This is a genomic window from Polaromonas aquatica, from assembly GCF_050626995.1.
In the GTDB taxonomy this organism is placed as follows: domain Bacteria; phylum Pseudomonadota; class Gammaproteobacteria; order Burkholderiales; family Burkholderiaceae_C; genus Polaromonas; species Polaromonas aquatica_A.
This window is the reverse complement of the sequence record NZ_CP192467.1, coordinates 3,738,098-3,851,957: the sequence shown is the minus strand read 5'-3', so window position 1 is coordinate 3,851,957 and position 113,860 is coordinate 3,738,098. Positions and strand designations below refer to the sequence as shown.

Annotated in this window: 100 protein-coding genes, 2 tRNA genes and 1 pseudogene (2 of these 103 cut by a window edge); 44 read left to right on the top strand and 59 right to left on the bottom strand. The window is 61.4% G+C overall.

What is annotated here, in order from left to right:
- From ACQ4MS_RS18405 to ACQ4MS_RS18385, 5 genes are all read right to left on the bottom strand, one after another.
- Nucleotides 1-1,178: the 5' portion of a type II toxin-antitoxin system HipA family toxin gene (locus ACQ4MS_RS18405; RefSeq protein WP_431096061.1), read on the bottom strand. Its footprint begins 175 nt before the window's first position; the window shows 1,178 of its 1,353 coding nt (coding positions 1-1,178); it begins with the start codon at nucleotides 1,176-1,178; the stop codon falls past the left edge of the window.
- A gap of 17 nt (nucleotides 1,179-1,195) precedes the next feature.
- A complete protein-coding gene (locus ACQ4MS_RS18400) occupies nucleotides 1,196-1,531 on the bottom strand; it encodes a helix-turn-helix domain-containing protein (protein WP_431096060.1) in 336 nt (111 codons plus the stop codon).
- A gap of 156 nt (nucleotides 1,532-1,687) precedes the next feature.
- Nucleotides 1,688-2,944, bottom strand: a complete 1,257-nt coding sequence (locus ACQ4MS_RS18395) for an Hsp70 family protein (RefSeq protein ID WP_431096059.1) — start codon at nucleotides 2,942-2,944, stop codon at nucleotides 1,688-1,690.
- The gene (locus ACQ4MS_RS18390) at nucleotides 2,941-3,459 is read right to left on the bottom strand and encodes a hypothetical protein (RefSeq protein WP_431096058.1); all 519 of its coding nucleotides are present in this window, start codon (nucleotides 3,457-3,459) and stop codon (nucleotides 2,941-2,943) included. The genes ACQ4MS_RS18395 and ACQ4MS_RS18390 overlap by 4 nt, the downstream gene beginning before the upstream one ends.
- 130 nt (nucleotides 3,460-3,589) lie before the next feature.
- Nucleotides 3,590-4,057, bottom strand: coding sequence for a DUF1348 family protein (locus tag ACQ4MS_RS18385; protein ID WP_431096057.1), 468 nt, complete (start codon nucleotides 4,055-4,057; stop codon nucleotides 3,590-3,592).
- 126 nt (nucleotides 4,058-4,183) lie between these two features.
- Here ACQ4MS_RS18385 and ACQ4MS_RS18380 point away from each other — a divergent pair, with 126 nt between their 5' ends.
- Complete coding sequence (locus ACQ4MS_RS18380; protein ID WP_431096056.1) at nucleotides 4,184-4,768, top strand: TetR/AcrR family transcriptional regulator; 585 nt, start codon at nucleotides 4,184-4,186, stop codon at nucleotides 4,766-4,768.
- Here the strand turns inward: ACQ4MS_RS18380 and ACQ4MS_RS18375 are convergent.
- The gene (locus ACQ4MS_RS18375) at nucleotides 4,765-5,250 is read right to left on the bottom strand and encodes a MerR family transcriptional regulator (protein WP_431096055.1); all 486 of its coding nucleotides are present in this window, start codon (nucleotides 5,248-5,250) and stop codon (nucleotides 4,765-4,767) included. The genes ACQ4MS_RS18380 and ACQ4MS_RS18375 overlap by 4 nt on opposite strands.
- 23 nt (nucleotides 5,251-5,273) lie before the next feature.
- Nucleotides 5,274-5,714, bottom strand: a complete 441-nt coding sequence (locus ACQ4MS_RS18370; protein WP_431096054.1) for a nuclear transport factor 2 family protein — start codon at nucleotides 5,712-5,714, stop codon at nucleotides 5,274-5,276.
- Between the two features lie 226 nt (nucleotides 5,715-5,940).
- On the opposite strand from ACQ4MS_RS18370, the gene ACQ4MS_RS18365 reads away from it, so the two are divergent.
- Complete coding sequence (locus ACQ4MS_RS18365; RefSeq protein WP_431096053.1) at nucleotides 5,941-6,180, top strand: hypothetical protein; 240 nt, start codon at nucleotides 5,941-5,943, stop codon at nucleotides 6,178-6,180.
- Nucleotides 6,181-6,201: 21 nt separating this feature from the next.
- Here the strand turns inward: ACQ4MS_RS18365 and ACQ4MS_RS18360 are convergent, their stop codons facing one another.
- The 4 genes from ACQ4MS_RS18360 to ACQ4MS_RS18345 are packed head-to-tail and all read right to left on the bottom strand — an operon-like array spanning nucleotide 6,202 to nucleotide 9,089.
- On the bottom strand, nucleotides 6,202-6,507 hold the full coding sequence (locus tag ACQ4MS_RS18360) for a hypothetical protein (protein WP_431096052.1): 306 nt from the start codon (nucleotides 6,505-6,507) through the stop codon (nucleotides 6,202-6,204).
- 32 nt (nucleotides 6,508-6,539) lie between these two features.
- Complete coding sequence (locus ACQ4MS_RS18355) at nucleotides 6,540-7,220, bottom strand: hypothetical protein (RefSeq protein WP_431096051.1); 681 nt, start codon at nucleotides 7,218-7,220, stop codon at nucleotides 6,540-6,542.
- Entirely contained in the window at nucleotides 7,217-8,242 is a 1,026-nt protein-coding gene (locus ACQ4MS_RS18350) for an MlaD family protein (RefSeq protein ID WP_431096050.1), read from the bottom strand. The genes ACQ4MS_RS18355 and ACQ4MS_RS18350 overlap by 4 nt, the downstream gene beginning before the upstream one ends.
- A 40-nt stretch (nucleotides 8,243-8,282) precedes the next feature.
- Entirely contained in the window at nucleotides 8,283-9,089 is an 807-nt protein-coding gene (locus tag ACQ4MS_RS18345) for an MlaE family ABC transporter permease (protein WP_431096049.1), read from the bottom strand.
- A gap of 121 nt (nucleotides 9,090-9,210) precedes the next feature.
- On the opposite strand from ACQ4MS_RS18345, the gene ACQ4MS_RS18340 reads away from it, so the two are divergent.
- Nucleotides 9,211-9,861 (top strand): LysE family transporter, encoded by a 651-nt coding sequence (locus ACQ4MS_RS18340; protein ID WP_431096048.1) that lies wholly within the window; start codon nucleotides 9,211-9,213, stop codon nucleotides 9,859-9,861.
- A gap of 90 nt (nucleotides 9,862-9,951) precedes the next feature.
- On the opposite strand, the gene ACQ4MS_RS18335 is transcribed toward ACQ4MS_RS18340, so the two are convergent.
- Entirely contained in the window at nucleotides 9,952-11,424 is a 1,473-nt protein-coding gene (locus tag ACQ4MS_RS18335) for a PLP-dependent aminotransferase family protein (RefSeq protein WP_431096047.1), read from the bottom strand.
- A gap of 197 nt (nucleotides 11,425-11,621) precedes the next feature.
- Between ACQ4MS_RS18335 and ACQ4MS_RS18330 the strand changes: the two genes are divergently transcribed.
- From ACQ4MS_RS18330 to ACQ4MS_RS18320, 3 genes are all read left to right on the top strand, one after another.
- On the top strand, nucleotides 11,622-11,978 hold the full coding sequence (locus tag ACQ4MS_RS18330; protein WP_431096046.1) for a hypothetical protein: 357 nt from the start codon (nucleotides 11,622-11,624) through the stop codon (nucleotides 11,976-11,978).
- 81 nt (nucleotides 11,979-12,059) lie between these two features.
- Complete coding sequence (locus tag ACQ4MS_RS18325) at nucleotides 12,060-12,707, top strand: LysE family translocator (RefSeq protein ID WP_431096045.1); 648 nt, start codon at nucleotides 12,060-12,062, stop codon at nucleotides 12,705-12,707.
- Between the two features lie 49 nt (nucleotides 12,708-12,756).
- Entirely contained in the window at nucleotides 12,757-13,233 is a 477-nt protein-coding gene (locus tag ACQ4MS_RS18320; RefSeq protein ID WP_431096044.1) for a RidA family protein, read from the top strand.
- Nucleotides 13,234-13,254: 21 nt separating this feature from the next.
- Here ACQ4MS_RS18320 and ACQ4MS_RS18315 read toward each other — a convergent pair whose 3' ends face one another.
- A complete protein-coding gene (locus tag ACQ4MS_RS18315; protein ID WP_431096043.1) occupies nucleotides 13,255-14,415 on the bottom strand; it encodes a PQQ-dependent sugar dehydrogenase in 1,161 nt (386 codons plus the stop codon).
- 237 nt (nucleotides 14,416-14,652) lie between these two features.
- Between ACQ4MS_RS18315 and ACQ4MS_RS18310 the strand changes: the two are divergent.
- Nucleotides 14,653-15,210, top strand: a pseudogene (locus tag ACQ4MS_RS18310) (C40 family peptidase); the annotation flags it as partial.
- 259 nt (nucleotides 15,211-15,469) lie between these two features.
- Here the strand turns inward: ACQ4MS_RS18310 and ACQ4MS_RS18305 are convergent.
- Together ACQ4MS_RS18305 and ACQ4MS_RS18300 are read right to left on the bottom strand one after the other, a co-directional pair.
- The gene (locus tag ACQ4MS_RS18305; protein WP_431096042.1) at nucleotides 15,470-20,377 is read right to left on the bottom strand and encodes a beta strand repeat-containing protein; all 4,908 of its coding nucleotides are present in this window, start codon (nucleotides 20,375-20,377) and stop codon (nucleotides 15,470-15,472) included.
- Between the two features lie 143 nt (nucleotides 20,378-20,520).
- Nucleotides 20,521-22,224 carry a ShlB/FhaC/HecB family hemolysin secretion/activation protein gene (locus ACQ4MS_RS18300; RefSeq protein ID WP_431096041.1) on the bottom strand — a complete coding sequence of 568 codons (1,704 nt, stop codon included), beginning with the start codon at nucleotides 22,222-22,224 and terminating at the stop codon, nucleotides 20,521-20,523.
- 583 nt (nucleotides 22,225-22,807) lie between these two features.
- Here ACQ4MS_RS18300 and ACQ4MS_RS18295 point away from each other — a divergent pair.
- The 16 genes from ACQ4MS_RS18295 to ACQ4MS_RS18220 all read left to right on the top strand — a co-directional run bounded on the left by ACQ4MS_RS18295 (nucleotide 22,808) and on the right by ACQ4MS_RS18220 (nucleotide 37,974).
- Entirely contained in the window at nucleotides 22,808-23,662 is an 855-nt protein-coding gene (locus ACQ4MS_RS18295) for a glycosyltransferase family protein (protein ID WP_431096040.1), read from the top strand.
- Nucleotides 23,663-23,664: 2 nt separating this feature from the next.
- Nucleotides 23,665-24,867: a winged helix DNA-binding domain-containing protein gene (locus ACQ4MS_RS18290; protein WP_431096039.1), complete on the top strand. Its 1,203-nt coding sequence runs from the start codon at nucleotides 23,665-23,667 to the stop codon at nucleotides 24,865-24,867.
- A 212-nt stretch (nucleotides 24,868-25,079) separates the two neighbouring features.
- A complete protein-coding gene (locus ACQ4MS_RS18285; RefSeq protein WP_431096038.1) occupies nucleotides 25,080-25,583 on the top strand; it encodes a (2Fe-2S)-binding protein in 504 nt (167 codons plus the stop codon).
- Nucleotides 25,580-27,787: a molybdopterin cofactor-binding domain-containing protein gene (locus ACQ4MS_RS18280; protein ID WP_431096037.1), complete on the top strand. Its 2,208-nt coding sequence runs from the start codon at nucleotides 25,580-25,582 to the stop codon at nucleotides 27,785-27,787. Before ACQ4MS_RS18285 ends, ACQ4MS_RS18280 begins: the two co-directional genes overlap by 4 nt.
- A gap of 7 nt (nucleotides 27,788-27,794) precedes the next feature.
- Nucleotides 27,795-28,238: a sulfur oxidation c-type cytochrome SoxX gene (gene soxX / locus ACQ4MS_RS18275; RefSeq protein WP_431096036.1), complete on the top strand. Its 444-nt coding sequence runs from the start codon at nucleotides 27,795-27,797 to the stop codon at nucleotides 28,236-28,238.
- Nucleotides 28,239-28,269: 31 nt separating this feature from the next.
- Nucleotides 28,270-28,743 (top strand): SoxY-related AACIE arm protein, encoded by a 474-nt coding sequence (locus tag ACQ4MS_RS18270; protein WP_431096035.1) that lies wholly within the window; start codon nucleotides 28,270-28,272, stop codon nucleotides 28,741-28,743.
- The gene (gene soxZ / locus ACQ4MS_RS18265) at nucleotides 28,743-29,066 is read left to right on the top strand and encodes a thiosulfate oxidation carrier complex protein SoxZ (RefSeq protein ID WP_431096034.1); all 324 of its coding nucleotides are present in this window, start codon (nucleotides 28,743-28,745) and stop codon (nucleotides 29,064-29,066) included. Before ACQ4MS_RS18270 ends, soxZ begins: the two co-directional genes overlap by 1 nt.
- Nucleotides 29,063-29,848 carry a sulfur oxidation c-type cytochrome SoxA gene (soxA, locus tag ACQ4MS_RS18260; protein ID WP_431096033.1) on the top strand — a complete coding sequence of 262 codons (786 nt, stop codon included), beginning with the start codon at nucleotides 29,063-29,065 and terminating at the stop codon, nucleotides 29,846-29,848. The genes soxZ and soxA overlap by 4 nt, the downstream gene beginning before the upstream one ends.
- A 391-nt stretch (nucleotides 29,849-30,239) precedes the next feature.
- Nucleotides 30,240-31,220, top strand: a complete 981-nt coding sequence (locus ACQ4MS_RS18255) for a Bug family tripartite tricarboxylate transporter substrate binding protein (protein ID WP_431096032.1) — start codon at nucleotides 30,240-30,242, stop codon at nucleotides 31,218-31,220.
- 107 nt (nucleotides 31,221-31,327) lie between these two features.
- Complete coding sequence (locus ACQ4MS_RS18250) at nucleotides 31,328-31,693, top strand: nuclear transport factor 2 family protein (RefSeq protein ID WP_431099617.1); 366 nt, start codon at nucleotides 31,328-31,330, stop codon at nucleotides 31,691-31,693.
- 7 nt (nucleotides 31,694-31,700) lie between these two features.
- Nucleotides 31,701-32,612, top strand: a complete 912-nt coding sequence (locus ACQ4MS_RS18245) for a polysaccharide deacetylase family protein (protein WP_431096031.1) — start codon at nucleotides 31,701-31,703, stop codon at nucleotides 32,610-32,612.
- A gap of 285 nt (nucleotides 32,613-32,897) precedes the next feature.
- Nucleotides 32,898-33,659 (top strand): DUF4239 domain-containing protein, encoded by a 762-nt coding sequence (locus ACQ4MS_RS18240; protein WP_431096030.1) that lies wholly within the window; start codon nucleotides 32,898-32,900, stop codon nucleotides 33,657-33,659.
- Between the two features lie 253 nt (nucleotides 33,660-33,912).
- Nucleotides 33,913-35,016, top strand: a complete 1,104-nt coding sequence (locus ACQ4MS_RS18235; RefSeq protein ID WP_431096029.1) for an ABC transporter substrate-binding protein — start codon at nucleotides 33,913-33,915, stop codon at nucleotides 35,014-35,016.
- On the top strand, nucleotides 35,017-36,120 hold the full coding sequence (locus ACQ4MS_RS18230) for an ABC transporter substrate-binding protein (protein ID WP_431096028.1): 1,104 nt from the start codon (nucleotides 35,017-35,019) through the stop codon (nucleotides 36,118-36,120). It abuts the gene before it with no gap.
- On the top strand, nucleotides 36,117-37,184 hold the full coding sequence (locus tag ACQ4MS_RS18225; protein WP_431096027.1) for a FecCD family ABC transporter permease: 1,068 nt from the start codon (nucleotides 36,117-36,119) through the stop codon (nucleotides 37,182-37,184). The genes ACQ4MS_RS18230 and ACQ4MS_RS18225 overlap by 4 nt, the downstream gene beginning before the upstream one ends.
- Nucleotides 37,177-37,974 (top strand): ABC transporter ATP-binding protein, encoded by a 798-nt coding sequence (locus tag ACQ4MS_RS18220; protein ID WP_431096026.1) that lies wholly within the window; start codon nucleotides 37,177-37,179, stop codon nucleotides 37,972-37,974. Before ACQ4MS_RS18225 ends, ACQ4MS_RS18220 begins: the two co-directional genes overlap by 8 nt.
- A 58-nt stretch (nucleotides 37,975-38,032) precedes the next feature.
- Here the strand turns inward: ACQ4MS_RS18220 and ACQ4MS_RS18215 are convergent, their stop codons facing one another.
- From ACQ4MS_RS18215 to aceE, 5 genes are all read right to left on the bottom strand, one after another.
- Entirely contained in the window at nucleotides 38,033-38,284 is a 252-nt protein-coding gene (locus tag ACQ4MS_RS18215; RefSeq protein WP_431096025.1) for a hypothetical protein, read from the bottom strand.
- Between the two features lie 133 nt (nucleotides 38,285-38,417).
- On the bottom strand, nucleotides 38,418-40,295 hold the full coding sequence (lpdA, locus tag ACQ4MS_RS18210; RefSeq protein WP_431096024.1) for a dihydrolipoyl dehydrogenase: 1,878 nt from the start codon (nucleotides 40,293-40,295) through the stop codon (nucleotides 38,418-38,420).
- Entirely contained in the window at nucleotides 40,292-40,882 is a 591-nt protein-coding gene (locus ACQ4MS_RS18205; RefSeq protein WP_431096023.1) for an MFS transporter, read from the bottom strand. The genes lpdA and ACQ4MS_RS18205 overlap by 4 nt, the downstream gene beginning before the upstream one ends.
- A 14-nt stretch (nucleotides 40,883-40,896) precedes the next feature.
- Complete coding sequence (gene aceF / locus ACQ4MS_RS18200) at nucleotides 40,897-42,564, bottom strand: dihydrolipoyllysine-residue acetyltransferase (protein ID WP_431096022.1); 1,668 nt, start codon at nucleotides 42,562-42,564, stop codon at nucleotides 40,897-40,899.
- Between the two features lie 59 nt (nucleotides 42,565-42,623).
- Nucleotides 42,624-45,347, bottom strand: coding sequence for a pyruvate dehydrogenase (acetyl-transferring), homodimeric type (gene aceE, locus ACQ4MS_RS18195; protein ID WP_431096021.1), 2,724 nt, complete (start codon nucleotides 45,345-45,347; stop codon nucleotides 42,624-42,626).
- Between the two features lie 340 nt (nucleotides 45,348-45,687).
- Here aceE and ACQ4MS_RS18190 point away from each other — a divergent pair, with 340 nt between their 5' ends.
- From ACQ4MS_RS18190 to folD, 3 genes are all read left to right on the top strand, one after another.
- Entirely contained in the window at nucleotides 45,688-48,255 is a 2,568-nt protein-coding gene (locus ACQ4MS_RS18190) for a PAS domain S-box protein (protein ID WP_431096020.1), read from the top strand.
- A gap of 51 nt (nucleotides 48,256-48,306) precedes the next feature.
- Nucleotides 48,307-48,933 (top strand): response regulator transcription factor, encoded by a 627-nt coding sequence (locus ACQ4MS_RS18185; protein ID WP_431096019.1) that lies wholly within the window; start codon nucleotides 48,307-48,309, stop codon nucleotides 48,931-48,933.
- An 86-nt stretch (nucleotides 48,934-49,019) separates the two neighbouring features.
- Nucleotides 49,020-49,865 carry a bifunctional methylenetetrahydrofolate dehydrogenase/methenyltetrahydrofolate cyclohydrolase FolD gene (folD, locus tag ACQ4MS_RS18180; protein ID WP_431096018.1) on the top strand — a complete coding sequence of 282 codons (846 nt, stop codon included), beginning with the start codon at nucleotides 49,020-49,022 and terminating at the stop codon, nucleotides 49,863-49,865.
- Here folD and ACQ4MS_RS18175 read toward each other — a convergent pair.
- The 20 genes from ACQ4MS_RS18175 to rpsB form a co-directional block, all read right to left on the bottom strand.
- Entirely contained in the window at nucleotides 49,862-50,308 is a 447-nt protein-coding gene (locus ACQ4MS_RS18175) for a DUF4149 domain-containing protein (protein ID WP_431096017.1), read from the bottom strand. The two genes, folD and ACQ4MS_RS18175, sit on opposite strands and share 4 nt — an antisense overlap.
- Nucleotides 50,309-50,325: 17 nt before the next feature.
- Nucleotides 50,326-50,802: a transcription elongation factor GreA gene (greA, locus tag ACQ4MS_RS18170; protein WP_074579943.1), complete on the bottom strand. Its 477-nt coding sequence runs from the start codon at nucleotides 50,800-50,802 to the stop codon at nucleotides 50,326-50,328.
- 169 nt (nucleotides 50,803-50,971) lie between these two features.
- Nucleotides 50,972-54,202 carry a carbamoyl-phosphate synthase large subunit gene (gene carB, locus ACQ4MS_RS18165; RefSeq protein WP_431096016.1) on the bottom strand — a complete coding sequence of 1,077 codons (3,231 nt, stop codon included), beginning with the start codon at nucleotides 54,200-54,202 and terminating at the stop codon, nucleotides 50,972-50,974.
- On the bottom strand, nucleotides 54,195-55,385 hold the full coding sequence (gene carA / locus ACQ4MS_RS18160; protein WP_431096015.1) for a glutamine-hydrolyzing carbamoyl-phosphate synthase small subunit: 1,191 nt from the start codon (nucleotides 55,383-55,385) through the stop codon (nucleotides 54,195-54,197). The genes carB and carA overlap by 8 nt, the downstream gene beginning before the upstream one ends.
- Before the next feature lie 378 nt (nucleotides 55,386-55,763).
- Nucleotides 55,764-56,567 carry a TrmH family RNA methyltransferase gene (locus ACQ4MS_RS18155; RefSeq protein ID WP_431096014.1) on the bottom strand — a complete coding sequence of 268 codons (804 nt, stop codon included), beginning with the start codon at nucleotides 56,565-56,567 and terminating at the stop codon, nucleotides 55,764-55,766.
- Nucleotides 56,564-57,181, bottom strand: coding sequence for a ribonuclease HII (rnhB, locus tag ACQ4MS_RS18150; protein ID WP_431096013.1), 618 nt, complete (start codon nucleotides 57,179-57,181; stop codon nucleotides 56,564-56,566). Before rnhB ends, ACQ4MS_RS18155 begins: the two co-directional genes overlap by 4 nt.
- A complete protein-coding gene (gene lpxB, locus ACQ4MS_RS18145) occupies nucleotides 57,153-58,283 on the bottom strand; it encodes a lipid-A-disaccharide synthase (protein ID WP_431099616.1) in 1,131 nt (376 codons plus the stop codon). Before lpxB ends, rnhB begins: the two co-directional genes overlap by 29 nt.
- A 95-nt stretch (nucleotides 58,284-58,378) precedes the next feature.
- Entirely contained in the window at nucleotides 58,379-59,191 is an 813-nt protein-coding gene (lpxA, locus tag ACQ4MS_RS18140) for an acyl-ACP--UDP-N-acetylglucosamine O-acyltransferase (RefSeq protein WP_431096012.1), read from the bottom strand.
- A gap of 31 nt (nucleotides 59,192-59,222) precedes the next feature.
- Nucleotides 59,223-59,663, bottom strand: coding sequence for a 3-hydroxyacyl-ACP dehydratase FabZ (gene fabZ / locus ACQ4MS_RS18135; protein ID WP_122956731.1), 441 nt, complete (start codon nucleotides 59,661-59,663; stop codon nucleotides 59,223-59,225).
- Nucleotides 59,660-60,724: a UDP-3-O-(3-hydroxymyristoyl)glucosamine N-acyltransferase gene (gene lpxD, locus ACQ4MS_RS18130; RefSeq protein ID WP_431096011.1), complete on the bottom strand. Its 1,065-nt coding sequence runs from the start codon at nucleotides 60,722-60,724 to the stop codon at nucleotides 59,660-59,662. The genes fabZ and lpxD overlap by 4 nt, the downstream gene beginning before the upstream one ends.
- A gap of 49 nt (nucleotides 60,725-60,773) precedes the next feature.
- A complete protein-coding gene (locus ACQ4MS_RS18125) occupies nucleotides 60,774-61,280 on the bottom strand; it encodes an OmpH family outer membrane protein (protein ID WP_431096010.1) in 507 nt (168 codons plus the stop codon).
- Nucleotides 61,280-63,577 carry an outer membrane protein assembly factor BamA gene (gene bamA / locus ACQ4MS_RS18120; protein WP_431096009.1) on the bottom strand — a complete coding sequence of 766 codons (2,298 nt, stop codon included), beginning with the start codon at nucleotides 63,575-63,577 and terminating at the stop codon, nucleotides 61,280-61,282. Before bamA ends, ACQ4MS_RS18125 begins: the two co-directional genes overlap by 1 nt.
- Nucleotides 63,578-63,590: 13 nt before the next feature.
- Nucleotides 63,591-64,973 (bottom strand): RIP metalloprotease RseP, encoded by a 1,383-nt coding sequence (gene rseP, locus ACQ4MS_RS18115; RefSeq protein WP_431096008.1) that lies wholly within the window; start codon nucleotides 64,971-64,973, stop codon nucleotides 63,591-63,593.
- 1 nt (nucleotide 64,974) lies between these two features.
- Nucleotides 64,975-66,162, bottom strand: a complete 1,188-nt coding sequence (gene ispC / locus ACQ4MS_RS18110; protein ID WP_431096007.1) for a 1-deoxy-D-xylulose-5-phosphate reductoisomerase — start codon at nucleotides 66,160-66,162, stop codon at nucleotides 64,975-64,977.
- Between the two features lie 13 nt (nucleotides 66,163-66,175).
- Entirely contained in the window at nucleotides 66,176-67,036 is an 861-nt protein-coding gene (locus ACQ4MS_RS18105; RefSeq protein WP_431096006.1) for a phosphatidate cytidylyltransferase, read from the bottom strand.
- Nucleotides 67,036-67,779, bottom strand: a complete 744-nt coding sequence (gene uppS / locus ACQ4MS_RS18100; protein WP_431096005.1) for a polyprenyl diphosphate synthase — start codon at nucleotides 67,777-67,779, stop codon at nucleotides 67,036-67,038. Before uppS ends, ACQ4MS_RS18105 begins: the two co-directional genes overlap by 1 nt.
- Before the next feature lie 258 nt (nucleotides 67,780-68,037).
- Nucleotides 68,038-68,598 (bottom strand): ribosome recycling factor, encoded by a 561-nt coding sequence (gene frr / locus ACQ4MS_RS18095; protein ID WP_431096004.1) that lies wholly within the window; start codon nucleotides 68,596-68,598, stop codon nucleotides 68,038-68,040.
- Nucleotides 68,599-68,648: 50 nt separating this feature from the next.
- Entirely contained in the window at nucleotides 68,649-69,359 is a 711-nt protein-coding gene (gene pyrH, locus ACQ4MS_RS18090; protein WP_036838012.1) for a UMP kinase, read from the bottom strand.
- 64 nt (nucleotides 69,360-69,423) lie between these two features.
- Nucleotides 69,424-70,338, bottom strand: coding sequence for a translation elongation factor Ts (gene tsf, locus ACQ4MS_RS18085; RefSeq protein WP_431096003.1), 915 nt, complete (start codon nucleotides 70,336-70,338; stop codon nucleotides 69,424-69,426).
- A 126-nt stretch (nucleotides 70,339-70,464) separates the two neighbouring features.
- Nucleotides 70,465-71,217 carry a 30S ribosomal protein S2 gene (rpsB, locus tag ACQ4MS_RS18080; RefSeq protein WP_431096002.1) on the bottom strand — a complete coding sequence of 251 codons (753 nt, stop codon included), beginning with the start codon at nucleotides 71,215-71,217 and terminating at the stop codon, nucleotides 70,465-70,467.
- A gap of 162 nt (nucleotides 71,218-71,379) precedes the next feature.
- Here rpsB and ACQ4MS_RS18075 point away from each other — a divergent pair, with 162 nt between their 5' ends.
- The 3 genes from ACQ4MS_RS18075 (at nucleotide 71,380) to ACQ4MS_RS18065 (ending at nucleotide 75,772) form a co-directional block, all read left to right on the top strand.
- Nucleotides 71,380-72,723, top strand: a complete 1,344-nt coding sequence (locus ACQ4MS_RS18075; protein WP_431096001.1) for an amidase — start codon at nucleotides 71,380-71,382, stop codon at nucleotides 72,721-72,723.
- Between the two features lie 119 nt (nucleotides 72,724-72,842).
- Complete coding sequence (locus ACQ4MS_RS18070; RefSeq protein ID WP_431096000.1) at nucleotides 72,843-74,102, top strand: D-amino acid dehydrogenase; 1,260 nt, start codon at nucleotides 72,843-72,845, stop codon at nucleotides 74,100-74,102.
- A 71-nt stretch (nucleotides 74,103-74,173) separates the two neighbouring features.
- Nucleotides 74,174-75,772: an NAD(P)H-hydrate dehydratase gene (locus ACQ4MS_RS18065; RefSeq protein WP_431095999.1), complete on the top strand. Its 1,599-nt coding sequence runs from the start codon at nucleotides 74,174-74,176 to the stop codon at nucleotides 75,770-75,772.
- On the opposite strand, the gene ACQ4MS_RS18060 is transcribed toward ACQ4MS_RS18065, so the two are convergent.
- Complete coding sequence (locus ACQ4MS_RS18060; protein ID WP_431095998.1) at nucleotides 75,732-76,301, bottom strand: YggT family protein; 570 nt, start codon at nucleotides 76,299-76,301, stop codon at nucleotides 75,732-75,734. The genes ACQ4MS_RS18065 and ACQ4MS_RS18060 overlap by 41 nt on opposite strands.
- An 80-nt stretch (nucleotides 76,302-76,381) precedes the next feature.
- Nucleotides 76,382-78,703: a ribonuclease R gene (rnr, locus tag ACQ4MS_RS18055; protein ID WP_431095997.1), complete on the bottom strand. Its 2,322-nt coding sequence runs from the start codon at nucleotides 78,701-78,703 to the stop codon at nucleotides 76,382-76,384.
- A 167-nt stretch (nucleotides 78,704-78,870) separates the two neighbouring features.
- On the opposite strand from rnr, the gene ACQ4MS_RS18050 reads away from it, so the two are divergent.
- Nucleotides 78,871-78,955: transfer RNA gene (locus ACQ4MS_RS18050), tRNA-Leu, on the top strand.
- 130 nt (nucleotides 78,956-79,085) lie between these two features.
- Here the strand turns inward: ACQ4MS_RS18050 and rimO are convergent.
- The 5 genes from rimO to ACQ4MS_RS18025 all read right to left on the bottom strand — a co-directional run bounded on the left by rimO (nucleotide 79,086) and on the right by ACQ4MS_RS18025 (nucleotide 84,799).
- Nucleotides 79,086-80,495: a 30S ribosomal protein S12 methylthiotransferase RimO gene (rimO, locus tag ACQ4MS_RS18045; protein ID WP_431095996.1), complete on the bottom strand. Its 1,410-nt coding sequence runs from the start codon at nucleotides 80,493-80,495 to the stop codon at nucleotides 79,086-79,088.
- Between the two features lie 64 nt (nucleotides 80,496-80,559).
- Nucleotides 80,560-81,051, bottom strand: coding sequence for a polyhydroxyalkanoate synthesis repressor PhaR (gene phaR, locus ACQ4MS_RS18040; protein ID WP_431099615.1), 492 nt, complete (start codon nucleotides 81,049-81,051; stop codon nucleotides 80,560-80,562).
- Between the two features lie 273 nt (nucleotides 81,052-81,324).
- Nucleotides 81,325-81,401: transfer RNA gene (locus tag ACQ4MS_RS18035), tRNA-Val, on the bottom strand.
- Nucleotides 81,402-81,491: 90 nt separating this feature from the next.
- On the bottom strand, nucleotides 81,492-83,750 hold the full coding sequence (locus ACQ4MS_RS18030; protein WP_431095995.1) for a RelA/SpoT family protein: 2,259 nt from the start codon (nucleotides 83,748-83,750) through the stop codon (nucleotides 81,492-81,494).
- Between the two features lie 56 nt (nucleotides 83,751-83,806).
- A complete protein-coding gene (locus ACQ4MS_RS18025; protein WP_431095994.1) occupies nucleotides 83,807-84,799 on the bottom strand; it encodes an alpha/beta fold hydrolase in 993 nt (330 codons plus the stop codon).
- A 115-nt stretch (nucleotides 84,800-84,914) separates the two neighbouring features.
- Between ACQ4MS_RS18025 and ACQ4MS_RS18020 the strand changes: the two genes are divergently transcribed.
- The gene (locus tag ACQ4MS_RS18020; RefSeq protein WP_431095993.1) at nucleotides 84,915-85,697 is read left to right on the top strand and encodes a 3-hydroxybutyrate dehydrogenase; all 783 of its coding nucleotides are present in this window, start codon (nucleotides 84,915-84,917) and stop codon (nucleotides 85,695-85,697) included.
- A gap of 3 nt (nucleotides 85,698-85,700) precedes the next feature.
- Here the strand turns inward: ACQ4MS_RS18020 and ACQ4MS_RS18015 are convergent, their stop codons facing one another.
- The 3 genes from ACQ4MS_RS18015 to ACQ4MS_RS18005 are packed head-to-tail and all read right to left on the bottom strand — an operon-like array spanning nucleotide 85,701 to nucleotide 88,746.
- Nucleotides 85,701-86,807: an NAD(P)/FAD-dependent oxidoreductase gene (locus ACQ4MS_RS18015; RefSeq protein ID WP_431095992.1), complete on the bottom strand. Its 1,107-nt coding sequence runs from the start codon at nucleotides 86,805-86,807 to the stop codon at nucleotides 85,701-85,703.
- Nucleotides 86,804-87,841: a histone deacetylase family protein gene (locus ACQ4MS_RS18010; protein ID WP_431095991.1), complete on the bottom strand. Its 1,038-nt coding sequence runs from the start codon at nucleotides 87,839-87,841 to the stop codon at nucleotides 86,804-86,806. Before ACQ4MS_RS18010 ends, ACQ4MS_RS18015 begins: the two co-directional genes overlap by 4 nt.
- 59 nt (nucleotides 87,842-87,900) lie before the next feature.
- Nucleotides 87,901-88,746, bottom strand: a complete 846-nt coding sequence (locus tag ACQ4MS_RS18005) for an N-formylglutamate amidohydrolase (RefSeq protein ID WP_431095990.1) — start codon at nucleotides 88,744-88,746, stop codon at nucleotides 87,901-87,903.
- A gap of 289 nt (nucleotides 88,747-89,035) precedes the next feature.
- Between ACQ4MS_RS18005 and ACQ4MS_RS18000 the strand changes: the two genes are divergently transcribed.
- The gene (locus tag ACQ4MS_RS18000; RefSeq protein WP_431095989.1) at nucleotides 89,036-89,665 is read left to right on the top strand and encodes an outer membrane beta-barrel protein; all 630 of its coding nucleotides are present in this window, start codon (nucleotides 89,036-89,038) and stop codon (nucleotides 89,663-89,665) included.
- A gap of 134 nt (nucleotides 89,666-89,799) precedes the next feature.
- On the opposite strand, the gene ACQ4MS_RS17995 is transcribed toward ACQ4MS_RS18000, so the two are convergent.
- Complete coding sequence (locus tag ACQ4MS_RS17995; protein ID WP_431095988.1) at nucleotides 89,800-90,699, bottom strand: LysR family transcriptional regulator; 900 nt, start codon at nucleotides 90,697-90,699, stop codon at nucleotides 89,800-89,802.
- Between the two features lie 148 nt (nucleotides 90,700-90,847).
- Between ACQ4MS_RS17995 and ACQ4MS_RS17990 the strand changes: the two genes are divergently transcribed.
- Nucleotides 90,848-91,363: a multidrug/biocide efflux PACE transporter gene (locus ACQ4MS_RS17990; protein ID WP_431095987.1), complete on the top strand. Its 516-nt coding sequence runs from the start codon at nucleotides 90,848-90,850 to the stop codon at nucleotides 91,361-91,363.
- Nucleotides 91,364-91,371: 8 nt separating this feature from the next.
- Here the strand turns inward: ACQ4MS_RS17990 and ACQ4MS_RS17985 are convergent, their stop codons facing one another.
- A complete protein-coding gene (locus ACQ4MS_RS17985; RefSeq protein WP_431095986.1) occupies nucleotides 91,372-92,088 on the bottom strand; it encodes an SIMPL domain-containing protein in 717 nt (238 codons plus the stop codon).
- 393 nt (nucleotides 92,089-92,481) lie between these two features.
- On the opposite strand from ACQ4MS_RS17985, the gene ompR reads away from it, so the two are divergent.
- Complete coding sequence (gene ompR, locus ACQ4MS_RS17980; protein WP_007866319.1) at nucleotides 92,482-93,219, top strand: osmolarity response regulator transcription factor OmpR; 738 nt, start codon at nucleotides 92,482-92,484, stop codon at nucleotides 93,217-93,219.
- A gap of 228 nt (nucleotides 93,220-93,447) precedes the next feature.
- Nucleotides 93,448-94,824, top strand: coding sequence for an ATP-binding protein (locus ACQ4MS_RS17975; RefSeq protein WP_431095985.1), 1,377 nt, complete (start codon nucleotides 93,448-93,450; stop codon nucleotides 94,822-94,824).
- 138 nt (nucleotides 94,825-94,962) lie between these two features.
- Here ACQ4MS_RS17975 and ispF read toward each other — a convergent pair whose 3' ends face one another.
- Both ispF and ispD read right to left on the bottom strand, forming a co-directional pair.
- The gene (gene ispF, locus ACQ4MS_RS17970) at nucleotides 94,963-95,448 is read right to left on the bottom strand and encodes a 2-C-methyl-D-erythritol 2,4-cyclodiphosphate synthase (protein ID WP_431095984.1); all 486 of its coding nucleotides are present in this window, start codon (nucleotides 95,446-95,448) and stop codon (nucleotides 94,963-94,965) included.
- Between the two features lie 49 nt (nucleotides 95,449-95,497).
- Nucleotides 95,498-96,232: a 2-C-methyl-D-erythritol 4-phosphate cytidylyltransferase gene (ispD, locus tag ACQ4MS_RS17965; RefSeq protein WP_431095983.1), complete on the bottom strand. Its 735-nt coding sequence runs from the start codon at nucleotides 96,230-96,232 to the stop codon at nucleotides 95,498-95,500.
- Between the two features lie 133 nt (nucleotides 96,233-96,365).
- On the opposite strand from ispD, the gene mfd reads away from it, so the two are divergent.
- The 3 genes from mfd (at nucleotide 96,366) to ACQ4MS_RS17950 (ending at nucleotide 102,532) form a co-directional block, all read left to right on the top strand.
- Complete coding sequence (mfd, locus tag ACQ4MS_RS17960; protein WP_431095982.1) at nucleotides 96,366-99,866, top strand: transcription-repair coupling factor; 3,501 nt, start codon at nucleotides 96,366-96,368, stop codon at nucleotides 99,864-99,866.
- Complete coding sequence (serB, locus tag ACQ4MS_RS17955) at nucleotides 99,863-100,573, top strand: phosphoserine phosphatase SerB (protein WP_431095981.1); 711 nt, start codon at nucleotides 99,863-99,865, stop codon at nucleotides 100,571-100,573. The genes mfd and serB overlap by 4 nt, the downstream gene beginning before the upstream one ends.
- A gap of 102 nt (nucleotides 100,574-100,675) precedes the next feature.
- On the top strand, nucleotides 100,676-102,532 hold the full coding sequence (locus ACQ4MS_RS17950; RefSeq protein WP_431095980.1) for an ABC transporter ATP-binding protein: 1,857 nt from the start codon (nucleotides 100,676-100,678) through the stop codon (nucleotides 102,530-102,532).
- 166 nt (nucleotides 102,533-102,698) lie between these two features.
- Here the strand turns inward: ACQ4MS_RS17950 and ACQ4MS_RS17945 are convergent, their stop codons facing one another.
- The 4 genes from ACQ4MS_RS17945 to ACQ4MS_RS17930 all read right to left on the bottom strand — a co-directional run bounded on the left by ACQ4MS_RS17945 (nucleotide 102,699) and on the right by ACQ4MS_RS17930 (nucleotide 108,222).
- Nucleotides 102,699-104,291 carry an alkaline phosphatase D family protein gene (locus ACQ4MS_RS17945; protein ID WP_431095979.1) on the bottom strand — a complete coding sequence of 531 codons (1,593 nt, stop codon included), beginning with the start codon at nucleotides 104,289-104,291 and terminating at the stop codon, nucleotides 102,699-102,701.
- A 9-nt stretch (nucleotides 104,292-104,300) separates the two neighbouring features.
- The gene (locus ACQ4MS_RS17940; RefSeq protein WP_431095978.1) at nucleotides 104,301-107,072 is read right to left on the bottom strand and encodes a 7TM diverse intracellular signaling domain-containing protein; all 2,772 of its coding nucleotides are present in this window, start codon (nucleotides 107,070-107,072) and stop codon (nucleotides 104,301-104,303) included.
- Nucleotides 107,069-107,278, bottom strand: coding sequence for an HNH endonuclease (locus ACQ4MS_RS17935; protein ID WP_431099614.1), 210 nt, complete (start codon nucleotides 107,276-107,278; stop codon nucleotides 107,069-107,071). The genes ACQ4MS_RS17940 and ACQ4MS_RS17935 overlap by 4 nt, the downstream gene beginning before the upstream one ends.
- 143 nt (nucleotides 107,279-107,421) lie before the next feature.
- On the bottom strand, nucleotides 107,422-108,222 hold the full coding sequence (locus ACQ4MS_RS17930) for a DUF2726 domain-containing protein (RefSeq protein ID WP_431095977.1): 801 nt from the start codon (nucleotides 108,220-108,222) through the stop codon (nucleotides 107,422-107,424).
- Nucleotides 108,223-108,531: 309 nt separating this feature from the next.
- Here ACQ4MS_RS17930 and ACQ4MS_RS17925 point away from each other — a divergent pair, with 309 nt between their 5' ends.
- From ACQ4MS_RS17925 to ACQ4MS_RS17900, 6 genes are all read left to right on the top strand, one after another.
- Nucleotides 108,532-109,422 carry a dienelactone hydrolase family protein gene (locus tag ACQ4MS_RS17925; protein ID WP_431095976.1) on the top strand — a complete coding sequence of 297 codons (891 nt, stop codon included), beginning with the start codon at nucleotides 108,532-108,534 and terminating at the stop codon, nucleotides 109,420-109,422.
- Nucleotides 109,423-109,628: 206 nt separating this feature from the next.
- The gene (locus ACQ4MS_RS17920; protein WP_431095975.1) at nucleotides 109,629-110,396 is read left to right on the top strand and encodes a basic amino acid ABC transporter substrate-binding protein; all 768 of its coding nucleotides are present in this window, start codon (nucleotides 109,629-109,631) and stop codon (nucleotides 110,394-110,396) included.
- Nucleotides 110,397-110,414: 18 nt separating this feature from the next.
- Entirely contained in the window at nucleotides 110,415-111,182 is a 768-nt protein-coding gene (locus tag ACQ4MS_RS17915; RefSeq protein ID WP_431095974.1) for an amino acid ABC transporter permease, read from the top strand.
- The gene (locus ACQ4MS_RS17910; protein WP_431095973.1) at nucleotides 111,160-111,891 is read left to right on the top strand and encodes an amino acid ABC transporter ATP-binding protein; all 732 of its coding nucleotides are present in this window, start codon (nucleotides 111,160-111,162) and stop codon (nucleotides 111,889-111,891) included. Before ACQ4MS_RS17915 ends, ACQ4MS_RS17910 begins: the two co-directional genes overlap by 23 nt.
- A 94-nt stretch (nucleotides 111,892-111,985) precedes the next feature.
- Nucleotides 111,986-112,504, top strand: coding sequence for an O-acetyl-ADP-ribose deacetylase (locus ACQ4MS_RS17905; protein WP_431095972.1), 519 nt, complete (start codon nucleotides 111,986-111,988; stop codon nucleotides 112,502-112,504).
- Between the two features lie 168 nt (nucleotides 112,505-112,672).
- A complete protein-coding gene (locus ACQ4MS_RS17900; protein WP_431095971.1) occupies nucleotides 112,673-113,089 on the top strand; it encodes a hypothetical protein in 417 nt (138 codons plus the stop codon).
- A gap of 70 nt (nucleotides 113,090-113,159) precedes the next feature.
- On the opposite strand, the gene ACQ4MS_RS17895 is transcribed toward ACQ4MS_RS17900, so the two are convergent.
- Nucleotides 113,160-113,860, bottom strand: the 3' portion of a protein-coding gene (locus ACQ4MS_RS17895; RefSeq protein ID WP_431095970.1) for a M48 family metallopeptidase. 457 nt of this gene lie beyond the right edge of the window; only the last 701 of its 1,158 coding nucleotides appear in the window; its start codon lies beyond the right edge, outside the window; it ends in the stop codon at nucleotides 113,160-113,162.

Sequence of the window (113,860 nt, the reverse complement as noted above, 5' to 3'; positions counted from 1 at the left end):
TTCAGCACACCCCGTACGCGCGTTTCAAACATCCCTGTAGCGTTGCAAAAGCTGCGCAGGGTCTTGGCGCCCAGCCGGGCCTGTTTTTCACCGCCAGGCACAAAGCGCAGCGCATGGCCGCGCCCACCCAGGTAGGCCGCGTAGGCCACCACGTCGTAAGCTGGCGATAGCTCTGGCGTGCGACCGTCCGGATACACCACCCCGAAGTTTTTGACGTGCGCGTCATAGTTGCCCAGCATTTCATTGACCATCACGCGGCGGATCAGTTCTTCTGCGGCGCCCTCACCTGCGCGCACGTCCAGGCTCATGCCTTCGCGCAAGGTCCGGGCCATGGCGGCGTAGGTCGCTGCGGGATGGGTGTATTTTTCTTCCGGCTGGATGCGCAGGATCTGCGCAAAGTCTTCGCAATGAATGTGTCCTTCAGGCCCGCGGTCAAATCGTTTGACGGCCAGGAAATGCCGGCTTTCACCGAGCACAAAGGGCTGCTCTGCGACGATCTCGTCCATGGGCGCCAGCCATGCCTCACAGACATTCACGCCGGCAGTCCGCGCCAGCCGCAGGGAAAGTTCTTCCACTTCAGGCAGCAGGGAAAATTCAGCCGTGGGCAGCTTGGCAATGATGTGGGTGCCCTGCGCATCCCGGGTGCGCGCCACATAGCGGCCCGGTTGCTGCACCAGCGCCAGCTTGGGCTGCACGCCTGACAGCGATGTCGCGTCGGGCAAGGGATCGGCCGTGACCGACATCTCCAGCGCATCGTTGTGCTGCGTCACCACCCCGGCCAGCGCATCGGAACCAAGGTGCGCGGGATAGGCATACACATTGCCCGGCAAATCTGTACCGCAGGCGGCCAGCATGTCGAAATGATCGTTCGGCCCGCAGCCGCGCAGCTGCTCCAGGTGGCGGCGCAGCGGCCCTTCCGGCAGCAGGTTCTGGAAGAACGCCGGCAGGCGCCCGCCTTCGGCATTGAAGAACGGTGTGTTCACATAACTGCGCCAGAAAACCTCCCGGCGCTGCGGGTCGTCGTCAGTGGCGGCCCAGGAGAAAACAGGTGAATCCGGGCTGGACCAGAAAGCTTCGTCGGGAATGAAACGTGTGAGCGCGGTGCTGCCAGTGCCGTACTGGAACAACAGGCCGGCGCGCTGGGAGCCGATATGGATGTCAAGTGCGAGGACGTTCATATTGAACCCTCACGCGCCTAGCCGGCCCTGGGGGGTTTTCCACCCGATGCTGCTGCCGAGAGCGCCGAAGTCTGGGCAACAATTCGGTCTACCCGCGACAACGCCGGCGCTGGACTTTCGGCGGCTTGCGCTTGCAGCCCAGCAGCCACCACCTTGGGCAGCAGCAGCACTTCCAGTCCGAGCTGGTCGGCAATAGCCATCAGCGTGGTGATGCGCGGCGCCGTCTTGCCCTGCAGCGCGCTGCGCACCGACAAAGGCGTCAGGCCCGTACTTTCGGCAATGGCCTGGTAATCCAGCCCTTGGCGCTGGCGCTCACCTTCCAGGCGTGCCGCAACTTCAGACAATGTTTTCATAGATGGAAAAGTATCGTTTTCTTAAGAAACGATAGTATTTTATCCATTTATACAATTAAATGAAATAGAAAACTATCTATTCAAATAAAAACGATAGTTAAATATCGAAAAATAATCGACCTGAACCTGCAAAGGTGATCCCACCGTAGAGTTTCCCTAGCCAAACTTGCGGGCAGCATCCAGCGCCAGCCCGGCGCCAATGCTGCCGAAACGGTCGCCTTCCACACTGCGTGCCTGCGGCAATAGCGCTGAAATCTGCTCACGCAGCAAAGGCACACCGCTGGAGCCGCCGGTGAAAAAGACAGTGTCAAGGTCACCGACCTTGATGCCGGCCTCCTGGAGCAGCGCCATCACAGTGCGCGCTACCGTGTCCACGAGTTCGCTGATGGCGTTGTCGAAATCGGGCCGGTGCAAGGTGAGCGTCTCGCCGGGAGCAATGCGACCGAGATCCATGGCGGTTTCGGACGTCCCGGACAAAGCGATCTTGGCCGCCTCGACCTGCATCGCCAGCCAGTGCCCTGCCCGTTCGCGCACCAGGTTCTGCAGGCGGTCCAGTTTGTATTTGTCAGCCGCATCGCGCCGGATCTCGCTGATCTGCGACCACGACTTGCGGCTGTAGGCCTGGTTGATGGTGTGCCAGGTCGCCAGGTTGAAATACTGGGCCGAAGGCACCTGCAACCCGCTTTGAAGCAGGCTGCCCAAGCCCAGCGTCGGCATCACGCTGGCCAGGCTCAGGTATTTATCAAAGTCCGTGCCGCCAATATGCACGCCGCCGCTGGCCAAAATATCATCGCGCCGGTCGGCCTTGCGCGCCCGTTCGGGCGAAAGGCGCACCAGCGCGAAGTCCGAGGTGCCGCCCCCGATGTCCACCACCAGCACGAGTTCTTCGCGGGTGATCTGTGACTCGTAGTCAAACGCCGCCGCAATCGGCTCATACTGGAAGGCAATGTCTTTGAGGCCGACCGCATGGGCGATCTCGGCCAGGGTGTTCTCAGCTCTCCTGTCAGCCGCAGCGTCGTCGTCGACAAAAAACACGGGACGGCCCAACACGGCCTGGCTGAACGGCTGGTCAGCGGCTTTCTCAGCTCGGCGCTTGAGCTCGCCGATGAATTGTGCCAATAGATCGCGAAAAGGAAGCGCGCGGCCGGCGACTTCGGTGTGGTCGTCGATCATGGACGTGCCCAACAGGCTTTTGAGCGAGCGCATCAGCCGCCCTTCATAGCCCGCCAGGTAGTCGGCCAGCGCCGCCCGGCCATAACTGACGTGCTCGTCCTCGGCATGAAAAAACACCACCGAGGGCAGCGTGGTTTTATCCCCCTCAAGAGGCAGCAATACCGGAAGCCCCGGCCGACTCCAGCCTGCCGTGGAATTGGAAGTGCCGAAGTCGATCCCGCAGGCGCGGGGTGCCTTCACCGCCCTGCCGGCTTGGCGAAGCCGTTGTCGGCCCAGGCCACGGCGCTGGCGCGGTTGAGCTTGAAGGAAGGCGCCACGCGCACCTGCGCCAGTTGTTCGCCGGTCTCGTCACTGGCGCTGAGCAGGCCGTGCGGGTTGTCTTCGTCCGGAACAATATCGAGCGACACCGTGACGCGTCCGGCATTGGCCGTCACAGTGATGCTTTGGTGCAGCGTGGCATGCAGCTGCTGCTCATGCCTGCGCACAAACTCGGAGGCGGTTTTGACCAGCGTGCTGAAGGCCGGGCCATCCAGCGGCTTGGGATTTTTCTTGTCGCGCCCCATGGTCCAGGGACCTACCAGCGCAGGCTCGGGCTCGCCGTCCTTGATCATCGCGACAGCCCAGCCATCGTCGTCTTCGTTTTTGATGACCTTGGCCGTCCAGCCGTCACCGCACCAAAGCCTGGGTTCCTGGATGGGCGTGTCGTTGTGGGATTCTTCGGCCAGGCCGGCCGGCGGGGTACGGGAGTCAGTCAAAACGCGGTCACTCGGGTGGGGGCGCCCCGGCGGCGGCCGGGGGCAAATTCAGGTCACGCACCGCCTTCAGACAACATCAAACAACACGGCGCGCAGGGGGAGCGGATTTTACAACCCTCCCCCGAACCGCTCACAGCCCAAGGTCGCTGAGGCTGGGGTGATCATCAGGGCGGCGCCCCAGCGGCCAGTGGAACTTGCGGTCGGCGGCCTTGATGGGCAAGTCATTGATGCTGGCGTGACGCACGGCCATGAGGCCGTTCTCGTCGAACTCCCAGTTTTCATTGCCATAAGAGCGGAACCAGTTGCCCGCATCGTCATGCCACTCGTAGGCAAAACGTACGGCAATGCGGTTGCCGCCAAAAGCCCAGAGCTCCTTGATGAGGCGGTAGTCGAGCTCGCGCACCCACTTGCGCGACAGCAGCCCGGCGATTTCCTCGCGCCCCATGACGAACTCGGCGCGGTTGCGCCATTTGCTTTGCGGGGTGTAGGCCATCGAAACACGCTGGGGTTCACGCGTATTCCAGCCGTCTTCGGCGGCACGGACTTTCTGCACGGCGGTTTCATGGGTGAAAGGCGGAAGGGGTGGCCGGGTTTCCATGAGGTGTCCTTTGAACAGGTGAGGGGGATTAAAGGTGGACTGAAGCCCGGTAGACAAGTCCGTCTACATGCCGAAATTCTGGCACAAGTAGACAGATCTGTCTACGACACTCTAAAATTGCACCCCATGGACCTTGCAGCCCCCTCCCCGCGCGAACGCATCCTGCTCACCGCGCACGACCTTTTCTATCGTGACGGCCTGCGCGCCACTGGTATCGACCGCATCATTGCCGAGTCAGGCGTGGCCAAACTGACTTTCTACCGCTGCTTTCCCAGCAAGGACGAGTTGATCCGCACCTTCCTCGACTACCGCCATGAACGATGGATGGCGTGGTTTGTCGACGCGCTGGGGCGCAATGGCGCAGTGGCGGGCGGCGGCCTGGCGCCGTTGGTGCCTGCGCTGGGCGAATGGTTTGCCGACCCGCTGTTTCGAGGTTGCGCCTTCATCAACGCCATGGCCGAGGTGGGCACTGCACTGCCGGGTGTGGCCGGGATGGTGCAAGGCCACAAGCAGGACATGCAACAGGTGATTGCCGGTTTGTTGCCGGCGGGCGCGCGCCAGCAGGCTATTGCCAGTGCAGCAGCGGTGGCGGTAGACGGCGCGATCGTGCGGGCGCAAATGGAAGGCAGCGAAGCCGCCTTGGCCGGGCTCAGGCTTCTGCTGGATGCGCTGGAGGAGCCAAAGACACCGAAGGCGCCAAGGACGCCTTAAGTCTTGGCAGGCAACCCGGGCTTTTTGCCGGGGCGCGGTGGGGGTGCGCCGCCGGGGCGCGCAATTGTGTTCACAGCTTTCACGGCTTGCACAGCTTTCACTGCCGGGCGTTTGCCTGACGTGACCCACTCGTCGTAAAAATCTATCTTGCTGTTGAGCAGTGCCAGCGCTTGCTGCCACTCGGCAATCATGTTCTTGACCTGCTCGCGGTGCGCCGACAGCAGCGCCTGGCGTTTGCCCAGCGTACCGCTGCCCTGTTTGACGAGTTCGGTGTACTCACGCATTTCGGCAATCGACATGCCGGTGCGGCGCAAGCGGTCCATTAAATCCAGCCAGCTGATATGCAGCTCGCCGTAAACGCGGCGGCGGCCGCTGTCGCGTGCCACGCCGGGAATCAGCCCCTGCGCCTCATACCAGCGAATGGTGTGCACACTGCGCCCCGTGCGCGCCGCGAGTTGCCCGATCAGGAAGTTTTCAGCCATGCATGACTGTATGAAGTTGCGGCTCAGGCTGCAAGCGGCGCCGAAGGAGCCTCCAGCGCCGCGATCACCAGCGCGGTGTCCAGGTACTCCATCAGCTCCTTCATCTGCCCGCCCTCCATGCGAAAGACATAGCAGTAGCGGTTGTTGTAGGCCTTGCCGGCTTTGGTTGTGACCCGCCCATCAAACTCCACGACAACCCTGTCGCCGTCGGCCATGATGCGGCGCGTGGTGCTGATGTAGGGGGTGGCGAACTGCGCATAAAGGGGACGCAGCAGTTCGCTGATGACTGCCTGCTTGCCGCTGTACGTGCGCGACCATGGCGTGTCCCCAGGGATGGTCCAGCAAAAATCATCGGCCATGGCCTCTACAAACGGTTTTCCATTGCCTTTGTCCAGCTCAGCCATGATGTGCTGCATGCGCTGGCGGTTGGCGGCGGTGACGTCGGTGGGGAATGTTGCGCTCATCATGAAACTCCTTGAAGGCTCTTCCGCAGGGTCTGCGAAGCGGGTACGAAGCGGGGATAAAGGCCGGCAGCATTGCGCAGCCCTGAAGGAATTGGAAAGCCTTGAGTGCACTCAAGGTCAAGTCCCCGCGGGCAAAACAGTCGAAAATTCATGATGAAATTGATCATCAGCCCAATAAAAATGGGCGCTAGCAGCTATGTTTTTGATAGCAAACCTACAATAGCGCATGAACCCCAAAAAGCCTGCAACGAGTGAATGGGTCAGCAAAATGCTGGCGGTGCTGAAAACCGGCAACACACCGGCAGCGCTGGCGCAGATCAAGGCGACCACCAGCAGCAAGGACTTGCAGCAATTGCGCGCCGCGCTGGAAAAAGCGCAGCTTCTCAAACAGCTCAAGCCTGTCGACATTGCGATTGCCGACCAGTTGCAGGCGCTGGCCTCGCCGCGGCTGAGCCGCTCGCCCTGAATGCTTCAGGTCCGTTGCCGCTCAGGCGGGACGGATTTCGAACTGCGCATCGCCCATGTAGCGGTTGGGTCCGAGCGCGGCCGTCACGGCAGCCAGCTCGGCCGCCTGCCACTGGTTGAAGATTTCCAGCTCGTCGCTTGACAGGACATCTTCGGCCGGCGATTCGCCGTATGTCACGACCAGTTTCATGTAGGCCGCGTAAACCGGCCAGACCAGGCTCTCGTCGCCCAGTTCGGTCTCCAGCGCCGTCCTGAAGCGTTGCTCGGCGGCTTGCAACTCTTCTGCAGAGGCGTCTTCATAGGCGTAAAGCCTGAGGCGGTAGCTCACGGTTATTTCTCTCAAGGCAAACGGGACAAGGATCAGGGCGTTTGCGGCTTTGCCGGTGCAGGCATGCCTTGCGTCAGTTCGATGCGGCGCCGCAGCTTTGCCACTTCCTGCGCGTCGCCGGCCTGCTCTGCCCGGCGCAGCTGCACACCCAGCCAGGCGAGCAACGGCCGGCGCCAGCCTTGTGCCGACGCCGTATCGATGGCCTGGGTGATCACCGCCGGGCTGGCGTTGCCGGCTTGCAGCATCACGCCAGCAGCCACCAGTTTCGACAAAGGATCGGCAATGCCAGCGACAGCAGCAGCGTCGCCAGCCGCGGCGCGGCGCTGCGCTTCGGGCAATAGCGCGATGCCCTGCGGCTGTATCTGACCCTTCAGGTAATCAGCGTAGGCGCGCTGGGCGTCGGTGGCGTCTTCACGCAATTTCTCAAAGCCGGTACAGGGCTCATCGAGCACCAGGCTGGCAATTCGGGTGGCGCAGTGCAGCAGCTCGGCGGTCGCCAGCAGGTCGGCCCGGCCAGAGCGTGTGAGCTGCACGCGGGCACGCCCGAGCTCAGCCATCTCGACGCGGCTGTTGCCTTCCATGTAGGCGGCCACAGAACGATCCATCGAGCCTTTGGCTTCGAGCTGCCAGTCCGGCGGCTGCGGGCCGCCGGCACAGGCGGCCAGCAACAAGGCCGAAGCCAGCGCGGCAGCATAGGCAAAGGTAGTCTTCATGGCAGCTTCATCTCCGCATCGCGTGCGTCTTTGGCAAAAGGCCATTTGCGGCTGATCTCGTTGATGAGGCCTTCGACCTTGCGCAGGCTGGCTTCCACATCGGCACGCAGCGCGCCCAGGTCGTCAGTGGCATCCTTGGCGTTGCGCGTGACGGACTGGGCGTCCTGCAGCAGCGCATCCACTTTCTTGAGGCTCGTGCGCGCCTCGCCCAGCATGGCGTTGAGCTGAACCACCGTCGCACGCGTCTCGGGCATCAGGCCTGTGTCGCCAAAGACCTGGGTATCGGTCTTGGCGGCCAGCCCGTCGAGTTTGGTGAGCAGCGAGTTGGTGCGCTCCAACGTGGCGGCGAATTTTTTGGCTTCGGCTTCACTGCCCAGCAGCACCGTGAGCGCGCCGCCCGGGCCGTTAAGCCGCTCAGTCAGCGTCTGCAGATTGGCCAGGCTCGCGCCAACCGCGCCGCCGCTGCCGGTGAGCGTGTTGAGGTTTTCGATCAGGTCCTTGGCGGCGGCAATGACCTTGGGCACTTCGCCTGCTGCGTCGCCCAGCAGCACGGTGCGCTCAGCGCCGTCGGGCAGCGGCGGGTCGTTCAGCAAGCCGGTGTAGGCGCGGATGTTGGTGCCGCCGACCAGGCCCCGCACCAGTGTGAAGACGCTGCTGGTGCGCAGCCAGTGGGCATCCTTGGCGGCCACATCAACCAGAATGCGGGCCTTGCCGTCATTGGCCAGCTCGATACGCTTGACGCGGCCTATCGGAAAACCTGAAAACGTCAGGTCCATGCCGACCACAACACCCTCGGAATCGTCGGCAATCAGCACCAGGCGCTGGGTGGACTCGAACGCGCCGCGCGCATACATCACATACAGCGCCGAGCCACACACCAGCAGCAGCATGAAGAGCAGCAGGAGCCGGGCCTTGAACTCCAGGCTGGCGATTTCCGCCGGCGAAGACTCCGCCTCGCGCGCCGGCTGCAGCGGGTCCGGCCTGCCGTGGTCCGGGGATGAAGGGTCGTGGGGTGCACTCATGGTTTGTTTTGGTATTGTTTTTGGTATTTTGTTGAGGCGGTCAATAGTAGTTGCCGACCAGCGAAGCCACTTCAATCAGCAAAATCACGGCGAACATGCGTACCAGGCCGCGCATTTCCGCGCTGGTGCGCACACTGGCTTCGCCCATGCCGTAAAGCGCCGAGGCCATGGGAATCAGCGACACGGCGAGGCAAAAGAACAGGGTTTTGAGCACAAAGATCAGCGTGACGGAAGGGCTGAACACCTGGCCGAAAAGCCGGGTGTAGGCCGCCACGCCCGACAGGGAAAAGCCATATGTCGCCATATAGGCCACCACCAGCGCCACCACGCAGCTGAGCGCCGCCAGCGTGATGCCGGAGAACATGCCAGCCACCACGCGCGGCAGCACTTCGCGCCGCACCGGCTCGATGCCGCGCTGGCGCATCTCGTCAAGTTGACCGCTGGCCTGCATGGCGGTGAGTTCGGCGCCGTCGGGGATGGTGCAGCGCAGCGCCACAAAAAGCGCCGCCGTCAGCGGAATAAGTTCAAGCACCAGCACGCGGATCACGACCTGCAATGCGTACTGCGACAAACCATAGCTCAGCGCAGTCACCAGCACGATGCGCGTGAGCACCACGGTGACCAGCGCGCACAGCAGGGTAAAGCCCAGCAGGATTGGCGCCGTGTTGATGTAGATGTGACGCGCCAGCACTGTGCGGCTTTGCGGGCTGTAGCTGGAAGGCGAAAGGGTCAGCACCAGGATGATCGCGCCCAGATTCACCAGGCGCCACCACTCGATCAGCCAGTGCTGGGCGGTGCGGCCTGTTTGCGAGAGGCGGCCTTGCCAGATTGATGCCGTTGAAGCCATTGGGCCATGATACCCGCGGGCTATTGCTGTCGCTGTAGGATGGCAGGCGTTTTGCCCGGCGTAGCAGGCTCCGACCCGCGATCACCGCCACCCTTCTTTCTTCATTCATCACTGCTCAACCATGGCCCTTGACACCTGGACCGCTTATTTCCTTGCTTCCATCCTGATCGCGATTTCACCCGGCTCGGGCGCGGTGCTGGCCATGAGCCATGGCCTGAGCTACGGCATGCAGCGCACGCGCGCCACCATTGCAGGCCTGCAGATCGGACTGGTCGTGATCTTGCTGGTGGCCGGGGCCGGTGTGGGTTCACTGCTGGTGGCGTCCGAGCTGGCCTTCAGCATCGTGAAAATCCTGGGCGCGCTTTACCTGATCTATATCGGCTGGTCGCAATGGCGCTCGCCCATCGGCGTCGCGGCGCAAGGCACCGGCGCGGCGGCCGATGCGGGCAGCATTTCAGCGCGCAAGCGCTTCCTGACCGGACTGCTGACCAACGTGACCAATCCCAAAGGCATCCTCTTCATGGTGGCGGTGCTGCCGCAGTTCATCAGTCCTGCGCGGCCACTGTGGCCGCAGTTGCTGGTGATGGCGCTCACGACCGTGGCGGTCGACACCGTGGTGATGCACGGCTATGCCTTTGCCGCCAGCCGCCTGCAAAAATTGTTCAAGAACGCGCGTGCGGTGCAGCTGCAGAACCGGCTGTTCGGCGGCATGCTGATGGCAGTGGGTGCGGGCCTGTTCTTCGTCAAACGCGGCCATGCTGCGGTCCATTAGAAGCGTAGGATGCTATCAAAATAATAGCTTCTCGTGCATATAAGTAAAGGGCTGGAGCCCTGAAGCATTCAAAAATCAGTCACAAAAACCTCAGACCGGCCGGCCAGGCGCCTGCTCAGACACGATGCCTGCCAGCTTGCGCAGTGCGTCATCCGTCTGGCTGGAAAACGGTGAGCCGCAGCTGATGCGCAGGAAGTGATCAAAGCGGCTGGAGTTGGAAAACATCGACCCCGGCGCCACCCGTATGCCCTGCCGGATGGCGGTGTCGAATACCGCCTGTGCGGAGGTCCCTGCCGGCAACTCCACCCAGAGCATCATGCTGCCATGAGGCACCGATAGCCGCGTTCCCTCCGGAAAGTGCGCCGCAATCGCTTCGGCCATCTGCTCGCGCTGCACATTGAGCATGCGGCGCAGCCGGGCCAGGTGGCGGTCATAGGCGCTGGAAGCCATGAACTCGGCCACGGCGAGCTGACCCAGCATGTCGTTGGCGCGGCTTTGCGCGTACTTGAGCATTTTGATGCGCGCCTGCCAGCGCCCGCCGGCCACCCAGCCCAGGCGCAGCCCGGGCGACAGGGTCTTGCGCAGCGACGCACAATAAATCACCGAACCACTGCGGTCCCAGGCCTTGGCAGCCTTCAGCGGAATGTCGTCGGGGCCGAGCGCGCCGTAAGTGTCGTCTTCGATCAGCGCCACCTGCTGGCGCTCGCACAGGGCGACGAGCTTTTCCTTTTCTGTGTCGGGCATCACACTGCCCAGCGGATTATGAAAATTAGGAATCACCACCACGGCGCGTATGCGGTCGTGGGTCTGGAAAGCCAGGTCCAGCGCTTCGACGGAAATCCCCAGCTTCGGGCTGGTGGGAATCTCCAGCGCGCGCAGGCCCAGGCTTTCCAGGATCTGCAGCAGCCCGTGGTAGGTCGGCGACTCGACGGCAACGGTATCGCCCGGCTGCGCCACGGCGCGTAAAGCCACATTCAACGATTCAATGCAACCGTGCGTGACCAGGATGTCTTCCGGCGACAAGCGCATGCCGGCCTCCAGCGCGCGCTTGGCCAGCACGGCATTGAGCGGCGAGTCGTTGAGGAAGTCCGGCGGGTTCACCAGCAGCTGTGGGTGCTTGCGCAGCGCCCGCGTGGCGGCGTTTTTCAGGGCTTCGGCCGGGTACATCTCGGGCGAGCCGTAGGTGCCTGCCAGGTTGGTGACCAGCGGATAGACATCACATTTGGCGACGAAGTCGGACACCCGGTCATGGATGCCGACGTACTGCGCCGGATCCAGCCGGTGGCCGCATTCCGGCTCGCTGGGCGGCTGAATGTCGACCCGCCGCCGCTTGAGCACAAAGTAGCCCGAGCGCGGCCGCGCCTCCAGCAGGCCTTCGTCTTCCAGCCTGTGGCAGGCCTCCACCGCCGTCGACAGGCTGACCTGGTGCAGCCGCGTCAGCGCCCTGACGGACGGCATGCGCTGGCCCGGCAGCAAAACGCCTGACTGGATCGCCTGGCGGTAATGGCTGGAGAGCTGTAGATAAAGCGGTTGCGAAAGGGAGGGCAAGGGTTGCAAGTCCATAAGCCGAATGATCCGTGAAGGGGAAGGCGGGTCACAGCCACAGATGGGCCAAAAACAGACCATAACAGATGAACAAACAGGCATCTGTACCGATACAGAAAGGACTTGCCTGGCTCTGTCGGGACCATGCCGGTCTCTTTAACCTTGGTGCTTCCTTTTCCCATTTTCCAATTCACCAACCCATGAATGGAGCCCCCATGAAAGAACACTTTGCCCCCCGCCACCTTCAGCTGGACGCCGGCGAGTCCCTGTTTTTTCACACCAAAGCCGGCAGCGCCCTGATCAGCACATCGGGCACGCTACTGGTGACCGGCACGCCGCGCTGGCTTGGCGAGCAGGTGTTTCGTGCCAGCACGGCGCTGGAGCCGGGGCAGTCACATACCGTCGTCCAGTCGGGCTGGATCACGGTGACCGCCCAGCACGGCGGCGCGGCATGCGTGCTGGATACGGCTTGGGCAAAAGCCCCGGGCCGGACGGGAAACGTGCTTTTGAGGTACTTTTCAGGAATGACACGGGGCGTGCGCGCCTGGCTGGGCCGCGTCGAGGCTATCTAGGCTATCTAGGCTATCTAGCCGCCACCGCAACGCCCTTCACTTCACTTCACTTGATTTCATTTTTCAATCGCGCTCACCACCATGACCACTTCAGCCTGGCTGCTCTTCCTCACCATTTCGCTTGTCACTGCGCTCAGCCCGGGGCCGGGCATCTTGCTGGCCGTTTCCAACGCGGTCGCCTGGGGCCCGCGCAAGACGATGTGGAGTTCCAGCGGCAATGTGCTGGGCGTGTTCGCCGTTTCCGCCGCAGCCATGGCGGGACTGGGCACCTTGCTGCATACCTCGGCCTGGTTGTTCGCGGTGCTCAAGACCGTGGGCGCTGTCTACCTGGTGTACCTGGGCTGGCGGCAGTGGACCAGCAAGACCTCGATGTTCGACACGCCCCTGTCCGACGGGACACCGGCCGGGACTTCCCCTGGAAAAAGCAATGCCGCGCTGTTCCGGCAAGGCCTGCTGGTAGCGCTGACCAATCCCAAGAGCATCCTGTTCTTCACTGCGCTATTCCCCCAGTTTCTCCATCCGGAGGCGCCTATGCTGCCGCAGTTCCTGGCGCTCACCAGCGCCTTCGCCGCGTGCGTGCTGGTTTCGCACTTCGCCTACGTGCTGCTGGCCAAACATACCCACCGCTGGTTTGGCACACCCCGCCGAACCCGGCTTTTCAATCGCCTCTGCGGCGGTGCGTTTGGCCTGCTGGGCTTGAGCCTGCTGCGGCTGAAGAGCCCTGCCTGAAATATCCGCAGCAAGTTCATCCCACTATATAAACAGGAATTCCCGTCCCATGGAAGATTCACGCAGCACCCGGTTTGCCGCAATACAGGCCGAGCTCGGCTACAGCTTCGACGGTGAGATCAAGATTGGCGGCAATTACGTGCCTGTCGTGCAGCACGGCGACCAGGTTTTTGTCAGCGGGCAGATCCCGCGAGTCGGCAATACGGTGGTCGTCACTGGCCGCGTGGGATCGGAAACGTCGGTCCAGCAGGCCCAGCTGGCGGCAAAAATCTGCGTCATGCGTGCGCTGGCGCTGCTGAAGCAAAGCCTTGGCAGCCTGGACCGTGTGAAGCACATTTTGCGCATCACGGTGTTTGTGCAGTCGGCGCAGGATTTCACACAGCAAAGCGAAGTCGCCGACGCTGCGTCTGAGGTGCTGTATGCGGTTCTCGGCCCGGCCGGCGCCCACACCCGCACATCGGTCGGGGTTGTTCAGCTGCCCAAGAGTGCCTCGGTCGAGATCGATCTCATTGCGGTAGCTGGCTAGGCTCGCAAACCGGCTTTACCGTCAACCGCCAGGCAGCAGCCGTATCAGCTTGCCATTGCTGCTGTCAGTCAGCACATAAAGCAGCCCGTCCGGCCCCTGGCGCACATCGCGGATGCGCTCCCCCGCTTCAGACAGCAGCTTGCTTTCACGCACCACCTTGCCCGAGAACGGCGACGCCAGTTCGATCCGGCCCAGGTAGCCGAATTTGAGCGAACCCACAAACAGGTTGCCGCGCCAGGACTTGCCGTAGCGCTCGCTGGTCAGGAAAACCATGCCGGAAGGCGCGATGGATGGAACCCAGTAATGCAGCGGCTGCTGCAGGCCGGCTTTTTCCGTCAGGCCTTCGCCGATTTTTCCGCCGCCGTAGTTTTCACCGTAGGTAATGACCGGCCAGCCGTAATTGGCGCCGGCCTTTGGAATGTTGATTTCATCACCACCCTGCGGTCCGTGCTCATGCATCCACAAGGTGCCGTCGGGCGCGAGCGCGGCGCCCTGTGCATTGCGATGGCCGTAGCTCCAGATTTCAGGCAATGCCCCCGCTTTGCCGGCAAAGGGGTTGTCCGGGGGAACCGAGCCGTCCTTGTTGATGCGGACAATCTTGCCGTGGTGGTTGTCGAGCTTCTGTGCATCTTCCTTACGGCTGAAGCGGTCCCCCAGCGTGAGAAAGAGCTTGCCATCGGGTGCGCCGTTCGCTGCAGCGCGGCTTTCCACAATGCGGCAACCGAAATGGGAGGAACTGGCTACCTTGGGCTTCTGGCTGAAGATGATCTTGAGGTTTTCCAGCCGGGTGTCGTCGGCGCTCAGGGTGGCGCGCGCCAGCGCCGTGCTGTTGCCACTGCCGGCGGCGGCTGGTTCAGAAAAGCAGAAGTAGAGCGTCCGGTTGCGGGCAAAGTCGCTGTCTGCCAGCACGTCCAGCAAGCCGCCCTGTCCTCCCGCGGCGATTTCCGGCAAGCCAATGACCGGCGCGCCCAGCTTGCCGCCTGGCGCAACGACTCGCAGGCGGCCGGCGCGCTCCGTGACCAGAAAACGCTCACCCGGTAAAAAGGCCACGCCCCAGGGGTTTTCCAATCCCGTAGCCACCGTTTCAGAGCGAATGCTTTGGGCGTGGGCAGGCTGGAAGAGCGCATTAATTGCTATAAAAAATATAGCTGCTTGGGCCCATTTATATTGGCTAGAACTCATATTTCGTCCTTAAAACACGCTAAAAAAGCCAACGTTTGCCGCGCGACAGGCTCATTTCATCGCGATAGCGGCCTTCAGAAGGCGTTTTGAACTGATTTTTACTATGTAAACATAGCAATTCTGAAAGGGAAAAGAAGTTACTCGCGTACAAATTCGTTACAAATCAATAACTTATCAACGTTATCAAGAAACAACATAAGTTGACGTAGGACTAATCCGTCAAGTATGCTTGGCGCCATGCGAATGATTGCCCCTGCCCTCATCATTGCCTCTGCTGCCCTGCTGGCAGCCAGTGCGCATGCGGCACCCGGCAATTCAGGCGGCGACAACGACATGGACAAGCTGCTCGCCGACAAAGGCCTGCTGACCCAGATCGACAACGTTCGCCACAGCGTCAGCAACAAGGCATCCGAACTTGTGGTCAACGCCATGGGATTTCTGGGCGTGCCCTACAAGCGCGGCGGCAACACCGCCGAAACCGGATTTGACTGTAGCGGTTTTGTGCGCGCCATATACGAACAAAGCGTCGGGCTGCTGCTGCCCCGCCGTGCCGAACAGCAAGCCGCGGCCACCCAACGCATCGACAAAACCGACCTGCAGCCCGGCGACCTGGTGTTTTTCAACACCATGAAACGCGCCTTCAGCCATGTCGGCATTTATGTCGGCGACGGCAAATTCATCCACTCTCCCAAGCCCGGCGCTGAAGTGCGCGTCGAGAGCATGGGCGTGAGCTACTGGCAGCGCCGTTTTGACGGCGCCCGCCGCGTGCAGCCGTCCAGCGCCGTGGAGCAAGAAACTACGTCACGCGCGGCCGCTTTGTCAGTCAGGCCGCAGCCGCAAGCCGCGTCGCTTGACAACAAGCCATCCGCACAAACGGCTGCACCGCAGCTGTCCGCGGCGCAACCAGCGCAGCGGCCGACGCAGCAGGACCTCTACCGGAATTAAGAGCCGGGGCCAAGGGCAGGAACCGCACACCGGCTTCGGCCACCGCCTGGCCGGCTTCCTCGCTGAAGCCTCCCGGCCGCTTTACCGCCGGATTCCGCCTCCCGATCGCTCACTCCTTCTCGCGCTCATTGCCTGGCGACATGTCAAGCTCGACGGCTTGGCCGTTATCGAGGGCGTCACCCGCTTTTCCGGGAGTACTCGAAACCAGGGAAGCTTCAGTTTCAACGGCCAATGCCAGCTGAACCACCGGCGCTTCACCCCTCGCGCTGTCTTCCACGTTCGTCGGAATCACGCGGTTGTTCTCTGCATTGCTGGACAGTGTCTGGTTGCCTTGAGGTTTACCGTTGACATTGACCAGGCCGCCTCCCGAATTGGTCACCTGTCCAAAGCTGCCGCTGACACTGCCTTTTGGCGAATCAATGGTGACCTGCGCTGATGAACCTGAAATCTGCACTTCGCTGACGGCCTCCACCGCCATGACAGGCGCGACCACATTGGCCACCACGGTATCGCCGGCCAGCGATGCTGAATTGCTGGCGGTGACCACGACATTCACGTCACCTTGCGCCTGCACCACCACATTGTTGCCGCTGATGTTGCCGCTGATATTGCCGGTAGTACTGCTGATCTGCACATTGCCCTGGCTGGTAGTGGTGGCGCTTATGTCGCCCTGCGCCTGCACAACCACGTTGTTGCCGCTGATGTTTCCGCTGATGTCGCCGGTACTGCTGCTGATCTGCACATTGCCCTGGCTGGTGGTGGTGCCGCTGATGTCACCCTGCGCCTGTACAACCACGTTGTTGCCGCTAATGTTGCCGCTGATGTCACCGGTGCTGCTGCTGATCTGCACATTGCCCTGGCTGGTGGTGGTGCCGCTTACGTCGCCCACAGCGGCCACCGCCACTTCGCTGGCGGTGACGTTGGCCGAGACATCACCACCGCTGGTGACCTGCACTGCACCCTGGCTGATGGTGGAGCCGCTCACGTCGCCGCCGGCGTTCAGAGTGTTGGACTGTGTAGCGTCCTGCCCGCGCAGCGTATGGTTGCTCAGGGCAACATTGCCGAGTGCGTCAACACCGTAGCCCTTGACCCACAGGGTACTGTCAAGGGTGAAGTCATTGGCCACCACTTCAAACCGGCCGAGCGCGTTGGTTTCTGTGCCACCCGTCACCATGTGTACATTACCGCGGGTGCTGCCTGTGCCCGCAACGAGCCGCAGTGCGCGCGCCACGCTGCCGGCATTCTGGACATCACCGTTGAGCGTGATGTTGGCGCCCTGGGTCGCCAGCGTCGTATCGCCCAGCAAGGTCACCGGAGCGTTGAACAGAATGCCGCCCGCACCGTCCACCGTCACATTGCCGCTGATACCGGAGCCGCCCGCGCCGGCATTGAGCGTGAGGCCCTGCAGGGTCGAGCCACCGAAGGACAGGTTATAGCGGTTGTTCACCACCACGTCCTCGGCATAGGTGCCGGCGCCTACGCGGATGTTGGCGCCGGTTGCCGCGTTGCCCATGGCCGTCCCGACGGACAGCGCCCGCGTGCCACCGCCCAGCAGGTTGCCGATGCCCACCTGGAAGTCCTGCGTGGCTTGAGTACGGTCCCAGCCCTGGACATAGCTGGAATCAGCGCTACCCAGATTGAGGGCATAGTCCAGCGCGTTTTGCTGCGAGGCCTGCAGCCAGGTGTACTGGTGATTGTTGTCTGTCGTGCTGGCGTTGCGTACGGCAAAGTCAAAGCCCTCAATGGTGAGCGCACCAAAATTGCGGCTCGCTGATTCATCCTGCAAGTACACCGGATTGCGCTCGGTAAAGCTGTTGTTGTTCGCCACCGTGACGTTGTTCACCTGCTGGTTGTAGTGGCGGTTGGCCTGGTAGATCGCCAGGCCGCCCCAGGCATTGTTGCGGGTGGTCGAATTGCTGACGGTGACGTTGGCGCTGTCCGTCAGTTGAATGCCGGCGCCTTGCGTCGTGCCGCTGTTATCGCCCACCGGCGCACCGTCGGCCGTTACGCGGTCTATCAGCGCACCATCAACGCCGTTGAGGTCCAGCTCGGCCCGGCCCGCTCCGCGGCTGGTGACATTGCTGATTGAGAAGTTGCGTAGCCGGGCTGACGCGTCTCCGACCGGTGCCACTTTGATGCCGTAGGATCCGGCTACGTTGGCGCTCGGGCCATGGAGCGTGAAGTCCTTGAGCGACACGTTATCGGCAGTCACGTTGATGCCGTAACCGCTGACACCGCGGGCGTCGATCACGGTTGATGCTTGGCCCGAACCGGCCAGCGTCAGGCTGCGGTCGACGTTGAGCGTGGTAGGTTGCACGTAGGTGCCGCCAGCCACGTTTACCGTGCCTCCCGCGGCTACGGCGTCCACCCCGCGCTGTATGCTGCCGCTTGTTTGGGTGACATACACGTTGCCATCCGTCCAGGTCACCAGCCCGCGCCCGGTTGTATCCAGCGCGTGAGTCACACGGTCTTCAATGGCAAAACCATCCGCCGCCCCGTCAAAGATGGCACCTCGTGCATCGACTGTGGTGTCGTCTACTGTCAGGTCTTGCCCATTGTTTTTGAACTGCGTTCCGCCGCTGATGGTGACGGCCGGCTGACCGCCGCTGCCATTGCTCAGGGTTTCAACGCGCAGACCGGTGTGGCTGGAGCCTTCAATGCTGCCGCCGGAGATATTGACGCTTTGCAGGCTGGCCGGTGCGGCCATGTAGTCAGGGTCACCGGCAATCCCGCGCGTCTTGATCACGACGGCCGCGGCCGTCGGATCACCCGAGCTCGCGCCCGAATTCTTGACCACAACGTTGTCGAGATTGATCGCATTGAAGTTGTCGTACTTCAGGTTGATATCGATGCCGGAACCGTAACGCCCATGCAGCGATGAGGACGCGGGCGCTCCGTAATTGCCGGCATTCATGACCGTGACGTTGCGGAGGGTCAGGTTATTTGCGGTTTCAAGATAGAAGCCCTTGAAGCTCGGACCGTCCACCGTGACATTCTCAAACAACGCATTCTCGAAAGATCCCGTGGCCACCGGAGCGCCACCGATCATCTGGTAAGCGTTATAGGTCTGCACACCGATGACCCCTCCGGTGATGGTGCTGTTCAGCATGCGGAAGTTGTCGGCCCGGGTCGTGGTGCCGTTGCGCATGGCGTAGGTATTGTTGTTGAAAGCCACACGGTTGACGGTCACGTCATTGGACGTTCCGTTGATGCGCAGGCCGTACAGGTAGTCGGCAATCGACAGGTCCGACAGCGTCACGTTGGAAGCATTGTTGATGGTGACCGCGTCGCCACTGCCCGCGGCAGCGGACTGCAGCACCGTCTGCCCTACCCCCGCGCCGTCCAGCGTCAGCGACTTGGTGATGTTGACGCTGCCGCTGTAGCTGCCGGCAGCCACGTTCACAGTGCCGCCCGTGACTACGGCGTCCACGCCGCCCTGTATGCTGCCCAGCGGCGTGAGCGCACTGCCCTGTGCGCCAGAAGAGCCGGTGGCAGATACCGTCACGTGTGTGCGGTTGGACGAGGTATACGCCTGGTCCTGCACGGACCAGCCGCCGTTGGCCGCGCTCAAGTCCAGCAGAGACTGCTGCTGTGACAGAGTGGGCGCGGCAGCAATGGGCGTGCTATTGGAGACAGGGTTGGGATTCGATCCGACCATGTGTCCGTTCAGGTGCAGGTTGAGGCCCCATTCATTTCCCACCGGGCCCTGGCTGTTGCCTGCCATCACAATGTCACTGCCGTCGGTGTACTGCACGGAGATGGCGCTCTTGGTGTTTTCAATCCGGTTGCCGGTGACGCTGCCGGTATTGCGTCCGTCGATCAGGATGCCGTTGCGTACGTCATGGATGTTGTTGTTGCTGATGGTGAAACCGGTGACACCATTGGCCACCGCAATGCCGCGGCTGATATTGGAGCCCCACGCATAGCTTGTATAGGGCTGGTTGACGGGCCCGGCGATCTCCATCCCAGTGACCGTCACGTTGTTCGCAGTAATGCTGATGCCGTTGACCTGCCCGGCATCGGGTACGACGATTTTTGCGCCACCCAGGCCGGTCAGCGTCAGGTTGGCCTTGTTCAGGGTGACCTGCTCGGCGTAGGTACCCGCATGGACGTCAACGGCCCCCCCTGCCCCTGCGGTGCCTGTTTTTGATATGTCGACGGCATCCTGGATACGTGCACCGCTGTACACATCCACCTGGTTGGCATTGCCGCTGACCTGAGGTGCATCCAGTGCCGACTTGAGCACCACCGCATGGCCATTGACGACGATGGCATCTGTCGCCTGCTGCACGCCTTCAAGGTTGATGACACCAGACAGAAGATTGGCGGCATCGCCCACACCCAGCAGAAGTGTCGCGCCTTCCAGGGTGGCATTCGCCTTGTTGGATACGCTCAAACCCGTTGCACCACCCGGTATGGCGAACTCATACAACCCGCTGTTGAGCGACACGGTGACCGTAGCGTCGGTCGATCCGGCCAGGGCAATCGTGCCACCCGTCGCGGTAATGCTGCCGTGGTTGGTGACCGAAGGCGCCACCAAAGCCACCAGGCCGGCATTTTGCGCGGTGATGCTGCCGTGGTTGGTAATGCTGCCGGTGGCGCCAGTAATCTGAGCGCCACCGGTGTTGATGAAGTTGTTGACGTCGATGTTGCCCGTGGTGGCAATAAGTGAGCCCACATTAATCACAGCGTTGTTCCCGAACATTACGCCGTTGGGATTCATCAGCATCACCGTACCGTTGGCCGAAAGGCTGCCCAATATTTGCGAAGGGTTGGCGTCACCGGTCACGCGGTTCAGCAGCGCCGACGATGCGCCAGGCTGGATGATCTCCACTATTTTTCCGGGATTGATGTTGAACGAGGCCCAGTCGATCACGGCGCGGGTAGTATCCTGATTAATGGTGAGCTGGTTGCCCGACACCGAGCCCGAAGCGGTGCCGGAAAACACCGTGCCGTTCTGCGGAAGGCCCGCGCCGCCAGTTATGTCTACAGGCCAGCCTGGGGGCGAGAAGAGCATGGCAACTGCCGCCGGAAGCGCTTTTAACGCAAAAGATCGCCTGCGTCGGCCGGCAGTACCAGCGGAAACGGAGGAACTCAGGGAGTTCAGGTTAGCGTTCATGGATCACCTCTTGAGGGCAAAAAAGACGTTGGACAAAATCATCAAAACCGCACCAGCAACGTCCCCAGCAGCCGGGGATCTTTGCCGTGAGGCTGGTAACTGGCGATAGGTTTGGTCAGGGGCCATGCGATCTCGATTGCGGCCACTACATTCCGCGGAAGGAAGAGGCGGGTTCCCACCCCGGCCGATGCCAGGCTCTGGCTGTCGGGCGTGCCGGGCGAAGTACGGCCCACTTTCCAGACCTTGCCGATGTCATAGAAGGCAAAGAGCTGCCAAGACCTGATGCCCGCAAAGTCCGACGAGCGGGAATAGCGGGGCTCCGCGCGAAATGCCAGTCCACGCTCACCAACCAATTCAGCAGGCTCGTAGGCCCGCCCGAACCGTCGACCGCCCACTGCGAACTGCTCCGATGAAAGCAGGGGCGTGTTGGCCCACTGTCCAAGCATGCCCACCGTCAGGGCAAAGTTCGAAGCCAGAGGCTGGGTGCGCTCGTAATCGAAGGTGAGTTTGTTAAACACACCTTTGGCGCCAGTCCGGCTTTTAAGCAAATCGGACTCCTGGGTACCGCCCAGCCCCTGGCTGAATTCCAGCTCCAGCGAGTTCTGACCGCCCAGGCGGTCAAGCACCCGCCAGTTGAGACCCAGGCGCAGCGCTCGGATATGGTCTTCAATCACCCGGGTGCCCAGCACATCGGTTTCCACATCGGTGTGCTCATACGTTGCCCGTGCGGTCACGCTTTCATTGCGGGTCCGAAGCAGCGGATACGCGGCAGACACGGTGATCGTGTCCGCGTTGCCACGCATGTCAAACAGCGTCAGGATGTCGCCGGGACGTGTACGCGCCTGGGACACGGCCGCGGACAGCTTGAGCCCCTCTGTCGTGACCACCTGGCTGTAAGAAATTTGCGCATAAGCCAGTTCCGAGTTGCCGCTGCTCAGGCCCCGAAAGCGCCACTGGTCATTCACACCCAGCAGCTGGTTCACGGAGACTTCCCCGCCGATCTCGGCCGGACCGAGGTATTTGGATCCGTAGTTGTCTGCCGCGGCAAAGCCCTCTACTTTTTTCACGCTAGCGATCAGCGTGAGGTCCGCCGCACCCGGCGCCTGCGCGGGAGCCAGCACGCTGCGCAGCTCGATACCCGGAAAATCATTGGCAATCAGCAGGTAGCGCTCAAGCACAGGTCCTTGAATCGGCCGCGATGCCCGGATCTTCTCGCCGACAGCCGCGAGCTGCTCCCTCACATGGGCGCTGACATCGCCTCCCGCCTGAATGTTCACCCTGTCGATGTAACCCTCCACCACACGCAGAGTGAGCGTGCCATCGGACAGAGACTGCGGCGGAACCACCACGAGCGACAGGATGTAGCCCGCATTGCGGTACATCGCGGTGAGCGAGGACGCGAGTTGCAAGATCTCGCTTCCGGTAATCTCCCGTCCGGTGTAGCTATCCGCATGCGACTGAAGAGTGCCGCCGGGCAACACAGTACGGCTTTCAATATCAATTCGCTTGAGTGTGACTTTGACGGTTCTCAAGGATTCCGGCAAAGAGCCGGACGGCTCGGCCTTGATCTCCGGAGGAGCTGCTGACGCTCCGGGTTCAGGCTGAAAATCAAAACGCTCGCGAACCCGGCCTGGGTCAATGATGGACGGCGGTTGCTGCGCCAACACAGCTGCCGGGATGGCCACAAGCACGAAAAAAGCACCTGCCCACACGCTGTGCACGCCCACACGCTCAATACGCTTCATCGCTACGCCTCGTTGAAGATCAAGATTTCAGGGACCTTCAGGCGTTGTGATTCACCACCTGTTGGCCATATTTTCGTGAACTATTTCACGGTAACCAATTGTGAAACCTGATACAAGGCAGAAAAAGTGATTAATTGCCAGAGACCTTGTGCAATCATTCCGGCCCACTTTTGGGGCACTTAGCCTCGGTTATGGGATTATTCGACCCTATTAGCTACTTTTAGACCGAATGCGTTGCGAATTCGCACACCTTCGATTTACTAGCGAACCTGGCCGGATTACCAAACCGCGTCAAAAAAATTTTGGGGAAATTCAAAGGTGCTGTGTAAAGTTTTGCGAGGTGTCCGCCGCTATACGGGTGGCACAGGCCGCGCCCCAAATCCACCATGCGTGGCACGAACCATGGCCGGGTCTCCAAGAGGCAATGATGTCCGGGCTTAGTTGTGAACATCGATATCGGTTCGGTACCTGCCAATTAGCGGCGTGCGCTATAAGCTGAAGAGCAAAAATAAAAGAAGCCGCGTTGAAAATCCACATTTACACCGACATCGACACCCTGTTTGGCCGCGCGTCGCGCTTGTGGATGGACGTGCTGCTGCAGGCGGGCCACGATGTTGAATTCATTGACCTGGGAAGCAGCACCGACGCGCCGCTGCCTGAGGTAGGCGCATGCGACGTCAATTTGCTCGTGACGGGTATTTATGCCTTCGCCCGTTTCGCGAAGCGAGGTCTACCGCGGCACGGCAAGCACGTACTCTGGATGTTTGATCCATTGACAAAAAATGCGTCGGCCACCGTGCACCGGTACAAAGCCGATCTGTTCGATGCCATTGCCCCAAACCTGAGCGCGGTGATGGCCATGGATGGTTCCATCGAACGCTATCTCCATCAGTATTTTCCAGCCCTTCCCGCCTTCCGCCTGCCTTACCTGGTGGCGGACAAGCATGTGCGAACGCCACTTCCCGAAACGCAAAGGACGCGGGACATCATCATGTTGGGCGGCGACACCGCCAGGCGGCGCGAGGCCGAAAGGTTTTTTCTCGAGCGCACGGAAATTTCCGTGAAAACCCAGTTCATCTGGAGCGGCCTTTGGGGCGCGGCGCGCGACGCCTGCCGCGCGAGTGCGCGCATCAGCCTCAATGTGCATGCCGATGCGGAACTCCATTACTTCGACCAGTTTCGCGCGTTTGAAACCTGGGCGGCCGGTACGGCGGTGGTGTCCGACCGTTTTGAGGGCTGGGAAGATTTCGGCATCGAGCCCGGCGTTCATATGGTGATGGCGGAGCTCAGGGACATGCCGCAGGCCTGTGCGGAACTGGTAGTGGATATGTCCCGGCGTCAGGCCATGGTGCAGGCGTCGCAGAAGCTGCTGCGTGACCGTTTTTCTCCAGCGGTGTGGGAAAGGCGGATGCTCGCCATGCTCGAAAGTGTTGCCTGAGCATGGCCGAAATTTCCCGGCAAGAGTTGATTGCGTTGCGGCTGGCAAGCCAGCGGCTTTCACCGGCGCCCTCCTCCTCCCTGTCGCCTCGTGCAACCAACTTCAAGCGCATCGACCAGGCGGTGCAATGGTTCGGTGCCATGCAGGCGCAGGAATATGCCCATGCATGCTGGGCCGTCGGTTCGCGCTTTGTCGCCGACGCCACCATGACCGGCGCGATGATTGAACAAGCGTTGGCCAAGCGTAAGGTGGTGCGTAGCTGGGTTCTGCGCGGTACGCTACACCTGGCCGCCGCCTCGGACCTGCGATGGCTGCTGGCTCTGGCGGCGCCGGCCTTGCTGACCCGCACCGCGGCTGCCTACCGGGAGGTCAATCTGGACGAGCCCGCTTTCCGCAAAATCCTTCCGGCGATCCGGCAATGCCTTGAAGGCGGGCAGCAACTCACGCGCGTGGAACTGTTTGCCGAACTTGCGCAGCATCGCATCGCCACCGACGGCCACCGCGGCGGACGCATCCTGTACCGCGCAGCACAGGTCGGGTTGATCTGCCTGGGCCTGCCGCGCGGCAAGCAGGCCACCTACACACTGCTGGATGAATGGCTACCGCAGGACCCAGTAGCACCGAAAAAAGAGCCCTCACGCGAAGACGACCTCAAGAAGCTGGCGCAGCGCTATTTTGAAAGCCATGGTCCGGCCACCCTGGCAGACTTCACGTGGTGGTCCGGGCTGGCCGCAGGCGAAGCACGGGCAGCACTGGAGATGGCCATGCCCGGCATGGAAAAGGCGCAGTATGCGGGCGGCACTGTTTGGTGGTCCGCGCGTACGCCAGCCCTGCCCGCACGCCAACCCAGCACTCCGACCGTGCATTTGCTGGCTGGCTTTGATGAGTATCTTTTGGGTTACACGGATCGAACTCCCATCATCGACAGCGCGGAGGCCGGCAAGGTCATGACGCCCAATGGCCTCTTTCGCCCGACGCTGCTGATCGATGGGCGAGTGGCTGGTACCTGGCAAGCCGAAACAAAAAAAGGCGCGCTTACTTTGAGCATCGCGCCGTTCGCGCCTTCTGCGCTGTCATCCCGCAAGCTCGGCGCCGCGCTGCAGGCACAGGCGCAGCGCTACGCCGCGTTCAACGGTCTCGCGCTGGCTGGGATTCGCCAAGGCCTTATACCGAAGCAATCGAAGCAATCGAAGCAACCGAAGTAATTCGTAGTAGCTCATCGCAGCCCGCGGCAACCGCGCCGTGATGACAAGGGTTTACCCGATCGAACTTTGTTCGCCGCTGAGAGTCATCACATTACTCGGGTATAGGCGCCCCCGGTGCAATTGGCATGCACCGGCGCTACTATCCCCGGGCCTGCTAACAGACCTGGTCTTCCAGCCCATCCTGGCTCCTTTAAATAATGAGGATTGCACCCATGGCAAAACTGAACGTCAACGGTACCGTGCGTGAGTTTCAGGTGGAGGACGACACACCGCTGCTGTGGGTCATCCGCGAACAGCTCGGGCTTACCGGCACCAAATACGGCTGCGGCATTGCCGCTTGCGGCGCCTGCACGGTGCATATCGACGGTGTGCCCACACGCAGCTGCGTGCGGCCCGTCTCCACGGTGGGTGCGGCGGAAAAAATCGTGACCATCGAAGGACTGTCCCCCGACGGCTCGCATCCCTTGCAGAAGGCCTGGGTCGCGCTGGATGTTCCGCAGTGCGGCTACTGCCAGTGCGGCATGGTGATGACGGCGGCGGCGCTGCTCAAGGCCAAACCGAACCCGACGGATGCCGACATCAACGAGGCAATGACCAACATCTGCCGCTGCGGCACCTACAACCGCATCCGGGCTGCCATCAAGGTCGTTGCTGCGGGTGGCAACACCAAGAGCGCGGCGCTCGCCATCCAGCACACCGACGGGAGCACGACATGAGCGCCACCATCCTCCCCTCCTCTATCTCTCCGCGGCTGTCGCGTCGCCGCTTCCTGGCCTCGAGCGCATCGGCCGGGCTGGTTGTCGCTTTTCATATTCCGTTTGGCAGCCAGGCTTTCGCGCAAGGCGCGGCCTCACCGGAGATCAACGCCTGGGTCGTCGTGCGGCCCGACGACACGGTGGTGATCCGCATCGCACGCTCTGAAATGGGCCAGGGCAGTTTGACGGGCCTTGCGCAACTCGTGGCCGAAGAGCTTGAATGCAACTGGGCCAAGGTCACCACCGAGTACCCCACACCGGGGCAGAACCTCGCGCGCAACCGGGCATGGGGCAACTTCTCCACCGGCGGCAGTCGCGGCATCCGCGAGTCACACGACTATGTTCGCAAAGGCGGCGCCACCGCACGCATGATGCTGGCGCAGGCCGCTGCCGATGAATGGAAGGTGCCGGTGGCTGAATGTCGCGCGGCCAACAGCGTCATCACGCACACCCCCACTGGCCGCACCGTGACCTATGGCAAGGTTGCGGTGGCAGCGGCCAAAGTCACGCCACCCGCTGAGGTGACACTGAAAGACCCGAAAGACTGGAAGCTGGTGGGCAAGCGCCTGGCGCGGCTGGACACGCTGGACAAGGTCACGGGCAAGCAGATCTACGGTGCGGATTTAAAGCTGCCCGGCATGCTCAACGCAGCCATCAAGGACTGCCCGGTGTTTGGCGGCAAGGTCAAGAGCTTCAATGCCGCCGCGATCGAAAAACGGCCAGGCGTGAAGAAGGTGGTCGCTGTCGGAGACAGCGCGGTGGCCGTGGTTGCCGACACCTGGTGGCATGCCAAAACCGCGCTCGACGCACTGCCCATCGAATGGGACAACGGCCCCAACGCTGCGAACTCCAGCGCGAGCGTGGCCCAGATGCTCAAGGCCGGGCTCGACGCGACCGACGCGGTGGTCGGCAACCAGAACGGCGACGCCAAGGCCGCGCTGGCAAGCGCCGCACGCCGCATCGAAGCGGTGTATTCCTACCCGCACCAGAACCACGCGACCATGGAGCCCATGAACGCGACGGCGCGCTGGACACCCGAGCGCTGCGAAGTCTGGACACCCACACAAAACGGAGAAGCGGCGCTGGCAGCCGCCTCCGAGGCGGCAGGAATCCCGGCCAGCAAATGCGAGGTCTACAAAATCCACCTGGGCGGCGGCTTTGGGCGGCGCGGTGCAGTGCACGACTGGGTGCGCCAGGCCGTGGACATCGCCAAACAGATGCCGGGCGTGCCGGTCAAGCTGCTCTGGTCACGCGAGGAGGATATGTTGCACGGCCGCTACCACCCGGTCACGCAGTGCAAGCTGCAGGCCGGGCTGGACGCGCAGGGCAATGTCACCGCGCTGCACATGCGCATCTCGGGCCAGTCCATCCTGGCCGGTGTGTTTCCGCAAAACATCCGCAACGGGCTGGACCCGGTGCAGTTCCAGGGCCTGAACGCACCAGGGCCCGAGGCGTCCATCGGCTACAGCTTTCCCAACCTGCTGGTGGACCACGCGATGCGCAACCCCAGCGTGCCACCCGGTTTCTGGCGCGGTGTGAACCTGAACCAGAATGCGATCTACCTTGAGTCGTTTATCGACGAAATCGCCTTCGCCACCAAACAGGACCCACTGGCCTTGCGGCGAAAACTGATGGCAAGCCACCCCAAGCACCTGGCGGTGCTGAACGCCGTGGCGGAGCGCGTGAAGTGGAACGTGCCGCCGCCCGACGTCGGCGGCCAGAAAGTCTACCGGGGCCTGGCCCAGACCATGGGTTTCGGCAGCTATGTGGCGGCCTGCGCCGAGGTGTCGGTGAACAACGAGGGCGAGCTCAAGATCCACCGCATTGTGGCCGCCACCGACCCGGGTTACGCAGTCAATCCGCAGCAGATTGAAGCGCAAGTCGAAGGCTCCTTTTCCTACGGCTTGTCGGCTGCGCTCTTCGGTGAATGCACGCAAAAAGATGGCCGCATCGAGCAAGACAACTTCAGCACCTACCCGGTCGTGCAGATGCAGCACATGCCTGCGGTGGAAACCATCATCGTGGCCTCGGGTGGCTTCTGGGGTGGTGTGGGCGAACCGACGATCGCGGTCGCGGCGCCGGCTGTGCTTAACGCCGTGTTTGCGGCGACAGGCAAACGCATACGCGACCTGCCGCTGAAGAACCACAGCCTGAAAAAGGCCTGAAGAACGCATGACCTGGCAAGGGGCCATCGCAGGTGGGTTGATGATGATGGCGCCCTGGAGCGGCTTTGCGCAGCACGTTTCGCCGCTTCGCGTGGTGGGCGATGCAATCCCGCAGACGCTGACAGGCGCACCCGGCGACGCGGCGCGCGGGCGCGCCATCGTGGCGAGCCGCCAGCAGGGCCTATGCCTGTTGTGCCATACCGGCCCTATTCCCGAGGAACGCTTTCAGGGCAACCTGGCTCCTGATCTTTCGGGTGCGGGCGCACGCTGGACGGAAGGCCAGCTGCGCCTGCGCATTGCCGACGCGCAGCGCCTGAACCCGGCCAGCATCATGCCAGCCTACCATCGTACCGACGGGCTGGCGCGCGTGGGCGCGAACTGGCAAGGCAAACCGTTGCTGGAGGCGCAGCAGATCGAGGATGTCGTGGCCTTCCTGCTGACGCTGAAATGAATGAAGTGAAGTGAAGTCAACAAGTGAACTCATGACCACGGCAGACCGCCTCTTTCCCCTGAACCGACGTCACATTCTGGCGGGCGCAGCCGGCATGGGTCTCAGCGTCGTTCTGCGCCCTGCAGTGGCGCAAGCCAACGAACTGGCTGCCGCAGTGTCGGCCTATACCCAGGGTGCCCCGGTTCGCGTTGGCAAGGTCAAGCTGGATGTGGCCGAGCTGGTAGACAACGGCAATGTGGTGCCCATCACCGTCACGGCCGAAAGCCCCATGACCGCGGCAGACCATGTCAAAGCCATTGCGGTCTTCAACGAGAAAAACCCCCAGCGCGACGTGGCCCGCTTTATCCTCGGCCCGCGCGCCGGAAGAGCGAGCATGACCACGCGCATCCGGTTGGCCACCTCGCAGCAACTGGTTGCGGTTGCGCAGATGAATGATGGCAGCTACTGGTCTCACACCGTGAATGTGATCGTGACGTTAGCTGCCTGCATTGAAGGAGACAGTTGATGGCACGCACCCTCATCAATGCCCCTTCCACCGCCAAACGCGGCGAAGTCATCGAGATACGCGCCACCATAGGCCACCCGATGGAAACCGGATTTCGCCCCGGCGAGGATGGCAAGACTTTGCCGCGCAACATCATCCAGCGATTCAGTTGCAAGTACAACGGCGAAACCATCTTCAGCGCCGAGCTGTTCTCTGCCATCTCGGCCAATCCGTATATCGCCTTTCACACCGTTGCTACCGACAGCGGCACCCTGGTGTTGAGCTGGGAGGGCGATAACGGTTTTGCGCAGACTGAAAGCATCAGCCTGACCGTCACGGCATGACGCAAACCTTCGCTTGGCTGTCGCCCCTGCTGGCTTTGCTGCTGACGAGCCTGGCCGGCGCGCAGACCGCAACCGGCAAGGACACGCGCCGCTCGGGCTACGAGTTCATGGGCGCGTCAACCCAGGCCATGCAAAAGGACGACGCACTGAACCCCGGCATGCTCTGGGCCAAGGATGGCGAGGCCTTGTGGAACCAGGCTCTAGGGGCCAGCGGCAAAGCTTGTGCCAGCTGCCACGCGTCGGCGCAAAGCAGCATGCGCGGTGTGGCGGCCCGCTACCCGGCGTTTGACCTGGCGCTGGGCCGTCCCGTGGCGCTGAGCCAGCGCATCAACCAGTGCCGCCAGCACCACCAGCAGGCCGCACCGCTGCGCGCCGAAAGCCAGGAACTGCTGAGCCTGGAAAGTTTCGTCGCACTGCAGTCGCGCGGCATGCCGCTGGCCCCGCCTGACGATGCCAGGCTGTCGCCCTTCCGCGAACGCGGTGCGCAACTTTTCGCGCAGCGCATCGGCCAGTTGAACCTGTCGTGTGCGCAATGCCATGACGGCCTGGCCGGTGGGCGCCTGGGCAGCAGTGTGATTCCGCAGGCACATCCCACCGGCTACCCGGTGTACCGCCTCGAATGGCAAGCGATGGGGTCACTGCAGCGCCGACTGCGCGGCTGCATGAGCGGTGTGCGCGCCGAGCCCTTTGCTTATGGCGCTCAGGAACTGGTCGAGCTCGAGCTGTACCTTAATGCCCGAGCAAAAGGCATGGCGATCGAGACGCCGGGCGTGCGGCCTTAACGTGAGCGGCTGCTTGCAAGTGCTATCAATTACATAGCTTCTTGCCAAGACCAATCAAGGGCTACGGCACTTTTTTACCAATAATTCAATCCGACCTGCGCCGTTGGGATCAGCGCCAGCTTGCCGCGGCATGCGACGGGCTTACCGCCAACGCACCAAGTAGATGCGCGGGCTTTTTGGGTGACTCCCCGCAAGGCGTATGCCGTCGCGCAACCCCAGGCCGAGTGAGGAAGGCGCCTCCCTGCTCCCGGCATCAGGGACCGCAAAGCGCGTATGCATGAACAGTCGAATTGGCATACAAGTTGCTGGTCGCCAGACGTCTTCAGCCGCTTACCGCTTTCAACCCTGTTGATGGTTGCCCATGCAGCCTTCAGCCCTTGAGGAGCATTCCATGAAACGTCGTCACGTCCTGGCCGCCGGCATCTCTGCCCTGACCGCTCCAGCATGGACAAGCGCCCAAAGCGCCTGGCCTTCGCGTGGGCCGGTCAGACTGGTCGCGCAATTCCCGCCGGGCGGCCTGGTCGATACCGTGTCCCGCATGATGGCGCCGCACCTGTCGCAGGCGCTGGGCCAGACCGTCGTGGTGGAAAACCGAGCGGGTGCGGGCGGCCTGATCGGCACCGACTATGTGTCCAAGCAGCCCGCCGACGGCTACACCCTGCTGGTCAGCCACGCGTCGGTGCACATCTATGCCACAGCCACCCGCAAAGTCATGCCCTTTGACCCGGTGAACGACTTTTCCCACATGGGCATGCTGGTTGAAGCGCCCATGGTGCTGCTGGTGCGTGCACAGTCGCCCTTCCAGACGCTGGAGCAATACCTGACGGCCGCCAGGACCCGGCCTGTGCGTTATGGCTCATCGGGCATCGGTTCTGCCAACCACTTGTTTGGCGAAATGCTCAAGATCGAAGGCAAGGCGCCCCAACACGACCACATCCCCTACCAGGGCAGCTCGCCGGCCATGCAAGACCTGCTGGGCGGGCAGATCGACAGCCTGCTCGACCCCATCACCACCAATGTGGCCCAGCTCAAGGCCGGGTCGCTGCGCGCGCTGGCTGTCTCCACCCCCAGCCGCCTGCCGGCGCTTCCCAACATTCCGACCTTTGCCGAGCTCGGCTTTCCCAAGCTGACGGGTTCCCAGTGGCTGGGGTTGTCAGCGCCCAAAGGCCTGCCTGCGCCCATTCTTGCGCGGCTGACGGCACTGATCCCTGAGATTCTCGCCAAACCGGACATCGCAGCCAGACTGGAAGAAATCCAGACCCTGCCGCGCAAGAATGCGGTGGTCGGCACGGAGTTCGTTCAGTTGATCAATGCGCAGATTGATACCTGGCGCAGCGTAGCCAAGTTGGCCAACGTCGAGGTGATAACATGATTTTCCCCACAACGACAGCCGCAGGAGCACCCTGATTGAGCACCCCCACCTTCTCCAGCGACACAGCAAGCGCTGCCGATGTGGTCAATGAGTTCCTCCGGCTCATCATGCTTCCTGACCCGGTGGCCGCCAGCCGGTTCACCGCACCCGGCATGAAGATTCTTTTCACCGGCGGCCGGGCCATGGGCGCTCCCGCTGAGTGCACCAAATTCAATGCATCGCGCTACAAATGGGTGAAAAAAAAGATTGAGCGCACCGAAACGGTTGTCGCCGGCTCCAACGGCGCAGCTCCCGACGAAGCGGTGGTCTACAGCTTGGGAACCCTGTACGGAGAATGGCCTGACGGAACGCCTTTTGAAGGCAACCGCTATGTGGACCGTTATGTCGTCAAAAGCGGGCTGATCACCCACATGGATGTGTGGAACGACAGCGCCGAGTGGTTGCTGGTGCGGGCCGGCCTGGCTGAGCTTTGATCAGCTGATGGCGGCAAGCTACAGCGGCGTTCTGCCGACGCACAATCGCTTTGACTACCAGGCGATCAACCGGCGCAAACCTTATCGCTGGCCCAACGGCGCCGGCCTGGCTGTTTACCTGGGTTTCAACATCGAGCACTTTGCCTTTGGCGAGGGCATGGGCGCCACCATCGGCCCGGCCAGCCCGCAACCGGATGTCCTGAACTACAGCTGGCGCGAGTACGGAAACCGCGTTGGCAGCTGGCGCTGCCTCGAGCTGTTTGACAGCTTGGGCCTGCCTGCGGCGGCCCTGATCAACACCGCACTGTATGACCATTGCCCGGAGCTGGTGGCCGCCTGCGTGGCGCGCGGCGACGAACTGGTCGGTCATGGACACAGCAACGCCGAACGCCAGGCCGCACTGACGGAAGCGGACGAAGGTAGCCTGCTGGTGCAGTGCCGCACGCGCATACAACAGGAAAGCGGCCAGACACCCGCCGGGTGGCTTTCACCGTGGATTTCGGAGAGCCTGCATACCCCTGACTTGCTCGCCGAAAGCGGCTACGGCTACACCCTGAACTGGTGCCATGACGACCAGCCGCTGCCTATGCGCACTCGCAGCAGGCAGGCTTTATGGGCCGTGCCTTACCCGCAGGAACTCAATGACATCCCGATGATCATTGCGCGGCAGATGGACGGGAAAGACTTTGCGCAGATGATCATCGACCAGCTTGACGAGATGCTGGAGCAATCGCAGGCCAGCGGTTCCGCACCGCTGGTGATGGGCATTGCACTGCACCCCTACATCGTCGGCCAGCCTTACCGCCTGCGCCACCTGCGGCATGCGCTTCAGCATGTCGCTACCGCACGGGACCGGGGTCAGGTCTGGATGGCCACGCCGGGCGATATTTTCCGGCACGCCGTACAGGTGGCCGCGTGAGCGGCCCCTGGAAGAGGCGCCCGGTGTGCAGCCCTGAGGTTCACGCAAAGCGAATTAGCTATTAAATTGATAGCTGCTGGCGCATTATTTACAAGCCTTGCAGTCAATTTTTACTTCAGAAAATCGGTATTCAGCCTCTGCCGTGCCGTTGGCCGCATTTTGCCGGGCAGCCAGCGCCGAAACTTTCGGCATGCGACCTTTGGTTATCATCCGCTTCGGAGTGGAGTTCGACATAAAAGAGGGGCAGGCGCCGTGTTCTATTGGATCTACGACATACCCAACTGGGTGCTGGCGCTGCTTTTTTGCATCGTCTGCCTGACCTACACGTGGGGCGGTCTGCTTCTGCTACGGCCATTGGTGCGCAAGTGGCTCGGTCCGCAGCCAGACGCCAATGACTTTGTCAGCTACTTTCTTTCGGCCTATGGGGTGTTCTACGGGTTGATGCTGGGTCTGATCGCGGTTGCCACTTACCAGAATTTCGCGGATGCGGAAAAAGCCGTAGGCAAGGAGGCTACGGCCATTGCGGCGCTGTACCGTGATCTGTCGAACTATCCGGAGCCAGCGCGCGCCACCCTGGAAGGCGGGATGAGGGACTACGTACGCTTTCTGATCGACGAAGCCTGGCCCGAGCAACGGCAAGGACGGCTGCATGCCGGTGGCACCGTGCGCATTTCAGACTTACATCAAAAGCTGCTGTCGTTTACCCCTGCCAGCCGGACCCAGGAAATCCTGCACGCCGAAACACTGCGGCAATTCAACAGCTTTCTGGAGGCCCGGTATGCGCGCCTGCAGAGCGTCAGCACCTCCCTCTCGGGTGTGCTGTGGTGGGTGGTGTGCCTCGGAGCTGCGCTGAACTTTTCGCTGCTGTGGCTGTTTTCCATGGAACGGCTGGCGCTGCATATTGTGCTGTCGGGCATCCTGGCGACCTTTGTCGGCCTGATGCTGTTTTTCATCGCCGCGATGGATAACCCCTTCCGCGGCGAAGAGAGCGTTTCGCCGGAAGCCCTGAAGCTGATTCAGGAGCGGCTTATGCCGTCCCCGCGCTAGCACCGCGCCAGCAGCAAATTCGTGCAACTGCCGCGCGCCACTTCCGCCGACCCAGCATCGCCCTAGGTCATTGATCCGCTCACGGATATCCCGGTCGACGTTCTATCGCACGACCAGGCGCTATTTGGGTCGCGAGGTCAAAGCATTGACGCAATGATTTGCACAGCAATGCGGCATCTCAAAACTTCTTGAGAATCATTCTCATATAGAATACCGACCTCGCTGGGATTACTCCAGCCTTTAAGGAGTGTTCATGCGATTTGCCACCACGGCGCGCTGGCTGTTCGTTCTGGGCCTGACGGTTGGTCTGATTCAACCTGTGCAAGCAGCCCCTGAAATCATCAAAGACGTGCTGGGCCGATCTGTCCGAATCAACGTACCCGCAAAACGCGTGTTGCTGGGTTTCTATTTCGAAGACTATATGGCCATCGGCGGCGATAAGGCCTTCGACAAGGTCGTCGGTTTCTCTCGCGAGGCTTGGGAAGGCTGGCGTCCGGCCAACTGGTCGCTGTTTACGGCACACCGGCCCTCACTCAAAGAATTGCCCGACGTTGGCGAGGTCGAGGCGCAGACCTTTTCTGTTGAGAAGGTGCTGGCGCTCAGGCCCGATGTGGTGGTCCTGGCCGAATGGCAATACAAAGGCCTGGGTCCGGACGTCAAACGGCTGGAAGACGCCGGCGTGCCCGTGGTGGTGGTGGACTACAACATGGAACTGCCAGCCAACCACCATGCCAGCACGCTGCTGCTGGGCAAAATTGCCGGCGATGAGAAACGCGCACAGAAGATCGCCGACGAATACAGATCTGCCATCAATGAGGTTCAGTCGCGCATTGCCGCCGCCAGACAGCCCAGGCCGCGCTTCTACGTCGAATTCGGCAACAAGGGACCGGCCGAGTACAGCTTCAGCTACGGCAAGGGCATGTGGGGTCCGCTAGGCGCGCTGGCCGGTGGCGAAAACATCGCTACTCCCTTCATTGAATGGTACGGTCCGATGAACCCCGAGAAGGTGCTGGCCGCACAACCCGAGGTGGTGTTCATCTCAGGAACGGAGTCCACCAGAAACCCCGCTTCCATGCTGATGGGCCAGGGCGTGGCGCCCGAACAATCGGCACAGCGGTTGCAGGGTTTTGCCCAGCGCCCCGGCTGGAGCGAACTGCCCGCCGTGAAGAACAAGCGCCTGTATGCGGTCTACCAGGGTGCTTCGCGCTCGGTGCTGGACTACACCATGGTGCAATTCATGGCCAAGGCCCTGTATCCCACGCTGTTCAGGGACATCGACCCCCAGGCCAACTACCTGAATTTTTACAAACGCTACCTGCCCGTCCAGGCCAAGGGCAGCTTCGCGCTGGAGATGTGAATGACACGCCAATTTTGGAAAAACCTGGCGCTGTCCGCCACCCTCGCGCTGGGCGCGCTCAGCGCCTGGGCAGCCCCTAGCACCATCGAAGACGTGCTGGGCCGCAAGGTCATCCTGGAATTGCCGGCCAAACGGGTGCTGCTGGGCTTCTACATCGAGGACTATTTGGCCATCGGTGGCGACAAGGCCTTCGACCGGCTGGTGGGACTTTCTCTCGGCTGGTTCGTCAAGTCACGGCCCGCGGTGTGGGAGCAGTATGCCGCCGCGCGGCCCACACTTCGCGACGTGCCCGACCTGGGCAGCGTGCAGTTCCAGAGCTTTTCGCTCGAGAAGGCGCTGGCCACGAAGCCCGACGTAGTGATCCTGGCCGACTGGCAGTTCAAGGCACTGGCGTCTGAAATCCCACGCCTGGAAGCCGCCGGCATTCCTGTGGTGGTGGTGGACTACAACGCGCAGACCGTGGAGCGCCACCTGGCCAGCACCAAGGTGCTGGGCCAGATCACCGGCGAAACGGCACGCGCGCAAAACATTGCCGACGGATACCGCCAGGTCGTGGAAACCATCCAGCAACGCATCGCCAAAGCAAAGCTGCCCCGCCCGCGCGTGTACCTCGAACTGGGCGACAAGGGGCCCGCCGAGCACAGCTATACCTATGGCAAGAACATGTGGGGGGCCATGATCGATATGGCTGGCGGCGACAACGTGGCCACGCCTTTCGTCAAGGACTGGGGACCGATCAACCCCGAGCAGTTGCTCGTCGCGAAACCGCAGGTGGTGTTCATCGCAGGCTATGAAAGCGTCAGCCAGCCCGACGCGATGCAAATGGGCTTTGGTGTGCCTGTCAATGACGCTCGCCGACGTTTGCGAGGCTTCGCGCAGCGCAAGGGCTGGAGCGCCTTGCCGGCGATCCAGGACGGCCGCCTGCACGGTGTCTACCACGGTGCCACGCGCAGCCTTCTGGATGCGGCGCAGCTGCAATACCTGGCCAAGGCGTTATACCCGACGCTGTTTGCCGACATTGATCCAGACGCCACCTATCGCGATTTTTACCGCCGCTACCTGCCCATCCAGCCCCAAGGCACCTTCATGCTCAACGGGAAATGACGGACACCACCGCCACGCCCGACATCGGCGTCCTGGTCTTGCAACGCCAGCGTCGGCGCGAAGCGCTGCGCTGGCGCTGGCTGGCCCTGTTCGTCGGCCTGGGCCTGTGCAGCCTGACGCTGGACGTGGCCACCGGCCCTTCGCTGCTGGCGCTGGGCGACGTGCTGCGCACGCTGCTGGCGCCCGCGGCGGCCGACCCGATGACACGTGCCATCGTGATGGACATGCGCTTGCCGATCGCCCTTATGGCCCTGGTGGTGGGGGCGGCGCTGGGACTGGGCGGGGTGCAGATGCAGACCCTGCTGGACAACCCCCTGGCCAGCCCCTATACGCTGGGGCTGGCGGCCGCCGCCGGCTTTGGTGCGGCGCTGGCCCTGGTCACCGGTGGCCTGGGTTTACCGTCCCTGGTGGCAATCCCCGTCAGCGCTTTTTTCTTTTGCATGCTGGCGGCCAGCTTTCTGTTCGGGCTGGCGTTGATGCGCCATGTCAACAGCCAGACCATCATCCTGGCCGGCATCGCGCTGCTGTTTCTGTTCCAGTCGCTGCTGTCGCTGCTGCAGTTCCTTTCCTCCCCCGAGCTGAACCAGCAGATCATCTTCTGGCTGTTCGGCAGCCTCATGCGCACCACCTGGCCCATGCTGTGGATCACCGCGGGCGTGACCCTGGTGTGTGCGGTGCTGCTGCACCGCGATGCCTGGCAGCTGACCTGCCTGCGCCTGGGCGAGGCACGCGCACGCAGCCTGGGCGTGAATGTCACGCGACTGCGCCTGAAGACGCTGGTGCTGGTCGCGCTGATGACGGCGACTGCCATCAGCTTTGTGGGCATCATCGGTTTCATCGGCCTGGTATCGCCGCACATCGCGCGCATGCAGGTTGGCGAAGATCAGCGCTTCCTGATTCCGCAATCGGCGCTGTGTGGTGCGCTGATGCTCTCGGTTTCTTCTGTGCTGTCCAAGTCCATCGTGCCCGGCGCCCTGTTTCCCATCGGCATCGTGACGGCGCTGATCGGAGTCCCTTTCATGATTTGGCTCATCCTGGGCAACCGAAAGCGCGGCCGTGCTTGAACTCCGTGACCTGACCCTGGGCATCGGCGAGCTGACCCTCGTCGAAGGGCTGAACCTGCAACTGCGCGCCGGGCAGTTGCACGTCATCATCGGTCCCAACGGCACCGGCAAAACGAGCCTGCTGCGCGCCCTGTTTGGTGAATTGCCTTTGACATGCGGCGAGGTACACCTGCGTGGAACGTCGATGACGCGGCATACACTGCCAACGTGGCGCCAGGGCATCGGCTACATGCCGCAGAACACACAGCTCGACCTGGACCTGAGTGCGCTCGAAGTGGTAGTGCTGGGTCGTTTACAGCGGCTGTCGATGCGGCTGTCGGATGACGATCTGGAAGCCGCGCTGGCAGCCTTGCAGGCGCTGGACATCGCCCACCTGGCCGACCGCCCGGTGCACACGCTCAGCGGCGGGCAGCGCCAGATGGTGCTGTTTGCACAGGTGCTGCTGCGCCAGCCGCAGCTGATGCTGCTGGATGAACCCGTCAGCGCGCTCGACCTGAAGCACCAGATGCAGCTCATGGAGCATCTGAAGACGCAGACCGCCGAGCAGGCATGGATCAGCGTGGCCGTTCTGCACGACCTGAACCTGGCGGCCCAATTTGCCGACCAGCTCATCGTGCTCGGTGATGGTCGCCTGCAGGCATTTGGGCCTCCGGCCCAAGTGCTGAGCAGCGAACTCATCCACAGCCTGTACCACGTCCCGGTGGATGTTCATCACGACCTGGACGGTCAACCCTATATACGCACCTTGCGCGCACCGCGCCCTGCCCCACGCGAACGGCTGAGGGCCTGAAATACCGACACGATACCCCTCCGTTCGATGGCGCGACCCGCGAATTGGCTGTCACGCGTCAAGCGACGCTTCCGGGGTAGGTGCCGAACATTGGTTGCAGACTGTCTTCCTGCAGAGCGCGATGGGTAGCGTTCAGAAAATAAGGGGTCATGTTGTGATGAACACAGCGCTGGACGAGCAGCTCGAATCGTCGGTCAACGAATTTCGGATTCAGTGCAGCCCGCTGGTCCCACAGACGCTCGAACAGCGCCTGCGCCTCAGGCCAGCTCGTTGGGGTGGGCTGATCCCAGATGTGGATGACGTAACTCATGAGGATTATTTCCCATGCGCAGCGCGGCTTGCCTCAGGCGCATCGCGAGCGGCACGCGGGCAGACCGGCCTCGGACAGCAAAAAGCCCGATCTGCTGCCAGTTCGGGCTCCCCATATCGAGCTCCCGGCAAGCTTACTTTCGCACCGGCGGCAAGTCGGTGCAGCTGCCGTGCGCCACTTCCGCAGCCATCCCCATGCTTTCACCCAGCGTGGGATGTGGATGGATGGTCTTGCCGATGTCGACCGCGTCAGCGCCCATTTCGATCGCGAGTGCAATCTCGCCGATCATGTCGCCAGCGTGCGTGCCGACAATGCCGCCGCCCAGAATTTTTCCATGGCCATGCGCTTCAGGGCTGTCGTCAAACAGCAGCTTGGTGAAGCCTTCGTCGCGGCCATTGGCAATCGCCCGGCCGGAAGCCGTCCACGGAAACAGGCCCTTCTTGACCTTGATGCCCTGGGCCTTCGCCTGGTCTTCCGTGAGGCCGACCCATGCGACTTCGGGGTCAGTGTAGGCCACGCTAGGGATCACGCGTGCATTGAACGCGGCGCTGGCGAGCTCCTTGTTACCCTGCAATTCACCGGCAATTACTTCAGCGGCCACGTGGCCTTCGTGCACGGCCTTATGTGCCAGCATGGGTTGACCGACGATGTCGCCGATGGCGAAGATGTGCGGCACGTTGGTGCGCATCTGGATATCAACCGGAATGAAACCGCGGTCGGTGACTGTGACGCCGGCCTTGTCGGCAGCCAGCTTCTTGCCATTGGGTGTCCGGCCCACAGCCTGCAGCACCAGGTCATAGGTTTGCGGTGCCGGGGCGCTGCCGCCCGCTTCCGCGGCTTCGAAAGTCACCTCAATACCAGCCTTGGTCGCTTTGGCGCCCACGGTTTTGGTCTTGAGCATGATGTTGTCAAAGCGCGGTGCATTCATCTTCTGCCAAACTTTGACCAGGTCACGGTCAGCGCCCTGCATCAGGCCGTCCATCATTTCAACCACGTCCAGGCGCGCGCCCAGTGTGCTGTAGACCGTACCCATTTCCAGCCCGATGATGCCGCCGCCGAGGATCAGCATGCGTTTGGGCACTTCCTTGAGTGCCAATGCGCCGGTGCTGTCCACCACGCGAGGATCTTCCGGCATGAAAGGCAGGCGAACGGCCTGGGAGCCGGCAGCGATGATGCAGTTCTTGAACGCAATGGTCTGGCTCTTGCCGGTTCGTTCCTGGCCTTCGGCGCCGCTGGTTTCCTCTACCTGCAGGTGATTGGCGCCGACGAACTGGCCGATGCCGCGCACCGTGGTGACCTTGCGCATCTTGGCCATCGCAGCCAAACCGCCGGTGAGCTTGCCGACGACTTTTTCCTTGTGGGTGCGCAGCTTGTTCACATCGACCTTGGGTTCGGCAAAACTCACGCCCAGCGCCTCGAAGTGCTTGACCTCGTCCATCACTGCCGCCACGTGCAGCAGCGCCTTGGACGGAATGCAACCGACATTCAGGCAAACGCCGCCCAGCGTGGCATAGCGCTCCACCAGCACGACTTTGAGGCCCAGGTCTGCCGCGCGAAAGGCGGCGGAATAGCCGCCAGGGCCGGCGCCCAGCACCAGCAGGTCGCAGTCCAGATCGGCCGAGCCGCTGAAACTGGCTGCAGCCGGAGCCGGTGTGGCAGCGGGGGTTGCTACAGTTTTAGGAGCTGCTTGCGCAGGAATTTCTTGGGCTACAGCCTGTTTTGGTGCCGAATCTGCCGCGGGCGTTGCAGGCGCAGAAGCTGCACCGCTGCTCTCGAGCGTCAGCACCACGGAACCCTGCTTGACCTTGTCACCCACTTTGACCTTGATCGCCTTGACTACGCCTGCGGCCGACGACGGGATTTCCATCGAGGCCTTGTCGCTTTCGACGGTGATCAGGCTTTGCTCGGCCTTGATGGTGTCGCCGGCCTTGACCAGCACCTCAATCACGGACACTTCGTCAAAATCGCCAATGTCCGGCACCTTGATGTCTATCAGGCTGGATGCGCTCATTTGGAGGCTTTCAATTTAAGGGTGAATATGTCGACGGGTCCGGCAGAATTCTTGTCGAACTCGCATCCCGCATTGAGGCCGGCCATGGCTACTTCGCGCGCGGTCTTGGCTTTGTCCCACGCTGCATGCATGGCACCCAGCGCAAAGCTGCGGCCGGAGCCAATGCCCCAGAATTCCTTGAATTCGAAGACTTCACGGTAGCTGTAGAGGCCGTAAATGCCGCTGGCATTGGCAATGACCACTGTGAACTGGCTGGACTCGTAAGGGTCGTTGTCGTCTTCTTTGGTCTGCAGGAAGAACGCTTCTTTCAGCATGGGGTGCAGCTTGATGAAGGTGTCGAACACCTCGTCGCGCGAGCCCAGCTTGAGCTGCTCTTTGGGCAAGGCCGCCATGGCCTTGCGCAACACCGGAAAATGCGCCACCGTGCCGGCCATGCCGATATAGCTCATGCCCGCGGGCGTGTCGACCTTGAAAATCTTGCTGTTGGCTTCGAAGCGGTGCGTCAGGCTGGTGTCGCCGAAAGTGACCAGCGTGTCGGCGGCAATCGCAACCTGCCCCGCCTTTTTGACGACTACAAGTGTTGTCATGTTGCGCCTCCGGTTTAAAGGAGGACGCGGCGGAAGTCGGCGAGGATCTGGCCGAGGTAAGCGTTAAAGCGCGCGGCGCCGGCGCCGTCGATTACGCGGTGATCCCAGGCCAGCGACATCGGCAGCATCAGGCGCGGCTGGAAGGCCTTGCCGTCCCAGACCGGCTCCATCTGGCTCTTGGAGACGCCGAGGATGGCGACTTCAGGTGCGTTGATGATGGGCGTGAAGTAACGCCCGCCAATGCCGCCCAGCGACGAGATGGTGAAGCTGGCGCCCTGCATTTCGGCAGGTGTCAGCTTGCCGTCGCGCGCTTTCTTGGCCAGCTCGCCCATTTCCTGGCTGATCTGCAGTACGCCCTTTTTGTCAGCGTCTTTCAGCACAGGAACAACAAGCCCATTGGGCGTGTCGGCGGCAAAACCGATGTGGTAGTACTGCTTGTAGACGATCTGGTCGCCGTCCAGCGAGGCATTGAACTCGGGGAATTTTTTCAGTGCCGCAACGCTGGCCTTGATCAGGAAGGCCAGCATGGTGACTTTGAGGCCCGCCTTTTCGTTTTCCTTGTTGGTCGAAACGCGGAAGGCTTCGAGCTCGGTGATGTCGGCATCGTCGTGGTTGGTGACGTGCGGGATCATCACGTAGTTGCGCAGCAGGTTGGCACCGCTGATCTTTTTGATGCGGGACAGGTCCTTGCGCTCGACCGGGCCGAACTTGGTGAAGTCGACTTTGGGCCACGGCAGCAAATCAAGCCCTGCACCGCCGCCTGAAGATGCGGGCGCCTTGGCAGCCTGCGCCTGGGTACGAACGCTGCCATCCATCACCGATTTGGTGAAGGCTTGGATATCGTCTTGCGTGATGCGGCCTTTGGGGCCGCTGCCTTTGACTTCCGCCAGCGGCACGCCGAGTTCGCGTGCGAACTTGCGTACGGAGGGTGACGCATGTGGCAGGTTGCCCTGGGGCGCTGTGGTGGGGTCGTGGGCTGGCTGACTGGCGGGCGCAGATGCGGTTGCCGGCGCAGCAGCGGCGGCAGGCGCAGCCGGGGCCGCAGCGGGAGCTGGTACGGAAGCAGCAGGTGCAGGCGCTGCGCTTGCAGCCACAGAACCTTCGAGGATGGCCACCAGGTCGCCGATGTTGACGACGTCGCCCATCTTGACCTTGAGCTCTTTGAGCACACCGGCCGCGGACGACGGAATCTCCATCGAGGCCTTGTCGGACTCCACGGTGATCAGCGACTGTTCGGCCTTGATGGTGTCGCCGGGTTTGACCAAGACTTCAATGACGGACACATCCTTGAAGTCACCGATGTCGGGCACGCGGACTTCGACCGGGCCGGAGGCAACAGCGGGAGCCGGGGCCGAAGCTGGCGCCGCTACAGGTTTGCTAGCAGCTGGCGCGGGTGTTGCCTGGGCTGGAGCCGTTTTTGGTGCTGAAGGTGCAGCTTCCGCACCGGCCACTTCGAGCGTCAAAACCACGGAGCCTTGCTTGACCTTGTCGTCGAGCTTGACCTTTATTTCCTTGACCACACCCCCGTGGCTGGAAGGAATTTCCATGGAGGCCTTGTCGGACTCCACAGTGATCAGCGACTGTTCCGCTTTCACGGTGTCGCCGGGTTTGACCAGCAATTCAATCACCGTCACTTCGTCGAAATCCCCGATATCAGGAACTTGAATGTCTACCACTGCCATATTCTTGTCTCCGGTTTCTTCAGGCGTATGTGTCTGTACGTCTACGTCAGGGTTTTAACTCAAGCGTAAAGCGGGTTGATCTTGTCGACATTGATGCCGTACTTCTTGATGGCTTCGGTTACCTTGGCAACCGGCACCGTGCCTTCTTCGCTGAGCGCCTTGAGCGCCGCCACGACGATGTAGTGGCGGTTGATCTCGAAATGCTCGCGCAGCTTGCTGCGGAAGTCGCTGCGGCCAAAACCGTCAGTGCCCAGCACCTTGTAAGTGCGGCCCTTGGGGATGAAGGGGCGGATCTGCTCGGCATAGGCCTTCATGTAGTCGGTCGATGCGATGACCGGGCCGGTGTGCTTTTCGAGCTGTTCGGCCACGAACGGCACCTTGGCTTTTTCTGCCGGGTGCAGCAGGCTCCAGCGTTCGGCGTTCTGGCCGTCGCGGGCCAGTTCGTTAAAGCTTGGGCAGCTCCAGACGTTGGCGGCAACGCCCCACTCTTTTTCAAGCAGTTCTTGCGCGGCAATGGATTCGCGCAGGATGGTGCCGGAGCCGAGGAGCTGCACGCGCGGTGTCAATTTAGCGCCCTCTTTGCAGAGGTACATGCCTTTGATGATCTGCTCTTCGGTGCCGGGCTTGAGGCCGGGCATGGCGTAGTTTTCGTTCAGCAACGTGAGGTAGAAATAGACGTTGTCCTGCTTTTCGACCATGCGCTTGAGGCCGTGGTGCAGGATGACGCCGACTTCGTGTGCAAAGGTCGGGTCGTAGCTGATGCAGTTGGGAATCGTGCCGGCCAGGATGTGGCTGTGGCCGTCTTCGTGCTGCAGGCCTTCGCCGTTCAGCGTGGTGCGGCCCGAAGTGCCGCCCAGCAGGAAGCCGCGCGCCTGCATGTCGCCGGCCGCCCAGGCCAGGTCGCCCACGCGCTGGAAGCCGAACATGGAGTAGTACACGTAGAACGGGATCATGATCCGGTTGTTGGTGCTGTACGAGGTGGCCGCCGCGATCCAGCTGCTCATGCCGCCGGCTTCGTTGATGCCTTCCTGCAGGATCTGGCCCTGCTTGTCTTCCTTGTAGTACATGACCTGGTCTTTGTCGACCGGCGTGTATTTCTGGCCATCAGGGTTGTAGATGCCGATCTGGCGGAACAGGCCTTCCATGCCGAAGGTACGGGCTTCGTCGACCAGGATGGGCACGACGCGCGGGCCCAGGGCCTGGTCGCGCAGCAGCTGCGTGAGGAAGCGGACATACGCCTGGGTGGTCGAGATTTCGCGGCCTTCGGCGGTGGGTTCGATCACCGATTTGAAGGTCTCGAGCGCCGGCACGGTAAAGCTCTCGTCGGCCTTGACGCGGCGGTGCGGCAGGTAGCCGCCCAGTGCCTTGCGGCGCTCGTGCAGGTAGCGCATCTCTGGGGTATCGTCTGCCGGCTTGTAGAACGGGATGTCTGCCAGCTGGCTGTCGGGAATGGGGATGTTGAAACGGTCGCGGAAGGCCTTGATGTCTTCGTCGGCCAGCTTTTTGGTTTGGTGGACGTTGTTCTTGCCTTCGCCGATCTTGCCCATGCCGAAGCCCTTGACGGTCTTGATCAGCAAGACGGTGGGCTGGCCTTCATGCTTGACGGCCGCGTGGAAGGCCGCATAGACCTTTTGTGAGTCGTGGCCGCCGCGGCGCAGGTTCCAGATGTCGTCGTCGCTCATCTTGGCGACCATCTCGAGCGTGCGCGGGTCCTTACCGAAGAAATGCTTGCGAACGAAAGCGCCGTCGTTGGCCTTCATGGCTTGGTAGTCGCCGTCCACTGTGTCCATCATGACCTTGCGGAGTGCGCCGTCTTTGTCGCGGGCCAGCAAGGGATCCCAGTTGCTGCCCCAGATGAGCTTGATGACATTCCAGCCGGCGCCGCGGAACTCACCTTCAAGTTCCTGGATGATCTTGCCGTTGCCGCGCACCGGGCCGTCAAGGCGCTGCAGGTTGCAGTTGATGACAAAGACGAGGTTGTCGAGCTTTTCGCGTGCGGCCAGGCCGATGGCGCCCATGGATTCGACTTCGTCCATCTCGCCGTCGCCGCAGAAGACCCAGACCTTGCGGTTTTCAGTGTTGGCAATGCCGCGGGCGTGCAGGTACTTGAGGAAGCGTGCCTGGTAAATCGCCATCAATGGGCCCAGGCCCATGGAGACAGTGGGGAACTGCCAGAACTCGGGCATCAGCTTGGGGTGCGGATAGCTCGAGAGGCCCTTGCCATCGACTTCCTGGCGGAAGTTAAGCAGTTGCTCTTCGGTCAGGCGGCCTTCAAGATAGGCGCGGGCGTAAACACCAGGCGATACGTGGCCCTGGATGTAGAGGCAGTCGCCGCCGTGGTTTTCACTTTCGGCATGCCAGAAATGGTTGAAGCCGGCGCCGAACAGACTGGCCAGCGAAGCAAAGGAGCCGATATGGCCGCCCAGGTCGCCGCCGTCAGCGGGGTGCAGGCGGTTGGCCTTGACCACCATGGCCATGGCGTTCCAGCGCATGTAGGCGCGCAGGCGCTCTTCGATCTCAAGATTGCCGGGGGACCGCTCTTCGTGGTCAGCCTCAATCGTGTTGACGTAACCGGTATTGGCCGAGAAAGGCATGTCGATGCTTTTCTGGCGGGCGTGTTCAAGGAGTTGCTCAAGCAGGAAGTGGGCGCGCTCTGGGCCTTCGCTTTCGATGACGGCGGACAGCGCGTCCATCCACTCGCGGGTTTCCTGGCTGTCTTTGTCCAGCGCATCGTTGGCGGCGGCGCGCAGGTTGTCGCCGGCTTGGGTGGGATTGGCAGCCATTTTTTGTCTCCTTGAGTAGCTTGATAAAAGCTTGTTAACTGCAATACAGCCTCTTGTCGGGCCGCCTGCGGTGCTGTGTCCAGGTTGGTCTAAAACGTGTTTTAAACGCAATTTAGATTCAAGCCCCTAGTTTCTCATAATATTTACGGAATTTCAAATTGTGCTTATTGATTTCACATTAAGAAATTATCTGCATTTTGACTACCTGGGAAGCGAAGCCCTTTCCCCTGACAGATGCCAGCCCACTTCACGTCGAGCAATGTGTATAAGCGCAGCAAAAAACAAACCCACCTTAACCCGGCTTGACAGGAAGCATCTCACTTAAACTGCAACATTCCCTATGACACAGCAAGCCCCCGTCCCTGCCGATTCAACGGCGAACACCACAACCTTTGCACTGTGGCGGCGCTGGTGGCGCAAGCAATCACCGTCACGCCAGGACCGTTTCATCACCCTGGGCCCCCTGTTGGCGGTGGTGCTCTTCCTCGCTGCCGTGATCGCGGCCTTCGGCTATTTGCGCATTGAAGAAATCGATCGCGAGCAACAGGCGGTCAAACGCGACGTGGAATATGCCCAGCAGCGCCTGCGCCTGCGCCTGCTCGAGCGGCAGGAGCAGCTCATGCGCATCGGCCGCGACGTCTCCAACAAGGAAGTGGACACGGAAGAGTTCATTTCCCAGGCCGAGTCACTGGTCAACCAGTACCCCGAACTCCTGGCGGTCACGTGGGTCGACAGCAGGCGGCGCATCAAAGTCGCTTATGTATCCCCCAGCGCCAATGCCAGCCAGGTGCGCGGCGCAGGCGAGCAGCTCAAGCTTGGCGAAACCGATGGCACCTATGAACTCGCAAGGGATCTGCGGCAGCCGGTTTATTCGCGCCCGCTGGTGGCCAAGGAAGCCAGCGGCTACAACACGCCGACGTTGCAGCTTCAGGTCCCGCTGGATGACCAGGGAAAGTTCGCCGGCGTCATCATGGGTGAATATTCCATCGACGGATTGCTGCGCTTCGGCGTGCCGACGGAAGTCACCGCCAAGTACGCCGTCACGCTGGTCGACGACAAAAACGCCGTGCTGGCCGGCAACCTGCCGCCCCCCCGCAATCCTGCCGCCCGGCTGCTGCCTTGGGCCGACGCCGCCGCCGAATATGAGATACCAGTCTCCCCGGTGGGCAACGGCTTGCTGATCCGTGCTGAGGGCTACAGGGCTTCACTGGGTGTGGTTGGCAGCGGTTTTTTCTGGCTGGTCAGCGCCTTGAGCGCCCTGACAGTCTGGATGCTGCTGGGGACCTGGCGCCACACGCGGCGCCGCGTGCAGGCCCAGCAGGCCCTGATTTCTGAGACCAACTTCCGCCGCGCGATGGAAAACTCCATGCTGACCGGCATGCGCGCACTGGACCTGCAGGGCCGCATCACTTATGTCAACCCGGCTTTCTGCCAGATGACGGGCCTGACCGAAGGTGACCTGGTGGGCCGCACCCCGCCGTTTCCGCACTGGCCCGAAGGCGAGATCGACACCCTGATGCAGCGGCTGGACGACGAACTGCACGGCCGCACGCCGCCGGGCGGCTTCGAGGTGCGCGTCAAACGCAAGAACGGCCAGATTTTCGACGCCCGCATGTATGTCTCCCCGCTGATAGACCCGCGTGGCCAGCAAACCGGCTGGATGACATCCATGACCGACATCACCGAGCCCAAACGCATCCGGGAGGAGCTCACAGCTTCTTACGAACGTTTCACGACCGTACTGGAGGGCCTGGACGCTGCCGTGTCAGTGGCGCCGCTGGGCAGCGAGGAGCTTCTGTTTGCCAACCGGCTGTACCGCTCGTGGTTCGGCGGTGAGGTCTCCGGCCACCTGAACCTGATCGCGCAGGCCGGGGTGCCGAGCGCCGTGCCTACCGAAGACGCGTTGGACGCCGTTGACGGCCTGGCCGGTCTGCCCACCGATACGCTGACAGCGGCTCAGACGGAAAACGCCGAAATTTTCGTCCCCGAACTGAGCAAGTGGCTGGAAGTCCGCTCGCGCTACCTGACCTGGGTAGATGGCCGCCTGGCCCAGATGGTGATTGCCACCGATATCACGCCGCGCCGCCATGCCGAAGAGCAGGCCGCCCAGCAGAACGAACGCGCCCAGACTGCGAGCCGCCTCATCACCATGGGGGAAATGGCCTCCAGCGTAGCGCACGAGTTGAACCAGCCGCTCACCGCCATCAACAACTATTGCAACGGCATGGTGTCGCGCATCAAGGGCAGGCAAATCAGCAACGAAGACCTGCTGGTGGCTCTGGAAAAAACCGCCAAACAGGCGCACCGGGCCGGGCAGATCATCCAGCGCATACGCTCCTTTGTGAAGCGCAGCGAGCCCAATCGCATGGCCGCCGATGTGGCGACGATGGTCAGCAATGCCATGGAACTGGCCGACATCGAGCTGCGCCGCCATCACGTGCGCCTGAGCCACTACATCGCGGCCCGCCTGCCCGAAATCATGGTGGACCCCATCCTGATCGAGCAGGTCCTGATCAATCTCATGAAGAACGCAGCCGAGTCCATCGAGCAGGCGCACATGCCCACAGCGCGGCGCAGTGTTGAATTACGCGTGGTGCCCAAGCAGATTGAGGACCAGTCCGTGGTGGAGTTTTCGGTGCTGGATTCCGGCCGCGGCCTGTCGCCTGAAGTCATGGGCCGGCTGTACGAAGCCTTCTACTCCACCAAGGCCGAAGGCATGGGCATTGGCCTCAAACTGTGCCGCAGCATTGTCGAGTCCCACCAGGGAAGAATGGAGGCCGAGAACCTCTACAATGGGGACGAAGTGGTGGGGTGCCGGTTTACCTTCTGGATCCCCGTGACACCGCTGCTTGCACCGGCATCGCCTGCTAGCGATACCGTAGCAACCAAGGACACCGGCGTTCATTGAAGGCCTCTTCAAGAACCGTCTTTTCGAGAAGTTCACGAAAGAAAGTTTGGCATGAGCTTGATTCCCAAAAAAGGTACCGTCTACGTCGTTGATGATGACGAGGGCGTGCGCGACTCACTGCAGTGGCTGCTCGAGGGCAAGGACTACCGGGTCCGCTGCTACGACTCGGCCGAAACCTTCCTCTCCCGCTACGATCCCCGCGAAGTCGCCTGCCTGATCGTCGACATCCGCATGGGCGGCATGACGGGCCTGGAGTTGCAGGATCGCCTGGTCGAGCGCAAGTCTCCCCTTCCCATCGTGTTTATCACGGGCCACGGCGACGTGCCCATGGCTGTCAACACCATGAAAAAAGGCGCCATGGATTTCATCCAGAAGCCATTCCAGGAAGAAGCCCTGGTCAACCTGGTCGAGCGCATGCTGGAGCAGGCCAAAGAAGCCTTCAGTGACTACCAGCAGTCCGCCAGCCGCGACGCCCTGCTCGCCAAGCTCACCTCGCGCGAAGCCCAGGTGCTCGAGCGCATCGTGGCGGGCCGCCTCAACAAGCAGATCGCCGACGACCTGGGCATCAGCATCAAGACGGTAGAAGCACACCGCGCCAATATCATGGAAAAGCTCAACGCCAACACCGTGGCCGACTTGCTGAAGATCGCCCTGGGGTCCAACGCACCCAAGGCCTGACCCTCTTTTTGCTATCTTATTGATAGCTTATAGCGCCCGTGTTGATTGGACCAGCGGGCGTTTTTACTTTGAAAACCGATTACAAAATGACTGCCCAGCTGATCGACGGAAACGCCCTCTCCAAACAATTGCGCGCTGAAGTCGCCAAGCGCGCTGCTGCCTTGCGCGCACGTGGCATCACGCCGGGCCTGGCTGTTGTGCTCGTGGGCGAGAACCCGGCCAGCCAGGTTTACGTACGCAACAAGGTCAAGGCTTGCCAGGACAACGGCCTGCATTCGGTGATGGAGCAGTACCCGGCCACGCTGAGCGAAGCCGACCTGCTCGCGCGGGTGGACGCCCTCAACAATGACCCGGCCATCCACGGCATCCTGGTGCAGCTGCCGCTGCCGGCGCATATCGACGCGCAGAAAGTCATCGAATCGATCTCGCCGGCCAAGGACGTCGACGGGTTTCACGTCGCCAGCGCCGGGGCGCTGATGGTCGGCCAGCCGGGTTTCTGGCCCTGCACGCCGTACGGCTGCATGAAGATGCTCGAAAGCATCGGTTACGACCTGAAAGGCAAACATGCCGTCGTCATTGGCCGCAGCAACATCGTCGGGAAGCCGATGGCGCTGATGCTGCTACAGAAGAACGCCACCGTCACCATCTGCCACAGCGCCACCAAAGACCTCAAGGCCATGACGCTGCAGGCCGATGTGATCGTGGCGGCTGTTGGCAAGCGCAAGGTGTTGACGGCCGATATGGTCAAGCCAGGCACCGTCGTGATTGATGTGGGTATGAACCGCAACGACGAAGGCAAGCTCTGCGGCGACGTGGACTTTAACGGCGTGAAGGAAGTGGCGGGTTACATCACGCCGGTGCCGGGCGGTGTCGGCCCCATGACGATCACCATGCTGCTGGTGAATACGCTCGAGGCCGCTGAACGCGTCTAGGTCACCGCGGAGTCTGCAGCAGGTTCTGGGCGCGACAGACGCCAAAGAACCAGACCGGCGCAAAACCACTGCACAACATAGAGCGTAGTACCCAGGCCATGCCAGAGCTTGAGGTTGCCGCCTTCGGCTCGCGCGCTGACGATGCGCGGCGCGATGCCAAATTCCACCAGAAGGGCCAGCAACAACCCAGCCACTATAAATTTCATAGCTGCCTGCGCCTGCTGCGCAAGGGCTACATCATCTTTTTTATTGAGAATCAGCAGTAATAGCATGGCGCAGCCAGTGCTAAGCCAGGTCTGCGCGGTGAATAGCTTGGCTGCCATGGCGCCAGCAACAGCAGGCGTGCCCAGATTGGCAAACAGCATCGGAACCACGAGGAATCCCAAGGTGGTCAGGCTCCCCCACCAGAGAGCCGCCACCATGAGATTGAAGCGCTGCTTCATGAATGGAATCAGGGTGTTTAGATGTACATCACCGCGATGATTTCGTAACGCTTGATGCCACCCGGCGCCTGGACTTCGGCGGTATCGCCCTCGTCCTTGCCGATCAAGGCGCGCGCGATCGGCGAACTGATGTTGACCCGGCCCAGCTTGATATCGGCCTCGTCTTCGCCGACGATCTGGTAGGTCACCTTGTCACCGGTGTCTTCGTCTTCCAGTTCGATGGTTGAGCCGAACACCACCTTGCCGCCCGCGTCCAGTTCGGACGGGTCGATGATCTGCGCGGCGGAGAGCTTGCCCTCGATTTCCTGGATGCGGCCTTCGATGAAACCCTGGCGGTCCTTGGCGGCGTCATATTCAGCGTTTTCACTCAGGTCGCCCTGGGCACGCGCTTCGGAAATCGAATTGATGACCCAGGGGCGGTCAACGGTCTTGAGCTGGTGCAGCTCGGCCTTGAGGCTTTCCGCGCCGCGCTTGGTAATGGGAATGGTGGCCATGTTTTTTGCTCCTCTCAAAAGCGAAACCGCCACCAGTCACCTGGCGGCGGCGCTTGAATCCGAAATTTCAATGAAACAAGTTTAATGCAAATCGAGTCCGGCTCAACCTGAAAATAGCCAGGGAAATAGCCGGGAAAAACCCCGACAAGAAATTCCGGCTACCAGGCCGTCAGGCCAGCTGGGCGTGCAGTTCCTGCACGGAATACACCGGCAGGTTGTCCAGGTATTTCATGCCTTCCACGGCCGCTTCAGCGCCGGCAATGGTGGTGTAGGTCGTCACGCGGGCCAACAACGCGGAAGTGCGGATCTGGCGCGAATCGGTGATTGCGTTGCGCCGCTCTTCCACGGTGTTGATGACCAGGGCGATTTCGTTGTTCTTGATCATGTCCACCACGTGCGGCCGGCCCTCGGTGACCTTGTTGACCACGGTGCAGGCAATACCCGCCGCCTGGATGGCCGCCGCCGTGCCCTTGGTCGCGACCAGTTCGAACTTCTGCGCGGCCAACGCGCGCGCCACTTCCACGGCGCGCGGCTTGTCGTTGTTCTTGACGGTCAGGAAGACCTTGCCGGAAGTGGGCAGCTTGGTGCCCGCGCCGAGCTGCGACTTCACGAAGGCTTCGCCAAAAGTCTTACCCACGCCCATCACTTCGCCGGTGGACTTCATCTCGGGGCCGAGAATCGTGTCCACACCGGGGAACTTGACGAAGGGGAACACCGCTTCCTTGACACTGAAGTAAGGCGGTGTGACCTCGTCCTTGATGCCTTGCGAAGCCAGCGACTGGCCGACCATGCAGCGTGCCGCCACCTTGGCCAGCTGGATGCCGGTGGCCTTGCTGACAAAAGGCACGGTGCGCGAGGCGCGCGGGTTGACTTCCAGCACGTAGATCACGTCCTTGCCGTCAATGTTCTGGATGGCGAACTGCACGTTCATCAACCCGACCACCGTCAGCGCCTCGGCCATGGCAGCGGTCTGGCGTTTGATTTCGGTGACGGTGTCAGCGCTCAGCGAATATGGCGGCAGCGAGCATGCCGAGTCACCGCTGTGCACGCCGGCCTGTTCGATGTGCTCCATCACGCCGCCGATGAAGGTACGGCCTTCAGGGTCGCGCAGGCAGTCGACGTCGCATTCGATGGCGTCGTTCAGGAAGCGGTCCAGCAGCACCGGCGAATCATGGCTCACCTTGACGGCCTCGCGCATGTAGCGCTCAAGGTCGCGCTGCTCGTGCACGATTTCCATCGCGCGGCCGCCCAGCACGTAGCTGGGGCGCACGACCAGAGGGTAGCCCAGCGCCGCGGCTTTTTCGAGCGCTTCGGGCTCGGTGCGGGCCGTGGCGTTGGGCGGCTGGCGCAGCTTGAGTTCGTGCAGCAGTTTCTGGAAGCGCTCGCGGTCTTCGGCCGCGTCGATCATGTCGGGCGAGGTGCCGATGATGGGCACACCGTTGGCTTCGAGATCGAGCGCCAGCTTCAGGGGCGTCTGGCCGCCGTACTGGACGATCACGCCCAGCGGTTTTTCCTTGTCGACGATCTCCAGCACGTCTTCGAGCGTCAGCGGCTCGAAATACAGGCGGTCGCTGGTGTCGTAGTCGGTGGAGACGGTTTCGGGGTTGCAGTTGACCATGATGGTCTCGTAGCCGTCTTCACGCATGGCCAGCGCCGCGTGCACGCAGCAGTAGTCAAACTCGATGCCCTGCCCGATACGGTTGGGCCCGCCGCCCAGCACCATGATTTTTTTCTTGTCGGTGGGCGCGGCTTCGCATTCGCTGCCTTCGGCCTCGTAGGTCGAGTACATGTAGGCGGTGTTGGTCGCAAACTCGGCGGCGCAGGTGTCCACGCGCTTGTAGACTGGGCGCACGCCCAGGGCGCGGCGCTTTTCGCGGATGGCCGTGTCGGTGGTCTTGAGCTGCTTGGCCAGGCGTCGGTCGGAAAAGCCTTTTTGCTTGAGCGCGCGCAGCGTGACGGCGTCGATCTTGTCGAGCGAGGTGGTTTCCAGTTCAAGCTCGATCTTGACGATCTGCTCGATCTGCACGAGGAACCAGGGGTCGATCTTGGTCAGCGCGAAGACTTCGTCGACGCTCATGCCCTGGGCGAAGGCATCACCCACGTACCAGATGCGGTCAGGGCCGGGTGCGCCGAGTTCTTTCTCGAGCACTTCGCGGTCCTGGGTCTTTTCGTTCATGCCGTCCACGCCGACTTCCAGGCCGCGCAAGGCTTTCTGGAAGGACTCCTGGAAGGTACGGCCCATAGCCATGACCTCACCGACGGATTTCATCTGCGTGGTCAGGCGCGAGTCGGCGGCCGGGAATTTCTCGAACGCAAAACGTGGAATCTTGGTGACGACGTAGTCGATGCTGGGCTCGAAGCTTGCGGGGGTGGCGCCGCCCGTGATTTCGTTGCGCAGCTCGTCGAGCGTGTAACCGACCGCCAGCTTGGCGGCAACCTTGGCGATCGGGAAACCCGTGGCTTTGGAGGCTAGCGCCGAGGAGCGCGAGACGCGCGGGTTCATCTCGATCACGACCATGCGGCCGTCGACCGGGTTGATGGAAAACTGCACGTTGGAGCCGCCGGTATCCACACCGATTTCGCGCAGCACGGCCAGGGAGGCGTTCCGCAGGATCTGGTATTCCTTGTCGGTCAGCGTCTGGGCTGGCGCCACCGTAATAGAGTCGCCGGTATGCACGCCCATGGGGTCCAGGTTTTCGATGGAGCAGACGATGATGCAGTTGTCGGCGGTGTCGCGGACGACTTCCATCTCGTACTCTTTCCAGCCGAGCAGCGACTCTTCGATCAGCAACTCGTTGGTAGGCGAGGCCTCGAGGCCGCGCTTGCAGATGATTTCGAACTCTTCGGAGTTGTAGGCGATGCCGCCACCGGTGCCGCCCAGCGTGAAGCTGGGGCGGATCACGGTGGGGAAACCGACGGTCTTTTGTACCGCCCAGGCTTCGTCCATGCTGTGCGCGATGCCGGAGCGGGCCGAGCCCAGGCCGATCTTGGTCATCGCGTCCTTGAACTTCAGGCGGTCTTCGGCCTTGTCGATGGCTTCGGGCTTGGCGCCGATCAGCTCGACCTTGTATTTATCGAGCACGCCGTTGTGCCAGAGATCCAGCGCGCAATTGAGCGCGGTCTGCCCGCCCATGGTCGGCAGGATGGCGTCGGGACGCTCCTTGGCGATGATTTTTTCGACTGTCTGCCAGGTGATGGGCTCGATGTAGGTGACATCGGCGGTGGCCGGGTCGGTCATGATCGTGGCGGGGTTGCTGTTGATCAGGATGACCTTGTAGCCCTCTTCGCGCAAGGCCTTGCAGGCCTGCACGCCGGAGTAGTCGAACTCGCAGGCCTGGCCGATGATGATGGGGCCGGCGCCGATGATGAGGACGCTCTTGATGTCTGTGCGCTTAGGCATTTTTCTTCTCCCCAGCCTGTTCCATCAGCGCGGTGAAACGGTCAAACAAGTATGAAATATCGTGCGGGCCCGGAGAGGCTTCCGGGTGCCCCTGGAAGCAGAAGGCCGGCTTGTCGGTGCGGGCCAGGCCCTGCAGCGTGCCGTCGAACAGGCTGATGTGCGTGGGCCTGAGGTTGGGGGGCAAGCTTTTCTCATCGACCGCAAAACCGTGGTTCTGGCTGGTGATGCTGACGCGGCCGTTGTCGAGGTCTTTGACCGGATGGTTGGCGCCGTGGTGGCCGAACTTCATCTTGAAGGTCTTCGCACCGCTGGCCAGCGCCATGATCTGGTGGCCCAGGCAGATGCCGAAAGTCGGGATGCCGGTTTCGATCAGTTCGCGCACTGCCGTGATGGCGTAGTCGCATGGCTCGGGGTCACCCGGGCCATTGGCCAGGAAGATGCCATCAGGCTTGAGCTTGAGCACGTCGGCGGCAGGCGTTTGCGCCGGCACCACCGTGATGCGCGCACCGCGCTCGGCCATCATGCGCAGGATGTTTTTCTTCACACCGAAGTCAAACGCCACGACGTGAAATTTCGGCGTAATCTGCACGCCGTAACCTGCGCCGAGTTTCCACTCGGTCTGGGTCCACTCGTAGGTCTGCTTGACCGAGACGACTTTGGCCAGGTCCAGGCCGGCCATGCTGGGCGCGCCGCGGGCAGCTGCGACGGCCTTCTCAATCGCGAACTGGCTCATTTCCTCGCCTGCGGGCAAAGCCATGACGCAGCCGTTTTGCGCGCCCTTGGTGCGCAGGTGGCGTGTGAGTTGGCGGGTGTCGATACCGGCGATGGCTACCGTGTTTTCCTTGACCAGATACTCGGACAAGGTCATGGACACGCGGAAGTTCGAGGCCAGCAGCGGAAGATCCTTGATGATCAGGCCAGCGGCATGGACTTTTTCAGCTTCGACGTCTTCGGCGTTGACGCCGTAGTTGCCGATGTGCGGGTATGTGAGGGTGACGATCTGCTGGCAGTAGCTGGGATCCGTGAGGATTTCCTGGTAGCCGGTCATGGCGGTGTTGAACACCACCTCTCCGACTGTGGAGCCCGCGGCTCCGATGGAATTGCCGATAAAGACCGTGCCGTCTGCGAGCGCCAGGATGGCGTGTGGGGATTTTTCGCGTGATCCCTGTAGAGACAAAAGCACTGGGTTCTCCGGGTTGGTTACGGTTCGCCCAAGCGTGCACAAGAAACGTCTCGGTCAAGACTCTTGCTGGCTGCTTTTGTGAGGGTGGTGGCTTTGTATGCGCTCGGGCGAAGCTGTGTTTTGAAAAGCCACTGATTATAGCCTGAGGATGTGCCTCCACGGTCGCTCACTGCGTGTAACTCCCTGCCCCCCGAGGGGGCCGCACGCCTGCGGCCCGGCAAAGCCGGTTCCGCGGCTCAGACTTGAAGCCCCCACGGTCGCTCACTGCGTGTAACTCCCTGCCCCCCGAGGGGGCCGCCCGCCTGCGGCCCGGCAAAGCCGGTTCCGCGGCTCATGCTGGTGACGACAAACTCCTACTGTCGTCCACTCTGGATGGATTTACGGCCCGGGAGAAGTGCTCAATGAACTTGCGTAGAGACAGATCGCCGCTGCGGCGGCTACATTGAGCGACTCTTCGCCGCCCGGCTGGTCTATGCGGACCTTGAGCGCCGCTCTGCTCATGAGGTCGTCGCTGACGCCCTGCCCTTCGTGGCCCATGGCCCAGGCGCAAGGCATGGGTAGCTTCTGCTGGTGCAAAAAATCACCTTGATGCGAGCTGGTGACCACGATGGGGACCGCCAGCGCTCCAAGCGCTTCAAGCTCAATACCTTCCACCAATTGCAACGCGAAATGGGCGCCCATACCCGCGCGCAGCACCTTGGGCGACCAGAGCGCGGCGGAGCCTTTCAGGGCAATGATCTGCGTAAAACCGAATGCTGCTGCGCTGCGCAGAATGGAGCCGACATTGCCGGCATCCTGCACCCGGTCAAGGATGACGGATGCAGCGCCGGCTCTCAAGCTGGCTGCCGCAGGAAGATCCAACACAAAGCCCATGCGTGCGGGAGATTCCAGGCCGCTGATTTCAGGCAGCAACGCATCGGCGATCACTATGGTTTTGATAGCTGCCTGCGCCCATTCCATAGGGGCTATAGGCCAAAAAGACTCAGAAAATACAGCCAGGGCGGGCGCAAGGCCACGCGCCAGCGCAGCACGGCACAGGTGGTCACCTTCGAGCCACACACGGCCCTGCTTGCGGTAGGCCGTGCTGTCCTGGGACAGCTTGCGCAGGTCCTTGATCAGCGGGTTGTCGCGCGAAGTGATGTGCGTGACCGCGGCAGTAGACCCGGTGCCAGCAAAACTCACCGAAGAACCTCTGCCACCGGCGCGAATGACCGGCGGTGCTGGGGGCAGGCGCCATGCTCCCGCAAGGCGGCCAGGTGCTCTGCAGTGCTGTAGCCTTTGTGGTCTGCGAAGCCGTACTGCGGGTACTCGAGGTGAAATTCGGCGCACCAGCGGTCGCGGTGGACTTTGGCCAGGATGGAGGCAGCCGAAATGGATGGGACCAGCGCGTCGCCGCCCACTATGGCTTCAGACAAAATGACCAGCGTCGGCAGGCGATTGCCGTCCACGAGCACTTTGTTGGGTTTCAGGCGCAGGCCCTCCACCGCGCGCTTCATGGCCAGCATGGTGGCCTGCAGGATATTGATGCTGTCTATTTCTTCGGCGGTGGCCAGCGCGATCGAGCAGCACAGGGCCTTGGCGCGGATTTCGTCATAAAGCTTTTCGCGGCGCAGGGCCGTCAGCTTTTTTGAGTCAGCCAGCCCCTTGATTGGGTTCAATTCATCAAGGATGACGGCAGCGGCCACCACCGGGCCCATCAGGGGGCCGCGTCCGGCCTCGTCAACACCGGCCACCAGCCCGGGAATGTCCCAGGACAGCGCGGTTTGCTCAGCTTTCAAGAATTTGCTGGATCGCATCGGTCGCTAATGTTGAAGTATCCCGCTGCAACTCGGCATGCAGCGCGGCAAATCGTTGTTCCACGGCCGCTATTTTGGCAGGTGCCGATGATTTTGCCTCTATCCATTGCAGGACAGCCTCCGCCAGGGCCTCAGGTGTGGCTTCGTCCTGCAGAAGCTCTGGCACGACAAAATCCCGGCAGAGGATATTGGGCAGGCCGACCCAGGGTTGCAGCTTTTTGCGCCGCATGATCTGCCAGGACAGCCAGTTCATGTTGTAGGCGATCACCATCGGGCGCTTGAAGAGCGCTGCCTCCAGGGTGGCGGTGCCGCTGGCGATCAGGGTGACATCACAGGCCTCCAGGACTGTGTGAGACTGGCCGTCGGTGATCTGCACGTGCTCCAGCATGCCTGCTTCACTTGCAATCCGGAGGATCTGGTCTTTCAGTGCCGGAACTGCAGGCACTATCAATTTAATAGCTGATTGCGCCCGTTTTACAAGGGCTGCAGCCCGAAAAAACCTCAAGGCCAGGTACTGAATTTCCGATTTCCGGCTGCCCGGCAAGATGGCGATGACCGTATCCCCTTCGTCCAGCCCCAGCTTGCGCCTCGCAGCGGCACGGTCCGGTTGAGCCGGAATGACATTGGCCAGAGGATGCCCTACGTAGGTGGCGGAAATCCCGTGAGCGGCCAGCAAGGCGGGCTCAAACGGAAAGATGCACAGCACATGATCCACGCTGCGTTTGATTTTCTCAACGCGGTCAGCGCGCCAGGCCCAGATGGCCGGGCTCACAAAATGAACCGTCTTGATGCCTTGAGCCTTGAGCGCAGCCTCCAGGTCGAGGTTGAAATCGGGGGCATCCACTCCGACAAAGATATCAGGATGCTGGGCAAGCAGGCGCTGCTTGAGCTGCTCACGTATGCCCACGATCTCACGGTAGTGGCGCAACACCTCGACATAGCCGCGCACGGCCAGTTTCTCACTGGGCCACCACGCATCAAAGCCGCGTTTGGCCATCTGTGCTCCACCGATGCCACCGGAGGCAAGAGACGGCCAGCGGGCCTTGAGGCCATCGAGCAGCAAACCCGCCAGCAGGTCGCCTGAAGTTTCCCCCGCGACCATGGCCACTTCGGGTGCATCAAGGGCCGGCCGTGTGGCGGCGAGGCCGCCAGCCTCTCCACAGGCTGGCAGAGGGCTGGTCTCGAGAGACATGGGCCTTACCGGACGATGCCGCGTTGCGGCGAGGTTTGCGCGAGGAAGGAGAGCATCATCTCCACGTCGGGTGCTGATTCCGGGTGTTTAACTGTCAGCTCGGAAATGCGCGCACGGGCCTGGTCCAGCGTGAGATCCTCGCGGTACAGGGCCTTGTGCATGGCTTTGACTGAAGCAATGCGGTCGGGTGAAAAGCCGCGCCGGCGCAGCCCTTCGAAATTCATGGAGCGGGCTTCGGCCGGCTGGCCTTGCACCATGACAAAAGGCGGCAAATCGGCAAACAACAAAGAGCACATCGCCGTCATGCTATGTGCGCCCAGCCTCACGAACTGATGTACCACCGTGAATCCGCCCAGGATTACCCAGTCGCCCACATGCACATGGCCGGCCAGTTGGGAATTGTTGGCGAAAATAGTGTTATTGCCCACCGAGCAGTCATGCGCCAGATGTACGTAAGCCATGAGCCAGTTGTCGTCACCGACACGCGTCACGCCACTGTCGCCGGGGGAACCGATATTGAATGTGCAGAACTCACGAATCGTGTTGCGGTCACCAATCACCAGTTCACACGGCTCACCCGCATATTTTTTATCTTGCGGAATCGCACCCAGCGAATTGAACTGGAAGATTCTGTTGTCCCGCCCTATGGTGGTATGGCCTTCGATGACGCAGTGCGCACCGATGGTGGTGCCGGCGCCAACCTTCACATGGGGGCCGATGACCGTGTAAGGCCCGACGCTCACTGACTCATGAAGCTGGGCTTGCGGGTCCACAATCGCCGTGGCATGAATACCCGGCGTGGAAGGAGGTGCAGTCATGTCGCGTTGGCCTTGATCTTCACAATCAGGCTCATGCGATCGTACGCATGGTGCACATCAGCTCGGCTTCGCAGGCAATCGTGTCGCCGACGCGGGTCACGCCCTTGAACTTGAAAATGCCGGCCTTCATGCGGTCCAGCGTGACATCCATGATCAGCTGGTCGCCAGGCTCAACCGGGCGCTTGAAGCGCGCGCCATCTATGCCGGCGAAGTAATAAACGGTCTTGTCGTCGGGCGTTACGCCCAGTGTTTCAAAGGCCAGCAAGGCGGCGGCCTGCGCCATGGCTTCAAGCATCAGCACGCCGGGCATGACCGGGTGATGGGGAAAGTGCCCCATAAAAAAAGGCTCGTTGATCGTGACGTTCTTGAGCGCCTTGATGCTTTTGCCTTTTTCAATTTCGAGTACGCGGTCCACCAGCAGGATGGGATAGCGGTGCGGAAGCTGCTTGAGAATTTGGTGGATGTCCATCATGATTTTTCTTGAATGTGTCCTGAATACAGAAGGGCTTTTTCAACCTGCCGGAGGCGCTCGCGAAACGTGTGAAGCTGCTTGAGCGTCGCGGCATTTTTCTCCCAGACAGCATTGTCGTCGATGGGAAAGAGCCCGGTGTAGTTTCCGGGCTTCAAAATCGACCGTGTTACCACGGACGCAGCCGAGATGTGAACGCCGTCAGCCAGCGTCAAATGACCCAGCACGATCGCGCCACCGCCTACTGTGCAATGGGCGCCTATGGTGGCGCTGCCCGCAACGCCGGCGCAACCGGCCATGGCGGTATGCTTGCCCACGCGGACGTTGTGCCCGATCTGCACCAGGTTGTCGAGCTTGACGCCGTCTTCCAGCACCGTGTCTTGCAACGCTCCGCGATCAATGCAGGTGTTGGCCCCAATCTCCACGTCATTGCCGATCTGCACACCACCCAGTTGCTCGATCTTGACCCACTCCCCCTGGTGAGGTGCGAAACCAAAACCGTCGGCGCCAATCACCGCGCCCGGATGCACAATGCAACGATCTCCCAGGCGGCAGCCGTCCGCCACGGTGACCCGAGCCGACAGCCGGGTTCCGGCGCCGATCTGCGCATGCCTGCCAACGACACAATGCTCCGCAATGCGCGCGCCCTCCCCAATGATCGCACCCTCCCCGATGCAGGCAAATGCGCCAATCGACACGCCGGGTGCCAAAGCGGCGCCAGGATCAATGAAAGCGCTGGGATGGATATGTGGCGCGCCCTGGGGCGCTTGCCGCTGCTTCCAGAACTGGGTAACCAGCGCAAACGCATGGTATGGGTCATTCACCACGATGCAGGCTCCCCGGCTGACGGCAGCCTCGCGTGCAGCAGGCGCCACAATGACGCAAGCCGCAGCGGACTGCGAGAGCTTGGAGAGGTATTTGGGGTGACTGAGGAAACTCAGGTCGTTGGGGCCAGCGGCTTCCAGGGTGGAAAGCCGTTCGATCAGTGCACCGGGATCACCAATCAGCTCGACATTGATGGAGCTGGAGAGGAACCCGGCGATATCGGCAAGACGGAGTGTCACACTGCGCCTGCCGTTCTCAAAATGGTGATCGTGCTGAACACCCCGAGGATCAACGGGAAGCGTTCAGTGCCTTGATCACCTTGTCGGTGATGTCATGCTTGGGATTGACGTAAACCGACTCCTGAAGAATCAGATCGTACTTTTCGGTCTCGGCCAGGGTCTTCACGACCTTGTTCGCGCGCTCGATCACCTGCTGAAGCTCTTCATTCTTGCGGGTGTTCAGGTCTTCCTGGAACTCGCGGCGCTTGCGCTGGAAATCCCGGTCCTGGTCCACCAGCTGCTTTTGCCGTGAAACGCGCTGGCTTTCAGGAAGCGTGGGGGCATCACGTTCAAATTTATCCGACAGCGTTTTCAGCTGAGTCGCAATGTCGTTCAACTCTTTCTCACGCTTGCTGAACTCCTGCTCCAGCTTGGTCTGGGCGGCTTTTGCCGAGTTGGCTTCGCGGAAAATCCGGTCCAGATTGACAATTCCGACCTTGAACTCCTGCGCGCTCGCTGAAAAACCCGCCAATGCAATGGCAAGGCCCAGGAAAATTTTGATTGAAAAATGCTTCATTAGAAAGATGTACCAATTTGGAATTGCAACCGCTCTATTCTATCGCCTGGCCGTTTGCGCAGCGGCGTCGCAATGGCGATGCGCAAAGGTCCCACGGGGGAAATCCAGCTGATGCCAACACCCGTGGAAACCCGCAGGTCATTCACGCGGAAGCTCTCTTTATCACCAAAAACGTTTCCGGCATCCACAAACCCGTAAAGACGCAAAGTACGGTCATTACCCGCACCAGGAAACGGCGCAATGAGCTCTGCATTGAGGGTCAGCTTCTTCGGCCCACCGATGGCAAGATCAGACGCGTCCCGCGGGCCTAGTGAGCCCTGCTCGAAGCCGCGCACGGAACCAAGCCCGCCCGAATAGTAGTTCTTGAAGAGGGGATAAGGCTGACCACTCAGCCCCTTACCCCAGCCCAACTCACCATTCAGGGCGACCGTGAACTGCTTGTTGAGCGGAATATATTGCTGAATCTGGTAATTGGCCCGCACAAACTTGAGGTCACCGGCAACACCCCAGTCACCATACACGCGCTGGTAACGGCCAGCGGTAGGAACAAGCGCGCTGTCGCGTGTATCACGGGACCAACCGACGGTCAGTGGGATCGAATCACTTTTGTAGCCAAACTGGTTTGCGAAGTTCAGGTAGCTGACTGGCAGGTTGGTACCCGGCACAACCGTCAATTGCTCGTACCCTGTACCGAAATAAACCGTATCGTTTTCGGTAAATGGCACACCGAACCGGATGCTCGCGCCCCGTGTCTTCAGGCTGTAGTCACCACCCTGTCCGGAGGTAGGCTTCGATGTGCGGTCATAGACATCAATAGTGCGCGAAATGCCATCAGCCGTGAAATACGGGTCAATGGTGCTCAATACAATCTGGCGATTTGATTTGCTGGTGTTGACTTCAACGCCCAGGTAATTGCCAGAACCAAAAACGTTTTCCTGTTTGATGCCGAACAGGAGCGAGACACTGTCCGCGCTGGAGTAACCCGCACCAAGCTGTAGATTACCGGTCGCCTTTTCGGTCACATTGACTGTAATGTCGACCTGGTCCGAAGTGCCGGTCACTTCCTGCGTGTCTACATTCACATCCGTAAAGAACCCCAGACGGTCAACACGATCACGCGAGAGCCGGATTTTGTCGCCGTCGTACCAGGAAGATTCGAACTGGCGGAACTCCCGACGTACGACTTCATCGCGCGTCCGGTTGTTTCCCGCCACGTTGATACGCCGCACATAGGCACGGCGGGACGGTTCTGCCTGAAGCACAAACGCCACGCGGTTATTGACACGGTCGATTTCGGGTACTGCCTCAACGCGGGCGAAGGCAAAACCAAAAGTACCGAAATAATCACTGAACGCCTTGGTGGTTTCAGCGACCTGGTCGGCGTTGTAAGCCTCTCCCGGTTCAATTTTCACCAGCGTCTTGAATTCTTCTTCACGGTTCAGGTAGTTGCCTTCAAGTTTGACCCCGGACACCACAAAACGCTCGCCCTCGGTCACATTGACGGTGATGGCAATGCTCTGCTTGTCGGGCGAGATGGCGACCTGGGTTGAGTCAATCTTGAATTCCAGATAACCACGTGAAAGATAGTAGGAGCGCAGCGTTTCAATGTCCGCATTGAGCTTGGTGCGCGAATAGCGATCCGACTTGGTGTACCAGCTGAGCCAGCCTCCAGTGTCAAGGTCAAATAAATTCAGGAGCGTAGACTCACTGAACGCCTTGTTGCCCGTAATACGGATTTCCTTGATTTTCGCGACATCACCTTCGGTAACGCTGAAAGTCAGGTTGACGCGGTTGCGTTCAATCGGCGTCACCGTCGTGACAATCTCGACACCGTACAAACTCTTGTTGATGTACTGGCGCTTGAGCTCCTGCTCAGCCTTGTCGGCAAGCGCCTTGTCAAAAGGCTGCCCATCCGAAATCCCCGCTTCGCGAAGCGCTTTCTTGAGTGCATCCTTGTCGAATTCCTTGGCACCGACGAAATCGACATCAGCTACCGTAGGACGCTCTTCAACAATCACGACAAGCACATCGCCGCTGACTTCAAGCCTCACATCCTTGAACAGGCCCAGGCCGAAAAGTGCGCGAATGGCTGTCGAACCCTTGTCGTCGTTATAAGTTTCACCGACACGAAAGGGCAATGAAGCAAAAATGGTTCCGGGCTCAACTCGCTGCAAGCCCTCTACCCGGATATCACGCACTGTGAATGGATCAACGGCCCAAGCGGAACTGGCTGCAAAAAGACCGGCGGCGATGGCACAAACTGCACGAACCTTGAAGCGATTTATTTGTTTTTGCATGAAATGTATGGAATTAGCCCAAAAGCCGGGTGACATCGTTAAACAGGGCAACGCACATCATGCCCAGCAGGATAGCAACGCCACCGCGCTGCAACCGGTCCATCCAGGCGTCGGAAACGCCCCGGCCGGTGATCCCCTCCCAAAGATAATACATCAGGTGTCCCCCATCCAGAACCGGTAACGGGAGTAAATTCAGGACACCCAGACTCACACTGATGAGAGCCAAAAACAGCAAATAGCTGCTCCATCCCAAGCTGGCAGACTTTCCGGCGTAGTCCGCAATGGTCAGAGGGCCGCTCAGGTTTTTTAGCGAGGCCTCGCCGATGACCATTTTCCCCATCATCCGGAGCGTAAGCAGCGAAACCTGCCAGGTACGAACAGCACCTTGCCACAAACCATCGAGGAGGCCATAGCGCACCGTGACAAATTCTGGCGGGGCGCCCACGTAAGCCTCAATACGGGGCACCATGGTCCCGTTCACCGGTTTGAGTTCAGGCGTCACCTGCAATACCAGGGGAGCGCCGGCCCGGTCGATTTTCCAGGTTTGCGGGATAAGGGCTGCGCCGCCACTCCCACCCGGTGCACGGGCAGATGTACGAATCACCTCGCGCAACTGTTGCCCATCGACAATGGCCGTCTCGCCAATACGCAGCACGAGATCACCCGCGCGCAAGCCGGATTTTTCAGCGCCCCCCCCAGGTACGACCTCCCCAACCACGGGACGAGTCCAGGGGCCGAGAATGCCAATTCGCCTGAACAGCTCGGCGTCGGCTTCGGGAGCACCCAGGGTACTGAGCGCCAACCGCACGGTTTGACCTGGAGCGTCACCATCGCGGCCAAGCACCATGGTGATATCGCGGCCGTCAAGGGCACCTTGGGTGAGCCTCCAGCGCAGGTCTTCAAAAGAGTTCACGGACTCCAGCTCGTCACCTTCAAAAGCGGCCTGCTGAACCGTCTCACCGCCGCTCAAGCCGGCCTTTTCGGCGAGCGAGCCCATTACAGGGCTGGCCAAAATAGCTTTGGGTTCCTGCAAGCCGCTCCAGTTGACGATCGCGTACAGCAGTACGGCCAACAGCAGATTGGCGGCCGGGCCGGCGGCGACCACGGCGGTGCGCGACCTCAACGGCTGGGTATTAAAAGCCAGATGGCGCTCGGATGAGTCCACGGGGGCCTCGCGCTCATCCAGCATCTTGACGTATCCCCCCAGCGGCAGCATGCCGATGGAAAATTCTGTGGGTTTGTTTTTCAGCCGCCAGCTATAGATCGGCTTGCCAAATCCGATGGAAAATTTCAGGACCTTGATCCCGCATGCCACCGCAACACGGTAATGGCCGTACTCATGCACCGCGATCAGGATGCCCAGGGTCACTACAAAGGAGATCAGGGTCAACAGCATGTCATGCCTCCAGTTTCCCGGCAATTTGAACGGCCATGCGGCGCGCTTGCTCGTCCAGTGCCAGCAGACTTTCGATATCAGTTACCTGAGAGAGGGCGACGGCCTCCAAAGTTGCATGATTTACACGGTGGATATGGTCAAACCGGATTTGCCTGTCCAGGAACGCGGCAACAGCGACTTCATTGGCTGCGTTCAGCACCACGCAAGTGCCCGACGGCGCACGCAGACTCTCCCAAGCCAAAGGCAGGCAGGGAAAGCGTTGAAAGTCCGGGACCTCGAACGTCATAGCGGCCATGCGGGCGAAGTCCAGGCGCGCCGTGCCGCTTTCGATGCGCTCCGGCCAGGACAGGCCATAGGCAATCGGCACCCGCATATCGGGCGTACCCAGTTGGGCCATCACCGATGCGTCATGGAACTGCACCATCGAATGGATGATTTGCTGTGGATGGATCACCACCTCGATCTGCTCCGGCACGACACCAAACAGGTACTTGGCCTCGATCACCTCCAAAGCCTTGTTCATCATCGTGGCTGAATCCACCGAAATCTTGCGACCCATGGAAAAATTGGGGTGCACGCAGGCCTGCTCGGGCGTTACGTCGCACAGAGTTGCCGGATCACGAGCGCGAAAAGGACCGCCCGACGAGGTCAGCATGATTTTTTCGATGCGCCGGGGCCACACCGCCGGGTCTTCGGGCAACGACTGGAAAATGGCCGAATGCTCACTGTCAATAGGCAGCAACCGGGCACCCCCTTCCCGCACCGCCCGCATAAACACTTCGCCGCCGACGACGAGGGCCTCCTTGTTGGCGAGCAGCAGGCGCTTGCCCGACTTTGCGGCCGCCATGCACGGGCCCAACCCGGCAGCGCCCACAATGGCGGCCATCACGGTATCCACTAACTCGTGCGATGCTATCATTTCGAGAGCATCTTGCGCCCATAGAATCTGCACCGGAAGCTGATTTGCCTTGATCTTCTCCGCCAGCAAACGGGCATGCGGCTCACTTGCCATCACCGCGTATTGGGGTTTGAATTGTGCGCACTGCGCCAGCATCAAGTCCGTTTGGGTTGCCGCGCTGAGGGCAAACACCTCAAAGCGTTCGGGGTGGCGGGCGATGACGTCAAGCGTGTTGACACCAATGGATCCCGTGGAACCCAAAACGGTCACACGCTGCTTTTCAAAGGACATACGGGAGCAAAGCCTAAAAGGTAACCAGCATCATCGCCAGGGGCAGTGTGGGCAGCAGCGCATCGACCCGATCGAGTACACCGCCATGGCCCGGCAGCAGCCCGCTGGAGTCCTTCACCCCGGCGCTGCGTTTGATGAGAGACTCGACTAGGTCCCCCACCACACTCATCGCGGCCAGGAAAATCACTGCCAGCAGCATGACAGCCATACCGTGACGGTCGGCCAGGCGGCTATAGAGCGTGCTGTCGGCCCAAAAACCGCCGCCTATGCCCATGCGACCGAGCCAGACCCAGGCAAACGCCAGCACCACCACACCGGCCATGCCGCCCCAGACGCCCTCCCAGCTTTTCCCCGGGCTGATCGAGGGGGCCAGCTTGCCCTTGCTGAACCGCCCCCCCAGCGTGCGGCCGGCAAAGTAGGCAAAGATATCAGCCACCCAGACCAGCAGCAGCACAGATAGTAAAAAATCAATGCCCGCCACACGGGCCTGGGCCACGGCCAGCCATGCGACCAGCAAGGCCGCCAGGCCACCCGACAGTCGAACGAGCTTGGGTATGCGAGGCCAGCCGGCCACGCCGTTGCGAAGCAACCAACCGCCGGCAAGCACCCATGCGGCACCCGCAGCCGCCCAGAGAAACGGAAGGGGCTTTGCAAGCAGGCCGCCGTACCACGCCAGCGCGCAAAGCCCGACACAAACGGCGGCGAACCCCAGGCTGCCCGCCTGCCCGAATGCATTCAAACGGCCCCACTCCCAGGCACCGGCAGCAATCAACAGCAGCGCCACCGCGCAAAAGGGTTCAGGTGTTTTGTAAAAAAGGGCAGGCAGCAAAATAGCCAGAAGGACAATCGCTGTGATCACGCGCTGTTTAAGCATCAGGCAGCCTTTGTGTTTTCGTTGGTACTGCGGCCGCTAACCTGCGCGGAAGTCTTGCCGAAACGCCGTTCGCGGGTGCGAAAAACGGCAATCGCCTCGTCCAGCGCCGCCTCGTCAAATTCAGGCCACAATTTGTCGGAGAAATGCAGCTCCGAATAAGCTGCCTGCCACAGCAAAAAATTGCTGATCCTCAACTCACCGCCGGTGCGAATCAGCAGATCCGGATCCGGCACATGCGCCAGCGCCATCTCCCTGTCCAGCGATAGTTCGGTAATGGCCTCACCACGAACAGCCAGCCTGTTGGCGGCCTGGGCAATGTCCCAACGGCCACCGTAGTTGAAACACACATTAAAAATCAGCCGCTGGTTGGCCGATGTGTCGAGTTCCGCTTGCGCAAGCCCGGCCTGGACTTTTTCGGAGAGCCGGGTGCGATCACCGACAAAACGCAGCTGCACACCGTTGGCATTCAGGCTTGGCACTTCTTTCGAGAGGGAATAGGCCAATAGCTCCATCAACCCCGACACTTCTTCGGCCGGGCGGTTCCAGTTCTCCGAAGAAAAGGCGAAAACCGTGAGGACGCTGATGCCGCGATCCAGACAGGCCTGAACACAGCGGCTGAGCGAATCAACGCCCTGCTTGTGGCCGGCGATGCGGGGCAAAAACCGTTTGGTGGCCCACCGGCCGTTGCCGTCCATGACGATGGCTACATGGTTAGGGACGACGGTGGAACTTGTTGGAACCATGTCAGCGGTCAGAGGCCGTACGGTGCGCCGCACCAGGCCGCGCGGGCAGGAAACAAGCGCGGGACCAACCGCCTTTTCAAGCAGGGGCCGCGGAACCGGCTTTGCCGGGCCGCAGGCGCAGCGGCCCCCGAGGGGCTGGAACCTGCGGCTCTAAAGCTGCTTGAGCAGCTTTGGACAGGCGACAGAGGCAAAGCGTCTCGCGAGCCGCGGCCTGCAAGGCCTCGGGCGCTACACGCAGTGAGCAACCGTGGGGGCAATCTACACCGCCATGATGTCTTGTTCCTTGCCGGCGACCAGTTTGTCGACTTCGGCAATGAAACGGTCCGTGAACTTCTGGATGTCTTCCTGCGACCGGCGCTCATCGTCCTCGGAAGCGAGCTTGTCCTTGACAAGCTTCTTGACGCCATCATTAGCGTCACGGCGCAAATTGCGAATGGCCACCTTGGCATGCTCTCCTTCCGCGCGCACGACTTTGGTGAGTTCCTTGCGGCGCTCTTCGGTCATCGCCGGCATGGGTACGCGGATCAGGTCACCCTGCGCAGCAGGATTGAGCCCCAGGTCCGAATCACGGATGGCTTTTTCGATCTTGGCACCCATGCCCTTTTCCCAGGGCGAGACACTGATGGTGCGGGCATCGAGCAGCGACACATTAGCCACCTGGCTGATCGGCACCATGGAGCCGTAGTAATCAACATGCACGGTATCGAGCAAACCGGGGTTGGCGCGTCCCGTGCGGATCTTGGTCAGGCTATTTTTGAACGAGTCAATGGACTGCTGCATCTTTTGCTCTGCCAGCTGCTTGATTTCAACAATGCTCATGGTCGAATCTCCGGATTTTTATAGCAAAAAGGAACAAGCCCGGCAGCGGCTCAGACGTGAACCAGGGTTCCTTCGTCCTCACCCTGCACAACGCGCTTGAGGGCGCCGTGCTTGAAAATACTGAATACCTTGATGGGGAGCTTCTGGTCACGGCACAACGCGAAAGCGGTGGCATCCATGACTTCCAGGTTTTTGCCCATCGCCTCATCAAAAGTGATGTTGGTGTAGCGTGTGGCCTTCGGGTCTTTCTTGGGGTCGGCAGTGTACACACCGTCGACCTTGGTGGCCTTGAGTACGATTTCCGCGCCAATCTCCGCGCCACGCAGCGCGGCCGCCGTGTCGGTGGTGAAAAACGGATTGCCGGTACCTGCTGCAAAAATGACGACCTTGCCCTCTTCGAGGTACTGCAAGGCTTTGGGGCGGACATAGGGCTCGACCACGCGCTCAATGCCAATGGCCGACATGACACGAGCGATGAGCCCGGCCTTGTCCATGGTGTCGCCCAAAGCCAGGGCATTCATCACGGTGGCCAGCATGCCCATGTAATCGGCGGTGGCGCGGTCCATGCCGACCGATCCGCCGGCCACACCGCGGAAGATGTTGCCGCCACCAATCACCACCGCCACTTCGACACCCATGCGGGTAACTTCGGCGATCTCTTCGACCATGCGCACGATAGTGGCGCGGTTGATGCCGAAGGCGTCGTCGCCCATCAAGGCCTCACCTGACAGTTTTAACAAGATTCGCTTGTAGGCTGGCATGTGAGGGGCTTTCTGTAGTTGAAGTGAACTGGAGTTTAGCGGCCTTCCGGCTGTGCAGAGGTGCTTAAGCGCCTTTGGCGGCTGCGACCTGGGCGGCGACTTCAGCGGCGAAATCATCCACTTTCTTGTCGATGCCCTCGCCCACCACGTACAGCGTGAAGGACTTGATCGTCGTCGCTTTTTCCTTGAGCATCTGCTCAACGGTCTGCTTGTCGTTCTTGACGAAAGTCTGGTTGTACAGGCTGACTTCCTTCAGGTACTTTTGCACGCCGCCTTCGATACGCTTTGCAACAATTTCAGCGGACTGCACGGGCTTGCCTTCGGCCTGGGCCTTGGCTGCGTCTTCAGCAGCCTTGGCGGCGGCGACTGAGCGCTCCTTGGCGACCAGCTCGGCCGGCACTTCGGCGCTGGACAGCGACACGGGCTTCATGGCTGCCACATGCATGGCAACATCTTTGGCGGCAGCTTCGTCACCTTCGAATTCCACGACCACGCCTATACGCGTGCCATGCAGGTAAGAGGCCAGCTTGCTGCCGGTAAAACGCTTGAAGCGGCGCACGCTCATGTTCTCACCGATCTTGCCGATCAGGCCCTTGCGCACGTCTTCCACCGTTGGGCCGAAGCCGTCCAGCGTGAGAGGCATGGCGCCAACGGCTTCCAGGTCTGCCGGGTTGTTCTTGACGATACCTTCGGCCACGGCCTTGGTGAAAGCCAGGAAGCTGTCGTTCTTGGTCACGAAGTCGGTTTCGCAGTTGATCTCAACCAGCGCGCCCACATCGCCTTCACGGTGCGCAGCCACCACACCTTCGGCGGTAACGCGGGAAGCAGCCTTGCCGGCCTTGCTGCCGAGCTTGACGCGCAGGATTTCCTCTGCTTTTTCGAAGTTGCCTTCTGCCTCGGTCAGTGCTTTCTTGCACTCCATCATTGGGGCGTCGGTCTTGGCGCGCAGTTCAGCGACCATGCTTGCAGTAATTGCCATTTTGATTCTCCGTTTTGTCGTTTTTGACCCGCTGGAAGCGATCAATTCGCACCCAGCTTTTCGTTAGGTTGTGAAAAAGGGGCTACGCGAGCCCCTTTTTCGCGTCTGGCGCAGAGCCGAAAACTATCAGGCGGCTGCGTTTTCCACTTCCACGAACTCATCCGAGCTTTCAGCCGAAACCGCCTTGACGACGTCGTTCACGGCATTGGCGCGGCCTTCCAGGATCGCGTCGGCGATACCGCGGGCATACAGGGCGACAGCCTTGGAGGAGTCATCGTTGCCAGGGATCACGTAATCGATGCCAATAGGCGAGTGGTTGGAGTCAACCACACCGATCAGGGGGATGCCGAGCTTCTTGGCTTCCAGAATCGCGATTTTGTGGAAACCCACGTCGATCACGAAAATGGCGTCCGGCAGAGCGTTCATGTCCTGAATGCCGCCGATGTCTTTTTCAAGCTTTTCGATTTCGCGCTTGAAGGTGAGCTGTTCTTTTTTGCTGATGGAATCGAGGCCGGCTTCCTGCTGGGCCTTCATTTCCTTCAGGCGCTTGATGGAGGTCTTGACCGTCTTGAAGTTGGTCAGCATGCCACCTAGCCAGCGCTGGTCAACATAGGGAACACCGGCGCGCTTGGCTTCGGTGGCGACGATTTCGCGAGCCTGGCGCTTGGTGCCCACCATCAGGATGGTGCCGCGGTTGGCGGACAGCTGCTTGGCGAACTTCATCGCTTCCTGGTACATCGGAAGCGATTTTTCCAGGTTGATGATGTGAATACGGTTGCGATGACCGAAGATGTACGGGGCCATCTTGGGGTCCCAGAAGCGGGTTTGGTGTCCGAAATGAACGCCTGCTTCCAGCATTTCGCGCATAGTGGTCGACATAGGAATACTCCAAAAGGTTGTGTCTAAAATCAGCGCTTATCGTTCCGTTTACCTCTTTCGAGATTTCCGGAACAACACCTTGAGTGGCTGATTTGCGATTTGCCCTGCAAATAACAAAATCGTCATTTGCAAAGCCTGTCGAGTATAACACCCTCCCGCCTCATGAGCCAGATGCCCCCTTCAGGCGACCTTCATGCCACTCGCCAGGCCATGGCAATGGGCCAGGCCTCTCCCCAGCTGGTTTTTGAACAAGCCCGGGCCAGGGCCCTCAGCGATGCCTGCCGTCATGTGTTCATGCCGGGAACCCCTCAAACCCTTGCTGAAACCGTAGGAAATTCCGTTTCGGATCCTGCGGGCCTTCTTGCCGGCATTCCGGTGTCGGTCAAGGACTTGTTCGATGTGGCAGGGCAGACCACCGCAGCCGGATCCACCGTGCTGGCTGCGGCCGCGCCCGTCGGGGAAAGCTGCCCGGCCGTGGCCCGCCTGCATGCCGCTGGCGCCACGTTCGTGGGACGGACCAACATGGTCGAATTTGCCTTCTCGGGCGTCGGCATCAACCCGCACTACGGGACACCCGTCAATCCTGCTGACCCAAAAATAGCGCGGATCCCGGGGGGGTCGTCCTCTGGTGCGGCAGTTTCGGTGGCTACAGGTGCCGCTCTGGTCGGGCTCGGCTCAGACACCGGCGGCTCGATACGTATCCCGGCGGCACTTTGCGGCATCGTCGGGTTCAAAAGTACCGCGCGTCTGGTGCCCACGGAGGGTGCCATCCCCTTGTCCCCCAGCCTCGACACCGTGTGCGCCCTCACCCGCTCAGTGCGTGATGCGATCACGGTGCACGAGGTTCTGGCGGCACGCAAGGTCCGGCTGGCTGGCAAGCCCCTGGCATCCTGCCGCCTTGCTGTCGCCCGCACCGTGATGCAGGACCTCCTGGACAACACTGTCGCCGAAGCGTTTGGGCGCACCCTGAGGGTACTCCGCCAGGCGGGTGCGCATATCGAAGAGGTCGGCCTGGAGGAAATCGCCGACCTGGCGACCATCAACGCCACCGGGGGCCTCTCAGCCGCGGAAAGCTATGCCTGGCACCGCACATTAATCGCCAGGCGCCAGGCCGAATACGACCCGCGCGTGGCCTTGCGCATCCTGCGCGGTGCGGGCATGAGTGCGGCCGACTACATTGACCTGCTAGCCGCCCGCAAGGCCTGGATCGCCCGCATGGAAGCTCGCCTGCAAGGCTTTGATGCAGTGCTCTCGCCCACCGTCCCCATCGTCGCGCCGCCGATTGCCGGCCTGCTGGGCGACGACACCGAGTTCTTCCGGGTCAATGGCCTGCTGCTGCGCAACACCTCCGTGGTTAACATGCTCGACGGTTGCGCCATCTCCCTGCCCTGCCATACACCCGGCCAGCTCCCCGTGGGCCTGATGCTGTGGCATGCGGCCCTGCATGATGATGCGGTGCTGGACCTGGCTCTGCAGGTAGAAGCTGCCATGACGAATTCACTATAAAAACAATAGCTGCTGGCGCCCATTTCCATTGGTCTACAGCCTTTTCTTATAAAAATGAACAAAAAGAACTCTCCCGCCACACGACCTTTGGCCGCCCTGCATGACCGCAGGAGCCTCACATGAAGGTTGCCGTCATTGGCGCCGGCATCATCGGCATCACCACAGCTTACGAACTGGCCCTGGACGGCCATGAGGTCACCGTCTTTGAGCGCCGCGGCGCCGCGGCCGAGGAAACCAGCTTTGCCAACGCCGGCCTGGTCGCGCCCGGGTATGTCACGCCCTGGGCCGCGCCGGGCATGCCGGGCAAGGTCATCAGCCACCTGTTCAGCCATCACGCACCGGTCAAGCTCGGCCTGCCGCTGTCGGGCCGCGACCTGGCATGGATATGGAAGTGGTTCCGCGCCTGCAAGCTCGAAACCTACCTGGCCAACCGCGCACGCATGCAGCGCCTGGCTTTCTACAGCCGCGAAAGGCTGCATCACCTGACAGCGGAACTGGAGCTCGAGTACGACGGCAGTCCCGGCTACATGGTGCTGCTGCGCTCCGAAAAAGACGCCAGGCTGGTGCAACCGGGCCTGGCCGTGCTGCGAGACGCAGGCGTGGTGTTCAAGGAAATTGGCCCCGACGAGGTACGCAAGATCGAGCCTGCGCTGAGCACGGACACCGACTTCCTGGGAGCAATCCACCTGCCCCATGACGAGGTGGCCAATTGCCGCCAGTTTGCCCTCCTGCTGAAGAACGAGGCTCAGCGCATCGGCGTTATTTTCGAGTTCAATAGGGCTGTAGCCCAAATGGAACGAGCGCAAGCAGCTAGCATTTTGATAGCGGGCGAGACCAACCCGCGCAGCTTCGACCGTGTGGTCATGTGTGCCGGCCTGGCTTCCGCCGAGCTCCTGAGGCCGCTGGGCCTGAAGATTCCCATGGCTGCGGTTTATGGGTACTCCATCAGCGCGCCGATTCGCGAACCGCTGAACGCCCCGCGCAGCGCGCTGATGGACGAGCGCTACAAGGTCGCGATTTCCCGGCTGGGCAACCGTGTGCGCGTGGCGGGCAGTGCCGAAATCGGCGGCACGCTTGACAACAAGCGGGCGTCGTCGATCCAGACGCTCTACAAGGTGCTGCACGACTGGTTTCCGGGCGCGGCCCAGCTCTCCAACACTGGGGCGAGCGTGCAGGAGTGGAAAGGTGCCCGCCCCATGCTGCCCGACGGCCCACCCGTCATCGGCGATAGCGGCATTCCCGGCCTGTGGCTCAACCTCGGACATGGCTCCAGCGGCTGGGCTCTCAGCTGCGGCAGCGCGCGGGTACTGGCCGACCTGATGGCCGGGAAAAACGCGGACATCGACATGGAAGGCCTTGGCGTCAGCCGCCTGGGTTGAAGGACTCCAGCCCTCCCCCAAAAAGCCCGGTCTGCCGCGCTTTTTTGTTTTGAGGGACGCACAATCGGGCGATGCGAAAAATTTCCAGTGCCCGTAGCGAGCCGCTTCACAGCGTAGCGGCCACGCGTGAACTTGAACGGCATGCCGCCGCGGAGCTGCCGCCTCACACGCTGATGCAGCGGGCCGGCCTCTCGGTGGCGCGCCTGGCGCTGGCCCTGGCGCCGCATGCGCAGCGCATCTGGATCGCCTGCGGCCCCGGCAACAACGGCGGCGACGGTTTTGAGGCCGCCATGCACCTGCACCGGTGGGGCAAAACGGTGGTCCTGACCTGGACCGGCCCGTCCGCCGGCAAAACCAGCCTGCCGCCCGATGCCCATGCCTCGCGCGAACGCGCCGTCGCCGCGGGCGTGCCCATGGCGGAGCAGCCCCCTGGTGACTTTGATTTCTGCATCGATGCGCTGTTGGGTATAGGCGGCGCTCTGAATCCTGACCATCCAGGTACGGCCCTGATGCTGGCGTGGCTGGCGCACATGCAGGCCAGCGGCATGCCGCGGCTGGCGGTGGACATGCCGACCGGGCTGAATGCGGACACCGGATCAGCTACAAATTTGATAGCTGCTCGCGCCCATTCGACAAGGAGCACAACCACTTTTACCTTAAGCCTTTTAACCCTGAAAACCGGGCTGTTCACGGCCAGCGGCAAGGATTGGGCGGGCCAGGTGTGGTTTGATGATCTTGGCATACGGGAAGGGCAACCCAGTGCCCCCAGCCGCACGGACGCCTGGCTGCTGGGCGCCGACCAGGCCCTGCAGTCGCCCCGTTCAGCCAACGCGCATGCCAGCCATAAAGGCAGCTTTGGCGACGTGGCCGTGCTGGGGGGCGAGTCCACCGCCCAGAGCCACATGGCGGGCGCCGCGCTGCTGGCGGCGCGTGCCGCCCTGCATGCCGGTGCCGGCCGCGTTCTGGTGGCGCTGCTTGGCAACCCGGCCATTACCGTCGATCCGCAGCAGCCGGAGCTGATGTTCCGCGCGCCCGAGGCGTTGGACCTCGCGCAGCAAGTGGTGGTGTGCGGCTGCGGCGGTGGCGATGCCGTCAAGGCCGTGCTGGCCACGGTGCTGTCTACAGCCCGGCGCCTGGTGCTGGATGCCGATGCGCTCAACGCCATTGCCGGTGACACGCAATTCCAGACGCAACTTGCCGCCCGGCAAGGCCGTGGCTACTCCACGGTGCTGACACCGCACCCTCTGGAAGCTGCCCGGCTGGCCGGGACCACAGCTGCTGCGGTTCAGTCCGACCGCCCGGCATCGGCCCGGCAGCTTGCCGAACGGTTCCAGTGCGTGGTGGTGCTCAAGGGTTCTGGAACGGTGATCGCAGCGCCAGGCCGCAGCAGCGCCATCAACAGCACCGGCAACGCCCTGCTGGCCACGGCCGGCACCGGTGATGTGCTGGCGGGCATGGTGGGCGCACGGCTGGCCGAAGGGTTGAATGCATTTGAGGCCGCATGCCATGCGGTATTTGCCCATGGCCGTCTGGCCGACGACTGGGCTGCCGGGGACACCGGACGGATCCTGACGGCCTCAACACTGGCGCTTGCACAAGCAACTACGGCAGCGAGCGCGCCAGATGCTGCTAAACCAGAATCATCAGCGCGATTTGAACCAGGACAATGAGCACCAGCGCGGACAAATCCACGCCGCCCACCATCGGGATTACGCGGCGCAGAGGTGCCAGCAAAGGCTCGGTCAGGCGCCCCAGCAACGCATAAGCGGACGAGCCGGGCTGCACCCACGAAAGAATGGCAAAACCCAGGACCAGGATCAACAGGGTTTGCAGTGCCACACGGATCAGCATCTTCAATGCAAACGACAGGAGCGTCAGCAAAGCTAAAGGTCCGATGCCTGCAGCCCAAGGGGTGCCGCCCAGCAGCAAACCAAACAACAGCCCCCACAGTAAGGCATAAGCAACTGCCAGCAGCGCGGCCGCCAATATGCTGGCCCAGTCCACCCGGGACTGCATCGCCGACCTGGGCAGCACGCGGCGCAAAGGTTTGACCAGCCAATCGGTCACCGCCATCACAAAGCTGCCGGGCTGGGACGTCATGTTGACCCTGACCCAGTTCATCCAGGCCCGCAGCAAGGCCGCTGCGATCAACAGGAAGAACAGCGTCTCAAGCAGGAAGGACAGAATGCGGATCAGCATGGGCAAGCGGTCTTGGCCGTGGCAACAGAAGAAGGAAAAATAAAACGGACGGCAGGAAATTGCACGGCTTCAGGGCTTTCCTAGCGGCGCGGCTTCTTGCCCTGCTTGCGGCCCGGGCTGCCCGCAGCTTTCTTGACAGCGGCCTTGAGAGCCTGGATAGGCGATTTGGGCGCCCTTTCACTGCTGCCTGCGCTGCGGCTGGCCGCCGCGCTGCCGCCGCGGCCACTTGAACGTGACTCCGACCGCTTCCCGGCGCTCTTGCTGCCCGCCTTGCCGGTTCGGGGTTCCGCCGCGTGGCGCGTAGCACCGCGCTCCTGCGCCGGCAATTCCGCTGCATGGCCGCCCGTCTTGTCCTTCATGGCGCGGCCGACCAGATCCTGGCCCTCATTCACCAGGCGAAAGTCAATCTTGCGGCCATCCAGGTCCACCCGGCTGACCTGCACGCGCACCCGCGTGCCAATCGCATAGCGAATGCCGGTGCGCTCGCCGCGCAACTCCTGGCGGGCCTCATCGAATCGGAAGTATTCGCCGCCTAGTTCGGTGATGTGCACCAGGCCTTCAACGTACATCGCGTCCAGCGTGACGAAGATGCCGAAGCCGGTGGCTGCCGTGACGACGCCGCCGAATTCCTCGCCCAGATGCTCGCGCATGTACTTGCACTTGAGCCAGGCCTCCACGTCGCGGCTGGCCTCGTCGGCGCGGCGCTCGTTGGCGCTGCAATGCAGGCCGGCAGCCTGCCAGGCGAGTTCGTCGGCACTGGCTTTTTTCGGCTTTTGGGTCGGTTCCTTGACACGCGCGGCCAGGCGTTTGGACAACTTGGCCTCGGCTTCGCCCGGCGTGGGCAGGACCGGCAGCTGGTACTTGGCTTTGTTCAGAACCGCCTTGATCACGCGATGCACCAGCAAATCGGGATAGCGCCGGATGGGGCTGGTGAAGTGCGTGTAAGCCTCATACGCCAGGCCGAAATGGCCGCTGTTCATCGGCGTGTAGATGGCTTGCTGCATGGAGCGCAGCAGCATGGAGTGAATCTGCTGCGCGTCCGGGCGGTCTTTGGTGGCGATGGCAATCTTCTGGAACTCTCCCGGCTCCGGATCGTCGCTAATGGTCATGCCGATGCCGGCCGCCTTCAGGTAGTTGCGCAGCATCTCCTTCTTCTCGGGGGTCGGGCCTTCGTGCACGCGGTACAGGCCCACATGCTTGCTCTGGGCAATGAAGTCCGCGGAACAGACGTTGGCGGCCAGCATGGCTTCTTCGATCAGGCGGTGTGCCACATTGCGGGTGCGAGGTACGATTTTTTCAATCCGGCCGGCTTCGTCGCAAACAATCTGGGTTTCGGTGGTTTCAAAGTCCACTGCGCCGCGTTCACCACGCTCCTTGAGCAGCGCCTGGTACACATCATGCAAATCGAGCAAATGCGGCACCAGTGCCTTGCGCTGCGCGGCTTCGGGGCCGCGCGTGTTGGCCAGAATGGCAGCCACTTCGGTATAGGTAAAACGCGCCTGGCTGAACATCACCGCCGGGTAGAACTGGTAGGCGTGCACCTCACCTTTGGCATTGACCAGCATGTCGCAAACCATGCACAGGCGCTCGACATTGGGGTTGAGCGAACAAAGGCCATTGGAAAGTTTTTCCGGCAGCATCGGGATCACGCGGCGCGGGAAATACACGCTGGTGGCGCGGTCATAGGCGTCAACATCGATGGCGCTGCCGGTTTCCACATAGTGGCTCACGTCGGCAATGGCCACCAGCAGGCGCCAGCCCTTTCCGCGCCCCACTTTGGCGGGCTCGCAATAAACGGCGTCATCAAAGTCGCGGGCATCCTCACCGTCGATGGTGACCAGCGGCACGTCTGTCAAGTCAATGCGGTGTTTCTTGTCAGCAGGCCGCACGGCATCCGGAAGGGCGCGGGCCAGGGCCAGCGCTTCATCACTGAATTCATGCGGCACGCCGTACTTGCGCACGGCGATTTCGATTTCCATGCCGGGATCGTCGATTTCGCCGAGCACCTCCTTGACGCGGCCTACCGGCTGGCCAAACAGTGCCGGCGGCTCGGTAAGCTGCACCACCACGACCTGGCCGGCCTTGGCCGATCCGGTGGCACCCTTCGGAATCAGTACGTCCTGGCCGTAGCGCTTGTCTTCGGGTGCTACCAGCCAGACGCCGCTCTCCTGCAGCAGGCGGCCGATGATGGGGTTGGAAGAGCGCTCAATGATCTCTGTCACGCGGCCTTCTGGCCGGTTTTTGCGGTCGTGCCGCACGATGCGCGCCTTGACGCGGTCCTTGTGCAGGACCGCGCGCATTTCGTTGGGCGGCAGGTAAATATCCGCCTCGCCGTCATCGCGTAATACGAAACCGTGGCCGTCGCGATGGCCGGAAACCGTGCCCTCGAATTCAGCGAGCAAACCGGATGAGTGAGCGGACGATCCGCCCGGATGGGAGTGAGTTGTTTTGATAGAAAGTCTCTTTTCGTTGGAGGCTGCCGGGTTTAAGTATGCAGCCGAAATATTTCAGGAAAATTTGGGGACTTGGCCCTGAGAAAGCGTTGAAGTAATGGTACACTGCTAGCTGTGCCCGGGTGGCGGAATTGGTAGACGCGCACGGTTCAGGTCCGTGTATCGCAAGATGTGGAGATTCGAGTTCTCTCCCGGGCACCAGATACACCAAACAGCTTCCAGACTCTGAAACGAGCTCTGGAAAAAAGCAAGATTAAAGCCACTGTGACCCAGTGGCTTTTTTTGTGGCCGGGCCTTGTTTTGACGCCCGGTTTTTCATCCGCAGTTTTAATCAAACAGGTACGGCAACCAGGTCGTGACCCTGGGTTCCAACGATGCGGGCCCGGGTGAATTCGCCCACTTTCAGCGTCTTGCTGATTTTCTCCGGGGGCAATAGCTTGACCACGCCGTCAATCTCGGGCGCATCGGCATAGGAACGCCCGGTGCCGCCCTTGCGGCCCAATGCCGGCGCTGAATCCACAAGCACCTGCATGGTCGCGCCTATGCGCTGCTGAAGCTTCTGACTGGAGACCGCCTCGGCCACCGCCATGAAACGGGCGCGCCGGTCTTCACGCAACTCCATCGGCAGCATGCCGGGAATGTCGTTGGCCGTGGCGCCTTCCACGGCGCTGTATGCAAAGCAACCTGCGCGGTCGATTTTGGCTTCGCGCATGAAGTCGAGCAGGTGCTCGAACTCCGCTTCAGTCTCGCCGGGAAAACCAGCGATAAAGGTGCTGCGAATGACGATCTCGGGGCAGATCTCGCGCCAGCGTGCAATGCGCTCAAGGTTCTTCTCACCACTGGCGGGCCGCTTCATGCGCTTGAGCACATCAGGGTGGCTGTGCTGCAGGGGTACGTCAAGGTAAGGCAGCACCTTGCCGGTTGCCATCAGCGGCAGCACTTCATCCACGCTGGGATACGGATAGACATAATGCAGGCGTACCCAGGCGCCATAGGGCTCGGCTATCTCGCCCAGCGCCTGCACCAGCTCCAGCATCCGCGTCTTGACGGGTTTACCGTCCCAAAAGCCGGTGCGGTACTTGACGTCCACGCCATAAGCCGAGGTGTCCTGGCTGATTACCAGCAGTTCCTTCACGCCGCCTTCGAACAAGGCCCGTGCCTCATTGAGCACATCACCGATAGGCCGCGACACCAGATCGCCACGCATGGAAGGAATGATGCAAAACGTACAGCGGTGATTACAGCCTTCGCTGATCTTCAGGTAGGCGTAATGCTTGGGCGTCAGCTTGATGCCGGCAATGCCGAAGGCGTTGGGCACCAAGTCCACGAAGGGGTCATGCGGCTTGGGCAGGTTCAGGTGCACCGCATCCATCACTTCTTGCGTCGCATGCGGGCCCGTCACTGCCAATACGCTGGGGTGCATCTGGCGCACCAGATTGCCGCCGCCCTCACCCGCTTTGGCACCGAGGCAACCGGTGACGATGACCTTGCCGTTTTCGGCCAATGCCTCGCCAATGGTGTCGAGGCTTTCCTTGACTGCATCGTCGATGAACCCGCAGGTATTGACGATCACCAGGTCCGCACCTTCGAACGTTTTGGAGGTCTGGTAACCCTCGGCGCTCAATTGCGTGAGGATCAATTCGGAATCGGTGAGGGCCTTGGGGCAGCCCAGGCTGACAAATCCCACGCGCGGCGCGGGTTTGGTATTCACGGGAATTGGTGGGGAAATAACTTCGCTCATGGGGTGTATTGTCTCAGGTCACTGATTTTCAGGACCGCCAGAGATTCAACCCCTGGCTGTTTACTCAACGTTTCAGGCCGAAAGCCTGCAACATCTGCTCACTTTGTTTTTGCATTTGCTCCTGCATCTGCGTAAAAACATTCTTGGATTGCTCCACATAAGTGCCCATCATGCCCTGCATCATCGGGGATTGGGCATTCATGAACTGCGCCCACATCTCGGGCGTCAGCCCCTTGGACTGTTCGGCCATTTTCACCTGCAGGTCCATAAAACTCTGGACATTCTTCTCCAGGTAAGCGCCCATAAAGCTTTGCATCGCGTTGCCGTAAAAACGGATGATGTTGGCCAGCACGGCCTCGGTGAACATCGGAGCGCCACCAGTTTCTTCTTCAAGAATAATTTGCAGAAGAATGCTACGCGTCAGATCTTCATTGGTCTTGGCATCACGCACGACAAAATCAGCGCTGTCCATAACCAACTGACGCACTTCAGTGAGCGTGATGTACGTCGAGGTCTCGGTGTCGTAGAGCCGGCGGTTCGGGTACTTCTTGATCACGCGGGACGCCGCAGCCTTGCCGGTAGCCCGGCCGCTTTTGGCGCCGGTGTTACCGTCGGCAGCTGCTTCACCCTGGGAAGGGGCGTTGCCGGATGCCTGGCTGGTGGATTTGCTTTTTGACACTGATTTCTCCTCTGAATGACGACCGGCGCCGAAACGCCGGGATTCAATACATTCTAGGAATTCTGATGTACTCAATCCCCTTGGTTTACCCTGTGTGATGGACCTGCATCACAAAAGATGCAAGCCGGTACAGGAACCTGTTGAGGGAATTGGTAGGCGCGATTGGACTCGAACCAACGACCCCCACCATGTCAAGGTGGTGCTCTAACCAGCTGAGCTACGCGCCTAAGGACTGTTCGAAGCTCGTATTGTAGCAAAGCAAAACGAGGTTCCCGGGTCGTCTGCAAAAAATGCTGCAAAAAGAACCGGACATGGCCCTAGCGACGCCGTGCAGAGCGCACACCGGGCACCTCGGCCACGATGCCCAACACCTGGTTAAGGCGACCAGATTGCGCCACCTCCACGGTGAAGGTCATCCACGCCGTACCGCCGCGATTGTCCTTGACCGACTGCGTCTGCACACCGATCACATTCATTTTTTCCTTGGCAAATACCTCTGAAATGTCGCGCAGCAAGCCCTGCCGGTCGGCCGCCTCGACGGCCACATCCACCGGATACACCGTGCCATCCGGCGTTTTGGGTGAGTTCCATTCCACCTCGATCACCCTGTCCGGGCTGCCACTGGCCATGTTGCGAAAGTTGCTGCAGTCACTGCGGTGAATGCTGACGCCCTTGCCCTTGGTGACAAAACCCAGGATCTCATCAGGCGGCGCGGGCTTGCAGCATTTGGCCAGTTGGGTCAACAGCGACCCCATGCCAACCACCAATACGCCACCACCGCTTTTTGCGTTCGGATTGGGTGCACGCGCCCTTTTCGCCAGTACATAGTCGTCCTGGCTCAAGACCGGCTCCGGCGGCCTGAGCATGTTTTCAATCGTGCGTAGCGACAACTCGTCCTTGCCAACGACTTCAAACAAATCGTCCGCCGCCTTGAAACCAAGCTGCACCGCAAGGTCGTCCAGCTTCATGGCAGTCTTGCCCTCGCGTTGAAGCAGTTTTTCCACGGCTTCCCGTCCCCTGGCTATGGTCTGCTCCATCGCCAGGGCATTGAACCAGGCCCGGACTTTTGACTTGGCACGATGGCTGCACAAAAAACCCAGTTCGGGATTGAGCCAATCGCGCGAGGGCCCGCCCTCCTTTACCGTGATGACTTCCACTGTCTGGCCGTTCTGCAGCGGTGTATTGAGCGGCACCATCACCCCATCAATACGCGCACCCCGGCAACGGTGCCCCAGGCTGGTGTGCACGCTATACGCAAAGTCCACTGTCGTCGCGCCCTGCGGCAACTCCACGACGGCGGCATCGGGGGTCAGCACATAGATGCGGTCTTCGAACAGGCCCTGCTTGGCATCGCGCGCACGCTGTGACGCCGGGCCTGACAGGTCGCGCTCCCAGGCCAGCAGCTGGCGCAGCACCGCGATCTTGGCGTCGTATTCACTGCTGGCCGACACCCCGGCATAGCCCTTGGCCCCCGCCTCCTTGTAAGCCCAATGCGCGGCCACGCCATGCTCCGCATGATCGTGCATGGCCTGCGTGCGCACCTGGATCTCTACCGCCCTTCCAGCTTCGTCGCGTACCACGGTGTGCAAAGACTGGTAGCCGTTGGACTTCGGTTTGGCAATGTAGTCGTCAAACTCGCCGTCCACCGGAGTAAAGCGCGAATGCACAAATCCGAGTGCTGCATAACAGCCCTTCACGTCAGCGGCAATCACGCGCAAGGCACGGATGTCGAACACCTGCTCGAAGTCCAACGACTTGCCGCGCATCTTCTTGACGATGCTGTAGATATGCTTGGGCCTGCCTTGCACCAACGCGGCAATACCGTTCTGGTTCAGCTCGCGCTCCAGCTGCGCGCGCAATGCCTCCATGAAGCCTTCGCGCTCCACGCGCTTTTCGTCCAGCAGGCGGGCTGTCTGCTTGTAGGTATCGGGCTCGAGGAAGCGGAAGGCCAGGTCTTCCATTTCCCATTTGATCTGCCAGATGCCCAGGCGATTGGCCAGCGGCGCAAACACGTGCAGCGATTCGTGGGCCAGCGGCAAAGGGGCGGGTTGCCGGGTGGCCGCGTAGTGGCGCAGGGTTTGAAGGCGCGACGCCAGCCTCAGCATCACCACCCGCAGGTCGCGTGAGAACGCCAGCAGCATCTTGCGCACGTTTTCCGTTTGCGCAGCCGGGTCGTCGAGCAGATGCGCCTTGGCATTGGCAGTGCGAGCCTGCCGCTGGACCTGGACCAACTTGGTGGTCTCCAGCGCCAGCGCGGCATAGTTGGCCCCGAACGCCTTGGTGATGACTTCCTGCGGCTTGTTCAGGTGCTGGCACGCATACACCAGGTAGGTGGCCGCCTGCATGGCTTCCGAACCGCCAATGTTCTTCAGGATGGCGGCCACGGCATCGGCATGCGCGAGGATGTTTTCACCGGTATCGTGCGTTTCGCTGGCGATCAGTGGCTCGGCAAATGCCCGGGCACGGGCCAGCGCATGAGGCTGGTCCGGCAGGCTGTCGGCCGTGGCGGTCACGATGGAGGCATTCGGCCCCTGGGAGGCTGTCGGGCTACCGGGCCCGACCACATTGCTTTTCATGAAACTTCAGTCAAATAGTTGCGAGGCAGGCGGTGCATGGCACCAGCAAAACGGGATCAGCCAAGCAGGAAACCGGCCACCGCCGCCACCTGGTCTGCCGCGGTCAGTGTGGGCGCGTGCCCTACCCCTTCAAATTCCACAAGACGCGCACGCGGTCCGCGTGCCGTCATGGCTTGCGCTGTCTGGGGACTGAGCAGATCCGACTGTTTGCCCCGTATCACCAGCGTTTCGGCCTTGATATTGTCGTAGAGATGCCAGAGCACATCCTCGCCCTGCCGCGCCGATTCTTCGGTCTCCTGCTTGAAGGGTATGGCGATGGCCGGATCGTAATGCAGGCGCCACAAGGCATCGGCGGCGCTGGAGACGCGCCTCAGCATGGGTCGCGACAGCGCCAGCCACTGCTCACGCGTGTGCGGGCCAAAGCTTTGGGAAATAGCCCACATCGCATCGGCCGCTTCCTGCACTGACCCAAAATGACCGGCCTTTCCGAGGTAAGTTCCAATCCGCACGATCGCTTCCCACTGGATGGCTGGCCCGACATCGTTCAATACCAGCCGACGTACTGGTGCAGGCAACAATGGGATTCCCGCGCTTGCCGGTTCGCGTGCTGCGCTGCCCCCGGAGGGCGCCTTCGCGCCTTGGGGCGGCCCGGCGACGCTCAACCCGGGCGTTCCGCACACCGCCAGGCCAATCAGCCCGCCCATGCTGGTTCCCACCCAGTCCAGCGAACCGACTGTCGCCTGGGACTGCAGTTGGCTGAGCATCGCCAGCATGTCAGAGGCATAAGTCCGCAACTGATAGCCCATGGGGTCTTTCAGCCAATCGCTTTCCCCGCGGCCAACCACATCGGGGCAGACTACACGGATACCGTCCTGTGCCTGCTCGCATAAAGTCCGCGCCAGCACGTCAAAATCGCGGCCCTGGCGCGACAGGCCGTGGACGCACACCACCACATGCGCGCTGTCCGGCCGGCCCCATTGCCAGTACGCCATGCGATGTCCGCCAGTAGCATCGGGGCAATTTACGTAGTTCAGCGTAGGTTGGGTCATGAGGTGGCAGTTCAGTTCAAAGGCTCGATAATTGCTTGAGAGATCGATCAGGTGCGACCTGCAGCGCAGGGTTCCGATCCAGATTCAACCATCGTAAATCATCCGGAGAAATACTATGCTCAAAGGTAAAACAGCCCTCGTCACCGGGTCAACCAGCGGGATCGGCCTGGGCATTGCCAAGGCGCTTGCGGCGCAGGGCGCCAACATCGTCATCAACGGCTTTGGCGATGTTGACGGTCCCAAGGCCGAAGTCGAAGCGCTGGGTGCGCGTGTGGCTTACCACGGTGCAGACATGAGCAAGGTCGCCGATATCGAGGACATGATGCGTTATGCCGCCGCGCAGTTCGGCCAGGTCGACATCCTCGTCAACAACGCCGGCATCCAGCACGTGGCACGTGTCGAGAACTTCCCCGTCGAGCGATGGGACGCCGTGATCGCCATCAACCTGAGCAGCGCCTTCCACGCCACGCGCCTGGCACTACCGGCCATGCTGGCGGCCAATGGCGGAAAAGGCTGGGGCCGCATCATCAACGTGGCTTCAGTGCATGGCCTGGTGGGTTCCGCCGAAAAATCGGCCTACGTCGCGGCCAAACACGGCATTGTGGGCCTGACCAAAGTCACCGCGCTGGAAAACGCCACAACGGGCGTGACCTGCAACGCCATCTGCCCCGGCTGGGTGCTGACGCCCCTGGTGCAAAAACAGGTGGATGCGAAAGCTACAGCAGGCAATATCAGCAACGAAGCCGCCATCAAACAACTGCTGGGCGAAAAAGAGCCGTCGATGCAGTTCACCACGCCCGAAGAGCTGGGTGCGCTTGCGGTATTTTTCTGCTCACCCGCCGGCAACAACGTGCGCGGCGTGGCCTGGAACATGGACGGCGGCTGGGCCGCACAGTAAAAGTCAGGGAATGCGCAGCATCCGGCTTACGTAATCGCCAATCGCCAGTGAGCTCGTCAGCCCTGGCGACTCAATACCAAAAAGATTGACCAGGCCGCCCACACCGTGATCACGCGGCCCTTGAATCAGGAAATCTCTCGCGGCTTCATGGGGCGCCTGGATCTTGGGGCGTATGCCCGCATAACCGGGCATGAGCGCACCATTGGCCAATGCGGGCCAGTACTTTCTCACCTCGGCATAAAACGCATCGCCGCGCGCCGCATCCACGACGAGGTCATCAGGTGAATCGACCCACTGCACATCGGGCCCGAATTTAGCCTGGCCGCCAAGGTCGATAGTGAGGTGCACACCCAGGCCGGCGGCTTCGGGTACAGGATAAATGAGGCGATTAAAAGGCGAGCGTCCCGGCAACGTGAAGTAATTGCCTTTGGCATAGTGGCTGGGCGGCACATGCTGCGCTGACAGGCCGGAAAAATGGCTGGCCAGGTGTTGTGCCTGCAGTCCCGCCGCATTGACGACAGTTTTAGCCTGCAGCTCCGTACCGTCCTTTGCTATCAAATCAATAGCTGCTTGCGCACATTTTGCCTGGGCTAGGGGTGAATTCAGCACCACAAGTCCGCCTGCGTTCTCCAGATCGCCCTGTAGCGCCAGCATAAGGCCATGGCTGTCGACAATGCCGGTGCTGGGCGAATGCAGCGCCGCCACGCATTCAAGTTGGGGCTCCATCGCCCGGGCTTCCTCGCGGGTCAGCAGCAACAGGTCATTCACGCCGTTGGCGGTTGCCTTTTCACGGATGGATTTCAGTTGCGCGACCTGCGCTTCGCTGGTCGCGACGATCAGCTTGCCGCAGCGCCTGTGGCCTATGCCGCGTTCCGCACAGTAGTCATACAACAGGCCCTTGCCTTCCACACAGAGCTTCGCCTTGAGCGATTCTTGCGGGTAATAGATGCCGGCATGGATCACCTCGCTGTTGCGCGAGCTGGTGCCGGTGCCGATGGCATCTGCAGCTTCCAGCACCATCACCTCCCTGCCCTGCAAGGCCAGCGCGCGCGCCACTGCCAGTCCCACTACGCCCGCGCCAATCACCACGCAATCAACATGATCCATCAACGGCCCTCAAACCCTTCAATAACGTTGACGGCATTGGTGCCCAGCGCTGCGGCCGCATAGCCACCCTCCAGCACAAACACGGTAGGCAGGCCCAATTTTCCGAGTCGCGCGCCCAGCCGGACAAAGTCATCTGGCTGCAATGAGAATTTGGAAATCGGGTCTTCGGCGAAGGTGTCCAGCCCCAGCGATACCACCAGCGCATCGGCACGGTAGCCGTTTATACGCAGACAGGCGGTTTCAAGTGCCTCAAACCATTGCGGCACCGTGCAACCGGCAGCGAGCGGCAGGTTCAGGTTGAACCCTTCGCCCTCACCCTCTCCGATCTCATCGGTGTGGCCCAGGTAAAACGGGTATTCGGTCATCGGATCGCCATGCAGGCTGGCGAAAAACACGTCTGCGCGGTGGTAAAAAATGCTTTGCGTCCCATTGCCATGGTGGTAATCGACATCGAGCACCGCCACGCGCGTCGCGCCGCCGTCACGCAAGGCCTGCGCAGCCACGGCAGCGTTGTTCAAGAAGCAGTAGCCACCCATGAAGTCAGGGCCGGCATGGTGGCCGGGCGGGCGGCTGCAGCAAAACGCGGCACGCTCACCCGCGGTGAGAAAGGCCGCGGCGCTGGCTGCGGCATCAGCGCCGGCTTTGGCAGCTTGCCAGGTGCCGGCCGAGAGCGGCGAGCCGTTGTCCATCGAATACAGACCGAGCCGCGCGGTGAAGTTGATGGGCTCCACATCGCTGCGCAGCGACCGTACAGGCCACACGGATGGAAATGGCTGACGCTGGCCGTTGCCTTCCTCCAGTGCCGTCCAGTCGCGCCAGGCATGTTCCAGAAAGGAAAGGTAACGGCTTGCATGCACTTTTGCCAGCACCGCACGGCTGTCCACCTCTGGCTTGCACAAGACGTGGCCCCGCTCGATCAGGCGGGCTTTGACGAACTCGGCGCGCGCCGGGGTTTCGAAGCATGGGACGCGCTCGCCACGGAAAAACTCGAACACCGGGGCGTGCGCGTGGTGGCTGTCATTGAAGAAAGTAAGCATGGCGGCAGGAGGTTGGTGGTTGCATAAAAGCTGGAGGCTGAAGGCGATTGCCCCCAGGATCAAAGCGTGCGTGGATCGGTTTTCAGCAGCACCTCGACCAGTGACCGCAATGTCGCCTTGAGCACTTCGCTGCCCGGCGTCATCTCCAGCGTCGCTTCATCCATGTACAGCTTGCGGTTGATCTCCAGCTGGATGCTGTGCCGATGCTCATCGGGACTGCTGTGGCGGCGAACCAGTTCCACGCCCTTGTATGGATGGTTGTAGGCCACGCTGTATCCGCGCTCGCGCAGGTGGCTGCACACCAGTTCCGACAAAGGCTTGGCGGCTGTCGTGCCGTCACGGTCACCCACCACAAAGTCGGCGTGTTCTTCGCCCGGAAAGTCGGTGGCGCTTGCGGAGGCTACCGCCGGCATGGAATGGCAATTGATGTGGATGCTATAGCCGTGTTGCCTGAAGGCCGCATCAATGGCCTCCGCCACTGCGGCGTGATAAGGTGTCCAGCACCGGGCTATGCGCATTTGCACTTCCGCAACCTGCAGTTTCCGGTCATACAGTGGCACGCCTTCGTCGGTGGTACGCCAGATCAATCCCTTGCCCAAACGAACTTTGGACATGATCTTGGGGTCGGTTTCCACAGGCTCCGGCCAGGGCGCGTCCAGCATCGATACATCCATTTCGGTGGTATTGCGGTTGGCGTCCAGGTAGCTGCGGGGGAAATGCGCTTCAATCCAGTGCACGCCCATGGCGGGAGCAAAGTCATACAGTTTTTCGACATGTGTGTCTTCCGCGCTGCGCAATACCGCGAGCTCGCAGGCATGCCTGAAGTTCTCGGGATAGGCGGTGCCGCTGTGAGGAGAGTCAAGAACCAGCGGAGTGCTTCCGGGCAGGTGGGTAAGGAGCTGCATGCCTTTGACTTTAGCAGCAGCGCCACGCTGAAAGACAGACGCCATTGCATTGGCAAAGCATTGGAAAAGCATTGGGAAAAACTGCTTTTGGAGCTGGTAGTTCCCTTAGGGAACGAGTGGCGCCCATGCGCAAACTTCCGCTTGTCCTACAGCCGCATCACGATTGCGCCCACAAAGCCACAACGGCTCAACCTCTAAATTTCATAGCGGAAATCAACACGCCGCTCGCATTTTTTGGAGTTGGCCTGCGTCAATTCGTGAACCCAAATTCATCCATGAAGGAAGCACCATGCAAGCATTGACCCGAACTTTCTCAGCAACCGTGCTGGCTATGGCAGCACTGGCAGCCGCCTCTGGCGCCCAGGCACAAAGCTCAGGAACCAGCACTGGCGCCGGTAGCAGTTATTCGTCCAATTACTCGTTCTATGCACCCGGCTCTCGCTATTTCGGACTTAACGTGGGCCAGTCGGATTTCTCGCTGCCAGGTGGTGCAGGCGGCTTCAGCTCCGGCAACGATGACACGTCGTACAACATCTACGGCGGCAGTTATTTCAACAACAATTTTGGTCTTGAGCTGGGTTACACGGATTTCGGTAAGGTCAACCGTGGCGGCGGCGACACCAAGGCTGAGGGCATCAACCTGAGCCTGGTGGGACGCCTGCCGCTGAGCAATTCATTCAACCTGCTGGGCAAGCTCGGCACGACGTACGGCCGCACCCGTGTGTCGGCTGCCCCGGCTTCAGGGCTGGCCACGGGCAGTGAAAGTGACTGGGGCGTTTCTTACGGCATCGGTGCGGAATGGGCCTTCACCCCGGCATTGTCTGCCGTGCTGCAGTGGGACGAGCACAACCTGAAGTTCGTGGGCACCGGCAACGATCGCGTGAGCACGACCAGCATCGGCCTGCGCTATCGCTTCTAAAACGGTCGTGATGACGTAATCGTCATTCGTCCTCCGAGCTGCCCGCAGGTATGCAAATACCGCGGGCTGTTTTGCGTTTCACTCCCTGCAACCACTATTAATTTCATAGCAGCTTACGCCCACCGGTACTTGGGTTAGTCTGTTTTATTTCGTAAAACCACTCCACTGTGTGGAGCCAGCATCTCTTGCAGCAGCCAGGTTCCAGCACGGCCCAGGGGGCGATGGCGTGACCATACAGCGTCCACAGGCACCCGTCGCGGCCAGCCGCGAGCATCGAGCTCGTGCAGCTTTCCAGCGGCAAAGCGCGTCACCATCCAGCGCGGAATCGCTGCCCAGCCAAAGCCAAGCACCGCCATTTCCAGCAGCATGAGGTAACTGGGGGCCGACCAGGCGCGGCGCGACTGTGGCTGCCCCTGGGGGCCTTGCTCCATATAGGTATCCAGCCGCAATTCGCGGAAGTTGGCCAGAACATCGGGGGTCACATCCCCCAGGCTGGCCAACGGATGGGCGTTGGCTACGAACAGGGTAATTTCAGACTGTTCCGCAATCGTGGCCGATCCAACGTCGGGCGGATAGGCACTTTGCGCCGCCACCACACCGATATGCGCCCGGCCAGTCTGCACCAGCGACACAAGATCGCCGTGCTCGGCAATCAGGCATTCGAACTCCAGATCGGGAAAGCGGTTCTCAAAGGCCGACAGCATCTCTTCAAAACGGTCCGACTGGTAGGTATCTGACCAGACCACGCTGAGCTTGGACTCCATGCCGCCCCCCAACTGGCTGGCGGCGCGATCCAGCCGGTCGCTGGCAGCCAGGATTTCCTGCACCTTCCCCAGCATGACCCGGCCGGGCTCCGTCAAGGCAGGCTTGCGGCTGCGGCGGTCAAACAGGGGGACGCCCAGGTCAATTTCCAGTCTGGCAATGGCACTGCTCACGGTCGACTGGCTTTTACCGAGCTTTCGGGCTGCGGCTGAAAACGAGCCCAAGGTGGCAGCTTCAGCAAAAGCGGTCAGGGCTTCCGGGGAATGGCGCATGGCGAGATGACGGCCTTTGTATCTATTTTTACGATAGTTATCGATTTTAATGTATTCAAAATATCGATAAAAATATCAAGCTAGGCCGCCAGTTCCCCCGCCCGCCCCAAAAAGGGGCGGCCGAAATCAGCCAGAAAGCGAGTTCGTCGTGAGTCTCCAGAAGTCAGTCAAAGAACGGTTTTTCCACGCCCTCGGGTTTGAAGTGCTGGCCATTGCCATCTGCGCGCCGCTGGGCACCTGGCTGCTGGGCTATTCGCTGGCGCATATGGGGCTGCTCACTTTAATGGTGTCGCTGATGGCGATGACCTGGAACATGGCGTTCAACGCCATTTTTGACGGGGCGCAACGCCGGATGGGGTTTCAGCGAACGCTGGGCGCGCGCGCCGTGCACGCGGTGCTGTTTGAAATAGGCCTCATCATCGCGGTGGTTCCGCTGGCCGCCTGGTGGCTGGACATTAGCCTCTGGGAAGCCTTTGTGCTGGACATTGCGATCGTGCTGTTCTTCCTGCCCTATACCTTCGGTTTCAACTGGGTTTACGACCATCTCCGCGCACGGGTGGTGGCGCGCCACAGCCAGAAAACCCGCCAAGCCAGCCGCAAGGCCGGCGGGCAGCAGCTGGCGGCGTCCACACTGCAGGACGTAACGCCTGCCGGCAAGCGCTAGAACCCCTCCTACTTCATCTGTACAGAGCCCGACACGTTGACCCATACAGTGCTTTTGCCGGCTTCCACGGGGATGGACGCATCCGCCATTTCGGCCTTGGCCGACATCGCCATCATGCGGGGGCGGGACGGCGGGTTCTGGTCATTGGCGTTGATGGAAACTTCACGCAGGCTGTAGCTCGAAAAGCCGAAGCTGCGCGCCACTTCGCCGGCCTTGGCCTTGAAGCGCTCTATGGCCTGCGCCTGGGCTTCGCCCTCCACCCGGGCGCGCTGTTCGCGGCTCAAGGAAAAACTCACGTTACCCATGGTGAGGGTCTGGATCTTGCCAGCGGTGCCGGTAATGCGTGGAAAGTCCTTGCCTTCCAGCACCAGTTCGGTCGAGCCCTGCCAGCCATTGATCTTGCCGTCCTTGTTGTAGCGAGGGTAAAGGCTGAAGTTGCCGGTGCGTACGTCCATCTGGCCGGGAACCGCCGCCTGCTTGGCTTGGGCCAGCGCGGTGTCCAGCGCCTGCTTGAGCTGAGCCTGCACAACGCCTGCATCGGTACCGTCCCGGGTGGTGTTCAGCGAGATTGACAGCAAGTCCTGCTGCACTTCCACGGAGCCGTTGGTCGAGATCTGGGCCACGTTCTGCAAAGGCTCGTGGTGCATGGGCTGAGCCATTACGGCAGACGCCATCGCAGCGCCCCCCAGCAGGACACAGACAGCAATCGATTTCGAAATTCGCATCGGGATTTACCTTTCGGGTGGTTGATCTGGACTTGGCCACGGTTGGCCAGGAAAAGAATGAAACGATGGAGAGCGCCAAAAAGGGGTTAAAGCGAGCAGCATTTTGTGGCTTTGGCAAGTCATGCCACGCCAGATCTGGTGGCGGCCGTAGGCCTAAACAGGTTTGGTCGCCTTCGCCTGGTAGCTGCTTTTTTACGACTTACGGCGGTCACACAGCGCGGGGCGCAATTTTCACACGCACTTTTCGGGTCAGCTGTAGGAGGATTGCCACAATCAAATCCTGTGCGTGCATGCAGCCGCAACTTGTGTAACAGTGTGTCAAAGCGACTGAAAAATGAGACATCTCGTGTTTTCAGCCTTCAAAATGGCTCTGTTACAAATTACCAGATGACTATGACCCAAGCTCAACCCAACGCCCGTGCCGACAAAATACTGATTCTTGACGACGACGCCCGCATTCGCGATCTGCTCCGCCGCTACTTGGCCCAGGAAGGTTTTGAAGTCATTCTTGCCGAGGACAGCAAGGCGCTGAACCGCATCATGCTGCGCGACGCGGTCGATTTGATCGTCCTGGACCTGATGATGCCCGGCGAGGATGGCCTTTCCATCTGCCGCCGGCTGCGCGCCGCCAACGACCGTACCCCCATCATCATGCTGACCGCCAAGGGTGAGGACGTGGACCGTATCGTCGGACTGGAAGTCGGTGCCGATGACTACCTTGCCAAGCCCTTCAATCCCCGTGAACTGCTGGCCCGCATCCATGCCGTGCTGCGCCGCCGGCCAACCGCTGAGGTGCCAGGCGCGCCATCCAGCGACCAGGAAGTGATTACCTTCGGCCCGTTCTCGTTTGATATGGGCTTGCGTACCCTTCACAAAAACGGCGAAGAGCTGCCGCTTACCACCGGTGAATTCGCCATGCTGAAAACCCTCGTTCGCCACCCGCGCCAGCCGCTGTCGCGCGAAAAACTGGCGCAGCTGGCACGCGGCCGTGAGTTCGAGCCCTTTGACCGCAGCCTGGACGTCCAGGTGTCGCGACTGCGCAAGCTGATCGAGGTAGACGCTGCGGTGCCCCGCTATATTCAGACAGTCTGGGGCATCGGCTATGTGTTTGTGCCGGACGGGACTAACTAGCCCCCACGCTTTTCACTGCGCCTTCGGCTTCGTGTAATGCGCTGCCCCCCGAGGGGGCCGCCCGCCTGCGGCCTGGCAAAGCCAGTTCCGCGGCTCATGCTGGGTTGAAGAATTCCAGCGGGCATGGCCAGTGGGTGCACTTGTTTTCACCATCGTGACGCAGTGCCGGCTTCTCGTGCTAACGTCCATTGATTGATCGCCCGTATTCGCGGCACGTACCCACTTTTTATGGACGCTACCAATCCGGTCCCCCTTGAAACCGCCCCCGCACCGCTGGAAATGCGCCCGCGGCGGGGCTTCAGCCTGTTCTGGCGGACATTCTTTTTCCTGGCACTGCTGCTCTTCGGCTCCATCGTGGCGTGGCTGCAAACCTTCCGGGCGCTGGAGTCCGAGCCGCGCGCCATTCAGAACGCACAACAGCTGGCTTCGCTGGTCAACCTGAGCCGGGCGGCGCTTCGCTATTCCGACGCCATCGCCCGCGTATCGTTGATCAAAACCCTGGCCGACGAGGAACGCGTGCGCATTACGCCGCGCGAACCCAAGGACAAATATGAGGTTTTTGAAAGCGACGAACTGAGTGAACGCACGGCTGAAGAACTCAAGTTACGGCTGGGTGGGGGTACTGTGGTGGCCAGCAGCGTCAACGGGCAGAAGGGCCTGTGGGTGGGTTTCACCATCGACGGCGACGCCTACTGGCTGCTTACCGACCCTTCCAAGATAGGGCCGTCCCGCAACAGCACGTGGATCATCTGGCTCATCACGGCGGCAGCCCTGTCACTGGCGGGGGCAGCTTTCATCGCCCGCTTGATCAACCGGCCGCTCAAGCAATTGTCCTTCGCGGCCAGCCGGATGCGGGATGGCGACTTTGATGCCAGCCTGCTGGATGAAAAAGTGGCCACCAGCGAAATCCGCGAGGTCAACATCGGCTTTAACCGCATGGCCGAACAGTTGTCCAAAATCGAGCAGGACCGGGTCATCATGCTGGCAGGCATCTCGCATGACCTGCGCACGCCCTTGGCCCGGCTGCGCCTGGAAACCGAGATGAGCGTCACGGATGCCGATGCGCGTGAGCATATGGCCGCAGACATCACCCAGCTGGACGCGATCATCGATAAATTCCTCGACTACGCCCGGCCTGAGCCGCCGCGGCTGGAACGGGTTTCACTCAATGCGGTGGTCGATGCGGCGGTATACGCCGTGGCCGACTACGAAGACATGCGCGTGACCGTCACGATCCCCGATGACATGGCCGTGCTGGCCGACGAGGTGGAGCTGTCACGCGTGATTGCAAACCTGCTGGAAAACGCCAGGCGCTACGGCAAGACACCTGAAACCGGCATCGCCCTGGTCGACATAGCCGCCAAGGCACGCGACCAGTGGGTGCTGATCAAGGTGCGCGACCACGGCATGGGCGTGGCGCCCGAGACGCTCTCAAAACTCACACGGCCGTTCTTTCGCGGCGATGCCGCACGCACAGCGGCCACCGGCGCAGGGCTGGGTCTCGCGATTGTGGAAAAAACCATCCACCGCATGGGTGGGGTATTTGGCCTGGCCAACACGGGCTCGGGCGGCTTGGCGGCACACATCAAGCTGCGCAGAAGCTGAGTTGGGGCGCTAAAGGGGTAAACGGGTCCTGCGTGTACTTCCGGCAGGATCAGGCAATTTTTAAGCCAAATTAGCCCTCTAGCCCATACATTTTCTTGACTTTTAGCTATTAAAAACATAGCAAAACCCGGCAATGATTCAGCGGTGCAACAGCACCACGGCGCGGGCTTCCATGCCCAGGCCCTGCCCCACCGGGCCCATCTTCTCCGCTGTCTTGGCCTTCACGTTCACCTGGCCGGCGTCCAGCCCCAGGGCAGCTGTGATGTTGGTGCGCATCGCCGCGATGTGCGGCGCCAGCCGCGGTGCCTGCGCGATCACCGTGCTGTCGATATTGCCGATCTGCCAGCCGAGTTCAGCCAGCAAGCGCCCTACTTCCTTGAGCAGCACCGACGAATCCGCGCCTTTGAAGCGCGCGTCGGTGTCCGGAAAATGCGAGCCGATGTCGCCCAGCGCCGCCGCGCCCAGCAGGGCGTCGGTGATGGCATGCAGCAGCACGTCGGCATCCGAGTGACCAAGCAGGCCCACGGTATGGGGAATGTCGACACCGCCGATGATGAGCTTGCGCCCCGGCACCAGCGCATGCGTGTCCCAGCCCTCACCGATTCGAAAGTTCATGGCGGTCATCGTGGTACCTTGTGTGGATGATGTGGGTGTGCGGATTGGATGGCATGGCTTATTTTCTGCGCCGCTCGAAGATGGCCTCGGCCAGGGCGAAATCTTCGGGGTAGGTGACCTTGAAGTTCTGCGCGCTGCCGTTCACCAACCGGGGTGAAAGGCCAGCTGCCTCCATGGCGCTGGATTCGTCCGTCACTGCGTCTCCAGCCTGCTGCAACGCATCGATCAATGCACCTATGCGAAACATCTGCGGCGTTTGCGCCAGCCATTTGTCGCTGCGGTCAACCGTAGAGGCCACGCGGCCGTCGCGTTCGGTTTTAAGCGTGTCGGGGAGTTTTTGCGCCAGCAGGCCACCCACAGCGTCATTGCGGCATTCGTTGATCAGGGCCCTGACCTGCTCAGGCGTCACAAGACAGCGTGCGGCATCATGCACCAGCACCCAATCGTTCAGGTCAGCACCGCCCGGTTGCTGCTCCAGCATGGCCTTGAGGCCGTTGAGCACGGTGGCCGCCCGCGTGGCGCCGCCGCCCACGAGCAGGACTTCATTGCCCCGGTTGAATTCAGGAAAGACGTCCAGAAAGTCGCCATCAGACGGCGAAATCACCACCCACACCGCCGCGAAAGTGTCTGCCAGGGCCCGGAAAGCTTCCACCGTGTGCCGCACCATGGGAAGGCCGTCAATCAAGTGGTATTGCTTGGCTTTGGCGGTGCCGGCCCGGCTTCCTTGCCCGGCACAGGGAATCAGCACAAAAAAACGGGCATCGGAACGGGTATTGGCATCACTTGTCGTCATAACTTCATCATAGATTCTAAAATCAGGGTTTGAAGATGCAGGCACCCCACTCCGGATGGTTTGGGGTGCCTGCCTTTTGCCGAATGATTTTTGACTGACCGACCACCGCCTCTGGCCTTTACCGATCCGCTCAATGCACTTACCTTCACTGACCACCGGCAAACGCTATACCCTGCCCCAGCCCGCCGGTTCCGCCGACGCCCTGCTGTTGGCCCGCCTGGGAAGCCGCGAAAAGGCCGCTGGCAAGCTCACCGCCATCATTACCTCGGACGCAACCACGGCCCAGCGCCTGATGGACGAGATCGCCTTTTTTGCGCCTGAGCTTCGCTGCGCGCTCTTTCCCGACTGGGAAACCCTGCCTTACGACACCTTCTCGCCGCACCAGGATCTGATCAGCGAGCGCCTGGCAACGCTCTGGCGCATCCAGCAGCGCGACAAGGAAACCGGCGCCGACGTGGTCATCGTGCCGGCCACCACAGCGCTGTACCGCCTGGCGCCGCCCAGCTTCCTGGCGGGCTACACCTTCCAGTTCAAGGTCAAACAAAAGCTGGATGAAACAAAGCTCAAAGCCCAGCTCACGCTCGCCGGCTACAGCCACGTGACGCAGGTCGTGAGCCCCGGCGAATACGCCGTGCGTGGCGGTTTGATCGACCTCTTCCCCATGGGCAGCCCCGTGCCCTACCGCGTCGACCTGTTTGACGACGAGATCGACAGCATCCGCACCTTTGACCCCGATAGCCAGCGCAGCCTCTACCCCGTGCCCGAGGTGCGCCTCTTGCCCGGACGCGAGTTTCCGATGGACGACGAGGCGCGCGCCCGGTTCCGCAGCCGCTGGCGAGAACTGCTGGATGGCGACCCGACCAAAAGCCGCATCTACAAAGACATGGGCAACGGCGTGGCGACGGCCGGCATCGAGTACTACCTGCCGCTGTTCTTTGAAGAAACCGCCACGGTGTTCGACTACCTCGGAAGCAACGCGACCGTAGTGCTGCACGGCGACCTGGAGCCCGCCTTCCAGCGCTTCTGGCAAGACACCAAAGACCGCTACCGCCTGGTACGCGATGCGCCCGACCGCCCGGCGCTGCCGCCTGAATCATTGTTCCTGGGCGCCGAGCAGTTTTACGCACGTGCAAACGACTATGCCCAGTTAGCGGTACGCGCCACCGTCGAAGACGTAGCCGACAACGCGCAGTTTCAAAAACTCGGCGAAATGGCGGTGGTGCGCGGCGCCGAAGACCCGCTGGCCAAATTCAAGGGCCATGTGCGCAACACCGCGCACCGGGTGCTGGTGTTGGCCGAAAGCGACGGCCGCCGCGAAAGCCTGCTGGACTTCCTGCGGGCCAGCAGTGTCAGCCCGCCGGCGTTTGACTCACTTGAAGACTTCCAGGCCAGCGACGAAAAGCTGGGCATCGCCACCGCAGCGCTGAACACCGGTTTCAGCTGGCTGGAAGAAGGCATTGACTTCATCACTGAGACCGAACTGTTTGCCGCAGGCGCCACCGTGCGCCGCCGCAACAAAAAGCAGGAACAGGTCAGCGACGTCGAAGCGCTGATCAAGGACCTCTCTGAGCTCAACGTGGGCGACCCGGTGGTGCACAGCGCCCACGGTATCGGCCGCTACCGCGGCCTGATCAACATGGACCTGGGCCAGGGCACCAACGCCGACGGCACGCCGCTACTGCAGGAGTTTTTGCACCTCGAATACGCCGACAGCGCCACGCTGTACGTGCCCGTCAGCCAGTTGCACCTGATCAGCCGCTACACCGGCGTCAGCGCCGAAGAAGCCCCGCTGCACAGGCTGGGCAGCGGCCAGTGGGAAAAAGCCAAGCGCAAGGCCGCCGAACAGATTCGCGACTCGGCCGCCGAGCTGCTCAACATCTACGCCCGCCGCGCCGCGCGTGAAGGCCATGCCTTCCGCTATTCGCCCGGCGACTATGAGACCTTTGCCAACGACTTCGGCTTTGAAGAAACCGCCGACCAGCGCGCCGCCATCCATGCGGTGATCCAGGACATGATCAGCCCCCGTCCCATGGACAGGCTGGTCTGCGGCGACGTGGGCTTCGGCAAGACTGAAGTTGCCCTGCGCGCCGCTTTCATCGCCGTCACCGGGGGCAAGCAGGTTGCCTTGTTGGCCCCCACCACACTGCTGGCCGAGCAGCACTACCAGACGCTGGTAGACCGCTTTGCAAAATGGCCAGTCAAGATCGCCGAGATGAGCCGCTTTCGCTCAGGCAAGGAAATCACCGCCGCCATCAAGGGCCTGGCCGACGGCACGGTCGACATCGTGGTCGGCACGCACAAGCTGCTCAGCCAGGATGTGAAGTTCGAGCGCCTGGGCCTGCTCATCATCGACGAAGAGCATCGTTTTGGCGTGCGCCACAAAGAAGCCATGAAGGCGATGCGTGCCGAGGTTGATGTGCTGACGCTCACTGCCACGCCGATTCCGCGCACGCTGGGCATGGCGCTTGAAGGCCTGCGCGACCTGAGCGTGATCGCCACTGCGCCGCAGCGCCGCCTCGCCATCAAGACCTTTGTGCGCAGCGAAAACAACGGCGTGATCCGCGAAGCCGTGCTGCGCGAATTGAAACGCGGCGGCCAGGTCTACTTCCTGCACAACGAGGTCGAGACCATCCAGAACCGGCGCGAAAAGCTCGAAGAGATATTGCCCGAAGCACGCATCGCCGTGGCGCACGGCCAGATGCCCGAGCGCGAACTCGAGCGCGTGATGAAGGATTTCATCGCCCAGCGCTACAACCTGCTGCTGTGCTCGACCATCATCGAAACCGGCATCGACGTACCGACCGCCAACACCATCGTCATGAGCCGCGCGGACAAGTTCGGCCTGGCGCAGCTGCACCAGTTGCGCGGCCGCGTCGGCCGCAGCCACCACCAGGCCTACGCCTACCTGATGGTGCCCGACATCGAAGGCCTCACCAAACAGGCCGGCCAGCGGCTCGAAGCCATCCAGCAGATGGAAGAGCTGGGCTCGGGCTTTTACCTGGCGATGCATGATCTGGAGATCCGCGGCACCGGCGAGGTACTGGGCGAAAACCAGAGCGGCAACATGCTCGAAGTCGGCTTTCAGCTCTACAACGAGATGCTGAGCGAAGCCGTCGCCTCGCTCAAGGCCGGGCGCGAGCCAGACCTGTTGTCACCGCTGAGCGTGACCACCGAGATCAACCTGCACGCCCCCGCCCTGCTGCCCAACGACTACTGCGGCGACGTGCACCTGCGCCTGTCTTTCTACAAGAAGCTGGCCACCGCCAAAAACACCGACCAGATCGACGCCCTGCTCGAGGAAATCGTCGACCGCTTCGGCAAGCTGCCGCCGCAAGCGCAGACGCTGATCGACGTGCACCGCCTGCGCGTGATCGCCCGGCCGTATGGCGTGGTCAAGGTGGACGCCGCGCCCGGCGGCATCAACATCACCTTCAAGAAAGACCCACCCATCGATTCGCTGGCCATCATGCATCTCATCCAGAAAAACCGGCATATCAAGCTGGCCGGCAACGACAAGCTGCGCATCGAACGCGAACTGACTGAACCCAAAGACCGTGCGCAAATGGTGCGCGATGTGCTGCGTTCCCTCGGTCAACCCAAAACCCCCTCCACCACAGAAGCAACGCCCGCATGACTCCTGCTGAAATCTCTCCCGGCCTCGTCGTCAATGTCTCTACGCCAGACCTCAAGCTCAGCGACTTCAAGCTGATCGCTTTTGACATGGATTCCACGCTCATCAACATTGAATGCGTGGACGAAATCGCCGACGCTGCCGGCCGCAAGGCCGAGGTGGCCGCCATCACCGAGGCCGCCATGCGCGGCGAGATCAGCGACTACAAGGAAAGCCTGCGCCAGCGCGTGGCGCTGCTAAAGGGCGTCAGCGTGGCCAGCATGGACGAGGTCTACCACCAGCGACTCAAGCTCAACCCCGGCGCCGCCGAGCTGGTGCACGCCTGCAAGGAAGCCGGCATGAAGGTGCTGCTGGTCAGCGGTGGCTTTACCTTCTTCACTGACCGCGTGCGAGACGAGCTCGCTATCGACTACACGCGCTCCAACGTGCTGGAGGTGAAAGACGGTTTCCTCACCGGCAAGATGGTGGACCAGCCCTGGGGCGACATCTGCGACGGTGAAGAAAAACGCAGGATGCTGCTGGAGACCTGCGGCAATCTGGGTATCAATCCGCTTCAGGCGATCGCCATGGGCGACGGCGCCAACGACCTGCCCATGATGGGCGTGGCCGGCCTCTCGGTGGCCTACCACGCCAAGCCGCGCGTGCGCGAACAGGCGATGGTGGCCATCAACGAAGGCGGCCTGGACCGTTTGCTGGAACTCTTCCACTGAAGCGACTGAGGGGCCCGCGCATCAATCCTTCCCAATAAAGTCAACGATCCCGCAGCCATAAGGCCTTATAAGCAGACACCAGAAACAACGACACTGATATCCATGGGTTTTTTCAAACGATTCGAAAGCCAGCTTCCCGCCTACCCTGATGCCGACCCTTCCTTGCCGCCCAAGGGTTTCATGGCCTTTCTGTGGGCCTGCACCGAAGGCGCGCGCGGCTACGTCCTGCTGCTGGCGCTGCTGTCGGCGGTCATGGCGATTTTTGAAGCGCTGATGTTCGCCATGCTGGGCCGCATCGTCGACTGGCTGAGCAAGACCGCACCCGCCGATCTGTGGACCGAGCACGGCAATACGCTGGGCTGGCTGGCATTCATCGTGGTGGCCAGCATCGCGGCCGTGGCCTTGCAGACCACCGTGAAGCATCAGACACTGGCGATCAACTTCCCCATGCGCCTGCGCTGGAATTTTCACCGCTTGATGCTGGGTCAAAGCATGTCCTTCTACCAGGACGAATTCGCAGGCCGTCTGACCACCAAGGTCATGCAGACCGCACTGGCGGTGCGCGACACGCTCTTCGTGCTGGCCGATGTGCTGGTGGCCATGGGTGTCTACATCGCCACCATGACCGTGCTGGCCGCGGCCTTCGACACGAAGCTGGTGGCGCCCTTCCTGGTCTGGCTGGCGCTCTACATCGCAAGCCTCTATTACTTCGTGCCGCGGCTGGGCCGAATCGGCAAGCAGCAGGCCGACGCCCGTTCGCTGATGACGGGCCGCATCACCGACGCCTACACCAATATCACCACCGTCAAGCTGTTCTCACACACGCGGCGCGAAGCCGGCTTTGCGCGCGACGCGATGAGCGAGTTCATGAAGACCGGCTATACCCAGATGCGCCTGGTCAGCGCGTTCGAGATCGTCAACCACACCCTCAGCATGGGCCTGATCCTCGGCATGGCCGGCACCTCGCTGTGGCTCTGGCACCTGGGCCAGGTCGGCGCGGGCGCCGTGGCCGCGGCCACCGCCATGGCGCTGCGCCTGCAGGGCATGTCGCACTGGATCATGTGGGAAACCACCAGCCTCTTTGAAAGCGTGGGCACCGTGCAGGACGGCATCAACACGCTATCGCGGCCCCGCACCATCGTCGACGCGCCCGATGCGGCCGCGCTCGACGTGCCGCGCGGCGAAGTGCGCTTTGAAGCCGTGAACTTCAGCTACGGCAAAAACAAGCCGGTGATCGACAAGCTGACGCTGACCGTCAGGCCGGGCGAAAAGATCGGCCTGATTGGCCGCTCAGGCGCCGGCAAATCGACGTTGGTCAACCTGCTGCTGCGGTTTTACGACCTGGACAGCGGGCGCGTCCTGATCGACGGCCAGGACATCGCCACCGTGACACAAGACAGCCTGCGCGGCCACATCGGCATGGTGACGCAAGACACCTCGCTGCTGCACCGATCGGTGCGCGACAACATCACCTACAGCCGCCCCGGCGCTACAGACGAAGAAATGCGCATGGCTGCGCGGCGTGCCGAGGCCGACACCTTCATCGCCGACCTGACCGACCCGCACGGCCGCCACGGCTACGACGCCCACGTGGGTGAGCGCGGCGTGAAGCTCTCGGGCGGACAGCGCCAGCGCATCGCGATCGCACGCGTGATGCTCAAAGACGCGCCCATCCTGCTGCTGGACGAAGCCACCAGTGCACTCGACTCTGAAGTGGAAGTTGCCATCCAGAGCAGCCTGAACACCCTGATGCAGGGCAAGACGGTGATCGCGATTGCCCACCGCCTCTCGACCATCGCCGCCATGGACCGGCTGATCGTGCTGGACCAGGGACGCATCGTCGAAGAAGGCGACCACCGCACGCTACTGGCCAACGGCGGCTTGTACGCGCGCCTCTGGGCGCACCAGAGCGGTGGGTTTTTGAGCGACAACCTGGAAGAGGAGGAGCTGGCGGCTTGAGGCTGCCGGCTGCAACGCGTCCGGGCCACCAGCATTCGTCCGGGCGATCGTTTGCTATAGTTTCTATAGCATCATTCCCATTAAATTAAAGGGCCAGGACCCGATTTTGACCTAAAAGTGGCCTCGGAAATGCCCGACCTCGCAGGCTGCTGCATTCATGCCGCGTTCACATTCCTTCAATCACCGGGCGTCCGGCCTGCACCGCAAACTGCGCCAGCGTTTGCACCCCACTATCCGCAAGCGTCACGTCGCTCACCACGCGCAAGGTCGCAGTGAGCTTGCGCGGGGTCAGTTCCACCACGCCATAGCCTTTGCGTTCCGAGTCCGCGAATACGAAATGCGGGTTCTCGGCGAGGTAGTCTGGAATTTTTGCGTTGCCGGCCGATCGGGATGTGATGCTGGTGCCGCAGAACTCCGTGCCCACGGCCAGGCTGGCGGCATCGGCGTAGTCAGCCTTGATATGGCCGACCCAGTTTTCATGCACGTCGCCGCCCAGCAGTACCGGATTGGCGACGGCATGTTTTTGCAGGGCGTTGGTAAAACGTGTGCGTGCCGCGGCATAACCATCCCAGCCGTCATTCCACAAGACCTGGCCGGACCCGTGATGGAAGTCGCGCTGGCCAAACAACGATTGCTGGCCCACCACGTTCCAGCTGCTTTCCTTGCTGGGCGCCCTGCCCCATTCAGCGTCCAGCCAGCTTTCCTGTTGCGCGCCCAGCATGCTGCGGGCCCGGTCGTTCCACGCCGCACACGTTGCAGGATTCAGCGTGCTGGACCCGGCCTTGCCGTCGCGGGTGCACGCCTGCGCATCCTTGTATTGCCGGGCATCGAGTACGTAGAGGGAGGCCAGGCGGCCGTAGGGAACGCGCTGATAGATTCGCATCTCAGCGCCATTGGCCAGGCCAGCCATGGCCCGCGTGAGCACAGAAGCGCGCAGCGGCATATGTTCGTAAAAGGCCTGGTAGGCCGCTGCACGCCGGGCCATAAAGTCCACCACCGGTGGCCCGCTGTTGCCGGACGCGACGCCCGCATAGTCGTTCTGCACCTCGTGGTCATCCCAGGTGACAAGCCAGGGGCAAGCCGCATGCATGGCCTGCAGGTCGGCATCGCTCTTGTGCAAGGCATATCGCTCACGATAATCGTCCAGCGTCAGCACCCAGCCTCCGGTTGGCACGCGCACCGCTTTACCGGCATTGGGATATTCATAGATGTAATCGCCCAGGAAGAGCACGACATCCAGGTTCTCGTCACGCATGTGGCGGTAGGCGCTGTAATAGCCGTGCTCCCAGCGCTGGCAAGAGGCATAGGCCAGCCGCAACCTTGCCACCACAGCATCGGGCGCGGGAAAAGTGCGGGTGCGGCCGGTGGCACTGACAGCGTCACCGGCAGCAAAGCGGTAAAAATACCAGCGGTCCGGCTCAAGGCCACGCACGTCTACATGCACTGAATGCGCAAGAGCGGAAACGGCCTGGGTATGGCCGGTTTGCACGATACGGGAAAAATTCTCGTCGTGTGCCAACTCCCAGCGTACCGAAACGGGGGGCTGCCGCACGCGCGACGCGCCGTCAACGTCGAACACCAGCCTCGTCCAGAGCACCACCGAGTCATGCGTGGGCGATCCGCTGGCGACGCCCAGCGCGAAAGGGTTCGTGCTGAACCGCGTCGGCGCCGCCGTGCCCTGCGGCAGGCAAAAGCCGGCACCGGCAAGCGCCAGCGATTGAAGCAAACGGCGGCGGTGAACAGGAAGTGAGCCATCCATACCCGGCCCTCAATATCGAAGGGGTAGCCGAACGGTAAAGCAGGTTCCAGAACCCGCGCTGCTGCGTACGTCGATGGTGCCGCCGTGAATATCCACCGCATTGCGGACAATTGCCAGGCCCAGGCCGGTTCCCTGTATGGTTCCCACATTGCTCGCCCGATGGAAGGATTCGAATAAATGGGGCAGCTCGTCCTCCGGAATGCCGATGCCTTCGTCCGAGACTTCCATCACAAGGCTGTCCTTGTCCGGACGCACGGTAAACCGCACAAGCCCCCCTAGCGGCGAGTACTTCACCGCATTCGAGAGCAGGTTACCGAAGATGTGCCGCAGGAGTTTTTCGTCATACAAGCCCTCTCCCGGATCGGCCATATAGTCCAGGCGCAGTTCGCACAGGGTGTCCGGCTGCTGGGTGCGTGCCTCCTCCACCAGCTGATGGCACAGCTTCTGCAGGTCCAGCATGTGCGGCTCAAACTCCAGCATCTGCGCGTCGGCCTTGCCCAGCAGCAGCACGCGGTCCAGCATGCTCGTCATGCGCTTCACGCCGGCGGCAATGCTGTCCAGTATTTCCAGTTTTTCAGACTCGGGCAGCCGGTTGCCGTAATGCCTGAGCAACTCTTCGGCAGAAAGGATGCCGGACAGCGGCGTGCGGAACTCATGGCTGGTCATGGCGACAAATCGGGTGCGCAGCTCATTGAGCGTCTTTTGTTGCTCAAGCGCCTCGCGCGTGTCTTCCTCTGATTTTTTGCGCTCGGTGATGTCCAGGAAAGCCCAGATCACCCCTGAGTCGGGGTCGTTGGGCTGAACACAGCTGCCGGCCATCTGCACCCAGAAGAGTTGCCCGTCGCGGCGCCTGAGCTGGCGCTCATTGATGTATCTGCCCGCGGCAATCAGCGTTTCACGTGCCTCCCTGCCGAATTGCTCCCAGGTGGCGAGGTCGGGATGGATGTAGCTGGACGGCTGGCCCATGAGTTCTTCGCGCGGGCTGCCGATCATCTGGGCGAATTTCTCGTTCACCCATTCATGGCGACGGTTCACCGACAGCACAATACCCACCAGCGCACTGTTCAGAATCGCCTCCCGCTCCGAAGACGTGCGCAGCAGTTTGGCCTCCAGTTCCTTGCGCTGCGTGATGTTGATGATCACCCACACCGTGCCTTGGGAAAGATCACGCTCGGCCACAGACTTGCCCGACAGCGACACCCAGATCAAGGTACCGTCGAACTGCTGGACCTGGATCTCGGCTTCGTAGTTTTCACCGCGGCTCACGCAGGCAGCGACCTCGGCGCCGACCGTCAGGTATTGCTCGCGCGACAGGTAAAACGGCTCCATGGAAGTCAGCGCATTGCTGCCCGCGCCAAAGACCTTGAGCATGGCCTGGTTGGCCCAGCGAAAGCGGCCGTCCGGCGTCAGGAACGCGATGCCGACGATGGAGTTCTCCAGGATCATTTCGCGCTCTTTCAGCAAGGTGCGAAAGTTCTCCTGGGAAACGCTCAGGGCCTCCACCATGGACTGCTCAGCCATGATGCGCGCCTGCGCCTGTTCCTTTTCCTGCCGGGTGACATTGATGCGATCAGCCAGCGCAAACGACAGCACCACCATTTCCAGCGCCGATCCGATCAGCAGGGAGTTAGCTGTGAACCAATTGGATGGCAATACACCCGTGTTGTGTAGCGCCAGCGTCACCACGCCCACCAGCAACAAGGCCCAGGCCGCCAGAAAATACCGCGCCCCCGGATGACCCATGCGCAGGCTCAGCAAACCCACCACGACCAGGGTGGTGACACTGAAAACTGCCAGCACCGTCACCATCCATGAGGACACCACATATGGCATGGTGAAAGCAGCCAAAAGCGTCAGCAGCCACCCGCCCACCAGCACCTGTATGAAGCGGTCCATACGAGGCATCTTGAGAGCGCTGGAAAGAAAGCTGCGCGCAAACAGGATGCCGAAAGATGCTGTGGCGGCCATGCCTGCCGGTGGCGAAATGCTGTTCCACCAGGTAAGTTCAGGCCAAATGAATTGCGCACCAAAACCCGTCAGCGCCGCCTGCGCGACGGCCATGCAGCCGACAAATGCCACATAGATCAGGTAGGCCCGGTCCCGCACCGAGAAAAACAGCAGCAGGTTATAGAAAAAGAGGCCCACCAACAAACCGAAGTAGAGGCTGATCGTGGCGTATTCAACCTGGTCGTGCTGCCACAGTGCTGCAGGCTGCCAAAGGCGGACAGGCGCGGATACCGTTCCGCTCGATGTCACTCGAAGGTACAGGGCATTGACGGTGCCGGGCTTCAGGCGCACGGGCATCACATGATTGCGGTGTACCACGGCACGGTCGGCAAAAGACAGGAGGTCACCGCCCACCTGCCCTGCAAACCCGCCCTTGCCATCCGGTGAATACAACTCCAGCCGGTCCAGCGGCGGATAGGCCAGCTCCAGCATCCAGTCTGCCGGTGCGCTGCGTTCGGTTCGCAGGTTCACGCGCAACCAGATGGCCGAGTTGGTCAACCCGAAGTTGGTGGCCGAGCCTGTTTGTGGCACTGGCTGAAAGCGCGCTTGGGCATCCGGCTTCAAAACGTCGGCCAGGGTCAGCTCGCCGCCAGCGTCTTCCAGGTAAGTGAACGACTGCGACAGCACATAGCGGCCGTCGCTGCCAATGGTGAGCTCACCTGTTTCGCCGCGCTCGTGCAGGGGATTCTGCGGCTGCGCCCAGACCCCAGGGCCGGCCCCCGCCAGCAGCACGGCCAGCACCACCCGAAGCACGAATCGGACGCAAACTGTCATGGATTGGCAGCAAGCGGCGGCGACTTGCTTCTGAGCACCCTTCCTGGTGAATCAGGAGAAACCGGAACGGTGCCTGTAGCGTGCCGCTGGCCGTTGCAGGCTTCATGGCTGATCGCCAGGTTTTCCGCGTGGCTGTTGCCCCCTTCGCTCAGCGGCACGATGTGCTCCAGGGTTGCGGCCTGGGGCGTGACGTGTTCGCCGCACACCCAGCACGGAACCCTCCCGTGGAGCTGGCGCGCCACGATTTTGTAGATTTTGTCCCGAGTAAGCCCCAACCTGCTCACGAAAGCGTTTTCATCCGGCTACCGCCCCTGAACAGGTTCTTGCACCAGCGCTCATCGCCACGCCCTTATTCGATCTTAGCCGGCCGCGTATCTGCGGGCTGAGTGAAAGAGTCTTCCCACTGCGTGGCAAAACGGTCGTTTTTGTCAATGCGGATACCGCCGGTGCCATCGGGGTTGAAGCCGACATTGCGGGTAGCTGCCGCCCGTGGAGCCTCGGGCTGGTTGTCCTTGTTGAGTTCCTTGAGCGCAGCGTCCTTGGCGGCTTTGACGCGTTCCCGGGTAAAAGACTCGAGGTCGGCGTGAAAGCTGCTGTCGCCACCGCGGGTTTCCTGGTGGTCCTGCACGAGTTCCTCCGGGATTTCACCCAGAAAGGCGGCACGCATGGCGCCGACCGTGGGCGGACGACTGGCCTTGACAGAGGTATAGGCAATGCCGCAGTCCGACAGCAGTGTCTCCTTCAGCTGGCGGGTGGCCCGGCTCACATCACGCTTGCCGCGCAAGTCCACGCAACCGACGACCTTTCCATCCAGGGTGCAGACGGTGAAAGTCGTGTAGACGCCATTGAGCATCTCCAGCAATCGTGCGGTTTTCTCCTTGTCTTTTTCCTTTTCTTTTTCTATCGGAATGGTAAAGCGCAGCACCGGCAGCTTGACCATCACCGCATGGTCGTGGAAAGCGCTTCTCAGCCATTTCCATACCTCGTATTCGTCATTGGTCACCACTCCGCGGGCACGCAGCGGCCATTTGTGGGGTATCCGCAATTTCGCACTCGCGCTTTTCCGCAACCAGGCGGCATATAACAAAACACCCCCAAGCGCGCCCACGGCGACGCCCACCAACGCCATCAGCCATGAAATCAGGTTCAAGATGTAGTTCTCCTCTAGGATTGGGCAGCACCGACGGCTTGCAGGGCGGGCGACCCAGTGAGTAACTGAACGGACGCCAGGTCAATCAAGTCCGGCGTCCCGGTGCGTTATTAAAACAGGTTTTTACAGGTTTTCCTGGATTTTGAGGAACAAATGGGCCTCCAGCCCAGCGCGGACGTGCGCAAGCAGCTATATTTTTTATAGCACCCAACGGGCACTGCCGAACACGGCAGCTACTCCCGGCGGGCCAGGGACCTTTGCCATGGAACCCGTGAGTCTGTATGCTGGTTTTTTTTGCAGGAGCCCATCATGCAACGCAAGACTGCCCAGGATTTTGACCAGGAACTGCTGATTCTGTTTGATGCCTACGTGCACGGCACTATCGACAGGCGCGGCTTCCTGGAACGTGCCCAGAAATTCGCCACCGCCGGCATGACCGCGACAGCACTGCTGGCCGCCCTCAGCCCCAATTTTGCTGCGGGGCAACAAATCGCCAAAGACGACAAGCGATTGAAGACCGAAATGGTCAGCTACCCCTCCTCCGCCGGCAGCGGCACCGTCAAGGGCTATCTGGCCAAGCCCGCCAACGCCACCGGCAAACTGCCCGGCGTGCTGGTCATTCATGAAAACCGCGGCCTCAATCCCCACATTGAAGACATCACGCGCCGCCTGGCGCTGGACAACTTTCTCGCCTTTGCGCCGGACGCCCTCACGCCCCTGGGCGGCTACCCCGGCGACGAGGACAAGGCGCGCACATTGTTCGCCCAACTCGACCAGCGCAAATGCACCGAGGATTTCGTGGCCGCCGTCACCTGGCTCAAAGGCCGGGACGACTGCACCGGCAAGCTGGGGGTCGTCGGTTTCTGCTACGGCGGCGGCATGGCGCACACGCTCACCACGCGCTTGCCCGAACTTAACGCCGCCGTGCCCTTCTACGGAAACCAGCCGGCCCCAGAAGATGCCGCCAAGGTCAAGACCCCGTTGCTGATTCATTTCGCGGCAGTCGACGAACGCATCAACGCTGCCTGGCCGGCCTACGAGGCAGCGCTGAAGGCCGCTGGGGTGAACTACACCGCCTACCAGTATCCTGGCACACAGCACGGTTTCAATAACGACACCACGCCGCGCTATGACGCCACCGCGGCCAAACTGGCGTGGGAACGCACTCTGGCGTTTTTCAACAAACAGCTCAGGGCCTAGAACCACCGTAGTGGCGGCGGTGTACGTTGCCCACCAGTGCGCATCGCCAGTCCATCTTCCTTTTCGTGGCGTCCCCCGCCTTCGCGAAAACCCTGCCACGGGCACACCGGGCACGGCTTTTGCAGGCGTTACCATTGGCTACTTTCGCTTTTCGGCCCCTGCGGACCGACCAGCGTTCCCCTCACTCAGCCTTTCTGGACACAACCATGAATATCCTGCAAAAAATCGCCGCGACGGCCGGCTTGCTTACCTTTGCGCTGGGCGCCGCCCAAGCCCAAAACAGGGAGCTGGTCGTCGGCTCCAGCGCCACCTACCGCCCGTTTGCCTACGAAAGCCCGACCAAAGAAATCGTCGGCTACGACGTCGACATGATCAAGGCCATTGCCCAGAAGGCCGGCCTGCAGATCAAGATCGTCAACACTCCCTGGACCGGCATCTTCGCGGCGCTCAACAACGGTGACGTGGACCTGGTCATCTCGGGCGTCACCATCAACGACAAGCGCAAGCAGTCTTACGACTTCACCGCCCCTTACTTCGAAGCACGCCAGCTGATCGCCGTGCACAGCAACAGCACCGCCAAAGGCCTGAAAGACCTTGCCGGCAAAAAAATCGGGGTGGTCACCGGCAGCACCGGCGACGACATGGCCTCGCGCGAATTCGGCAAGACCAACCCCGACATCCGCCGCTTTGAAAGCACCCCGGTAGTCATCTCCGAGCTGGCCAACAATGGCCTGGACGCCGCTATCGGCGACAACGGCGTGATCGCCTTCCGTGCCCAGGAGCACAAGCAGCTCAAGACTGTCAGCGACCCGTCCTTTCCCAAGGAATACTTCGGCATCGTCGTGAAGCAGGGCAACAAGGCGCTGCAGGACAAGCTCAACGCCGGCCTGGCCGCCGTCAAGGCCGACGGCAGCTACGCCCAGATTTACAAGAAGTGGTTCCAGGCCGACGCTCCCGCGTTGCCTGCACAGTAAACACCGGGACATCTCCTTATGGAACAAGTCCTCTGGTTCGGATGGTTCCGCGCCGACATCATTGCCGAGTACAGCGTGCTGTTCTGGCGCGGCCTGCAGATGACCATCATGGTGACGCTGATCTGCATCGTGCAGGGCACTTTGCTGGGCCTGGCGATTGGCATGGCACGCGTGGCGGAATCCCGCCACTCGCCCGCACGCGCGATCTGCAAATATGCCCTGCGCTGGCCGTCCACCGTCTACGTCAGTTTTTTCCGAGGCACGCCGCTGTTCGTGCAGATTTTGCTGATCCACTTCGCCGTGCTGCCGCTGTTCATCAATCCAACCGACGGGCTGATCATCTCGGGTGAAGCTGCGCGCAACATCAAGCAAAACTACGGTGCCTTCCTGTCCGGCATCGTCGCCCTCACGCTCAATGCCGGCGCCTATATCTCCGAGATTTTCCGCGCCGGCATCCAGTCCATCGACAAGGGGCAAGTAGAAGCGTCCCGCTCGCTTGGCATGTCCTTTCCTAGGACCATGTACCACATCGTGCTGCCGCAGGCCTTCCGCCGCATGCTGCCGCCTCTGGGTAACAACGCGATTTCGCTGCTCAAGGATTCGTCGCTGATCTCGGCGATCGGCCTGGCCGAACTCGCCTACGCCGCGCGCACCGTCGCCGGTGCCTATTCACGCTATTGGGAGCCCTACCTCACCATCTCAGTCATGTACTGGGTGCTGACGCTGGGCCTGGCTTACCTTGTCAAGAAACTGGAGGCTCGTTATGGACGAGGTGATTCGCGTTAACCGGCTGACCAAGCAGTTTGGTCACACCCCGGTGTTGCGGGGCATCGACTGCGCTATCAAGGCCACCGAAGTCGTCTGCGTCATCGGCCCTTCCGGCTCCGGCAAAAGCACCTTCCTGCGCTGCCTCAACGGCCTCGAAGACGCCAGCGGCGGCGAAGTGCTGGTGCACGGCGTCTCGGTACACGAACCCAAGACCGACGTCGACGCCCTGCGCTCCGAAATCGGCATGGTGTTCCAGCGCTTCAACCTGTTCCCGCACAAGACCGTGCTGGAAAACATCACGCTGGCACCCACCAAGGTGCGCAAGCTCACGGCCCTCGAGGCGCGCAACCGTGCCAGTGAGCTGCTGGTCAAGGTCGGCCTGCTCGACAAGATTGACGCCTATCCCAACCAGCTCTCCGGCGGGCAGCAGCAGCGTGTGGCGATTGCCCGCGCGCTGGCCATGCAGCCGCGCATCATGCTGTTCGACGAACCCACCTCCGCCCTCGACCCCGAAATGGTCGGCGAAGTGCTGGCCGTCATGCAGGCGCTGGCCGAGGAAGGCATGACCATGGTCGTCGTGACCCACGAAATGGGCTTTGCCCGCCAGGTGGCTGACCGTGTAATGTTCATCGACGAAGGCCTGGTGATCGAGGAAGGCTCGCCGGCCGAAATCTTCGACAACCCCAGGGAAGAGCGCACCCAGCGCTTCCTGAGCAAGGTCTTGTGATCTGGGGCCCGCATGCGCTGCGGGCTTCTTCTCCTCCTCCTCTTCTCCCCCTCCTCTTCGTTTTCAGCAAGCTCCAGCCTTCAGGAACTTCGCCATGACCGCCACCCTCCGGGCCGTCCAGGCCGATATCACGACGCTGCAGCTTGACGCCATCGTCAACGCCGCCAACTCATCGCTGCTGGGCGGTGGCGGAGTCGACGGTGCGATCCACCGTGCTGCCGGCCCCGAGCTGGTCCATGAATGCCGGCTGCTGGGCGGCTGCAAGATCGGTGACGCCAAAGTCACCAAGGCCTATCGCCTTCCCGCGAAATTCATCCTCCATACGGTAGGGCCAGTCTGGCGTGGTGGCGGTCATGGCGAGGCGGACTTACTGGCATCGTGTTACAGACGCTCCATTGAAGTGGCCGCCACCAAAGGCATCTCTTCACTGGCCTTCCCGGGGATCAGCACCGGTGTCTACGGCTACCCGGTTGAGCTTGCAGCCAACGTAGCGATTTCCAGCGTGCGCAAAGCGTTGCGGGAGCATTCCTCTATGACAGAGGTGATTTTTTGCTGTTTCTCGGCGGAAGATCTTGCGATCTACGACCGCCTCCTGAACAGCGCAGCTGCTTGAGCCGTCACTGCACGAATGACAATCATGTTCTGGGTTAAAGCCCGGATAGGGAAACTGTTTGAGGTGCACTGACTCGCCCGCGTGCACGCCGAGAAGAAGCCCTTCCGGGATCTGATTTTCAACAAGCGAGTCCAGGAGCTGCCGTATTCACGTCTACAGGAATCATTCATGCCAGAACTCCCCGGTCTTTTGCCGTTTGCGTTTACCGTTTTTTCCTATGTTCTCTGCGTCAAACTTGCCGCAAGGCTTTTTCGCAGAGCCCGATTGAGCTGGATGCACGCCCTTGTTTTCGGCTTTGTGCTGTTCGCAGTGTTATTTGTTGTCGGGGCTATGGCGAGAGCGCTGAGCGCAGCCTCAGTTTCCGTTCTCCCATCTTTGATGGACCTTGCTACGGGCCTTGTGGCGCAGCTTGCCGTGGGCGCCTGGTTCCTGGGGCCGCGAGCCACAACAGCTGAGGGGGCTCCGATTGGACTTAAAGGTGGCGCGTTGCTGGCGCTGATCACCTATGGACTGGTTTTTTTCTTGAGCCTTGCGGCTGCAATCGTGATGCCCTTCATTGCCCGGCTGGTGGGCAGCCTCACCTAGTCAAACATTGCCTGCGCCGGCCCGCAGATTCGCGCGCGGCGCCGGCACACAGCCCATCCGGTAGGGTTTTCTAACGCTCCGCAGCAGCATCCATGAAAAATCGAACTCGCTCCGCATCGGTGGGATGCGACGCGAAGGCGATGCCCAGCCAGGAATCCTGGTCAGGCAGTTTCCCGTCAGGCTTTGCATTTTCCGCGGCCTCGCCTGGCGTGCTGGTACTGGCGGTGTTGGCGGTGTTGCCCGTACTGCCAGAAGCGCCAGGCTTGTCGTTCTTTTTAGTTTCCTCGTCCTTTTGAGCGGCGATCCGTTCGAACAACGTCACCATGACTGCCGGTGAAATTCCCGCAGCCTTCAGGATGCGCACCGCCTCCTGGTCGGCTTCGCGTTCTGCGTCGCGCGAATAGCTGGCCTGCCCCAATAACACCGGCACGCCCGCCAGGACGGTACTGAAGTCGCCCACCACCATCGCGGCCAGACCGCCCAGTGCCGTCACCTGAACCAGCATGCGCAGGCCATGGCGGTGGCGCACGTGGCCCAGCTCATGGGCCAGAACGGCGGTAACGACCTTGTCGTCCCGCCCTACCAGTTCCACCAGCTCGTCAGTCATGACCATCGTGCCGCCGGGCAAGGCGAATGCATTGGGGCCAATGCGGCTTCTGCGAAACACCAGTTGCCAGGAAGGTACGCTGCCCGGAGGCATGGCGCTGACCGCTTTAGCAAACGCCTCGCGCAGCCTCGCCTGCTCGGCAGCAGACAAGCGGCTTGGCCGCA

Coding starts and splice junctions, on each gene's coding strand:
- ACQ4MS_RS18280 (WP_431096037.1), top strand. CDS start 25,580: ATGAGCGCCACCATCCTCCCCTCCTCTATCTCTCCGCGGCTGTCGCGT.
- fabZ (WP_122956731.1), bottom strand. CDS start 59,663: ATGATGGACATCCACCAAATTCTCAAGCAGCTTCCGCACCGCTATCCC.
- ACQ4MS_RS18270 (WP_431096035.1), top strand. CDS start 28,270: ATGACCACGGCAGACCGCCTCTTTCCCCTGAACCGACGTCACATTCTG.
- ACQ4MS_RS18325 (WP_431096045.1), top strand. CDS start 12,060: ATGACCACTTCAGCCTGGCTGCTCTTCCTCACCATTTCGCTTGTCACT.
- ACQ4MS_RS17915 (WP_431095974.1), top strand. CDS start 110,415: ATGGAACAAGTCCTCTGGTTCGGATGGTTCCGCGCCGACATCATTGCC.
- soxZ (WP_431096034.1), top strand. CDS start 28,743: ATGGCACGCACCCTCATCAATGCCCCTTCCACCGCCAAACGCGGCGAA.
- ACQ4MS_RS18250 (WP_431099617.1), top strand. CDS start 31,328: ATGCTTCCTGACCCGGTGGCCGCCAGCCGGTTCACCGCACCCGGCATG.
- ACQ4MS_RS18380 (WP_431096056.1), top strand. CDS start 4,184: ATGGACCTTGCAGCCCCCTCCCCGCGCGAACGCATCCTGCTCACCGCG.
- ACQ4MS_RS18070 (WP_431096000.1), top strand. CDS start 72,843: ATGAAGGTTGCCGTCATTGGCGCCGGCATCATCGGCATCACCACAGCT.
- ACQ4MS_RS18225 (WP_431096027.1), top strand. CDS start 36,117: ATGACGGACACCACCGCCACGCCCGACATCGGCGTCCTGGTCTTGCAA.
- ACQ4MS_RS17910 (WP_431095973.1), top strand. CDS start 111,160: ATGGACGAGGTGATTCGCGTTAACCGGCTGACCAAGCAGTTTGGTCAC.
- pyrH (WP_036838012.1), bottom strand. CDS start 69,359: ATGCCAGCCTACAAGCGAATCTTGTTAAAACTGTCAGGTGAGGCCTTG.
- ACQ4MS_RS18005 (WP_431095990.1), bottom strand. CDS start 88,746: ATGCAGCTCCTTACCCACCTGCCCGGAAGCACTCCGCTGGTTCTTGAC.
- ACQ4MS_RS17985 (WP_431095986.1), bottom strand. CDS start 92,088: ATGCGAATTTCGAAATCGATTGCTGTCTGTGTCCTGCTGGGGGGCGCT.
- ACQ4MS_RS18285 (WP_431096038.1), top strand. CDS start 25,080: ATGGCAAAACTGAACGTCAACGGTACCGTGCGTGAGTTTCAGGTGGAG.
- rnhB (WP_431096013.1), bottom strand. CDS start 57,181: ATGCGATCCAGCAAATTCTTGAAAGCTGAGCAAACCGCGCTGTCCTGG.
- ACQ4MS_RS17900 (WP_431095971.1), top strand. CDS start 112,673: ATGCCAGAACTCCCCGGTCTTTTGCCGTTTGCGTTTACCGTTTTTTCC.
- ACQ4MS_RS18185 (WP_431096019.1), top strand. CDS start 48,307: ATGAGCTTGATTCCCAAAAAAGGTACCGTCTACGTCGTTGATGATGAC.
- mfd (WP_431095982.1), top strand. CDS start 96,366: ATGCACTTACCTTCACTGACCACCGGCAAACGCTATACCCTGCCCCAG.
- ACQ4MS_RS17995 (WP_431095988.1), bottom strand. CDS start 90,699: ATGCGCCATTCCCCGGAAGCCCTGACCGCTTTTGCTGAAGCTGCCACC.
- ACQ4MS_RS18320 (WP_431096044.1), top strand. CDS start 12,757: ATGGAAGATTCACGCAGCACCCGGTTTGCCGCAATACAGGCCGAGCTC.
- ACQ4MS_RS18175 (WP_431096017.1), bottom strand. CDS start 50,308: ATGAAGCAGCGCTTCAATCTCATGGTGGCGGCTCTCTGGTGGGGGAGC.
- ispF (WP_431095984.1), bottom strand. CDS start 95,448: ATGACCGCCATGAACTTTCGAATCGGTGAGGGCTGGGACACGCATGCG.
- ACQ4MS_RS18305 (WP_431096042.1), bottom strand. CDS start 20,377: ATGCTCTTCTCGCCCCCAGGCTGGCCTGTAGACATAACTGGCGGCGCG.
- ACQ4MS_RS18350 (WP_431096050.1), bottom strand. CDS start 8,242: ATGAGTGCACCCCACGACCCTTCATCCCCGGACCACGGCAGGCCGGAC.
- ompR (WP_007866319.1), top strand. CDS start 92,482: ATGACCCAAGCTCAACCCAACGCCCGTGCCGACAAAATACTGATTCTT.
- ACQ4MS_RS18075 (WP_431096001.1), top strand. CDS start 71,380: ATGAGCCAGATGCCCCCTTCAGGCGACCTTCATGCCACTCGCCAGGCC.
- rseP (WP_431096008.1), bottom strand. CDS start 64,973: ATGCTGTTGACCCTGATCTCCTTTGTAGTGACCCTGGGCATCCTGATC.
- ACQ4MS_RS18020 (WP_431095993.1), top strand. CDS start 84,915: ATGCTCAAAGGTAAAACAGCCCTCGTCACCGGGTCAACCAGCGGGATC.
- ACQ4MS_RS18365 (WP_431096053.1), top strand. CDS start 5,941: ATGAACCCCAAAAAGCCTGCAACGAGTGAATGGGTCAGCAAAATGCTG.
- ACQ4MS_RS18295 (WP_431096040.1), top strand. CDS start 22,808: ATGGACGTGCTGCTGCAGGCGGGCCACGATGTTGAATTCATTGACCTG.
- ACQ4MS_RS17975 (WP_431095985.1), top strand. CDS start 93,448: ATGGACGCTACCAATCCGGTCCCCCTTGAAACCGCCCCCGCACCGCTG.
- ACQ4MS_RS17945 (WP_431095979.1), bottom strand. CDS start 104,291: ATGGATGGCTCACTTCCTGTTCACCGCCGCCGTTTGCTTCAATCGCTG.
- aceF (WP_431096022.1), bottom strand. CDS start 42,564: ATGGCAGTGGTAGACATTCAAGTTCCTGATATCGGGGATTTCGACGAA.
- ACQ4MS_RS18385 (WP_431096057.1), bottom strand. CDS start 4,057: ATGGAAACCCGGCCACCCCTTCCGCCTTTCACCCATGAAACCGCCGTG.
- ACQ4MS_RS18235 (WP_431096029.1), top strand. CDS start 33,913: ATGCGATTTGCCACCACGGCGCGCTGGCTGTTCGTTCTGGGCCTGACG.
- ACQ4MS_RS18335 (WP_431096047.1), bottom strand. CDS start 11,424: ATGGACTTGCAACCCTTGCCCTCCCTTTCGCAACCGCTTTATCTACAG.
- ACQ4MS_RS18065 (WP_431095999.1), top strand. CDS start 74,174: ATGCGAAAAATTTCCAGTGCCCGTAGCGAGCCGCTTCACAGCGTAGCG.
- ACQ4MS_RS18340 (WP_431096048.1), top strand. CDS start 9,211: ATGGCCCTTGACACCTGGACCGCTTATTTCCTTGCTTCCATCCTGATC.
- ACQ4MS_RS18255 (WP_431096032.1), top strand. CDS start 30,240: ATGAAACGTCGTCACGTCCTGGCCGCCGGCATCTCTGCCCTGACCGCT.
- ACQ4MS_RS18105 (WP_431096006.1), bottom strand. CDS start 67,036: ATGCTTAAACAGCGCGTGATCACAGCGATTGTCCTTCTGGCTATTTTG.
- ACQ4MS_RS18355 (WP_431096051.1), bottom strand. CDS start 7,220: ATGAAGACTACCTTTGCCTATGCTGCCGCGCTGGCTTCGGCCTTGTTG.
- aceE (WP_431096021.1), bottom strand. CDS start 45,347: ATGGCTGCCAATCCCACCCAAGCCGGCGACAACCTGCGCGCCGCCGCC.
- ACQ4MS_RS18315 (WP_431096043.1), bottom strand. CDS start 14,415: ATGAGTTCTAGCCAATATAAATGGGCCCAAGCAGCTATATTTTTTATA.
- rimO (WP_431095996.1), bottom strand. CDS start 80,495: ATGAGCGAAGTTATTTCCCCACCAATTCCCGTGAATACCAAACCCGCG.
- ACQ4MS_RS18375 (WP_431096055.1), bottom strand. CDS start 5,250: ATGGCTGAAAACTTCCTGATCGGGCAACTCGCGGCGCGCACGGGGCGC.
- carB (WP_431096016.1), bottom strand. CDS start 54,202: ATGCCTAAGCGCACAGACATCAAGAGCGTCCTCATCATCGGCGCCGGC.
- ACQ4MS_RS18400 (WP_431096060.1), bottom strand. CDS start 1,531: ATGAAAACATTGTCTGAAGTTGCGGCACGCCTGGAAGGTGAGCGCCAG.
- ACQ4MS_RS18000 (WP_431095989.1), top strand. CDS start 89,036: ATGCAAGCATTGACCCGAACTTTCTCAGCAACCGTGCTGGCTATGGCA.
- bamA (WP_431096009.1), bottom strand. CDS start 63,577: ATGCAAAAACAAATAAATCGCTTCAAGGTTCGTGCAGTTTGTGCCATC.
- lpdA (WP_431096024.1), bottom strand. CDS start 40,295: ATGAGCGCATCCAGCCTGATAGACATCAAGGTGCCGGACATTGGCGAT.
- ACQ4MS_RS18030 (WP_431095995.1), bottom strand. CDS start 83,750: ATGAAAAGCAATGTGGTCGGGCCCGGTAGCCCGACAGCCTCCCAGGGG.
- ACQ4MS_RS17920 (WP_431095975.1), top strand. CDS start 109,629: ATGAATATCCTGCAAAAAATCGCCGCGACGGCCGGCTTGCTTACCTTT.
- folD (WP_431096018.1), top strand. CDS start 49,020: ATGACTGCCCAGCTGATCGACGGAAACGCCCTCTCCAAACAATTGCGC.
- frr (WP_431096004.1), bottom strand. CDS start 68,598: ATGAGCATTGTTGAAATCAAGCAGCTGGCAGAGCAAAAGATGCAGCAG.
- ACQ4MS_RS18245 (WP_431096031.1), top strand. CDS start 31,701: ATGGCGGCAAGCTACAGCGGCGTTCTGCCGACGCACAATCGCTTTGAC.
- ACQ4MS_RS18010 (WP_431095991.1), bottom strand. CDS start 87,841: ATGCTTACTTTCTTCAATGACAGCCACCACGCGCACGCCCCGGTGTTC.
- ACQ4MS_RS17905 (WP_431095972.1), top strand. CDS start 111,986: ATGACCGCCACCCTCCGGGCCGTCCAGGCCGATATCACGACGCTGCAG.
- ACQ4MS_RS18300 (WP_431096041.1), bottom strand. CDS start 22,224: ATGAAGCGTATTGAGCGTGTGGGCGTGCACAGCGTGTGGGCAGGTGCT.
- ACQ4MS_RS18025 (WP_431095994.1), bottom strand. CDS start 84,799: ATGACCCAACCTACGCTGAACTACGTAAATTGCCCCGATGCTACTGGC.
- ACQ4MS_RS18290 (WP_431096039.1), top strand. CDS start 23,665: ATGGCCGAAATTTCCCGGCAAGAGTTGATTGCGTTGCGGCTGGCAAGC.
- soxX (WP_431096036.1), top strand. CDS start 27,795: ATGACCTGGCAAGGGGCCATCGCAGGTGGGTTGATGATGATGGCGCCC.
- ispD (WP_431095983.1), bottom strand. CDS start 96,232: ATGACGACAAGTGATGCCAATACCCGTTCCGATGCCCGTTTTTTTGTG.
- ACQ4MS_RS18230 (WP_431096028.1), top strand. CDS start 35,017: ATGACACGCCAATTTTGGAAAAACCTGGCGCTGTCCGCCACCCTCGCG.
- lpxA (WP_431096012.1), bottom strand. CDS start 59,191: ATGACTGCACCTCCTTCCACGCCGGGTATTCATGCCACGGCGATTGTG.
- ACQ4MS_RS18190 (WP_431096020.1), top strand. CDS start 45,688: ATGACACAGCAAGCCCCCGTCCCTGCCGATTCAACGGCGAACACCACA.
- serB (WP_431095981.1), top strand. CDS start 99,863: ATGACTCCTGCTGAAATCTCTCCCGGCCTCGTCGTCAATGTCTCTACG.
- tsf (WP_431096003.1), bottom strand. CDS start 70,338: ATGGCAATTACTGCAAGCATGGTCGCTGAACTGCGCGCCAAGACCGAC.
- rpsB (WP_431096002.1), bottom strand. CDS start 71,217: ATGTCGACCACTATGCGCGAAATGCTGGAAGCAGGCGTTCATTTCGGA.
- ACQ4MS_RS18205 (WP_431096023.1), bottom strand. CDS start 40,882: ATGACAACACTTGTAGTCGTCAAAAAGGCGGGGCAGGTTGCGATTGCC.
- ACQ4MS_RS18345 (WP_431096049.1), bottom strand. CDS start 9,089: ATGGCTTCAACGGCATCAATCTGGCAAGGCCGCCTCTCGCAAACAGGC.
- greA (WP_074579943.1), bottom strand. CDS start 50,802: ATGGCCACCATTCCCATTACCAAGCGCGGCGCGGAAAGCCTCAAGGCC.
- uppS (WP_431096005.1), bottom strand. CDS start 67,779: ATGGTTCCAACAAGTTCCACCGTCGTCCCTAACCATGTAGCCATCGTC.
- ACQ4MS_RS18215 (WP_431096025.1), bottom strand. CDS start 38,284: ATGAGTTACGTCATCCACATCTGGGATCAGCCCACCCCAACGAGCTGG.
- ispC (WP_431096007.1), bottom strand. CDS start 66,162: ATGTCCTTTGAAAAGCAGCGTGTGACCGTTTTGGGTTCCACGGGATCC.
- ACQ4MS_RS17950 (WP_431095980.1), top strand. CDS start 100,676: ATGGGTTTTTTCAAACGATTCGAAAGCCAGCTTCCCGCCTACCCTGAT.
- ACQ4MS_RS18330 (WP_431096046.1), top strand. CDS start 11,622: ATGAAAGAACACTTTGCCCCCCGCCACCTTCAGCTGGACGCCGGCGAG.
- soxA (WP_431096033.1), top strand. CDS start 29,063: ATGACGCAAACCTTCGCTTGGCTGTCGCCCCTGCTGGCTTTGCTGCTG.
- ACQ4MS_RS17925 (WP_431095976.1), top strand. CDS start 108,532: ATGCAACGCAAGACTGCCCAGGATTTTGACCAGGAACTGCTGATTCTG.
- ACQ4MS_RS17940 (WP_431095978.1), bottom strand. CDS start 107,072: ATGACAGTTTGCGTCCGATTCGTGCTTCGGGTGGTGCTGGCCGTGCTG.
- ACQ4MS_RS18370 (WP_431096054.1), bottom strand. CDS start 5,714: ATGAGCGCAACATTCCCCACCGACGTCACCGCCGCCAACCGCCAGCGC.
- lpxB (WP_431099616.1), bottom strand. CDS start 58,283: ATGGTCGCGGGGGAAACTTCAGGCGACCTGCTGGCGGGTTTGCTGCTC.
- ACQ4MS_RS18060 (WP_431095998.1), bottom strand. CDS start 76,301: ATGCTGATCCGCATTCTGTCCTTCCTGCTTGAGACGCTGTTCTTCCTG.
- ACQ4MS_RS18125 (WP_431096010.1), bottom strand. CDS start 61,280: ATGAAGCATTTTTCAATCAAAATTTTCCTGGGCCTTGCCATTGCATTG.